We start from the raw sequence: 114,709 nt of genomic DNA, 5'->3' as shown, positions 1-114,709 counted from the left end.
GGAGTACCGCTGGCTCTGGCGGCGGTAGAACTCCGGGTTGTGGAACGACGCCGTGTGCTTGAGCGCGGCGACCAAGGCTGTCGGTAGGCCCTTGGTTGAGATCGCGAGCATCGCCGACAAGCGCGCCTCGACGACCTCGGGGGCTTTGCCCAGAGCGCGCCGCCGGGGCTTGGGCGGCAGGACCGGCGCGGTCGCCGACGGGCCCGCCTTGACCTCGCCGAGCTTGCCGACGAGCGCCTCGACTTGGGTCGGGGAGAGCCGCTCGACCTGGGACAGGCGGGCGAACTGGTCGGGGTACGGCTCCCAGGTCTGCGGGTCGCAGAACACCGTGGTGCCCTTGAGTCGGGAAGCCCCCTGCAGCGGGAGCGCGATCAGGTTGCCGAACCGGGCGTTGCCCTTGGCGTTCGTCGGCAGTAGGTCCTGGGCGGGGAAGAGCCGGTCGTAGCTGGACAGCGTCATCTGTCCGCGGACGTCGATCGCCCGGCGCAGCAGCGCCATCCCCAGCGTGCGGGCGGTGAACGCGGCGACGGGGGCGGTGAAGAAGGTCCATACGTGGGCGCCGGCCCCGGAGCGGGAGACCTCGAGCAGGGCGGGGACACCGGCGTCGTGGCAGGCGGAGGCGTAGGCGGCCGCGTCGCCGCGCCAGTCGCTGCCGTCCTTGCCGTCGAAGTCGACGGCAAGGAGGCGGCAGGTGTCGTCTGCCAGCAGTGGGTACAGCCCCAGGTGGGTCTCCCGGGCGCCGGGCTCGGGGCGGGAGAGGTGGTTGTAGACGGCTCTGTCGGTCAGCGGCCAGAACACCCGCTCGGCATCGTTCTTGTTCTTTGCGAACGGGTTGTCCTCTGCGGGGCTCCAGCCCGTCCGGCCCGTCTTCGCGCTCACCCACCGGGTGGCGTAGACATCCTCGCGGCCGGCGAACAGGGCCCGGAACAGCGCGATCTTTGCCTCCGTGCCGGAGGTCGCGTCCGCGTACGGCAGCCCGTGCCCGCCTTCCGTAATGACCGGTGCGGGAGGCTCGGGGACCGGTGGCAGCGCCCGCGGCGCGTCGGCTGCGGGAACTCCCGGGCGGCTGCGCAGGCGCAGGTTCTCGGCGCGCACCTCGGCGAGCTCCGCGCGTAGTTCGGCGTTCTCCTCGAGCGCCACATCGAGGCGGATGCGCAGTTCGGCCGGGTCGCTGCAGTCGTACCAGTCCTCCACCCCTCCATGATCCGGATTCCCGTCCGTGGAGAGGCCGTTTTCGCCCAGATCCCCACGGGGCGATCGAGCCGATGGCCTACCCGCCCTGCGCCGGCCCGCGGCCGCCCAGGCTTGCGCGGCCGCGAGGTTCGGCGCGGTGCCTTCGGGTAGGTACGCGAAGCCGTCCCAGGACTCCAGAACCCGCGGTTCCTCGGGCCGCACGTGGCTGGCCCCGCCGCCGACGGGCCGGTGCCGACGGTAGACGTCCATCGGTGCGCGCCTGCGCCGGTGATACGGGGCGAGCAGATCGTCGGGGTCGATGCTCGGGACCGCACGGGACGGTTGGTCCGGCGGTCCTGGGCGGGCGTGCCTACCCACGATCGTGCTGCCTCTCCTCTACTCGTACGACCAGGCCCTACCGGTGGCTTCGGGCCTCTTGCGGTACTCCTCGACGGGGACCGGCTTCACGCCGGGCCGCATGCGGTTCAGCAGGACGAGACCGTCAAGGTGATCGATCTCGTGCGCGATGAGCCGCGCCTCGCCGCGTTCGTAGACCGCAGTCGCCGCACTGCCGTCCGGCGTCACCGTCTCCACCGTGATCCGCAACGGCCGGGGAACCGGGACGCGCACGTCGAAGAGTGACAGGCACCCTTCGAACTTCTCGTCCATCTCCGCGGAGGCGGCGGTGATGACGGGGTTGAGCAGCACGATGGGGTCGGCCCCAGGGCGCTGGATGACCGCTGCGGCCCGGCCGATGCCGATCTGTGGGGCGGCCACGCCCAGGCCCTTGCCGGAGAAGTCGTGCGCGCGGCGGATGCGTTCCATAGCGTCGAGGAGTTGGCCGACGACGGTACCCGCGGTCTCCCGCTCGTCAGGGAGTGCAAAGTAGCGAGCCGGCTCACCCAGGATGGGCGCGCCGTATTGAACGACGCCGAGATCGCGCATCTGCTGGCTGGGTCGCACCCGGATCAACTCATTTTTTGCGGAGGGTCATCGGAAATCTGCCTCAAACACGCTACGAAGCGGCTCACGGCAACCGCGTACACAGCGGCGGGATCACATCGCTCTCGAAGGCAGCAGTCACCAGGCCCTCGGGGACCGTCGACTCGGCCGGCTCGGTCCCCTTCCGTCGCATCATCAGCGACATGTTGAAGATCTCTATCTGCGTGCGAAGCAGACCGGTTGGCACCGGGTGGCCGAGACGCTGTGTGACGCCGTCCTGAAGATCGGTGATGGTCGCCGCCTCCGGTAGTACCTCAGCGATCACATTCACGATTAGGTCGTACCTGGTCATGATCAGGTCGACCTTCGGGGGGTGGACCTCCAGCGAGGTGCCGTATTCGTTGCACCGCACCGTCACCGTGAACCCATCCTTCTCCAGGGCATCGCGCAGCCGGCCTCGAGACTCCGGTTCGTCCATGCCGTACACCACGATCAGGCCGGACCAGTTCTCCGATCGAATGGCGAACTCGGGGATCTTCAGCTGGTCTATGAGCCGGCTCACCGCTTCGATGACGCGATTAAGGTCCCCGATGTGCACCGGATCCAGTGACCCGTCCCCGCGGACGATGTGATGCGGGTAGCGAGCCGGCCTGTTGAAGAAGTCGACGAGCCATTTGCCGTCCATGCCAGCCTCCGGTTGGTCAAGATCTGCAAGTCATTGTGCGCGGCGGGGCGGTCGAGCAGTGAGGGACAGGGCGTGTGCGCGGACTGCTGGGTCCGTGGCCAGGGCCGCATCGGCGAGGAGGTGGAGGCGCCAGTACAGGTCCAGGCGCTGATGGGCAGCTGGAGCGGCCCCGGGGGCGAGTACGGCCTGCGGCGAGAGCAGGCATAGGCGTACGGCGAGGCGGGCGCGGTCGGAGATCGGGTCACCGAAGGCGGCGAGTTCCCAGTCCAGCAGGAGCTGCAGACCGTCTGTGGTGCGGACGAGGTGTCCGGGTTGGAGGTCGTGGTGGAGCAGGCGCGGCTCGATGTCGAGGTTCACTCGGTCGAGGTCTCGGCGGAGGGCTGCCGCAGCGGTAGCGAGATCGGGTGTTGTGGCCGTGTAGAGGTTCAGGCGGTCGTGGAGGTAGTCGCGCCAGGTGGGGTGGCGGGTGGCTCCGGCGAGACGCCCGAAGTGGGTTCCGCCGATGGCGTGAACTGCGGCGAGCGGGCCGGCGAGGTCATCCAGGAACTGTTCGGCGGGGCCAGGCTGGGCCTGGACGGCGCTCTGCGCGGTCCAGGCCGGCTGTCCCTCCACATCGGCGTGGAGCAGGCGGGGGCTGGGGGCGTGATGGTGGGTGAGGAGTCGGAGGGCGGCGGCTTCGTTGGCGGCACGGGCGGGGTCGCTGTAGTGCTTGAGGACGTACGGCTCGCGTCCGCCGATGTACCAGACGCGGTTTGCCTGGCCGGTGGTGATTTCGGTGGCGCCGTCGGGGACGCGGCCGTCGATCCTCGACACGGCGTCAGGCGATGTCGCCGAGATAGCGGGTGGGGGGCTCGCCGTGGGTGAGGTCGGCGATCAGGGTGCGCAGGCCGTGGGGCAGCAGGTTGAGGCCGGGCACCTTCTCCAGCTCCACCCATTCCAGTCCGGTCTGCACGTCGTCTTCGGCGTGGCCGCCAAGCTTGTCCGGGTCGCCCTCGGGCCGGCACAGGAAGATCGCTTCGACCCGGTGGTCTTCGGGGGCGCCGCCGTGGTTGGCGCCGATGTACTCGCGCAGCCACAGCAGACGCTCGGGTGTGACGTCCAGGCCGGTCTCCTCGAGGACCTCGCGGCGGACCGTGGTGCCGAGGGTCTCGCCGGGGTGCTGGCCGCCGCCGGGCAGGAAGTAGCAGTCCTGTCCCTCCCAGTGGGCGCGCTGGAGCAGGACGCGGCCGTCGTTCAGAACGACGGCCTTGGCCGCGTTGCGGACGGTCGCGGTAGCGGGTTCAGTCACAGGTAGCTCCCACTCGTGATCAAGGGTTGGGGCGGTTCAGCGTTCAGTCTTACCGAAGCCGAGGCGGCGTCCAGTGGTCTTGGCGCAGATCAGCCGCCAGGGCCCGACCAGCCGGACGAAGGGCTGGAGGGGGCTGGCGGCGACGAGCGCGATCGGCCGCGCTGCAGTAGAGCGGGACGGTGGTCCGGTGGTGGCGGGCGGGGTGACCCGGTGGTGCAGGGCCGGTGCCAGGGCGAGCAGCCGGGCGGTGGTGACGGGCCCGTGCAACAGGACACCGACGACTGCGAGCCCGGCCCACCAGGGGCCGGCCCACCAGGCGCTGGCTACGGCGGCGGCCATCAGCGGGGCGCCGAGGAGCCAGGCGGCTTCGTCCGCCCACTCCCGCAGCATCAGGGCGGTCCTGGCCGGGCGGGAGAGGCCGCTGGGCAGCTGGGCGACGGCTCGGGCGTGGCGGTCAGGTCGGGCGGAGGCGGTGAACGCGATCGCGTGGAGGTTGGTCAGTCCGGTGGTGTCGGTGTAGGGCTCGTCCAGGACCAGGGCGGCGGACGGTGCGAAGTCGGCGCCGAGGAGGGAGAGTCGGTGTCCGCTGCCGAGGTCTTCCATCGGTTCGGGGAAGCCGCCGAGCCGGCGCAGGGCGGGGAGGTGGACGGCCATGCCGCAGCCGACGGCGTAGACCATCGGCCGCAGCCACACCCGGACCGTCTCCGGGAGCCGGGAGCGTGTGAGCCACTGGTGGAGGCGTACGCGGGCAAGTTCGATGCCGAGGGAGCGCCGCAGTTGGTACACCCACTCCTCGGTCAGCAGCAGGCCGGCCAGGCCGCGCGGGAAGGGGCGGCGGGTCAGCAGCGGGAGCCGCTGCTGCTGGATCAGTGCTGGCATCCGGCCGGTAGACGACCGGTGTTCGGCGGCGGCGTCGGTGAAGGCGGTCAGGGTGGCCCGGTCGGGGACTGCATCGGCGTCGTACACCAGGACGAAGGTGTCGTGGACGTGGGCGTCCTCGCGCCAGCCGAGCGGACCGAGTACGTCGGGCAGATGGTCGAGGGCGAAGTTGAGCTGTCCGGGCTTTCGCCCGCCGACGTCGGGCTGGTGCAGGTGCACCAGCGGCAGCCCCTGCAGGTGACTGGCGGTCAGGGCGGTCACGATGTCGGCGGTGCTCGGCTCGGCGTCGAACAGCTTGGTCAGCACCGCCAGGCGTTCGCCGCACGGGGTGGCATTCACGTGCTCGGCAACGGCGCGGCAGCGCGAGGCGGGGAACAGGCCCCGCAGCTCGGCTGCCGTCAGCGTGGGCAGCGCGGCGAGCTCCGGCAGGCGGACGCGGTGCTGAGCGCGGGCGGTGTGCTCGCGTTCGGTGGTGATGACCGCGACGGCCGCGCGGCTGGCGGGGTAGTCGAGGCCGGTGAACGCGGCGATCGACTCGGCGGCGACAGCCTGCTCGCGGAGCATCGGCAGCAACACCACCAGCCAAGGCGCCTGTTCGTCCACGTCGGCGGGGCGGTGCGCGCGGGTGGACAGCAGCCACCGCGCACTCGCCTCGACCGCGAGGGCGGCCCAGACCGCGCGGACCAGCAGCCCGGTCACGAGAACCGGCACCACGACGTCCAACCACACCTGGGCGGCGCTCACGCTTCCCCCAACAGCTGATAGACGGCGCGCACGTCGTCGGCGACCCGCGGCCAAGCGAAGAACTCGGCACGCGCGCGGGCCGCCGCACGCCGTACGGTGTGGTCGGCGGTGCCCAGCTCGGCGAGGAGCTTGTCGGCGGCGTCGGCTGCGGCCGCCGCGTCGCCGGGCGGGACATGGACGGCAGCCGGGCCCTCGTCGGCGTAGTGCCGGATGCCGCCGATGTCCGTGACGACGGCCGGGGTACCGCAGGCGAGGGCTTCCAGCAGGGCGTTGTTGGCGCTCGCCCCGGTCAGGGGCAGCAGCAGGAACGCCGCCCGCCGGTACAGGGCGATCAGCTCCTGTTCGCTGATCCCTTCCAGGATGCGGGCGGCCGGGTGCCAGGGGCGCGAGGCGGCCTGCCGGGTGACGACGGTCAGCTCGATGTCCTGGCCGTGGCGGCGGTGCAGCAGGTCGTGGACGGCGTCGAGGGTGTGGAAGTCGCGCAGCCACCAGCCGACGGTCAGCACCAGCGGCCGGCCGGGCTGCAGGGGTGCGTCGGCGGGGGTGAAGGCGGCGGTGTCGATGCCGTGTGGCACCAGATGCACCCGCTGGGCCGGGAGCAGGTCGCAGAAGAACGCCTGCTGGTAAGGGTCGAGGACGATGATCTGTTCGGCCTGCGGGGCCAGGGACCGCCAGACCTTGATCGGCAGTAGCCGGGCGAGCTGGTCGGGCGGCTGGTGGTAGGTGACGGCGGTCGGGCCGGTGCGGTGGCGGGAGAACCAGAACTGTTCGTCCCCGTATAGGACGTGCGCCGGCTGGCGGGAGGCGAGGACGCGAAGGTCGGTGGCGAAGTGCTCGGGCGGGTAGAACGGCAGCGGGCAGCGGGGGCCGAGTACACGGTGGGCGGCCGTGAAGGCTCGTCTCGCATTCGGGTGGCGGGGCGTGGTGATGCGGCGGACTTCGGGCAGGTGGTCCAGGAGGCGGTCGTAGCCGCCGTGGGCGGTGTGCCAGGGCACGCGGACGACGGAGGCGATCACGCGCGTCCCCTTCCTGTTGCGGGCAGCAGGCCGAGCCGGCGCAGCTGCGGGGTGATGGCGGCGGGCCGGTCGATGCGCACCACCGTCAGGCCGGGCGTGTGGTCGGGGTGGAGGCGGGCGGACCAGCGGCGGCGGTGACGGTGGTGGTGCATCGGGCCCCAGCGCAGGATGGAGTCCGCAGCCAGCAGGTGGCGGTAGCTCTCCCGGTTTCCGGCGAACAGCTCCTCGCGGGTGGCGGCCCGGCGCAGCGAGCGGTTGACTAGGCCGCGTATTTGGTCGTGATCAAGGAGTGGTCTGGGTGAGGTCCTTGATCCAGATCATTGAGGCTCGAAGGTGGAGGCCGGCGAGGTAGCTCTCGGGCGTTTTGTCGAAGCGTGTGGCGATGCCTCGCCAGGCCTTCAGCTTGTTGATCAGGCGCTCGACGGTGTTCCGCTCCTTGTAGAGATCAGTGTCGTGACTGACGGGCCGGCCGCCCCTGCGGCCCTTCCTCTTGCGGTTGGCGGCCTGGTCCCTCTTCTCCGGGATGACTGCCCTGATGCGGCGTTTACGCAGATGGGAACGGTTGCCGCGGGATGAATAGGCCTTGTCCCCGGCGACTGCACCGGGCCTGATGCGGGGGCGACCGACGGGCCCACGGACCCGTACCTTCTCGAGCACGGGGACGAACTGCGGGCTGTCCGCAGCCTGCCCCGCGGTCAGGATGAACGCCAGCGGGCGGCACCCGCGGTCGGCGGCGAGGTGGATCTTGCTGGTCTGCCCGCCCCTGGAGCGTCCGAGCAGAGCGGCTTTCAGGCGGAGTTTGTGTCGGCGTCGGATTCGGCGCCGCTCTGCCTGCCCCGGGTCGTATTCGGCTTCCCGCCCGTCTTGTCCTTCCGGGCCGCCCCCTTTTGCCGGGCCTTCTCCTCCTCGACGGCCGCCTTCTCCAGGGCGGTGATGACGTCCGGGCCGAGGTGCATCCCGGCAGCGTCATGGTGGGCCCGCACGGTGGTGGAGTCCACGCTGACCAGGGACAAGTCCACCCCGCCCCGTTTGGCGGCTTCCGTGATCAGACCCTCCAGCAGGGCTTCGAAGACACCTGCATCACGCCACTGGCGGAAGCGGTTGTGGACGGTCGGCCAGGCGCCGAACTCCTGCGGCATCTCCCGCCACTGCCCGCCCGTCCGGAACCGCCAGATCACACCCTCGAACTGCTGCCGCAGCCGTTCCGGGTACGGCCCGTACTCGCCGATCGGCAGGTACGGGCCGATGAACTCCCATTCCCTATCCGTCAGTTGCATCCGCGTCATACAAGACGATCTACCGGATCAGGCCCAGCCACGAGGACCAATCCCACAAATTGATCACAACCCAATACGCCCCCTAGCCGGGGCAGGCACACGCGCAGCGGCAGATCGAGCCACAGGACCAGCTCGGCGCGGTCCAGGAGTATCTCGGCGACCTCGCCGCCGTAGTTGCCGTCGGCGATCCATGCCGGTCCGGCGAGGCGGTCACGGACGCCCTTGTGGAAGATGGGGGTGTCCAGGGGTGTCCAGTTCGGCCCCCAGAACAGCTCGTCGAGGTCGATGCGGGGCAGGGCGGTGTGGGCGGAGATCGCTGCGGACAGCGTCGACTTTCCGGAGGCCACCGGCCCGACCAGGGCTATGCGGCTGACAGTCACGTAAGCCTCCCCGTCACCGCGTCGGCGAGCTTCTCCACCAGGCCGGGGCTGTGCACGCCGGCCGTGACCTGGAGGACGGGCACCGTGGCGATGAGGCTGTCGATGAGGGCGGCGGCCTGGTCGGCCAGGTCGTCCGCGGGCCGGGTCCGGACGGCGAACCAGGGCTCGAGCCAGTCCTCGTCGTGCGGGGTGCAGCACACGGCGGCAAGGGCGGTGCGGGCCCTCGCGGACTTGAGGATGCGACTGCTCAGGGCCTGGTCGTCGTCGCGGAGGCGGGGGACGACGACGAGCCGCAGCGGCGCTGTCTCCCGCACGCGGGAGGAGAAGGCGCGGGCGAACTCGTGTGGGGTCAGGGCTGCTTTGCGGGCGCTGCCGAAGGCTCCGGACAGGTTGTGCGGGCTCGGCAGGCCCTCGCGCGGGGCCAGTGCGGACAGGGTGCCCCCGCCGATCCGGACGGAGATCGGCACCCCGGCCACCATCCCCGCGTCGGCGGTCACCAGTGCCCGGTCGGAGGCGATCAGGTCGGCCCCGTGGTGGGCGGCCAGCGCGGTCAGCACGGTGGTCTTGCCCGCCCCGGAGGGAGCGGCGATGAGCACGCCGCGGTCGTCGAGAGCGGCGGCCGCGGCGTGGAAGGAGGCCCAGCCACGGCTCTCGGAACACCGCAGGACGACCTCGCGGACGACGCGCATCAGGTACCGCTCGCCGCGCTCGACCCCGGGTTTCAGCAGCACCGTCTGCCTGCCCGCCGCGTCCCTCGAGTAGAGGTGGTCGGGGGGTAAGTGCGTGTCGGGGGCGGGCCGCCACCAGGTGACCTCGTCGAGCAGGCAGCGGAGGTACGGCTCGCCGCGGAACGGCACCACGGTCAGCGACGCGGCGCCCGCGCCGCGGACCATCCGGTCCTGGAAGAGGCCCGCGTCGCGACGGACCCGCACTGTCGTCTCCTCCCCGCACGATGGGGCGAGCTGGAGTTCGGGGACGAAGGCCCGAAGGTACCGCGCTTGGGCGGCGTCGAAGGCGGCGTCGGTGACGACGTGGAAGCGGTGTCCGGCGAACAGCGCCGTGGCCGTCTTCGTGCCGGTCATGACCGGCACTCCACCCGGGCCGCAGACACGGAGAGACCGGAGGGTGCGGAGACCAGGAGTTCCTCGCGCGTTCCGTTCACCAGCCGGCGGGCGATGTCGATGCCCATCTTGACCGCGTGGTCCATGTTGCCGATCTCGTAGCGCCAGGTCCCGAACCTGCCCCGGGGGTAGATGTCGCGCTCTTCCATCCACGGCATCACCTGCGCCAGGACCTCGTCCCGTCCCAGGGCGGGCACCGGGTAGGCGTACGGGATCACCTCGACATGGGCGCTGGCCAGCGGCGCCTGCGAAGGCACCAGGCCGTGACGGCGAAGCGCCTGGTCGCACGAGCGGACCAGAGTATCGCGGTCCAGGCCCTGGCCGGCGGTGAGGGAGGTCTCGGTCATCCAGGCGCTGTAGGCGCCCACCTGGGCGTCGGGGACGTTGGCGGGCGCGTACTTGCTGAAGTTCGTGGCCCGGTAGAAGGGCACGTCGGGCTGCGGGAAGTACAGCCACGACCTCGCGTCGGTGGTCGGTGTCCGATAGCCGAGGCCGACCATGGCCACGGTGGTGTGCCGCAGGCTCCCGGCGGCCCTCCGGAGCGGGGCCGGGCAGGTGGCTGTCATGGCGGCGAGTTGGTCTAGCGGTCCGGTGGCCACAAGGCGGTCGTAGCCGATCCTCTCGCCGCCGGCGAGGGTGACGGCGCGGGTCGCCGGATCGACGGCAACCGCGCGGGCCCGGGTGCGCAGGCGGCCGGCGCCGATGCGGTGCCAGATCTCGCCGGTGCCGCCGGACGTGGGGAAGGCGAAGGTGGCGTTCGGGCCCCACCGGCGCGCGGGTGCCGCGGTGCCGACGAACGCAGCGAGGATCTCCTCGACGTCGACGGGGGCCAACCGCTCGGCCACCCATGCCGAGCCCATGTCCTCAAGCGGCGTCGCCCAGACCTTGGTGTTGTACGGGGCGAAGAAGCGGTCCACCAGGGCCTGGCCGTACACCGTGACCAGCCACGTCGCGAAGTCCGCCGGAGCCGCGGAGTCCCCGCGGGCGTCCGGGCGGGCTGTGAGGAGGTCGCGCAGGCAGGCCGCGGCGTCCTTCGGCGGGAGGTGATGGAGGTGCTGCTGGAAGGGGTAGGGCATCCATCCGTCGCCGTAGCGGATGTAGGAGGAGCGGTCGTGGCGCAGCAGCTCCTCGCCGGTGAAGAGCCCGGCCAGCAACCGGTCGAACTCGCCGAAGTGGGAGAAGACCACGTGGCCGCCTAGGTCCCAGGTGAAGCCGGCCTCGTCCACCACGGAGGAGGCGAGCCCTCCCGGCGCGGAGGCGGCCTCCAGCAGCACGAAGTCGCGATGGCCGAGGCGGGCCAGCTCGTCGGCGCAGGACAGACCGCATGGTCCGGCCCCGAGTATGACGATCCGGCCGCTGTCTGGCGTGTGCGCGGAGCGGGGCATGGTGCCCTCCTTCGATCGGCAGACAACGTGGATACGCCCAGCCCACGGGCTGGGCGGCGTTGCGGCGGCGCGATTCAGCTCAGGCGTGCGGCAGCAGGATCGCTGTCCGCCGTGGGGCGAAGGTTCAGGGTGGCGGGGAGCTTGCCGTGGGCGGCGGTGTCGGGCCGTGCAGCAGGGTGCTCAGCGAGACGGAGCAGGCCGGATCCAGCAGTGCGCGTACGGCGGCCTCCAGCCGGGCCGGATCCGCACCGAGGTGGTCGACGCCGGCACGGGTGAGCTCGTCGGCGAGCTGGCCCTGCAGGAACGCTTCGTAGCGGTGGCGGGCCACCGTGACAGCCAGAGCCTCCACCGATCCGACCTCCTTGCGCCGGGTGGTCTGCTTGGGGCCGCTGCCGTAGGTCATCCACACGACCAGCTGTCGGGCCGTCTCGTCGTACGCGATCCGGAAGGGCATCTGCTCGGACGGGGTCTCACCCACGGAGGTCTCCTTCGGAGTGCGGGAGTCTGCACACGACCTGCTTGCCGACCGGAGTGGGGCGCACGGTCCAGCCGGGTGCCAGGATGTCCACCAGCCCCAGCCCCCGCCCGCCTTCAGACTTGTCGTCGTCGAGCGCGATCGGGCGGCGGCTGGGCAGTCGGTCCCCCATGGGGTCGTGGACCTTCACCGATACGCCGCTTTCCTCGGCGTCGACCTCCACGACCAGGGGGACGTGGTCCCCACAGGCCCGTACCGCGTTCCCGATCAGCTCCGAGGCGACGAGCTGGGCCGCATCGCTGATGCCCCCGCCCAGGCCGGCCGCGCAGAGGGTCTTGTCAGCCAGGGCGCGCAGGGACCGCAGATGGGCGGCCGAGGCGTTCATGTGGACGGCGAACCCGGCCTGACGGACTTGCAGGTAGAACCCGGGCGTCGACGACCCTGTCGATCCTTCCACCAACACGGCTGCCTCCAACCCGCGGCACGAGGCCGCACGGCGCCGAGCAACTAGCGCACCGCAACGGCTAGTTGACCGAGCGCGTCCATCGGCTGTCGAGCATCTACCCTTTCGCGGGCAGGCCGCAACCTTTCTGCCTAATCTCGCCAAGCAGTCCCGTGAACTGGGTCGTGTTGCTGCCCAGGGCGGTGCGACACTGCGCATATGCCGCACCAGCCTGTTGAGCCCACCGTCCGCCGGCGGCGCCTGGGCCAGACACTGAAGAAGCTCCGCAACGACGCCGGCATGACCCTCGAGGACGCCGCCGTCGCCATGGGCTGGAAGGTGCCCAAGCTCTCCAAGATCGAGAACGCCCGGCAGAACATCCGCCCCGCCGAGGTCACCGCCCTGCTCAAGGCGTACGACGTCACGGATCCGGAGGTCTTCACCGCGCTGGAGAACCTCGCCAAGGACGCGGGCAAGAAAGGCTGGTGGCAGACCTACAGCGGTGTCGTCTCCCCGGCGTACGCGGATTACATCTCGCTGGAGGACGACGCGGAGCACATCCGGGAGTGGGCGCCGCTGGCCATCCCCGGACTGCTGCAGAGCGCCGCGTACGCACGCGAGACGATGACCGCGACCAGCGAGACGCGCACGTCGGAGGAGATCGTCGCCCTCGCCGAGGTCCGCCAGGCCCGGCAGGCGGTCCTGACCCGGCCCGGGAACCCGTTGCAGCTGTGGGCGATCATCCACGAAGCCGCCCTGCACACCCGTTTCGAGGTCCGGCCGGTCACCATGCGCGAGCAGCTGCGCAAGCTCCTCGACGTCTCGGAATTGCCGAACGTCACGGTGCAGCTCATGCCGATGGACTCCACCGCCCATCCGGGGATGTTCGGCGGCTTCGGCCTGGTCCGCTTCCCCGGCCCCACCCCAGATGTCGTGCTGTTGGAGAACCTCAGCGGAGCTACCTACGTTGAGGGCGACGGTGCGCAACCCTTCGCCCACGCGGTCGAGCGCATCCGCGCCGCGGCCCTGTCGGTGGAGGACACACTCGCACGGATCACCAAGTTGGAAGAAGGGCACCGCAAGTGAGCGAACAGAAGGCGGAGCTGTACGAGTACGACCTCTCCGCCGCCCACTGGCGCAAGGCGAAGGAAAGCGGTCCTGAGCACAACTGCGTCGAAATCACCGACCTCCCCGGAGGTGGCATCGCCGTCCGCGACTCGAAGAACCCGCACCTGGAGCCGCTGCGGTACACGGCCACCGAGTGGAGCATGTTCCGGAGGGCCATGGTGAGCGGAGAACTCTGATCAGTGCAGACGGCGGTGGTCTTCCCCCGACCGAACCGGGGGAAGACCACCGCCGCAGCATCTCACCCCCCACTGACAACGCCTCTCCGGCCGTGCAACCGTGCGTTCGATGCGCCCTACCCGGCGGCCTGGTGGGCCGAGGCAGGCGGCCGGATGCCGGTGAACCGCTTCTCCCAGCTGTGGGCGAGCATCGGCAACCCGTTCACGCCGAGCCATACCGCGAGCGGTTCCAGGCCCTGGGGCGTCTGCCGGAACGCAGCAGCCGCTCCTCCGGATCCAGCCCGTCCAGGGACAGCGTGCTGCTGCCCTCGGCCGTCAGGACGGTCAGCGTACGGGCCTGAGGACTGAACCGCGTGACGATCTTCAGCCTGGCCACCCGCTCGTAGCGGCCCGCCCGCCGCGCGCGGCGGACTGCTTCCGCCCGGGACCCCTCGATCGGGTCCATGCATCCCGTGACGGACTTCAGAACGCCAACGGGAACCCGGTACTCGCGTCCCTCCCGCTTGCCCTTGGCGCAGGCACGCGCCAGGTACGCCCGGGGAAACCGGCCGGCGGCGTCAACGGAGGGCAGCTCCACATCCAGCACGCTGCCCCACTCCGCCAGCCGCAGCCCCGTCCCGTACAACCCGTCGACGAACGCGCAGTCCCGGTCTTCATGAGCGCCCCGCCACCCTTCGGCCCTCAGCCCGTCGAAGCCGTAGCCGCGGAACCCGATGTCCCGCCACTGCTCGAAGGCACCCCGCAGCAACCACTTCACTCTCCGGCGAGTTGAGCCGGCTGGGCGCGCGGGGTCACGCCGACCCTGTCCAGCAGGGATGTCGACCGGGTCGGCGGTACCCAGGATGTCGCCGGTCGCCACGGGGTTGATGCAGCCGTAGAGGGGTCCTGCCCACGTGTAGAAGGAGTTCAGCGCCGACCGGTCGGTGTCGAACGACGTGGGCTCGATGCGTTCACCGTTGGAGACGTCAGTGATCCGCCAGAACTTGAAGTCCGTGTAGTCCTCGCCCGCTGCCTCGTCCCATGAGACGCCGAGGGTGTCGAGGAAGCCGAGCCACACCGCGAGCGAGTAGGCGTACCGGCGCCAGGTCGTCGGTTGCTTCGAGACGATCTTGCTCTTGCGGAAGTAGAGGTCGACCCGCAGATCGGGCAGCCGATCGTCTGCTGGGATCAGAAACGGGGTCCGATGGCGCGCGCCGTTCTTCTGGGCCCGAGCCAGGACGTCGCCGACCTTGTCCGCCAAGTCGTCACCCGGCGGGGCCAGAGGTCGCTTCAGGTCGTAGAACTCAACAAGCCAGCCACCACTTTCAACGCCCACTCAGGCCCCCACTGCTCCCCGGAATCCGACAACTGCCGAGAGAGTAGAGAAGCGGGTATGGCCGCGCCGGCCTCGCGGCCCGAGGACGCGCCGCGCGGATGCCGGACACAGCGCGAAGGGACGTGGGCCTTCAAGCGCCGCTACCGGAGCCAGCAGGAGACCCCCGCGAAGCTCCGGGAAGACGTGTCGACGAGCTGGTACTGGTGCGAAGAGAGCTGTGGCGCGATCCATGTCGGCCACACGCGCATGGGCGAGCGGGAGAAGTTCCGGATGTTCGAGGACCTGACCGCGGACCTGCCGGATCTGCTGATCAAGCTCAGGGTCAGGCCACGCGCAAGCAGGTCGCCGAGGTGGCAGGCGTGCGGCCCGTCCGGCTGAAGGAGCTGGAGGAATGCCTGAAGCACCCGGAGGGACTCGAGACGCTCGGCAAGGTGCTGCGGGTGTACCGTGTCCGGCTCGGCGTGGCGATGCCGACTCGGTAATGGCGCTGGACAGACGACGACCCCGAGAAGCACAGCTTCTCGGGGTCTTCTCTTTTTTCGACGAGCGGTGATTGCTCGAACAGCGTGCCGGCGCCGGGCTCTCTCTGCATGCTCCTGCGCCATTCAAAGTCTTTACAGGCTCCTTTTGACTCTCATTCATCCATCCTTTTCGAGTAGGCTCACACTCGTTTCCAAGTCAACGACGAGAAGGAGTCGACATGGTCGCGATCGTGGTCGCAGAGAAGCCGAGCGCAGCGAGGAACATGGCCAGCGCCCTCGGCGGGACGAAGGGCAGCTACAAGGGCACGGCCTACGAAGTGGCGAGCCTGAGGGGTCATCTCTACGAGTTCGCCCAGCCGCACGCGATGGTGGACTCCTCACTCGCGGACGCCTATCAGAAGTGGGACCTGGGCAACTTGCCGTGGAACCCGGAAGACCTGACGTGGAAGCGCGAGCCGCAGAAGAACGTCGCAGACGTCATCAAGGCTCTGCGTGCGGCGCTCGGCCGCGGCGACGAAATCGTCATCGCCACGGACCTGGATCCGTCCGGCGAGGGCGACCTGCTCTTCTGGGAGGCGATCGACGAACTCGGCTTCCATGGCATGAAGTTCAGCCGCATGGAGTTCACCGATGAGTCGAAGGCGTCGATCCAGAAGGCGTTCGAACAGCGCCGGCCGGTGAAGTCCATGCAGGACGAGGGCGACTACCGCAAGGCGATGTACCGCTCGCAGTGGGACTTCCTCTCCATGCAGTTCACGCGCATCGCCACAGCGATGGGCCGCCAGTCCGGCCAGGACCTCGTGCTGCGCCAGGGCCGGCTGAAGTCGGCGATGGTCTCTCTTGTCGGCGACCAGCAGAAGGCCTATGCCGAGTACGTCAAGAAGCCGTTCTTTCAGAACCGCTTCCGCGACGAGAACGACGTCATGTACACGAACCCGGACGAGCCGCGATTCGACCAGAAGGGTCAGGTGCCGCAGCAGTACGGCCCCTCCCCTGTGGTCCTGGACAGCAAGGCGGACAAGAAGACCGCGCCGCCGAAGCTGCTTGACCTGGCGTCCCTGTCCTCGATGCTCGTCGGCAAGGGCGTGAAGGCGAACCTCACGCTCTCGACCTACCAGAAGATGTACGAGGACCAGGTCGTCTCGTACCCGCGCACGGAGGACAAGACGATCACGCCCGAGCAGTTCAAGGACCTCGCCCCGCTGGTCGACAAGATCACCGCCGTGGTCGGCGTCGACGCTGCGCTTCTGACGCACCGCCAGCCTCGGTCCACACACGTGAAGCCCCAGGGCGCGCACGGCGCGAATCGTCCGGGACCGAAGGTGCCCTCCTCGCTGGACGGGGTCGAGCACAAGTACGGCAAGGCCGGACGCCTCATCTACGAGATGCTCGCGAAGAACTACCTGGCCATGCTCGCCGAGGACTACCTCTACGAGCAGCAGAAGGGCCACGTGGAGAAGTACCCGGACTTCGTCGGCATCGCCAACGTGCCCAAGAGCCCTGGCTGGCGGGCCGTGTTCGATCCGGACGCCGGCGACGACTCCGCCGAGGGCGACGAGAACGAGAGCAGCAAGGGTCTGGGCCGAACTGCGGCGCCGTTCGTCTTCGAGGGTGCGAACAAGCGCCCTGAACACCCGACTATGAAGTGGCTCATGAAGCAGTTGGAGAAGCGCGACGTGGGCACGGGCGCGACCCGCACTTCGACGTACTCGGAGGTCACCAGCGACAGGGCGAAGTTCCCGCTGCTCTCGGAGAAGGGCCGGAAGCTCAGGCTCGCGCAGGCCGGCGAGATGAGCTGGCGGCTGCTGCCGGGCACGCGCATCGGCGACCTCGGGCTCACCGAGAAGGTCTACGCCGACATGCGCGACATCGCAGCCGGGACCGCGACCGCCGAGGAGCGCCTCGCAGTCGTCGCCGACTGGGTTTGCGAGGACATCGCCACGATGTCGAAGAACGCCGCGTCCATGCGCTCCGAGCTGGGCCTGAGTGAGACCCAGATCGCCGCTCGCGCCGAGGGCGTGTGGCAGGCCGCTCCGGGCGGGCCGAAGAAGGTCACCTTCAAGAAGGTCTGGTCGGGCCACGAGCTCAGCGATGACGAGGTGGCGAAGCTGCTGGCGGGCGAGACGATCACGTTCGAGGCCACGAACACGGCGGACAAGCCGTTCACGGCCACCGGTGCGCTCGGCGTCGGCGACTTCAAGGGCCGCAAGTTCGTCGGGTTCCAGCTGACAGTACCCGACAGGCCGACGAAGTGGTCCGGCCGGACGTTCACGCCGGCGGAGGTCACGGCGCTCCTGGCGGGCCAGGCGCTGGAGATCAACGACTTCGTCAGCGCGAGGACCGGCAAGACCTTCGGCTGCAAGGTCAGCTGGGACGCGAAGGCGAAGAAGATCGTCCCCGACTTCGACTCTGGCGACGAGCCGCCGCGGTCCTGGTGCCAGGTGACTTTTACCGATGTGCAAAGGCGTGACCTGGCGGCCGGCAAGACCATCCAAGGCACGGGGTTCGTCTCGTCGAAGGGTAAGACCTTTGACGCGAAGGTTGCCTGGAAGGAAGAGGGCGGCAAGAAGAAGATCGTGCCGTCGTTCGGCTGATGCCCGGACAGGCACTGACGAGCAGCAGCGGGTCCCGCACAGTCACCGGACCTCGGGGCCCGCTGCTGCCTTTTCACGACAGCGACAACAGGAGGATGTGATGGGGACGATGAACGAAATCGTGCAGCTGGGCGATCGGGTGGCCTGATCGGCTATGTCCATGGCGACGCCAGGTTCTTGCGCGACGCAGTGGTAACGCTGGCGTCGAGAGGCTGCACCTCGTTGGTGCAGCTGGGCAGAAGCAGGCACTGCGGAACGAGCGGGCTGCTGCCCGCGACGCGATGGAGCGGGGGCTGGTGGCGGAGCATCTGCCCGCCGGCCGGCGGTACGCACGACTCCTCGTAACGCTCATGCCCCACGTTCCGGGTAGCGTGGACTTCAAGGGCAGCACCTTGGCCGTCTTCACCGAAGAGCTCGCTCAGGAGCTGCTCTGGGCTGCCGAGCCCGGGCTGCGCTTCAGCGAGCTGTACCCGTCCGGCGAGGGGATGCGCGCCAGCGCCCGCTGCTGTCTCATGCAGACCCAGGCGGTGTTTCGGACTTGACGGAACCGGGGTGATTGATCACGAGCTCCGGCACCATGATCCCCGCCCTCACTGGGACCCGGAGGCCCCTGGCCCGCCACCGAACATCTCGCCGGGAGACGTCGCGGGGCTGACGCTCGGCGCTCTGGGTGTCCTCGCCCGTCATGCCGCGCATCGCGCCGGAACCCGGTGCGTCTGTAATGTACGTGTCCGGCTTGTCTCAGACCCGGCGGCGATGCCCGACGTGACGATCCCCGCTTCTCTTGGAGTCCCGGAGGTAGCTTTCGTCGGTCTCGATGCCGAGCGGGGTGCCGCCCACGCTGTCGCGGATACCAGCGCCGCCATCGAGGATCTCGTGAAGGTCGGCCCGCTGACCGTCCAGACGGTCCACCGTCTTCTGTCGCGCATCCACCATCACTTCGGTGAGGCCGAGTCGCGCTACACCACGGACCGGAGCCCTCGTGAGGGACCAGCGCACGCCCTTCTTCCCCGGTCAACCCTTGTACGAGTGGGCCGACAGCAACGGGGTGGCGATCACCGCCTATCGGGACCGTGCGTAACGCTTCTGTCGGCGGTTCCGCCGACGCGTTCGCAAGGGTGTACGCGAGAGCTGGTTCCCGGGCCGGGCATGGCTTGGCCCCGGCGACATGACCGAGGTCAGCGGTCCACCGGGGCTTTCGCCATTCAGTGCAGGCCCGGCGGGCGGGCGGCGACGAGTTGCCCGTGCCCGCCTGCCTGCTTGATCACCAGCTGATGGTGAGGTGAGTGTCGGGGCGGGTGATGCGGGCGCCGGGTTGGAGCTGCCCGTCGGGGGTGGAGGCGGGGTAGGCGGTGCCGACGGGCTGCGCGGGTCGGTCCTGGGCCCAGTGGCTGAGGAGGTCGTCCGCCTGTTCGGTGACCTTGCTGCTGTCCGGACCGTGGGTGACGATGCCCAGCTCGTCGGTGTCGTCGTCGATCGGACGGACGGCGAGGTAGGCGATCGTTCCGCCCTCGTACACGGTGGCCCCGGACCAGCGCAGGGCGGGATCGGCCAGGCCCAGTTCGCGGGCAGAAGCGGAGACCGCGAGCTTGCCGAAGCTCAAGCCGCTCTTGATCGTGGCGAGCCAGAGGTCGAGGTGAGCGCCGGGCTCATCGTGCCGGACCTCGATGCCGGTCCATTGCGTGTGGGCGGGGTGAGTGAGGGTCTGGGCGAGGGCATCCTCGTCGGGAAGGTCGTTGGTGTCGAGCTTGAGGATGGCCTCGTCGGCGAGGCGGACGTGGCGTTCGCCCATCTCGGAGGCACCACGCATGGGCACGAATCCGCAGACTTCGGCGTTGGTGCTGACCATGCGGTTCTCGACGGTGCGGTCGAAGGCGAGCGAGCGGGTCAGGCCGCTGCCGTGAAGGCGAAGCGGCACGACGATGCGTCCGCCGACGGCGAGTTGCTGCCACCAGGCGGTGGAGATGTCCCAGGCGCCCGCGGTGACGATGATCCTGTCGAACGTCTTGCCGCTGGGGTCGCCGAGCGCGCCGTCGCCGCAGATGACCTCGACCCGGTCGTATCCGGCGGCGGCGAGGCCGCGGCGGGCGCCGTCGGCGAGGTCTTCGTCGAGTTCGATGGTCACGACCGAGCCGGTCGGGCCGGCCAGCTCCGACAGGAGGGCGGCGTTGATGCCGGTGGCCGCGCCGATCTCCAGGACGCGGTGGCCCGGCTGGACGTCGAGCTGTTCGAGCATGGTGGCCACGAGGCTGGGGCTGGAGGCCGAGGAGATGGCGGTGTCGTCCTCGGCTCGTTTGGTCACCACAGGCTTGGGCGCGTATACGGTCGTCAGGTCCACGCCGGGCAGAAAGAGGTGCCGGGGCACGGCCCGGAAGGCGGCCTTGACCTGGGGGGTGTGGAAGCTGCCGAGGCTGTCGATCTTGGCGATGAGGGCCTCGCGGAGCTCGTGCACGTCGGGGGCCGGGGCGTCGGTGGGGTGCATGGTCACTGGCCTGACTGTAGTGGGGTTCACGGGGGCGGCTCGGGTGCTTGTCGGGGCGGAGTCGGGTATCGGTTCGCGGTGGAAGATCACGCGGCTGGCGGCGGTCGCCAGGACGTTCTGGTGCTGTGCGGAGATGCCGAGCCGGTTGAAGGCGAACAGCAGGTGGTCGGTGAGGACGGCTCGCAGTCCGCGGGTGAGACCTCCGTGGTGGGCGAGGTCGGCGAGGGTGTGTCCGGCGTCCTCGAAGGCGGTCGGCCAGTGCGGTTCCAGGGTGAGGGGGCTGTCCTGGTTGTAGCTTTCGGCGGTGATGAGCGTCTGCACCGCGGCGAGCGTTCCCGGGGAGGGTTCGCTCTCGTCCTCGTTGCTGCGGTGCTCGGCGAGCTGGGCCCAGATGTCGCCCTGCTCGTAGAAGTCCTGTCCGGCGGCGGTCATCATGCGGGTCGCCAGCCGTACGCCGAGTTCGCGGCGGTGATCGTCTTTCTCTTTCTCGTGCGCACGGGCGAGGTGGGCGAGGATGTGGCGGCTGTCGACGTGGAAGAGGCCGTGGGCGACTCGCATCGCTTCCGGTCCGCCGAAGCGGCGGGTCTCGGGCTCGTAGATGACACCGTCGGCCCGGCGGATCGCGGCGCGGTCGGTGAGTGTCCTTGTCAGCAGGGCGAGGAAGGCGGCCGTGTCGCGGTCGTCGGCGGGCAGGACGCGCAGCCGCCATGATTCGCGCTTTCGGATGAACCACCAGGCGGTGATGTCCCCGGCCTCTTCGGCCTCGGTCAGCAGCGGGCCCAGGTGGCGGGCGGCCGTCTGTTCGGCGGCCTGCCAGGTGTCGCACCACAGGTTGACCTGCCACCAGCGGGTGTCCGGCTCGCTCATTTCAGAAGTCCAATCGGCTTGTGGTGTCGCTCAGTTGATCAGGAGGCAGGCGGGCCAGCCGCCGGTCACTCCGGTCGCGAGGGTGTGCAGGGTCAGGGCGATGCCGGCACGGCCTTCGACCAGGCCGGGCAGAGGTTCGGGCGGGGTGTCGCGGGCGTGCGCGAGGAGCGTGTCGAGCAGGTGCGGCAGGTGGGCGATGATCGCGGGGGTGAGCGCGTCGGCGGCGGCGTGCCACGCGGTCGCGAGCAGTCCGGCGAGGCCGTGGCAGAGGGCCGGGTCGCTGATGCGGGCGAGCTGGACGGGGTCGGCCAGGCACCGGGCAAGGGCGTCCTCAGCCGCCCGTTGGCGTACCCGGTCGCCGAGGGCGAGGGCGGCCAGCTGCTGGGCGCGGGCCAGGCCGGGAGTGCCGTAGCACCAGGACGGCCTCAGGGGACCGCCCTGGGTCGGCCGACCGGCGTGGAGTTCGTCCACGGTGATCCGCTCGGGCCACCAGGGTCCTGCCGGGTCCTGTTGCCGCCAGTCGTCCAACCACCGGCAGATGCGGTCGATCGCGGTGGCGTGCCCCTCGACGACTACTCCCTGCCGCATCGCCAGGGCTAGGAGTGCGAGGGGTCCCGAACAGCCGTGTGCCATCCCGAAGTTCGCTTCTCCGGCGGCGAAGGCGGGATCGCGCTCGTGGGCGGAGCTGTCGTGGGTCCACCAGCCCGGCGCGCTCGCCCCCGCCTCGTCGGCGGCGTCCACCGGCTCGGTCAGCCGCACCAGGTAGGCGAGGACCTGGCGCACGAGTTCGCCTGCGGGGTCGCGGGTCAGGAGATGGGCACCGAGCCCGGCGAGGCCGCGGGTGAGGTCGAACTCGTACTGCGAGGGGCGCCGACCGGCGTCGATGCGGGCGTGGGCGGTGGCGAGCCGGGTGTGGACGAGCTGGGTGACACCGGCGTCGAGGCTGGCCATGGCGCTCGGATATGCGCCGGGGGCGGCCAGGTGGAGGGCGAAGGCGAGGGCCGGGGCGCCGAACCACAGCCCGGCTCCCGGCCCGGCGGTGAGGTCGTCGCGGGTGGCGCGGGCCAGCCACGCGTGCACCGGCTTCTCGTCTGCCAGACCGTGGTGGGCGCGCAGGCCATGCAGGATGGCGACGCCCGCGGCGCCCTTGGACAGCGACTGGTCGCGCCAGCGGGGGCTGTTCGGGCTGTAGTCGTCGCCGTAGTCCATGAGCGGGGGCGTGGTCAGGGCGGCGGCGAGGTGGTCGGCCATGGCCGCTGCGGCGGCCCGCTGCACCGGGTTCAGCACACTCATTCGCCGTCCCCATCCTCGACCCTGTGGCGGGCGGCCTTGGCCAGGGCGACGGCGCGGGCGAGCTTGTGCGTCATCGCCTCACTCTCGGCGTCGATGCCGAGCGCGCGGATGTGGTGCATGTGCAGCAGCGAGGTGAGGACCGAGCCCGGCGTCAGGCGGGTGGTCTCGGGGGTGAGGCAGGCGGCATACCGGGCGGCGGCCCAAGACCGCGCCGACCAGGCGGCGGCGATCGCGTCGCCGCCTGGGATCTGGTGCAGGGCCTGTCCGTCAGCGATCTGCAGCGTCTGCCGGCGCATCTCGCGGTCCCGCATGGGGGTGCTCGTGGTTAGTCCCGGGTGGTCGGTGAGCCAGCGCATCCCCCCGCTCTTGCTGCCGGTCATCGCGGCGGCCAGATTGACGAGGCTGGCGGCGGTCAGGGCCTGCGGGTGCAGGCGACCGGTGGCGGTCAGCGCGCTGAGCTGGGCTACGACGGCGGTGGAGTCGGCGGCGAACAGGGCTTCGGCCGCGGTCATGGCCGCCCCGCTCCCGTATCGTCCGGTCTCCGGGTGGTACGTGTCGAAGGTGATCTCACCGATGAGGCCGCGCTGACGCAGGCCATCGGCCCAGGACGCCACCCGGCCGACGGCGCGTGCGGTGTCCGGATCGTGCAGCCGGATGCGCAGGTGCGGTTCGGGATGGCGGTAGCGGACGAACCACCACTGCGGCGGCGTCGCCCAGCGGGCCAACAGCATCGGCACATGCTCGGCGAGGAGCGTGTCGAAGACTTCCGGATGCCCGTACAGCTTGGCGTAGACGACCTCCTGCCTTGGCTCGCTCTCGGCCAGTGGCAGCGGTGCCGGGCCGGTCAGGAACGCGGGCGCTTGGGCGAGCGGTGCGGTCGCGGCGAGCGGGACGACGATCTCGTGGGCCCGTCCGCCGAACCATCCGTGATCAGCAGCGGTGGGTGCCTCGGTCACGGGGAGCGGACCGGAGGCCGCATCCAGGTGAGCGCGGAGCAGGTCCCGGTCCATGGCCTCGTCAAGGTTCAGCCGCAGCTGCTGGTCACCGGAACCCACCGCGATGTGGGTTGACAAGCTCCGTCGCTCGCGGACCGCGTCCAGAGCCGTACTCCACTCGCTTGTAGGCGACTTGGAGCCGGGAAAGTCGGCAGGATCGAGGCGCCACTGAACCGGGGCGAGGGTGCTGCGGCCGTACCGGAGGCGCGGCAGGAAGGGCAGACAGGCAGCGGCGCCCCAGTCGAAGGACGTGACCTGGGGGTGGGCGGAGCGGGGGATCTCGAAGAGCAGACGCGCCAGGGGCGGCATCGTGTGCCGGGCCCCGGCATGGGGAAGCGTCGGCTCCACCACCCGCCGCCTCGACAGCGAGACCACGTACAAGCGGTTCTGATCGGCGGTGACCGCGAGGTCCCGCACCGGGATGCGGCCGGCGGCCGGTTCGCCGTGCTCGGCCAGGGCGATCACGTCCGGCAGGACGGGCGGGACGCGCTGGACGTTCTCCTGCCGCACCTGCTGGGGCGGAAACGACAACTGGGCGGCGAGGGCCCCCTGTACGCCGGTCGGCAGCTCGGCGTACAGGCCCGTGACCAGCTTCCGGTCGGGCTCGTCGAGCAGCTCAAGGAACCGGCCGGTGTTGGCGGCGAGCCGGCCAAGCCCGCACACGCCCAGGGTGAAGTCGCCTTCATCGAGCGCGGCCGTCGTGGCGGCGCGGACATCGACCCACAGGTCCACCGGCGACACCGGCCGCATCCGGGCCCCGGCAGCCAGCGCGTCCAGGCGCTTGTTGTCGAGGACGACCTCGATGGCGCCGTCCAGCGCGGCCTGTTGGGCCAGGGCGAGCAGGGCCTCGTCGCGGGGCGACAGCTGGCGGGCTCCCGGGTGGGCCGGGGCGAAGTGGCGCGGGAGGCCGAGCCCGGTGGTGGGGTCGACGAGCTGGTCGACAGGGACCGGCGTGCTGGGCCCGTACCGGTCGAGAAACCGGCCGTGGTACTCACGCCAGGACACGTTGCCTGTGGGCGCCGGGCTTAGCTTGATGAGTGCTTCGGCCGCGGCGACGGCTTGGGCCGCCACCGCCTGCGGCAGCACCACGGTGGCGCCGAGCCGCAGGTCAACGGTGAGGGGCTGGTCGACGGAGCTGGAGTGTGCACGCATCCGAGTGGCGATCTCGCGCCGGCTCTGCCCCTGAGTCCAGGGATCGGTGCGGTCGGCGGCATGTAACTGGTCTTGGATCTCCCGCAATTCACCCAGCAGCGGTTTCACCTCCGGGATGCCCGCCGCATCCTCCTGGTCCAGCCGGTCGAGGAGGTAGGCGAGCGCGTCGGTGGCGGTCGAGGGGGGACGCAGGCTGCTGATCAGCACGCCCCGCGCCATCAGGTCACCCACCAGCGCCGCTAGCGCTTCCGATGGGGCGCCGGGGTGCTCGGCGGCGATCTTGTCGACCAGGTCACCGGCCCGGAGGGGAGACCGGGCTGTCTCCCGGATCGTCTGCAGGACCGGGATGAGCCGCACCGACGCCTCGCCCTGCGGGCGGTCGGTGCTGGCATGGGGAGCCCAGGACACGACAAGTCGCTCACCGCGTACGACGGCCAGGTCGTTCAGCACGACCGGCAGCCGCAACCGCAGCTCCGCGCAGCCTTCGAGGCGGGCGATCACGTCGGCGAGCCACACCGTGTCCGCCCGCGTGCGTACGTACTGACGATCCGTCCACCGCACAGACGCGCGCGATCCGAAGTGCGCCGTGCTCACACCGGCGAAGGCCCCGAACGGAGTGGCACGGCTGCCCATCCGCGCCAGGTAGCGGGACAGCGCCAGCACCATCCGCCGCAGCTGCCCAGTACCAGCCAGCCGTCCGGCGAGCACAGCGTCGACCTGCTCGGCAAGCACCGGACTGGCGATCCAGACGGCCTCGGCCACAGGGCGGTTGGCCCATGTCCGGGCGAGCCACCTCCTCCACCGATCGCCATCGGCGTCGTTGGACATGCCGGGCCACGGCGGCAGCGGCACGTCGCCCGGGTGCGTACTTGCTCGCAGCATCGCCGGCCCGGTCAGTCGGTAGTACGGCATCGGTGTCTTGGCCTTCACTCTCGCGCCTCCCGAGCGGCCGTTCCTCCGTGGTGCGACTCATCTCTGAGCGGGGTGCCTACGGCGAGAACTCCCCGCCGCAGGCACCCCCGGCGATCAGGTCAGCAGTCGCCGTTCTTCTTGGTGTCGCACCCGTCGTCGGTGCTGCTCAGCAGCGCCGCCGCCACGGGACCGGCAGTGACGATCTTGACATCCAGGTCGAGGTCGACCACGTCGGCGGCCGGGACGGCCGCCTTGGTCTCGATCGCAATGGCGTTCATGGCAAATCCTCCTGCTTGTCGGGGTGTTGCTCATGTCGGTGGTGCTGGTGGCCCTGGCCGCCGTACGGGTCGCGGTGGCGCCGCCGCGTCCGTCGGCTTCGGGCCGTCCCCGACATACGTCGCATGCCGGGAGTCTGGAGGTCTGCCCGCGCCCGGACACGGGGGAGCACCCAGGCTGGGCAGAACGGTTCAGGAGGTCAACCGGTCCGCTGTGGCGGCATGGGGCCGCGTCGCAGGATCTGGCTGACGGGGGTGGTGTCGGCGGGATCGGACAGCGCCTTGACCGCGGCCTCCAGGCTCTGCGGGTCGGCGCCCAGATGCTGAACGGCGGCCGACGCGAGTGTCTGGGCGAGGCTGTGCTGGAGGAAGGCTTCGTGCCGGTGGACGGCGACCTCTGCGGCCAGCACCTCCAGTGACCCGATGGCCTTGCGCCGCATGGTCTGCCGGGGCGGGACGCCGAAGGTCTTCCACACCACGACTTCGCGCGCAGCGGCATCGGACTCGACCCGGAACGGCAGTTGCCCGGCGGCTGGTTCAGGCACTTCTCCTCCTGGGGGAGCTTGGTCAGCGAGGGGTCTTTCAGTGGTGTGAAGGCGATGTCCTGGGGGCGGCCCCGCCGCGAGTTCGTGCGGCTGGGCGGGGCCGCCGACGGCGCCGCAGGGAGGGAACGGCGCCCGCCGCGCATCCCGTGTCAGTGCCACGGGGGCGACTCGGCCGGCGGCGGCGCCACGGGGGTACATGCCGCCGCCGGCCGAAGAACAGGGAGAGGCAAGCAGACCGTGACGGTCTTGCCGAGCCCGTCCGCGTCCGGTGGCGCGCTGGTCTTCCCGCCCGCCTGCGCGGCCAGGGCCTCGACCAGTCTCAGGCCCCAGCCGCCGCTGCCGTCCAGGTGCGGGACATCGAGCGGCTGCGGGAGCTGCGGGTGGCGGTCGTGCACGGCGACCATCAGGTGGTCGCCGTCCATGCCCACCGCCACATCCGCTGTCGGCGATGAAACGGCCGCGTGCTGCACCGAGTTGGTGACCAGCTCGCTGACCGCGAGCAGAGCGGTGTCGACCAGATCCGAGCCGCGCGGCAGGCCCCACATGGCCAGCTGGGCGGCGACCTCGTGCCGGGCGGCGGGCACGGATGCCTCGATGGCCTCGACCGTGAAGGACAGCCGTCGGCCGGTCACCGGAGCGGCTATCGGCAGGGCTCGGATTCCGTCCGTCCAGCGCTGGCGCATCTGCTGTGGCACCGTTCGCATCGCCAGCGCTCCTCCCGGTCGGACGGCACCCGCGCACCCCCGCCATGAACGATCAGCGATGGAAGCGCTACGGATCGTGAACCGCCCTTAGGATGGCGGAGCGAAGTTCTCTCACGCAAGTGCGTCAGAGAAGTGGCATATTCATTTTCGGCTGCCACTCTTCGAAGTCCGAACATGGGCGCGAAGGCGCAACTGGCACCTGGTGCGGCACACTTGCGTACAGCAACACGCCGACGACGCGGTGAAGGCGAGGAGGGGTGATGGCTGCGGCCAGCGGACCGACAGTGAGGCGCCGGCAGCTCGGGTCCGAGCTCAGGCGTCTGCGTGAGCACGCGGGCAAGAAGATCGAGGAAGTCGCCGAGCACCTGGAGTGCTCGCAGTCCAAGATCAGTCGCGTGGAAACCGGTCAGGCTCCAATCAAGGCCAGAGATGTGCGCGACCTGCTGCAGTGGTACGGAGTTGAGGACGCCGCCCAGGTGGAGACCGTGATGCAGATCCACAAGGACGCGCAGCAGCAGGGCTGGTGGGCCCACTACGAAGAGGTGCTGCCCTCCGGCATGGCCACCTACGCCGGCCTCGAGTCCGACGCCCGCGTCCTGCGCTCCTACGAACCGATCTTCGTTCACGGCCTGCTACAGACCCAGGACTACGCGGAAGCCGTCATCGGTGCCGCACGGCAGGGCGAACTCGACGAGATCGACCGCCTGGTGAGGTTCCGCAAGGATCGCCAGACCCGGCTGACCAACAAGCCCGACCCCCTCGAACTGTGGGTAGTCGTAGAGGAGAGCGCACTTCGCCGCCCGGTCGGCGGGAAGGAGGTCATGGCGGCCCAGATCGAGCACCTCATCGAAGCCGCGGCCATGCCCAACGTCACCTTGCAGATCATGCCCACGGCCAAGGGCGCCCACATCGCGATGGCCGGGACGTTCTCGCTGCTGGAGTTCGAGCCGCAGACACCCACCGTCGTGTACGTCGACTCCATCGCAGGCAACGTGTACTTGGAGAAGGAGCGCGACGTCCGCAAGTTCATCCAGACCTTCGATCTGGTGCGGGCAGCTGCTCCCGACCCACAAGAGACCCCCGCCATCCTGGAAAAACTCGCAAGGGAGATGCACAAGACATGAGCACGAACGACACGCGACCCGCTCCCGAGGTCGACTTGAGCGCCGCCGTCTGGCGGAAGAGCAGCCGCTCTTCCGGCAACGGCGCATGCGTCGAGGTCGCCTTCGTCGAAGGGATCGTCGCCATGCGCGATTCGAAGGACACCAGCAGGCCCGCACTTCTGTTCTACACGGACGAGTGGGACGCCTTCCTTGGCGGAGCCGCCGACGGCGAGTTCCATATCAGCCCTGATTGTAGGTTCCCCGAAACGGGGGCCACTTCCCGCCCTTAGGGGCCACTCGGAGGCCAACGGTGAATCTGTGCAGGTCACAGGACCGCCCCAGCCTCCCGGGTGTAGGAAAGGGTCTCGAACTCCGGGAAGGCCTCCCGGCTCCGTACAGCGACCGCGGGTAAGACCGCAGGTCACTAGAGGCCAATTGGCCTCGAAGCGGGGGAACCTACACTGATCCGGTCACCAACTACCGGTATCCGGCTGGTCCGAGCGAGCCTTAGACGCCCGGACCAGCCATCAGATCCCAACTATGCCCCGGTACCGGGCCGCACAATCCCGACGGCGTGCGTGCGGTCCGGAACCGTGAGGCACCGCCAGCATCCCCGGCCCGTTGTCAGACCCGGGCGCGAAGATGGTGCTCATGACGGACGATGCCCGGCTCACCGAAGCCCCAGACCGGCAGATCCCCACCTGGGCCCCCACCGTCGGGCCCGGCTGGACCGAACTGCTCGAAAGACTCCACCGCGATCTGTCCGCCCTTGACCCCGGCTACCGGATCGAGGAGTTCAGCACACAGCTCGGCGGCCTGCGGGTCGCCGTCGCCGACCGCTTCGAGGTCGGCGAGTTCGACGGCGAGTTCGCCGACCGGGCCGCCGCCTTGACCGATGCCGCCGAGAGCGCCTCCGAGCACACCTGCGAAGCCTGCGGAGCTTCGGGCCGCATCCGCTTCCGCGGCGACGGCACCGGGATGCGGATGCAGTCCCTGTGCGAGGACTGCCGCAGCCTCGGGGTCTTCCCGTACACCGCCCTGCACAACCACCCCACCCCGCACTGACCAAACCCATCCCGGCCATCTGGGCCGAGTTCACCCCGCGCGTCATGTCGGGTCGGATGAATGGTGGTTTCCCGCGGCTCCTCACCCTGGTGGTCACCCGGAGCCGCGGAAACAACCGGGTTACGGCGGGTCGTGGATTTCCCCGCGCCATGCGGACAGGGACCGCACGTTGCCTCCCTCGCGGGCGTCCAAGCGCTCGTGCAGGGCCTGGTTATCGTGGTGGAGGGCGGCGATCACCGTGGCGGCGGCGTCCAGGCGGCGGTTCAGCTCGATGCACTCGGCCGTCTTCACCTTGAGCTTGCGGGTCAGTTCGGCGATCTCGGCGTCCCGCTGGCTCTCGCCCCGGGTGCGGCGGCCGGTATGTCTCGACGTAGGCGTCCCACTCGGCCATGATCTCGGCGGCCCGGTTCATGGTGGCCCGGCTGATCCCGGCCTCACGGTCGAGGTTTTCCTTGGTCAGCTTGCCGTCGGTGGTCTGCTGCTTGCCCGCGATCAGGCGGGCCATCGCCTCGCGCAGGGCCTTCTCGGGCGCCGGTGACGTGCTCATCCCTCCACCTTCGCGATCACATGGTCGACCTCAAGCAGCTGCTGCAGCGGAGACGCGCGGCGGCAGGGCGGCAGCTTCTTGGTCTCCAGCTGCTTCTCCCTTTCGGCGCTCGGAGCGGTCCGTGCTCGATGGAGTGCCGGTCCCGTCAGGAGATCCTCGACCGGGATGGCTCGGCTGATGCGCCGGCGGTGCTCGACCTGGGCGACGACGTTCCGCGCTTCGAGGCGGTAGCGATGGGCTGAGCGCCTCTGCTTTCACTGCGCGACTGATCTGTCAGCCGCTCAGACGACACTCGATGACTCAGACTCGCCAGTCCGAGTCATCGAGTGTCGCCATTTAAGCCCCTTTCATTCTCGATTTAAATGACCTATCCGAGATAGGATGCTATCTACACACCTCACGTATGAGGGCTTTTTGATAGAACGAGCAATGGCCATTGAGGTCGCAGGGGGAGATGAGAGATTCATGGCGAAACTGTCCTACAAGGTGCCGAGTTCGCTGAGCAGGAGCTTCCTCGACCACGAGATCACGCTGAGCAAGGGAGGCTTGGCGGCCAGGCCCTCCCCGATCAAGCAACTGCTCTTCTTCGGCGGCGGCATCCTCGCCGTGCTGTGGTTCAGCACGTCGACGTTCGTCGCGAGCTCGGGCCCAGTCGCCATCACGTTCTTCGTTCTTTGGGGACTGGCGGCGATCGCCTACTTCGGCGGGCTGGTGAAGACGAAGGAGCTGCGCATCATGCGCGTGCCGGCTTTCCTGGTTTACCTGCCGCCGAAGGCCCGTCACGTCTTTACGCGCCGCAGCTCGAACCCCACGGACTTCTACTCGATCGTCGGCATCGACGGGATCGACGAGGACGGGCTGATCCGCTTCTCCGACGGCGGTGAAGGCCAGGTCTACCTGGTAGTCGGATCGGCGAGCTATCTGCTCTTCGACGAGGACCGGGGCGGGATCCTCGATCGGGTCGACTCCTTCTGGCGCAAGGTCGAGACGGCCTGCGAGCACAGCTTCATCACGACGAAGGAACCGCAGCGGGTCTACCACCAGGTGGCGAACCTGGAACGGCGCAACCAGGCCCTGCAGGTCCGCGATCCCGATCTGATCGAGCTGCAGAACGAGCAATACGACATTCTCACGCAGCACGTGGGCGGGAAGTTCACCTCGATCCACCAGTACCTGCTGCTCAAGGGCAAGAACGCCGACGCACTGCGCAAGGGGCACCAAGTCCTCCAGGCCGAGGTCGGCGGCTCGACTCTGATGATCAAGGAAGCCACGATACTCGACCGCGAGGAGGCCCTGCCGATGCTCCGGGTCTTCTACCAGGGCATCGACGACGAACTGCTCAATCTCAAGGCGTCGCTGAACTGACCAGCGCCAGGCCGACCACCACGACGAGGAACGAACGAAGGACACCATGGCGCTGATGACGAAAGTCCGGGCACAGCTCGGCATTCCGGGAAAGAAGCCTGACGAGACGAATGAGACCGCGGAGCTTGTGGTCGGTGATCCGCGCGCGGACGGTGCTGCTCAGGCTGAGGGCGTGCAGGACACTGCGGCAGCTGACGGCGCAGCAGATGAGGCCGCCGAGGCGAAGAAGAACTGGTGGCAGCGCCGCCGGGAGGTGAAGCACCTCCAGGGCACGTTCGACGCCTACCCTCACCTGCTCGCGCTGAAGCCGAAGGAGAAGTACCTCTTCCGCTCCGACTACTTCGAGGTCGACGGCTCGGTCGCTTGCATCCTGGCGTACTTCCACGACGACGCCGCGCACGACAACTTCGCCGCCTTCTGGGGTATCGACCGGATCCCGGACGGCCTGGACGAGCGGGTCACCGCCGTCGTGCTTGAGCAGGTCAAGCGGATGGATGAGAAGTGGATCGACTCGTACACCAAGCAGTCGGAGAAGCTGGACCGGCTGGATGCGAACGAGCAGGAGGAGACGGGCACGACCTCCTCCAAGCGCAAGGCCGCGAAGATCTCCGGTGACCTCGGGGTCACGATCGGCGAGATCCAGGACGGTGCGAGCTACCTCTCGGTGCACAACCGGCTCTTCCTCAAAGCCCCCGATCTGGCGACCCTGGACGACACGATCGACCGGGTCACGCGTCTGTACATCGACCGATTCGGCACGCTGAAGGCTGCGCCCTACGCAGGCGAGCAGCGTCAGGAGCTCTCGGGCCTGTGGAAGAACAACGAGAAGAAGAAGGGCAAGGGCTTCCACTTCACCTCGACCGAGCTGGCCGGCTCGTACTCGCTGGTGACCAATGGCCTCAACGACAAGGGCGGCGAGTACGTCGGCTACATGGTCGGCGACGTCAACAACAGCGCCGTGCTCATGGACGTCAACGCCTACGACCACCACGCGATCGTCGCCGACGCCACGCTCAGCGAGTACCTCGACCGCCAGCGGGTGGCCAACATGTGGTGCTCGAAGATCTCGCAGGCGGCGCTGCTGAACAACGGCCAGGTCGTCCACCTCATCCTCGACGGAGCGAACCTCGACAAGCTCGGCCCGAAGTTCGAGCGGCTCACCTCGCGCGTGGACCTGAATCAGGGCGACGTGAACATGTTCGAGATGTTCGGCGAGGAGGAGGACGAGCTGACGGTCTTCTCCGCCCAGATGGAGAAGCTCAAGCTGATGTTCGCGCAGCTCTACGAGACCAGCGACGGAGCGATCGGCTCGATCATCCGCAGCGCCCTCGAAGACACCGCGACCGACTTCTACATCGAGCAGGGCATGTGGCGGCATAACGCCAAGAATCAGCGTCATCGCCTGCGCGTGGTGAACATCCCGCACACCCAGGTGCCGCGTCTTCAGATGTTCGTCTCCTACTTGGCAACCGCGCACAAGGCGCTGCTGAACTCCAGCAAGACCGACCCGGACCAGCTGCGCGCCTACAACGTGCTCAGGGGCATCGCCAACGCGATGCTGAGCACCAACGGCGACCTGTTCAACAACCACACGGCCTCGGCCGTGGACGGGGTCCGGGATTCGCGGCGCGTGGTCTACGACTTCTCGCGGCTCATGCGCCGCGGCAAGGGTGTGGCGATGGCGCAGCTGGTGAACATCGTCGGCTTCGCCGTTGGCAAGCTGGGGCTCGACGACACGGTGATCATCCACGGCACCGAGCACATCGACGACCGGGTGAAGAAGTACGTCAAGGACCAGTTCGACCATATGCACGAGCGCGGCGGCCGGGTGGTCTACAGCTACAACGACGTCGACAAGATGCTGGCCGACAGCGACTTCAACAAGTTCGACGCCGCGGACTACACGCTCTTCGGCCCGATGCGCGACGGCACGGTGGCGGAGTACCAGAAGCAGCTGCACCAGCGGATTCCGCCGGATCTCGCCCAGCTCATCACGACCAAGGGCGAGAACCTCACGTACCTGCGCCGGGGCGTCTCCAACGTGGTCTTCCACCTGGACCTGGCACTGGGGATCAACCCCTACCGCGAGGCCCAGCGCAGGCAGGTCCGCCTGGAGGTGGCCAGGGCCGAAGAGGCGGCGCGGATCGACGCGATCATGCACGACAAGCCAGCGCCGGGCGCGAACCTCACCAGCATCCGGAAGCACAGCGAGGGCGGCGACGGCGAGGCTGACGCGGGCCAGAGCGACGGGGGCAAGCACCGCGACGGCGAGAAGAACCTGCAGCAGCCCGAAGACGGCGCAAGGCGGCCAGCGAGGAAGCCCAAGCCGAAGAAGCTGGTCAAGGCATGAGCGAGGTCAGCACTGATACGAAGGCGAGGAGTAGGGGAGAGACCATGATCGGGACGATCACGGCGGTGGCGGGGCTGCGTGCCTGGGTCGGCCACGGCGGTGGCGGAGCCCGCCAGGGCAGGCTCGCGCGCCGGCTCGCCCTCGTGCTCCTGGCCGCGCTGTTCGTGCCGGTCCTCATGATGGCGAGTTCTTCGCCGGCGTCCGCGGACGACAAGAAGGAGCGCGACAACTACAGCCTCTACCAGCTGGCTTCGAATGCGAGCTCGTACTTCAGCGAGGAGAACTCGCCGTCGAACGACGAGGGCATGCATGAGAACTGGAAGCCGGTCACGAGCCGTCCTTCTTCGGGTGGTTCCATGCTTGGCTACGCCGACTCGGAGTTCAGTCTGGGCAATATCGTGGGCTGGTTTTTCGCTGAGGTCTCGGGGTCCTCGCAGACCGTCACGTACGAGACCCTGGCAGCGAAGGACGACAAGGGCCACGCGAAGTACTCGGGCATGCTCGACTACGCGCACTTCGGGGCGGCGAACGCTGACCTCGGCCTGGACACGATGTCCTCGGGCATCGGCGGCCAGATCGTCAGCGTGATCGGAGGCTCTATCATCTGGGTCCTCTACGCCCTGGCGCTGGCGGTCGGCACGCTGTTCTACGTCATCCTCCAGTTCCTGAAGCTCATCAACCCCTTCATGTGGTTCTACCAGGCGGTCAGGGCGGTCAATCCGACCTTCGCCGACGGGATGACGGGAGGTGACACCGGAGGCGGCGCGCTCTCGGGCCTCCAGCACTGGATCAGCGGCTGGTACGGCCTGCTCGTCGACATCTCGTGGCAGGCGCTGGTGCCGATCTTCATCGGCTTCCTGCTCATCGGCCTGGTCATGTTCAAGAAGATGGACCGCGGCTCGGCGATCAAGAAGCTCATCGTGCGCGTCGTCTTCATCGGCGTCGGCCTGCCGCTCATCGGATCGATGTACACCAGCGTGCTTGACAAGTTCGACAACTCGGTTCTCGGCCAGCACGCCGGTCCAACGCGCGTCGTGCTGAGCACCTATGTCGACTTCGAGGCGTGGATGATGAACGACCGCCTCGGGATCCCGGACCAGGCCACTGTCTCCTGGAACGGCGACCAGGCGAGCTCTGACGCGGTGATGTCGGTGCGCACGAGCGCGCTGGCGATCAACAAGCAGTCCCACGGAGCGACGTTCAACGGCATCGGCATCGGCACGAAGGCCAACGACGCCGAGTCGGCCTGGAAGGACGGCACGGTCTCCGTCGGCACCGGTGCGTCGGATGACGTCAAGGCGGTGTTCTCGACCTTCGGGATCATCGGCAAGTACATCGGCAGCAACGAGATCGCAGCCTCCGACTTCGAGTCGGGGATCAAGAGCTCGATCACGCAGCTGGACGAGAGCGCGGATGTCAAGAAGAGCTGGTTCGTCGACAAGGACAGCTACGGCGACGTGGAGCAGTTCGGTGAGGAGGAGGGGCCGAAGCCGGTTGATCACCCGGTGATCTCGACCGACGGCACGGGCCTGACCTCCTCTCGTCCCGGCAAGGACTCGACGGTCTTCACAACGACCGGGACGAAGAGCAACTGCGGCTTCACGGTGGGCAAGACGCCCTCCTCGTGCAACCTGTCTCCCCTAGCGGCGTACAACTACCTCAACACCGGGTTCAGCCCCAGCTCGCTGAACATGTACAGCTCGAACAACGCCACGTCCGGCTTCACCCGCGAGAACCACATGGCCGTCAGCCAGGTGGGCACGGGGCCGGCGAAGTTCATGTACTGGTCCAACGCAGCCACAGTCCTGGGTTCCATCGTCCTGCTCGGCTTCTGGTACGCCATCGGCATGCTGGCCGGCGCGATCAAGAGGACCTTCGGCCTCGTGGCAGCCGTGCCGTTCGCGACGCTGGGCGCGATGGCCGCGATCGCCAAGGTAATCGTCTACTCCATGGCGCTGATCCTGGAGGTCCTCGTCACGCTGTTCATCTACCAGTTCGTCGGGGAGTTCCTGATCTCGGTCCCGGACATCATGGCTGGACCCCTGTCGAGCTTCATGAGCCCGGGTGGCCTGTGGGGCAGCCCTGCGCTCGGGGGGATCATCGTGGTGATCCTGACGCTCGTCTCGTCGCTGCTGATCATGGGCACCACCTTCGCTCTGCTGCGGGTCCGCAAGACGGTGCTGCAGGCGATGGACGAGGTGGTCACCAAGCTCGTGGACAAGTTCCTGGAAACCAACACCGCGCCGAAGCCGGACAAGGGTGGACTGATGCCTGCTCTGGCCGCAGGTGCAGGGGCCGGCGCGGGTATGGCCATGGGCAACAAACTCGCCAAAGGGTTCAACAGCAAGACCAGCGGCCCGGCGTCCCCGAGCACAGGCAAGCCCGCGGGCAAGACGGCGTCGACGAACGCCGGCGGCACGAACGGCGACGCCACGGCTCTGACCGCGGGCAAGCAGGCGCTGGCCCTGGAGGGCAGCGGCGAGGGTGGCCCGAACAGCCCGGAGCTGGACGGTGGTCCTGGTGGCGGTGACGACGCCAAGGCTCTGCCAGGCGGCAGCGGTCCTGCTGGCGCTCTGGTCGCGTCTGCTCTGGAGGGCGAGGGTCCCGGCAACAAGGGCGGTTTTCTGCAGCTGACCAGTGGCGGAGCGGGCAGTTCGCACTCGGACAAGCAGACGGCACAGAATCTGAGCAACCAGGGCGGCCTGTCGAACCTCGGGTACGCCTCAGACGGCAACAAAGTCATCCCCAGCGAGGTTCTGGCCTCGTCCACGGAGCCGCCGAACTCTCGCGGTGGCGCTCAGGGGCAGAGCAGCGCTGACAGCGCTGGTTCTGTTCCGACCAGCGGAGACCGTAAGGCCGTCGCCGGTCAGACGGGCCCGACGCAATTCGGCACGGGTGCCCAGGGTGCGCAGAGCCAGCAGGGCAGCAACCAGCAGGCTGCACCGCAGCGCTTCAGCGGCGGAGCTACTCCTGGTCTTGCGCCTGTCCCTGCTTCCGGGCAGCCGGCCGCGCCGAGCACGCGTCCGACACGCTCCGCTCAGGGCACCCCGACTCCGAGGCAGCTGGGAGCCGGAACGTCGGCTCCTCGTCCCGTGGCCGCTCCGGTTTCGGGTCAGACTCCGGCTACGCCTGGTGCGCAGACTCCGGCTCGGACGCAGGCAGCGCGTCAGCCGGGTTCGATCCAGGAGTCGACGCCGACGCCGCGCCAGACGCCCGCCCCGCGGGCTCAGGCTCCGCGGACGTCGGCTCCTGCACCGGCTCCTTCGCCGCAGCAGGCTCCGGTTCCGCGCCCTCGTCCCCGTCCGCGCCGAGTGGCCGACCCGGCTCCTCAGAGCGTGGAGACTCCGGAGCCGCAGCAGCGGCCGGCCGGCGGTCTTCGCCGGGGCCGGCGCGAGAAGCCGCAGGACTGACCGGGCGAGCGTGGAGGGCTGACGCACCCGGTGAGTACGACCATTGCGATCGTCCTCACCGGGTGCGTCGTCTTTTGCGCGGCAGGAGGAGAAGGGGAAGAGCATGAGGCTCGGATACAGGCTTCGCGGCGAGTTCCCGCGCGGCTGGTGGCGCTCGGCGCGATGGTGGAGCACCGGGACCCGCGACCTGGCATTGAGCACTGCGGCGGCCGTGGCCACCGTGGTGTTCGTCGGCGAGATGATGCGCGCTGTGCGGCATCGCGACGAGCCGCGCACTCTGGCGCGCCTGTCCGGCACGTTCGAGGGGTACGTGGCCAGCCTCTTGGTCAACAACGCAGGCTTGGTCGTTCTGGCCACCGTGGCGATCGAGGCCGGTCCGCCTGTGGTGCTGACGACGTTGCTGGTTGGGTGGTATCTGCTCAACATCGCCATCGGTGCCACGGTGTTCGTCGTGGTGGCCCGGTCGAGGATCCGGCAGCCGGCAGCGTGGGCTGAGCTTGATTTCGTCGAGCACCACGCGCCGAAGTACGGCCGGCCACCGGAGACGATCGAGGAGTACCGGGCGCAGCAGCTTCAGGAGTAAGCGTCAGAGAAAAGACAGAACCCCGTGGACGTGATGTCCACGGGGTTCTGTGCTGTCTGGGTGGTGCGGCAATCAGCTGTGCTGGTTGCAGTCCTTGGCCAGCAATGCCTTCGCCTGGTCGCTGTCGGCGGGGATGAGCTGGACCTGGTCGATCGAGTAGGCGAAGGTGTACCCGAGCGTGATCATGCTGTTCGACATCGAGATCGAGCCGGAACCCGGGTCAGTGCCCGTCTGATCAGAGCCGTTGACGTCGTCCCAGAGCACGCTGGTCCGGCTGTCGTTGATCGTGCCGGTCGAGAGGACCTGGTACTGGCCCTTGTCGGTCTTGCCGTCCTTGACGATCGAGCCGTGCTTGATGTCGTCGAGGGCCTTCGTGGTCAGCCGGCACTGCTGGTCGCCAGCGGTGACGTTGATGTACGTGATCTTGTGGCCGTCGATGGTGGCGACGCCGCCGCGTGCCCCGTCGGTGATGGAGATGTAGGCACCGTCGAAGCTGGAGGCCTGGCTGCTGCTGGGGCTCTGCGAGGAAGCAGCATCGCTGCTCCCGCTGCAGGCGGTGAGCATGAGAGCACCCGCGGCCAGGGCCGCGGCGGACACGGCGATCCTGGTCCGCGTCGCACGTGCGGTCCTGGTGGAGTTCATGATGTTTCCTTCGTTCGTTCTGGAAAGTCGGTTTGGGTCAGCTCTGTGGAGGCTGGGCTGATGACATCGGCGGAATCGTAGGCATCTGATGCGGCGACAGCAGGATGAGGACTGCAGCAGCCAGCATCACGACCGACAGCAGCGCCAGGAGCACCACGCCCGCCCCGACGGAGATGTAGCGGGCGCCGCTAACGGCGCTCATGGTCCCGAAGCCGTCGATCATGCCGATCAGGCCGGCGACGATGCCCACGACTCCGGCGGTGATGCGGGACCAGTTCGCCTTGCGGATGACTGCCACGACAGAAGCGGCGATGGCCACGAGCATGATGAAGAGCAAGAAGCCACCCTCACCTCCGGCCTCGTCGCTGAAGTAGTTGACCGAGAAACCCATGGCTGAAGCGATCGGCATGAACAGCGAGATGATCGCCAGGAATGCCGCGGCGGGAAGGATGAAGGTGGCCAGCCCCCTCAGCTTGGCCAGTCCCGGAGGCGAGGTGCTCTGCTGCATCGAGCACGCGGCGCTCTGCGCGGCCGGGGCAACGCGGTTGCTGAGGAACTCCTTGGCTCCAGAGTTCTCGACGGCCGGCGCGACCTTGGTGTTGAAGAAGTCCCGGGCACCGTTGACGACTTGCCTGGCTCCGTCGGCCATCTGCTGCATTGCCGGATCACGAGGCCGGCGCTCGGGGGCGATCAGTCCGGCATGAACGGCGGCCTGGTACTCGGACATCGTCGGCTCGCGATGATGCGTCTGCTGGAACTCGGCACCCCACTGCTCGACCGTGACAACGGGCGGAAGCTGTGGTCGCGGCGGCACGGCCTGTGTTGGTGTCGCATGGCCCTGTGCCGGCTGCTCGGGTAACTGAGGCTGATCCTCAGTCATGATCGCCCCCGCTTCCTCTCGTTCAGTCCTGCGTGTCCAGTTGGTGCCCTCTTTGCAGGGACCAGCGTCTCGGCTCCACAGTTCCACACTGCATCCCCGAGACCCGGATCCCGACCACGCCCGGGATCCGAAGCTGGCCCCCTTGAGGACCACCTGACCGATTTCCGAGCTTTCTTCTCGTACATCAGCACTTGCGAAGCCATTCGCAAGTGCACTATCAGTATCGCAGATTGATGTACCAGATGTACCACCTTAACGACAGAAAACCAGTCAAAGTCGCCCATCAATAGGCGACTTTGACTGGCCAGGACTCAGCTGTCAGGCGTCTTCTCGGAGGTTGTCGAGTCGATGCTCAGTCAGCGCCAGTGCGACTTCGGACTGGTTGAGCGCGTGCTCGCCGTCCTGGATGCGCCACTGAAGACGCTGCACCGGCGGGGCGTCTGCTTCCTGGAGCGCTAGGTCACCGAGCTCGCGCAGCTCCGCGTACGCACCCTGCAGTTGCTCCTCGTGGTGCGCCGACCGAACCCTGAGGCGGGCGACCCGCTCTTCCCACCAGCCCACACGCGACTCGCGGTCGAGCGTGGTCTTTCCTTCGAGCCAGGCGCGGAGCTCGACCTGGTCGACGTCGCCGGGGAGCCCGGTGGCAAGGGGTCCCTCGGGTTCCGGCATGTCGATGGGGATGTGCGACAGCAGCATCGCGGGGGTCGTGTCGAGCGCATAGGAGATCGCGACGAGGTCATCGACGGTCACAGGACGAGCGCATCGCTCCATCTCCGCGAGGGCGTCGGCCGAGATCGGGTGATCGAGCATCCGGAGCACATAGGCCAGCTCGTCGACGGTCAGCTCGCGCAGCTGGCGGTAGTGGGTGATGGCGTCGGACACAGCAAGGGACGTGGGAAGGGGCGACGGCATGCATCGATCATAGGCGCGCTCGGTGCGGCCCCCAGGTGGGTTGTCACATAGCTTTCGGCCATCGCCACATAGACGCACGACAGATTCCGGGAGTCGTAGCCTCCGCGCCCCCTCGGATTGAGGGTGGGTGCCACAAGAGGCGCAGCTTGGCGAAGAAGCTCAGGTCGGTCTTGTCGCCGCAGCCAGTTCTGCGCATGTCCCGCGCAGCGGCGCCCATTGAGTCGCAGTCGACTATCTATTGAATGGCATTCCGACTCGTGTTTCAATGGGGTGGCAATAGGCGCTCGGTTCACTCTATACAAGGCGGGCAACATGTTCAGGCGCGACTCTTCCGCTAACTGCGGCGCGGTCGTGACCGAGCACGCCTCCTTGCCGAGTCGAGTGCGAGTCTCCACCGCCGCGTCTCGCGCAGTCTCGCTTCGTCCGATTCCGATGGAGGCCATTCAGGTCGGAGCCGCTGCCGCTGCATCCATCGCATTACGGCGCGACGCCATGACGACCGAAACTCAGGCCCCGGCCGCACGCCGGAGGAAGGCCGCGTAAAACCGCCGGCGCGAAGCCGGCCCATGCGTCCACGTCTGCCCAGGCCGCTTCCTTCTGAGCTTGGGAGGCCGGCTAGGAGGACTGCGCATCCGTGCTGCGGTCCGACCCACCAAAGACTTCCGGCTGGCTCCGCCAGCTGTAATCCACCACAGGAAAGGAACTGTCATGCTCAAGTCAGCCCGTATGGGTCGCGCAGCGGCCACCGGCGCCATCGCCTTCACGCTGCTCGGAGGAGCAGCCTCCATCCAGGCCCCCGCAGCGAACGCCGCCTCACGCCCGTCCGCCTCCGCCGCGTGCGACAAGACCTCGTTCTGGGCCTGGATTGACGCCTCCGCAGCGAACTTCCGGACCGGCCCGTCTACCCACTCCACCAGCCTCGGGCTGCTCCACGATGGCGACCGCGTGCAGGTCACCTGTGCCACCACCTCCAACTGGTACTACGGCAAGGCTCTCAGCGGGGCACATCGCGGTCAGTGGGGATGGGTGCACCACTCCGTGGTTCTCAACCACCACTAGCCGCCTCGCGGCCAGGCCACCAGCTCGACAACCCTCCGTCGGGCGGCGCCGGTCGCGCTTTCAGCCCTATCGATCTGCTGTCGCGCACGGCACACCGGAGTCAATGCGAGTGACTCCACCTAACCGGCCGCCAGTGGACGGACGTGGCAGCTGTACGGCACTCCCCCTATCCGCTGACTCGCCAGATCTGGCCGAGGCCCCCCGCTCCCCCGGCGGCCTCGGCCCTCCGGGGGGTGCCGCCACCGCATGGGCGTCGGTGGCGGCACCCCCAATTCCACCTCACGGTTCAACGAGAGACGGGCGCCCGGTTCGCGGCAGCGCTGAAGGCCGGCACCAACTTCTGCTCGTGGAAATCAGGGATCTCATGACTCAACGCGCAGCTCCCCCCGCACAGTTCCATCCGCTGCCCTGGCGCGACACCCTCACGGTGCGCATGCTCGAAGGCCCAGAAGCACTAGGTTTCCTTGCCGTCCAGTGGCCTGCCCTCTACGCCCAAGACCCGGACGCCACGCCCTATCAGAGCTCCACGTGGCTGCGAGGCTGGGCAGCGCAGCGCCGCGACAGCATCCCCATTGTCCTCGTTGCCGGGCACGCGCCCGACCGGCCGGTGGCCGCGCTGGCCCTCGCGCGGACCTCGAACTCACAAGGGCAGATCAAGATTTCGCCTCTGGGCTCGCCGGTATCTGAGTACGTACGCGTCGTGCGGCAGGGCGCCTCAACTCCTCACGTGGTGTGCGCGCTGATGCAGCGCCTGGCGCAGTGGGCCGAGGACGGGGCGGCCGTGGTGATGCCGGACGTCCCCTTGGGCACCTGCCTGGGCCGCATGCTGTCCGAAGAGCCGGGCTGGCGGCACAGCACCGTGCTGTGCGCACAGGTCCCTCTCCCCGTGGAGTACGAGGCGATGAGCCGCGCCACGCGACGCGAGCACATCCGACGCGAGCGCACGTGGACCGCCCTGGAGGCCGACGGGCGCGTGGAGTACAGCCGCAGCCGCACCACGGACGACCTGGCCCTGGGGTACGCCGACGCCCTGCACCTACATCGTCGACGCTGGGCTCGCCACCCGGTCCGGGTCGACACCGAGCTGGACGGTCTGCTGGAGGTGCTGCGTCGGTGCGGGCCCGACCAGGCGTTCGTCGCCACCCTGAAGCTGGACGGCGTGGCGGTCGCGGCAGCGGTGTGCCTGTACCGGGGCCGCACGTGCTACTCGCTCCTGCCGGCCATGGACCCCGCCATCGCCGAGCTGGCCCCAGGCCACGCGCTGCACAGACGACTGGCGGCTGATCTGGCAGCGGCCCACTTCGACTTCCTCGACCTGGGCCGGACGCGCAGTGACCCTGGCCAGGTCTCGTACAAGAGCCAGTACGGGTGCTCCTGGAGCGCCACGGTGACCGCCGCCAGCCCCGGTGTTGAACGGCAGTGAATAGTTCATTAGCGCAGGAAAGAGTTCAGTAGCGCAGTGAACTGTTCAGTGTTGTCCCGTCTCACGTGTCCCCGCCTCTTTCTTAGGGCGTCTTGTTGAATTCGCTGCTGGTCTCACCGGGCGGTGTCACGACCTACGGTCGCGCGGAGCCGAGTTGTCGATGACAACAACCATCATTGGCAACGGGTCGACTTCTTGAAGATAGATACGCTCGGCCACCAGATACCTGTTGTCGTGGATCGGCTCTGCTCGCCTACCTCCGCCGCGTCCATGGCCGGTGATCCGCACCGGCCGCGAAGCCCCGAGGGGTAAGGCAAGTTAGGCATGTGCCAGCACCTCACGCCCGCCGCACGGTGCGGCCTGGCCCGGCTGTTCTGGTCGCACGTCCGGCCCTACGGTGAGGTGTACCCCGACATGGACACCCGCCTCTACTTCACCGCGGCGACCGTTCCCGTCCCTCGGGTCGCGGACGGCGACGGCGTACGTTCCGCTGTGGAGAATGCATGAACCTGCGCAGGTACAGCACGGCGATCGAGCCGCGCCAGCGTCTCGCGATACCGACCCATGGCTGCCCTGGGCGTGCTCGAAACGAGTGCTTGTTTGGGCAACCGGGCAGCCGACGCGGCTGCCCGGCGCTGCCTACCGATGTCACAAGAGACGTTGGAGGAAGAAGACCGCCATCCCGGTGCCCAGGCCACCAAAGAAGCCAGCGACAGCGTGACGGGCGGCAAAGTGGGCGAACCGGTTGATTTGGTCCGCGATCAATGATGTGGGTGGCTTGATCAAGGCATCCCTTTCTGCTTTCCGGCGGCAAATGAGCACGCAGGGCAGCTCGTTCGACGAACGGCCGCTGCGATGCGTATCCAGTAGGCCAGTCCGCCGGCATGCCAACTCCGGTTCTGGTTGCGCAGTTCTAAAGTGGGTCCATGACGGATGCTGGCCCCAGCAAGGAGGAGACCCGGATCCTTCAGGAACTGGGCGAGGCCATGACACTCCACCAGCTCCGGCGCTACCGCGGAGACGGGGCGATTCCCGGGAACAGGCGCCGAGGACTTGGTCAAGGCCCTGGTTCCACATCGTGGGCGCATCCGGACGCGGTGCCGATCGCGAGGGCACTGGGTGACGCAATGCGCCCCGGAAGAAGCCGTGCTGAGTGCGTATTGGAACTCTTCGCCACCCGGCCAGAGGTGCCCCTGCCGGAGGTCGGGGTGAAGAGGGCTCTGCACTGGCACATTGTGCGAGAACGTGGTGGTGGAACCTGCAAGCGGATCGCGAAGACCGTCGCTTCCGCTGGATCCCCGGAGGCAGCCCTCGACGCAGCCTCCTCAGCCGCGCAACGTGATCCCGAGATCCGTCGCAAGGTCCGCATGGCCAGGCCAGGTACGAATCTCAAGAAGTACGCTGCCGCACTGGTGACCTGCGCGGTCGCTGATGTGCTCGGTGTCGAAGCCGTGGGGGAGGATGCCTGGACAGAGGGCTCGGCATACCGCTTCAGCGTCGAGCTCGGCGAGCAGACGGTCATCAAGGGGTTTGGGACCGTCGTGCAGATGAACGACCGGCTCCGGCGTGACAGCGTCAGCGGCCAGACGCACGGGTTGTCGGCTCCGCGCTCCACGGCTGCGGAACGGCAGGCCGCCGAGCACGAGCAAGTGGACCGCTGCGGTATCGATACGCTTCGCCGCCTGCGTGACGCACTCCTTTTGGTGAGCGCGGTTACTGACTTCGGCTCGTCAGGGTGGCGTTGGGCTGTCGAGGGCGAGGCCGGTGCCGGCTATGAAGCCGTCGAGGATGTGAGGGCGGTACTGGAGGCGTTTGAGTCGGTTGCGGACGAGGGTTTCGAGCCGGTCGAGGGCCATGACGGCGAGGTTGGCGAGGCTGCGTTTGACGTGTGCCCACACCCATTCGACGGGGTTGAGGTCCGGCGAGTAGGCGGGGAGCAGGAACACCGTCAGCCATGCTCGCTCGGCGACGAGGTCGCGCATCCTGTGGGAGACATGGGTGTTCAACCGGTCCCACACCAGTACGATCGGCGCTCTGACCAGCTGATGAACTCCGTCGACGAGCGCGATGAAGTCCCGCTCGCCCATGCTGCGGCGCGTGCCACCGCCGGCGGGGTGGGTCCGCAGGCGGTGGCACAGTCGGGTCCGGGAGCCGGGCCGCATCGCGATCAGCCCGGCCACGGAGAGCCGTCCGGAGCGGCGTCCGCTGACCGTCACGACCGGGGTGTGGCCGCGGCGGCCCCAAGTCCGTCCGCGGGGCGGCCGTCGGGTGAAGCCGGCTTCGTCCTCGAAGCAGATGTAACCCCCGCAGGCCGCCCGTGCCCTTTTACCTCCCGCCAGGTCGCCTCCTTCCAGGTCGTCACGGCCTGCTCGTCGCGCTCGGCGACCCGTCGTGCGGGGACCTGCGGGGAAAAGCCGAGGCGGTGCATCAGCCTCGTGGCCCCGGACACGCTGTAGGAGACGTGGAACTTCCTGCCGATCAGTGTGGCCACCCTCGCCGCGGTCCACACCTGGTCTTCCACCCAGCCGTGCGCGGCAGGTCCCTCATCGAGGCACGCGGCCAGCTTTTCCAGGCAGCGTGGCGACAACCGACACCGTGATCCACTCGGTCCACGTGAGGCCAGAGCCTTGGCCCCGCCGTCCCGCCACAGCCGGTGCCATTCATAAGCCGACTTCCGACTCACCCGCAGCCGCCGGGCGACATCCGGCGGCTTGATCTTCTGCTCGAACAGCTCGACCGCCCGCATCCGAACCGACTCCCGGCGCCGACGCCCCCCAGGACTCAGCCCACCCCCATCTGCATACCTCATACACCACGGGATACAGACGACAGTCCAGCCCCATCAGAGACTTCACGAAAAATCACCCTGACGAGCTGAAGTCAGTAAAGAGATCGCGCGGTACGCGGAGCAGACGATCCCCGAAGACCCGGTCCTCTCCGCCCTTGGGGAAGTGCTGGCCTCGCAGCACGTGATCATCAGGAGCATTCACGACTCCCCCCTCATAGGGGAAGCCGGCCTGCCCTCTGCCCGGTGGCGGCATATGGCCGACGAAATCGTGTGGGCGAGCGAACTGCGGGCGGGCTACCGCCTCGATCGCACCCTGGATCTCGTCGAGCCGTGGCTGGAGGACGTGCGGCAGCTTGCGGCCCGGACGGCCGCAGTGGCCTCGCCTCCCGCGTCTTTCGACGTGAATGCCCTGGCCCAGGAGGTTGCGCTGGCACAAGTGCGACTGCAGCCATCCTGCCCCCATGAGGCGCAAGCCCACAGCCGGTTCGGAGATCTCGACTGCGCCTTCGAACTGCTGTCGCTTCTGCAATACACGGATCGCCCAGATCCCCACGAGCCGTTCGCAGGTGTCGTGCCCGATCTATCTGGGCATCTCGCCGCTCAGATAGGCCACCCGCTGGGCATCACGCAGGTTATGCGGGGACTGAGCACGATCGTTGGCATGCTGTCCGGAATGGGGAAGGACTTCTTGGAGGATCCCGACTTCCTCCGCCGGGCCCGCAAACTCATCCTGATCTACGGCATCCCCGCAGACCTATTCGGCGACGTTGTCGGAGGACTCATCTCCGCCGACCGTGGTGGCGGCGCGCACGGCGTGCCGCCACTGCCGATCTCCCAGGCTGGCCTGTACGTATGGGCCCGGGCGGCCCAGTACATGGCCGATGAAGCCGAGATCGAGGCCGGGCTGCTGACCACCCGCCCCTCCAGTCCGCCTGCTGTCCGCCGGAAGTCGGCATGACCACGTGGACCCCAGACCGCATCCCCCTCTGGGTTGCCCCCGTCGAGGGCGAGGCCCTGGACAGCTGGCTGGAGGCCTACGCTCGCCGATTGGCCGTCACCGGTGGGGAATTCACTCGATTCATCGGCTTGTCCTGCACAGATCTGAAGCTAATGGTTCGGCGGCTTACCCCCGTCGAACGGGATGTCCTCTCCCGCCACACTGGCCTGGCCTCCACGGCCTTGGACACGATGACGCTCGATCGCTTCGATGGGCCCATCGTGGCCATCCAGCCCGACGACCGCGCTCTGAACCGTCCCCCGGCCTGGCGGTATTACGGCTCGCGCAGTCGGTTCTGCCCCGCCTGCCTGGCAGACGACGGCGGGCGGTGGCAGCTGTCGTGGCGGCTGCCGTGGTCGTTCGCCTGTATCCGCCACGAACTCGGGCGTTTCCCCTTGAGCGTGGACACCCTGATCATTGGATCGTGATGATCCATAGGACAGGAGTTCCCGTTGGGGACGTCGAAGTACTCGCCTGAGTTCCGGGCCGATGCCGTCGCGCTGTATCACTCGAGCCCGGGTGGGACGTACGCGTCGGTGGCCAAGGACCTGGGCGTCAACCACGAGACGCTCCGCACGTGGGTGCGGGATGCCGAGCAGGCCGCCCGGCCCGGGGCGGTGGAGGCCACCGCGATGGAGAAGGAGAACCGGCAGCTGAGGGCGCGGGTGAAGGAACTCGAGCTCGAGCGGGAGATCCTGCGGAGGGCCGCGAAGTATTTTGCGGCGGAGACCAGTTGGTGAGCAGCCGCTTCCAGTTCGTCGAGGATCACCGTGGCGCCTTCGGCGTCAAGCGGCTGTGCCGGGTACTCGCGGTCTCGCGTTCCGGCTTCTACCGGTGGCTGGCCGGCGCATCCGCGCGGGCCAGCCGGGCGAGGGCGGATGCCGAGCTCGCCGAGCGCATCAACCGGATCCATCAGGAATCGGACGGCACCTATGGGGTTCCGCGCGTCACCGCCGAGCTGAAGGAGGCCGGGAAGCCGGTCAATCACAAGCGGGTCGAGCGCGTCATGCGCAAGTTCCACATCGTCGGGCTGCACCTGCGCAAGAAGGTCCGCACCACCATTCCCGAGCCGTCGGCGACACCGGTGCCGGACCTGCTCCAGCGGGACTTTGCTGCCCCGGTGCCGAACACCAAGTACGTGGGCGACATCACCTATCTCCCGATCGGCAACGGCCAATTCCTTTATCTGGCAACGGTGTTGGACCTGTGCTCGAAACGCCTGACGGGCTGGTCGATCGCCGACCACATGCGGACCTCGCTGGTCACCGACGCGCTCAGGGCCGCAGCGAGGGCCCGCGGCGGGGACGGCCTGCGCGGGGCGATATTTCACAGCGACAACGGGGCGCAATATGTGTCGAAGGAGTTCGCCCAGGTCTGCTCGGAGCTGGGCGTGACCAGATCGCGAGGCACGGTCGGCACAAGTGCGGACAACGCCGCCGCGGAGAGTCTGAACGCGACCATGAAGCGCGAAACGCTCCAGGGCCGCAAGCGGTGGAACGGGGCCAGTGAGGCCCGCCTCGCGGTCTTCCGCTGGGCGACCCGCTACAACACCCGCCGACGGCACTCCCGCCTCGGCCAGATCAGCCCGATCACCTACGAACAGCGATCAACTACGCTGGCCACCGCCGCATGACAACCGGTGTCCACGATCACGGGGAAGGCCCCCTCCTCTCCCGACATCGCCCACGAACTGGGCGTCGGCAAGAACGAAATCATGCGGCTGATACGCAAGTGGGGCATCCCCCAGCACCCCGTCGGCCAGTTCACGAACCCCTTCGCCTCGCTCGATGTCGAACTCTCGGCCGCGATGCACTCCGTCAGCCGAACGAAGAACTGCACCCAGCGCCTCCAGCACCTCATCACAGCCTCCAAGCACAACACGCTTCGAGATGCCGCCACTGAATTGGGAGTGGGCTGGGGCACCCTGAACTACCAACTGAAACGGATCGAAGAGGTTGCAGGCTTCACCATCCTCGACTTCGGACGCTCCCGACCACTCACCGTCACAGAAGACGGACGCACCTTCCTGGCCGAAGCTATGCAGCTACTCGACCTTCTCAAAGGCAACAGAGAGTGACCGCTCTCGGCCAGCACACGCGGCAGAATGCTCAGGATCGACCGACTGGACCTTTGCTCATCAACCCCGGATTCCGATGTTTCCACAGGAACCAGTGCCCACGAAATCGCGGAACCTACAATCCGACCTGATCCCCTGCCCGCAATCCTGAGCCAACTCCGGCCGGCCGGCAACGGCCGGGCGCGGCCGCGGCCGGCCTGGTCGGCCCATCCGGCACCCCGACGACCAACGCGACCGACACCCCCGGGAGGAACCGTGTTCCCCGATCTCACCGAATCTAATGGCGGTGTGCTCTGCCGCTCCGCCGTCCCGCGCCCGGGCGCGACGTGTGCCGGATGAGCCCGACGAAGCCGCTGCCCGCGGCCCTGAAGCGTTGGGCGGAACAACGGATCGGCCCCGTCGTGTCCGTCCGCGACGCCTCGCACAGCTGGGACCGCTCCCGGGTGTGGGACCTGGAGGGCGGGAGCAGGGTTCACCGCTACCTGAAGGTCTCGCCCTCGGTGAAGTTCTTCACCCGCGAGAGCCGGGCATACCGTCACATCGTCCCCGCCCTCAGACACACCCGGGCGCCCCACCTCATCGACAGCCGCGCCCAGGACCTGGCCCTGCTGCTCACCGCGGTCCCCGGCGCCCCGGCGAAAGAACTCGGCTTGGACGCCGTCGAGTGGCGGACCGTGCACCAGCAGGCCGGAGCACTCTGCGCCCGGCTCCACGAGGCGGGACTCGACCGCGGCGACCGGGCGGAGGCCGAAGCCTCTTTGTCCGCCGCCGCTGACGGAGCGGAGAAGTACCTGGCTCGCGCCGGGGACCGGCTCAACCAGGACGAGCAGCAGCTGATCCGCGACCACGCTGCCCGTCTTCGCCGCGCTGGCCCGGTGCCCGCCGGCTACATCCACGGCGACAACCAGCCGAGGAACTGGCTGTGGTCCAAGCACGGGCTCGCCCTCGTCGACTTCGAACGGTCCCGGCCGGCCGCCCGCGTCCAGGACTTCGTCATCCTCGCCACCACCCAGTGGGCCGACCATTCGGACCGCGAGAAGGCGTTCCTCCGGTCCTACGGGCGGGAGCTGTCCGACGCCGAGCGGCACGCGCTGCGCTGCCTGACCGCGCTGGACGCGGTCAACTGCCTGGCCTGGGGCCCGGACAACGGCGATGCCGAGGTCACCGCCCGGGGCCGGCGGACCCTGGACCGGCTCATGAAGGAGGACCGGCCGTGAGCGCCGTACACCGGAGCATCGGGAACGTCATGGTCCTGCTCCAGCGTCCCGGCGACGGCCGGGTCCTGACCGTCCGGCACCAGGCGACGTCGTGGCCCTCCCCCGGGATGCTCACGGTCGTCGGAGGGCGCCTTGAGGACAGCGAGTTCCTCGACGAGGGAGCCGTGCGCGAGCTCGCCGAGGAAGTCGGCATCCACATCAGCCCGGACCGCCTGCGGTTCTGCCAGCTGCTCCACTTCCACGCGGCGGACGGTGAGCGGGTGATCGGCGCCGCCTTCACGGTGCGGGAGTGGGAGGGCACCCCGTACAACCGCGAGCCGGGCACGCACACCGAGCTGGAGTGGGTCGACCCCGCCGCCCCGCCGCCCGACTGCCACCCCTTCACCCACGCGGTCCTCACCCACTTCTCCACCGGCCAGCTCTACGCCAACGTGATCGCCCCGGAACTGCTGGGCGGTGAGGCCGGGTGACGACCTCCACCCAGACGGCCAAGGCCGCGAAGGTCGCCTCCTCGGATCTGCGCCGTCTTGTCGGCAGCGAGTGCGCGAGCCTGTCCGGGTCGGCGGTCAGCACCGTCGCCATCCCCACCCTGGCCGTGCTGGAGCTCCACGCCTCCACCACCCAGATCGCGGTGCTCGCCTTCCTCGGCCAGCTTCCGAACGCCGTCGTGGCGCTCCCGGCCGGCGCGTTCTCGGACCGGCACGCCAAGCGCCCCCAGATGATCGTCACAGACCTCACTGCGGCCGGAGCCCTCGCGACCATCCCAGCCGCCGCCTTCGCCGGGGTGCTCGGCATCGGCCAGCTGTACGCGGTCGCCGTCGTCCTCGGTGTCGCCAAGATCGTGCACGACGCGGCGGCCATCAGCTACCTGCCTGTCCTCGTCGAACCTCACCTGCTGCAACGCGCGAACTCGAGGCTTGGCGCGGCCTCGTCGGTGGCCGACAGCGCGGGCAGCAACGCGGGCGCCGCGATGGTCGGGGCCGTCGGCGCTGCCCGCTCGGTTCTCGCCGACGTCCTGTCCTACCTCGTCTCCGCCCTTCTCGTTTGGCGCATCCGCACCCCCGAGCCGGTCGCCGTGCCGCCCGAGGGCCGCCGCAGCCTCGCGCGGGACATCGGCGAGGGCCTGCGCTACGTGGTTGGGCAGCCCACGATCCGCACGGTGATCGCCGCGCTGTCCGCTCTCAGCTTCGGCCTGGCGATCATGAACACGTACCGGGCGTACTACCTGCTTGTTCCCGCTTAGCGACAGTGTTGCTTACTGCCTGATGTGCCACCTGACCTGCTCGTTTGTTTGTTGCACTCAGCCGGGTTGCATTGATACTCATCGGCCATGCACCAATCGACGTACTCATCAGCGGGCTGGGAGTCCTGGGGTCTTGCGTTCAGTCCGGCGATCCCGGAGGGGATGCCGTTGCTGTTCGACGACGACCTCCTCTTCGAAGACAGCAACGGCGTCCGTCCCACAACCGTGATCAACTGCTGGGCCTGCGAGCTGCCGACGAACGGATGCCCATCGCCGAATTCGTGGCCCTACTACGTGCGGACGGTCCGTGAGTGGCTAGAGTTCACATCCGAGCACGGGGTCGCCCTGTTCGACACGCGGCGTCGCCTGAAGGCGGCGTTGGGCGCGTACTCCGTCTATCGAGCCCAGGGCCCCCTCAAGCACCGCTTCGAGGCATCTACGTGGAACCAGAACATGGGGATTCTGGCGGGTTTCTACAAGTGGGCGAAGGACGAGGAGTACGCAGACTCCGAGCCGTTCACGTACCGGCAGGCGGTCTGGGCCTTCAATGGGCAAGTCCGCCGCGGACGGGTCAACCAGTCACGAAGGCGCCAGGCCAAGCCCCATGTGACGATCAAATATCTCGACGACGACTTCACGGACATCCTCCTGAAAGCGTTGGCGGGCCTGGGCCCGGACGGGGAGCGGGATCTGCGATACCGAGGGCGAGAGTTGGCCCGAAACTCGGCGGTCGGCCGAATGATCGTCTCCAGCGGGCTACGCAGCCAGGAATACACGTACTTGCTGGTCTGCGAGGTGCCGCCGCTTCCCTCTCGACGGACTGCGGTACCGGTGTCGTTCCCGATCCCTTCCGGGATCACCAAGGGAAGCAAGTACCGCGAGTCGTGGATCGATTACGACGCGCTGGCTGAACTGCACTCCTACATCGCTCTCGACCGGGCAGCGGCGACGTTCGGATCGCCGTGGCGGCCGCCGGCCCGGTGGGGGGAGCCCCTGTTCGTAACGGAGGCCGACCAGCGGGGAGGGCGTGTCAACGGGGTCCGTGTGCAGTGGAGTTCGCTCGTACCTGACGAGCGGCGGCGCCTGGTCGCCCCGGACGGTGGTTCGATGCTGCTGTCGGTGTGGGGCCAGGGACGCCCGTTCACCGGATGGTCCTCGGTCTTCGCCAGGACCGCGGATCGCATCCGCGAGCGTTACGAGCCGCGCTTCCCGCACGTCAATCCGCATCGGCTGCGTCACACCATGGCCATGGCGACCATGGCTCGGCTCATGCGCGGCTGGTATGAGCAGGCCGCGCGGCAGGTCCGCGACACCGATGACGATGCCGCCCTGGCGCACTACTTGCGGACCCAGGAACCGCTGCTGATCCTGCGCGATCTGCTCGGACATGCCACTTCACTGACCACGGAAGCGTACCTCACCGCTTGGACGTGCTCCGCCTGTTCACCTCCCTGTACCGGCGGGTCGGCAAGGAGTACGGCCTGCTGGACGAGGAGGCCGAGCTGGAGCTCGAGACCGAGTTCGACGACCAACTGGCGGGGGTCTGATGCCGGCCACCGTCACGCTTGACCCGCTGGGCGTGCACTGCATCTTCAGCGACGGGTCGGAGTACCGCCGCCCCCTGCGCGTGCGACGTCCAGTGGTACTCCCGGGGCTGGCACGCACCCTGCTGGAAGGCGCCACGGACCTTGTCCATCCGCACGGACAGGTCGACAGCGCCGGAGGAGTCGACCTCTACCTCACGGCCGTCCGCGGTTTCACCGACTGGCTGGTCGAGTTCGGGTTCTCCGGCGGAGTATCCGACCTGACGCGCGCGCTCCTCGCCCGGTACTGGCGGCAAGGGGTGCGATCCTCCCAGGAGAGCGCGCTGCGGGCGATGTTGCGTTGCGCGGATGACCAGGATCAGATCCTGGCGCCGGACGTGCGCGCGTTCGTCGATGGCCGGCTGTTCAACACGGGCGAGCGGTACGGCTCGCACCAGCCGTACAGCGAGGCCGAATGGGCCCGGCTCATCCGTACCTGCCGGGACGAGGCCGATGGCGCCTTCCGGGAGTTCCGCACGGCCCGTGAGCAGGCTTCGTCAGAGGATGGGCCAGGAGCTTCGCTCCGAGAGCGCACTGCCCATCACTGGCTGGTGCTTCACAACGGGCCCGATCCGCTCGTCACCGAGATGACAGACCGCGGCTCGTTCCCCTTCCGGCAGAGGTATGGGGTTGGTCTTCGCGCGGTGCTGGATCCGCTGATCCCGACCCTGGACGTGATGATCGCCTATCAGCTGCTGTTCGGCGCCTACACGGGGATCGTGCCGGACGGGATCGCGGACCTGGGACTCGACGACATCGAGTGGGCGGGTGACGAGAAGATCCTCCTCAGCTATGTCAAGGGCCGCACCGCGGCGGAGAGTCTTGCTCTGTCACGTAAGGCCACTCGCCTGCTGGAACAGTGGCTCGATCACTCCGCGGTGGCCCGCCGCTTCGCGCCCGAGGAGTTGCGCGACGAGCTCTGGGTGCGTTTCACGCCGGGCGGTACGCGGTCGGGAGAGCGGTGGCTGGCCAAGCCGGCCACGCGCCTGTCCATATGCGCCTGGGTTGAGCGGCGCCAAGCAGTCGACGAGGACGGGCGCCCCACGCAGATGACTGGTGACGACGGTCTCCCCCTGGCCCTTCACCGGCACCGCATCCGCACTACCCACGACGCGCTGAAAGACCGGTCACATTGGCGCGGCAGCCGCCGGTCCACGCTGGATCCGAACCGGTCCCCCGGCGTTGAGGGGGACCACTACCTGACGAACACGACGCCGGCTCAGCGCGAGGCGGCGGAGGACATCATCGCCCAGGCGCAGGAGGACCTCGTTCGCCGGGCGCTGCCGCCCTTGGTGCTGGCCACCGCTGAAATGGCCGACCTGGTGGAGAACTATCCCGAGCACATGAAGCGGCTCGGCCTGGATGACAACGCCTTGGCGCAGCTTCTTTCCGGGGAACGCGACGTATTCACCGCGGCGTGTGGAGATCAGCTGTCGGGGCTCCACGGGCCGAAGGGCAAGCCCTGTCCGGCACGTCCGTGGGTGTGTCTGCTGTGCCCGCTGGCCTTGTTCTCCCCTCGCCATCTGCCGAACCTGCTGCGGCTACGGGCGTTCTTCTCCCGCCAGTGGCAGCAGATGACTACCGCCGAGTTCATCCCCGTCTTCGGCCCGTACGCCCACCGTCTCGACGAGATCCTGACTCCCGGCCGGTACTTCTCCGAGCACACGCTGCGTGCCGCTGCTGCCGAGGTCACCGATTCCGATGTCGAGCTTCCCCTGCGGCCTGAGGAGCACACTGTATGACCACCCTGCACCGGCCCACCGGCCTCGCGGCTGCCTTTTCTCGTTCCGTCTTTCGAGGTGAGGACGTGTGCGCTGCGGCCGGTCTGCCGGTCCACGGTGCGGGCCCGCATCCGCACTTCGACGACGCAATCTGGGACTTCACCGGTGTCATCGGGCTGCCGCGGTACCTTGCGCGGCACGCGCGGATCTTGTCCTTCACCGAGATCCTCAATCCCCAGTGGAGGGAACTCGCGAAGGAGTTCATCTTCGCCCGGCTCGCACCGGACCACCGCGCGGTGCGGGAGCTTGCTCACGCCTACCGAACACCTGTACAGATAGCCACGGTGCACGGGCGGCTGACCGTGCTGACCGGCTGGCTGAACTGGCTCACCGAACAGGGCGTGGACGATCTCGGGGAGGTATCCCAGCAGCACTGTGCTGCCTACCTGGAACTTCGCAAGAAGGTACGGGACAAGCACGGCGTGGTGATCCGCGACAGCAGCCCCGGCTACCGCATGGACGTAGTGGCGGTCATCCAGGAGCTGGGCTACTACAAGGAATTGTTCTCAGCCGACGGCTACGTGTCGGGTTTCCGTCCGTGGGGGCGACGCACGGCGTACTCCGTCGCCGGGATGGTCCGTCGGACGGGCAACACGACACCGCCGCTGAGCAACGACGTCTTCCAACCGCTCGTCGCGGCGGCCCTGTACGTGGTGGAGGTGCTGGCGCCGCACGTCATGGAGCTGCAGCAGCAGTTGCAGGAGATGGTGCCGAACCGGCCGGGCCGCAACAACCGTGAGCGTCCGGACTGGAGGGTCGAGGTCGCGCAGGCCATCGACCGTCACATACAGGAGGCTGATCCGTTCGATGTCGCCCTCGATCACGTCGTAGTCGAGCGGCTGGCGGACGGATGGGATCCGGACGATCCGCTGCTACGGGTGAACCTGATTTCCCTCGCCCACGAGACCGGACGGCGCGCCTTCCACTACACGTGGCTGCCCACGCTGCGCGGGCGCCTGGAGAAGGCCGTCAGAGAAGTCGGTCTGTCCAAACGCTGGGGCCGGACGGCCGCCCTGGTCGAACGCGCGGACGGACGGGGCAGTGTCCCCTGGACCCTGCCGATGAACACCACCGAGGCCCGACTGCAGCTCTCCCGGGCCCGCACAGCCTGCCTCATCGCGCTCGCCGCACTGACTGGAATGCGGAAGAGTGAACTGGCTGAGCTGACCCGCGATTGCCGCCTGCCTCCCGAACAGCTCGGCGAAGGGCGCGTCCGCTACCGCCTGAAGGGCAAGGTCATCAAGGGCCGGAAGCTGGGTGGTGAACACGATCAGTGGGTGGCCATCAAGCAGGCGTACGACACTGCCGACGTAGCCGCCTCGCTCGCTGACCCGGTGAAGAACGCCGGTCACCTGTTCAAGTCGCTCTCCTTCTTCACCCCGTACGAATGGTTCCTGACCTGGGTCAATGGCCCAGAGGGACGTCGCCTTGGGCTGGCGCCGATCCCCGAGGTGCCGGTCAGTCTGCGGATGCTACGGAGAACCCTCGCGGTGGAAATGGCGCACCGGCCCGGTGGTCTGCTGGCCGCCAAGATCCATCTCAAGCACATTTCCGTGGTCACCACCGAGGGCTATGCGGACCGCCCTGGTGGGGCCCAGTCGGTGCTGATGGCCGAGTTTGGCCAAGAGGAGCGAGAGCACAAGATGCGCGTCGCCCTGGACGCATTCCACGACTACCAGAACGGTATCCGGCCTGCGGGGCCTGGCGCCAGCGACCTCCTGGACTTCTTCGCGTTCGTCGACGAACAGCTGGATTCCCCAGGGGCGCCGAACATCAAGCGCAGCGACCAGGAGGTGACGAACCTGCTCGCCAAGCGGGCCAAAGCCCTGCACCTGGGGCCGGCGAACTACTGCTGGTTCCTCGATCCGTCCAAGGCGCTGTGCCTCAAGCTCGCAGGTACCCACGCCCGCGGGGCGACAGAGCCCTTGATCGGCATGTGCGATTCGGCGCGGTGCCCCCAGGCCACCCATCATGCCGGGCACCGCCCGGTGTGGGCGGCCAGCGCCGAAAGTAAGAAGGTCTTCATCGCAACCATCGGACGCGCACAGCGGACGGAGAAGGCCCGGCTGGGTACGGAACTCGCCCGCGATGAACGGGTACTGGCCGAGATCGACGCCCTCTCCGGAACGGGGGTATGATGTGGCCCGCATCAGCGACGAGACCCGGCGGAACAACGAGACGGCCATTCGGCACGTCATGGAACGGCTCCTTGCCGGTGACGTTCCCCCGGGCGGCAAATGCGACATCAAGACCCTCGCGACCCAGGCCGGGGTCGCCCGCACCGGCTTCTATCCCAAGAAGAACCGCGATGGCTCACCGCGGCCCGGCCCCTACCAACACCTGGCGGAGGAGTTCGAGCGCCGGTTGACCGAGCTTCGGGAAACGGGCGTGATTCCGGACCCGCGGGCGGCACAGATCGAGCGCCTCAAGGAACAGGTCTCCGGGCTGAAGGAACGCCTCGCCGCGCGTGACGCGCAGGTCGATCGGCTCACTGACTTCAGGGAGCGGGCTCTGTCGCAGATCGCCGCCCAGAGGATGGAGATCGAGCGGCTTCGCGACGTCTTGGCCGCGCCGTCGAATGTCCGTGCTCTGCCAAACAGTTCGAAGGCGAGTGCACCGTACGGATCGTGCAGCTGAGCGCAATCGCAGGTAGGGGCGACCGCCCGGTTGAAGATTGCCGGACGGCCGCCCCGTTGCCTTGCTCTGGGGATCTACTTGTCTGCCCGAGGACGCGCACCTGGCGCCGGTCGCCTTGAGGGTGTTACCAGCCGATGGGCAGGCGGGTCTCGGGCCGGGTGACGCGGACACCGGCGGCGAGACGGTCATCGGGTGTGGTGGCGGGGTAGGCGGTGACGACCGGCTGTTCGGGCCGTTCCTGGCTCCAGCGCTGCAGGAGGTCATTGACCTGGCCGAGGATTGTACTGCTGTCCGGACCGTGCGCGATGAGGCCGAGCTCGTTTGCGTCCTCACCGGCCGGGCGGGCGGTCAGGTAGACGAGGGTGCCGGCGTCGTACAGGCCCGCCCCAGCCCACCGGATGGCGGGATCAGCCAGGTTGAGGGCGCGAGCGGAGGAGCCGATGGACAGCCGGCCGAAGCTGAGGCAGCTGTTGCACTACCCGGCCGGGCCCCTACCAGCACCTTGCCGAGGAGTTCGAGCGGCGCCTTGTGGCCCTCCAGCAGGCCGGCAAGATCGTCGACCCACGGGCCACGCAGATCGAACGGCTCAAGGCCCAGGTCGCCGAGCTCAAGGATCGGGTCGCCAAGCGGGACGAAGCCATGGCCGAGCTCACCGCCTTCAAGACCGTCGCTATCTCTCAACTCGCTGCCCAGAACGACGAGATAACGCGGCTTCGGGAACAAGCGGCCGCCCTCGGTAACGTCCGCCGCCTGCCCGCCGCCCGCGGTGGTACGGCGCCGTACGGGTCGTGCAGTTGAGGCGGATCCGGCCCGAGTGTCCAGGCCACGATCAGTCCCGGGAGTGGCCGAACAGGATGCGGTAGCCCATCAGCAGCACCAGGGCGCCGCCGATGGCCGCGCACCAGGTGGTGAGGTCGAAGAAGTGGGTCTCCACGGTCTTGTCGAAGAAGATCTCGGAAAGCCAGCCGCCGAGGAAGGCGCCCGCGATCCCGATAGCCATGGTGCCTATGAGGCCGCCGGGGTCGCGTCCGGGGAGGAGGAGTTTGGCGATCGCTCCGGCCAGAAGTCCGAGAGTGATCCAGCTGATAATGCCCATGGTCGAGGCGTTCCCTGCAGCGGCGTGGAAGAGAAGTTGTCGAGGCCCGAAGGCGCCGGGGTAGGCTGGTCAGTGCCGTGGGGCGCCAGTGCTGTTCTGACCGCTGGACTGGGGGCTGATCACGTCGCCGGGTGCCACTTCGATGACCCGTTTGGCGGCCCCGCCGGCAGGTGGTGCCTGCGCGCCGCTCTCACTCTTCATCGCGCGGGCCTCGCTCTTGAGGATGCGGGCCGACTTGCCCATGGAGCGGGCAAGTTCGGGAAGCTTCTTCGCTCCCAGGATCAGGATGACGATGATGCAGATGATCGCTATCTCACTGATACCGAACATGGAGTTCTTCCCTCCAGAAGATAGGGCGGCGCCTGGCGGCAGCGGCGGGCGGCCAGTCCGGGCCTGCGCTGCCGGTCCGGATCAGAGGTGGGAGCCGATGGCGGGCAGGAGGTCCTTGAAGGTCCGGCCGTCAGCCGGCTCCCCGATCGCGGACATGTTCCAGCCCGCTCCGGAGCGGTGGACCTTGGCCATGACCTGCGCGGTGTACTTGCCGCCGCCGGAGAGGGTGTAGCGGGCCAGCTCCTGCCCGTTGCTCTCGTCGATGAGGCGGCAGAAGGCGTTCTCCACCTCGGCGAAGGTCTGTCCGGTGAAGGAGTTGACGGTGAAGACGATCTGGTCGACGTGCACCGGTACCCGCCCCAAGTCCACGAGGATGGACTCGTCGTCCCCGCCCTGGCCGGCGCCTCCGACGACATTGTCGCCGGCGTGCCGCACCGATCCGTCCTTGCTGACCAGCTGCTGGAAGAAGACCACATCCACCGGCTCCTGGCCGGCGAAGAGGACCGCCGAGGCATCCAGGTCGATCTCCTTCGCGGTCATGCGTGCGAGGAAGCCCTTGCGCGGGGCGGCCTGCCATCCCAGCCCCATCCTGACCACGCTCAGGGCGCCGCCGCCTGACTTCTCCAGGCTGATCTGCTGGCCCTTGCTGAGATTGATTCCCACCGATGTCCTCCTGGTGCTTTGGGGCCGAAACGTCGTGGCCCGGTGCCGCGTTGGCGCGACCATCAGAATCTACAGCACTGTAGAATCAGATGGCAGAGGGCGCGTCGTGAAGGGCCCGGCCGCTCGAGCGTCCAAGCACGTGTGGGTCGGCGGCCGGTTGGCGCGGCATGGGCGGCCGGTCACTCCTGGGAGCGGCCGGGGCCGCCGAGGTCCGATCTCGCGCGACAGCGGACCGCTGGCGCCGGGCTCGGCGCGGACGCGGTCGGTCGGGCGGGCGGGGGCGAGTGCGTATTGATGGGGCCGGGACCACAGAGGGGGTGATCCATCAGGGCGTGGCGCCATGGTTCAGCTCTGACCCAGGCCGTCTTGTGACGTTGGGGGTGCGGGTCGGCGGCGTGCGCTGCACAGGAGCAGGCTGGCGGGCACCGCGAGACAGCGATGGCCATGACGCTCCAGCCTGCGCCGGTCAGGGCCTGAGCGAGGGGCCGCGCGGTTCTGGCCTCGTGAAAGGTGTAGCCGAGCATGAGGAATATCGTGGCCGCGATCGCAGAGAGGGCCGGGGTGAGCTCAGCCATGCCCGTAAGCAATCCCCCTCCGGCCCCTCCGCTCGGCAATCACTCGGCGTCTGCCTGTGCTTGCACCCGAGCCAGGGCCATGCGTTCGGCCTTGGCTTCAGCGGGGGTGACTCCGGCGGCCGCGTCGCACGCGCCGGTGTTGTCGAGGGCCACGCAAATGTCAGGCGCGTGCAGTGCCCGGTGGGGCGCGAGTCCGCGATAGGCACGGTCGACCTCGTCCAGGGGGGCCGGGGTCTTCATGAAGATCCCCTGAATGAGTGAATGGGCAATCGGCTGTCACGCCCGGCGGGCAGGCCCTGGCAGGGCCCGCCCACTGGCGCTCTGATAAGTCAGACGCCGACGCCGAAGTCGGAGGCAATCCCGGAGAGGCCGGAGGCGTAGCCCTGGCCGACCGCGCGGAACTTCCACTCGGCGCCGTTGCGGTAGAGCTCGCCGAAGACCATCGCGGTCTCGGTGGCGGCGTCCTCGGAGAGGTCGTAGCGGGCGATCTCGGCGCCGCCGGCCTGGTTGACGACGCGGATGTAGGCGCCGCGGACCTGGCCGAAGCTGTGGCCGCGGCTTTCGGCGTCGTGGATCGAGACCGGGAAGACGATTTTCGTGATGTCGGCGGGCACGGTGGCGAGGTCGACCTTGACGACCTCATCGTCACCCTCACCCTCACCCGTGAGGTTGTCGCCGGTGTGCTCGACGGACCCGTCCGGGCTCTTGAGGTTGTTGTAGAAGACGAAGTGCTGGTCGGAGGCGACCTTCCCGGAGTCGCCCACGAGGATGGCGCTGGCGTCGAGGTCGTAGTCGACTCCCGTTGTCGTGCGCACATCCCAGCCCAGGCCGACCAGGACGGCCGTCAGGCCCGGGGCCTCCTTGCTCAGCGAGACATTGCCGCCCTTGGACAGGCTCACACCCATGTCGCATCCCTTCACATTGCCCGCGGGCCGGGCGCTTTCCCGGGCCGTCGGCCGATCAGCATCAAAATCTACAACATTGTAGAAATGGAGGCCATGCGCCCTGACGTCCCCGGCCGGGTTCACGCCGTTCGGCGAAGGCCGCTTGCACTGCACGGGAAGGGCCGCTGCCGGGCCCGGTGGGGGCGGCATGCCGGATGCGAGAGCCCCCCGGTCCGCACCCTGCCGCTCCCGGCGCCAGCCCTTCACGCGGCCGGGTGTGCGCGGGCCGCTTCCGCCGACGAGGGGTGAAAATCTACAATGCCGTAGAAGATGGTGGGGGGAGATGGAGACGCGAGTGGATGACGACCGAGATGTCCTGGCATCGGCTGCGCGTGTCCGCCGGGGCAAGGGTGAGCTGAAGGCGAGCGTCCTGGCTGCTCTCGGGCAGGCCCCGGGCCCGGTCTCCGCAGGCTGGGTGCGCCAGCACGTCGACCCGGCTCTCGCCCACACCACTGTGGCGACCACGCTGACCCGACTGGAGGCGGCGAGCGCCGTGGTCCGTTGCCGTCTGGGCGGCACCGTGGTGTGGAGTGCCGTGACCGACGGGGCAGGACTGGCGGCCTGGCGGATGCGCCGGGTTCTTGAGGGTGAGAGCGACCGGCGGGCCGTGCTGCGATGTTTCGTCGCACGGCTGTCCCCGGACGAGGAGCGGTGGTTGCGCACTCGCTTCACCAGGGAGGAGGGGGCACGCCCCGGAGGCCGGCCAGCGCCGCACCATGGGTGAGGTGAGCAGAAGGAAGACAGAGGCCGATCTGCAGATCATGCAGTCTGTACGATGAACCGCCCCGGCGCGACGGTCGGGGCGATACGGCGGGAGGTTGACGGCATGACGGACCAGAACACGGGCGGCGCCGGGCATCCCCCCCGGCGCGGCCAGGGCGCGCTGGAAGCCGAGGTACTCGCGGCGCTGTGCCAGGCGCCGGGTCCTGTCACCGCGGGCTGGGTGCAGGAGCGGCTCGGCGGCAGCCTCGCCTACACGACGGTGATGACCATCCTGACCCGGCTCCACATCAAGGGGGCGGTCGCCCGGGAGCGGGCGGGGCGATCCTTCGAGTGGACGCCGGTCGCCGACGAGTCCGGGCTGGCCGCGCTGCGGATGCGCAGGGTTCTGGACGGCGAGGCGGACCGGGAGGCGGTTCTGGCGAGTTTCGTCACCGCCCTGTCGCCCCGGGACGAGCGGCTGCTGCGGGATCTGCTGGCGCAAGCCCCCCGAGAAGGGGAAGACTGACGGGTTATGGGGGTCTTCGTCTTCCTGCCACTGGTACTGCCCTTAACGGCATGGCCGATCGCGCGCCTGGCCGAGCACCATCTTCACCCGCGGACCGCGACCTGGCTGCTGACGGGTGTCGCGGCCGTGCTCGCGGTGTGCAGCACCCTGTGCCTTGCCCTGCTGATGGTCGTGGGCACGGCGCAGCTGCCGGGTAATCCGCTGCCGGACGGCTGGTCGGACCCCGAGGTGCGCGAAGCGGTGCCGTACGACGAAGTGGCGGGCAAGGCCGCCATCCCCGCCCTGTTGGCGGTGATCGCCGCGTGCACCTCCGCCGCGTGGCGTCATCACCGGGTGCGCCGACGCAGCGGCCGCGCCCTTTCCGGGCTGCCCGCCACCGCGGTGGCCGTTCTGCCCGACGATGTGCCCTACGCGTACGCGCTGCCGGGCGGGCGCCGCGACCGTGTCGTGGTGAGCACCGGCATGCTCGCCGCCCTGACCTCGCGTGAGCGCCGGGCCCTGTTCGCGCACGAGCGCGCCCACCTGGCCGGCCGCCACCACCGATTCCTCCTCGCAGTCCAGCTCGCCGCCCGCGCCAACCCCTTCCTTCGACCCTTGCGTTCCGCCGTCACTTACACCGCCGAACGCTGGGCGGACGAAGACGCCGCCGCTACCGTCGGCAGCCGGCGCATGGTGGCCGTGGCCATCGGGAGAGCAGCGTTGATCAGCCGCGGCACGCCTCTGTCCACCCTGGCCGGAATCGCTGCCGCCGGTCCGGTGCCGCGCCGCGTCGCCGCCCTGCTGGGTCCAGCGCCCGCGGGCCGCAACTGGCCTCCGGCCTTCACCGCGGTCGGCCTTGCCGTGTGGGGCGCGGCGGCGGGCACCACCGCCTCCGCCCTGTCCTCGGCGAACTCGGCCGTCACCCTGTACTTCATCCTGCACGCGGCCACCCCCCTGTAGCGGGACGGCGGCCCGGCCGCGGGGATCGACGGCGGTGCATCTGAGCGCGCACGGCCGTGGCCCGGTGATGGTGGTGCGGGACCAGCCGGACCCGGCCGGGCCGGTAGTAGTAGCTGTGGACGGCTCTCCGAAGGGGCGGACCGCCGTCGCGTTCGCCTTCGCCAAGGCTGCGCTGCGGGGCGCCGAGCTGCTGGCGTTGCACGCGTGGTCCACCTGGGCCGACCACGGCGAGCACAGCCTGGGCCAGCCGGTGAATCTCGTGGATCTGATCGGTGATGTGGACCAGGTCCGGGCAGCGGAGGAGCGGGTCCTGGCCGAGGCCCTCCGGGACCATCGAGGGCGGTACCCGGATGTGAGGGTTCGTTTCTCTCTCGTACGCGGGCGTACCCGGCCGGTGCTGATCGAGGCAAGCAGGAGGGCCCAGCTGATGGTGGTCGGTGCACGCGGGCACGGCGGATTCACCGGCCTGCTGCTGGGTTCGGTCAGCCAGGCCGTCCTCCATCACGCCCGGTGCCCCGTCACCGTGGTGCGCTCCGGCCTGTGACACACGCGTCTGGCGCGCACCAACCGGGCTCTGTGGCTGGGCGCCGCCTCGGCTACCCAAGGCGAGAGACCACGCTGAACCACATCAGGGCGCCTCACGCCCTGCGGGCGGTGCGGCACCGGCCCTTGGTACCGCACCTCCATCGATCTCAGGTCAGGCTCGCTGCGGACCCAGAAGTCGGGTAATCAGGTCATCCAGGCTGACCAGGCCCGTCAGGTTCCCGTCGGCGTCGCGTACGACGGCGAGGGATGCGCGATGACGCCGCAGGGCCTCGACCGCCTGGGCGATGGTGGTGTCGGGGTTGAGGTCGGGCACCGGTCGGGCCAGCTCGGCGGCGGTGACCGGGCGGCTCTGGGCTCGGGCGGCGAGAGCGTCGCGGGCGTGTACAGATCCGAGGACCTGGTCGCCGTCCCGTACCAGGAGCCGGGTGCGGTCCGCCGCGGTTGCCGCGGTCAGAATGGCGTCGGCATCTGCGTCGGCGGGCACCTGGGTGATCAGCTGGGCGGGGATCTGCAAGGCACTGATGGGGGCTTGGGGTTCGGTGAGGGAGCGGGTGATCAGGGTGGAGTCGCCTGCGCTGATCAGTCCGAGTCGCTGGGATTCGGCGACCAGGTGGGTGAGTTGTTCGCGGTTGTGGACGGAGGTGAGTTCCTCGCGGGGGGTGACCCGGCAGAGCCGGACCAGTGCGTTGCTGACCTGGTTGAGGGCCCAGATGAGGGGCCGTACCAGGCGGATCAGGGCGCGGAAGGGCGGTGCGAGGAGCATCGCGGAGCTTTCGGGGTGGGCGATGGCCCACGATTTGGGGGCCATCTCGCCCAGCACCATGTGGAGGAAGACCACGACGGCCATCGCGAGGGCGAACGCGATGCCGTAGCTGAGCCCGGTGGGCAGGCCCGCCTTCTGGAGCAGGGGGTCGATCTGCTGGGAGAGGGCGGGTTTGGAGACGATGCCCAGGCCCAGGGTGCACATGGTGATGCCCAGCTGGGCGCCGGCCAGCATCAGGGACAGCTCACGCATGCCGTCGAGCGCCGCGCGGGCACCGCGCCGACCTTGGGCGGCGGCCTTTTCCATGCGGTGGTGCTTGGCTGCGACCAGGGCGAACTCGGCGGCGACGAAGAAGCCGCTGCCGATCAGCAGCAGGACGGTGACGAAGAGGGCCATCAGCGGGTTCATGCGGGCCGCTCCTTGCTGCGGTCGGCAGGGGAAGCCCCCCGGGTGTTGTCGTCGGTGTCCTTGGGGTCGTACAGGCGGCTCAGCCAGATACGTTCGGGCACGTGCCGGTCCACCGCGGTGACCTCGACCGCGGCCTGGCCGCCGTCGGTGAGGGCGATGGTGAGCTGGTCGCCGATGACGGGCAGGCGGCCGAGCCGGTCGATGACCAGTCCGGCGACGGTCTCGAAATCGTCGTCCTCGGGCAGGGCGATGCCGGTGGCCTGGGCCGCTTCGTCGATGCGGCGGCCCGCGTCGATGAGCCAGCCCGCGCCGTCGCGGACGGCGAGTGGCACGATGCGGTCGCTCTCGTCGGAGATCTCACCGACGAGTTCTTCGGCGATGTCCTCGAAGGTGACGATCCCGGCCAGCCCGCCGTGCTCGTCCAGGACCACGGCGAACTCCTCCCCCGCGGCTTCCATGTGCGCGACGGCACCGGGCAGGGGAAGGCTGTCGGGCAGGAACAGGGCCGGGCGGGCCAGGGCCCGGGCCGTCCGCTGCGCGAGCTGGCCGGCGGGCAGCGGCATGAGTTCGCGGACCCCGACGATGCCCACGACGTCATCGGTCCGCTGTCCGAGGACGGGGTAGTGGGAGTGGCCGCGGCGGGCGATCAGCAACGCCACCTCTTCTCCCGAGGCGGCTTCCGGGACGGTGTCGACGTCCACCCGGGGCACCATGACCTCGCCCAGGCGGCGCTCGGAGAACTCCAGCGCGCTCTCCAGCAGGTCGGCGTTGGCCCGGGGCAGCTGCCCGTGGTCGTGGGACTCGCCGATCAGATGGCCGAGCTCCTCCAGCGTCGCCCCGTGGTGCAGTTCCTCCACCGGCTCGATGCCGATCCGGCGCAGAATCCTGTTCGCCGCCGCATCGAACACACGGATCAGGGGGCCCGCGACTTTCAGGTAGGCCACGGTGGAGGCACTCAGGGACTTGGCCAGACGCTCAGGAATAGCCAGAGCCAGATTTTTGGGGGCCAGCTCGCCCAACACCATCTGGATCACGGTGGCCAGGGCGAACGCCAGGAACAGTGCGATCCCGCTCACCGCCGCGTCGGGGATGCCGACGCCGCTCAGCAGCGGACGCAGGAGCTCGGCCAGCGCGGGTTCGGCGAGGAACCCGACGACCAGACCGGTGACGGTGATACCCAGCTGCGCGCCGGAGAGCATGAAAGACAGCCGCTCCAGCACCTTCACCGCGCGGGCAGCCCGTTTGTCACCGGCAGCAGCCTCACGGGTCAGGGCCAGGCGGTCGGCGGCGACGTAGGCGAACTCCTGGGCCACGAAGTAGCCGGTGCCGGCGGTCAGGACGAGGACGGCCAGCAGACCGAGTACGGCACTCACCGGGCACCACCGCGCAGAGTGCCGCGATCAGTCGCGTTCTGGCGGGATGGCCGGATATGGTGCCCAGAGGGGTCCCTCGAAGAGGCGGACAACGATCTTCTCCTTCGCGCGAGCCAGCAATACGGCAGGGAATACGCCGGCGGGGCGCTACCGACGCAGCGACCCGGTGGGGGAACTCTATGCTTCTACATCTCTGTAGATGACGTGAGGGTGGGCCCTCGCCTCCAGGCCGCCGCTGCGACGCGGAGGCGCCGAAGCAGGCACGTGTGGGTCCGTGCACACATCGACGCGCCGCTGTCCAGGGCTGCGGCCGCAACGACGGAAGGCCCCGACGTCGAGGTCGGGGCCTTTCGTCGTTGCGGCCGGGGACTACGGAATCGTCAGCACCTGGCCGACGTCCACCAGGTCCGGGTTGTCGATGCCGCTGGCAGCGGCGATGTCGTGGTAGCGGTTGCCGTCGCCGTAGAAGCGTTCGGCGATGTCCCACAGGGTGTCGCCGGGTTCGACGGTGTAGGTGCGCGGCTCCGGGACGAACGGGGATACCTCTTCGGCGGCCGGGGCCTCAGCCGGTTCTTCGACGGCGATCGGATTGTCGGTGTTGGTGTCCGACGCCCACAGCGGGCTGCCGTCCACGGCGTACAGCACCACGTTGCGGTCGGCCTGTACGACCAGCCGGTCGGCGGCCTCTCCGTTGGTGTCGGTGGCCCACACCGGGCCGTCGTCGGTGTACAGCACGAAGTTGCCGTCCTGCTGGAGCACCGCTCGCTGAACTCCCTGCTCGTGGGTGTCGGTCGCCCACACGACGCCGCCCGGCTCGGAGAGCACCAGGTTGCCGTCGCTCTGCAGCGTCAGGATGTAGGCGCCGCCCTGCAGGGATTGACCGAGACCAATTTCATCACCCGGGTACAGGGTGTCACTCATGGACGTGCCCTACTTTCTTGATCGTGGTTCGAACTGGTCACTCGTAAGATCAGCGGGACCCAGGGGCTCTGGGTATGGCTGTCATGGCTGCGCCGTGAGATGGCTGGAAAGGCTTGGCCGCCCGGAGCCCCGCGACGACTCGACCGCCAATTGGGAGATGCGACTCGATCGCTGTGTAGGGCAACGTCGGCGAGGTCGTCTGCTGGGCTGCAAGAGCGCGACGAGCTGGCGGAGGTGACCGTGCCCCGAATATGGGCCGGAGTGGACATCGGCAAGGAACATCACCACTGCGTGGTGATCAATGCGGACGGCGAACGGCTGCTGTCCCGCCGGATCCTGAACGACGAGACGGCCCTGCTGGAACTGATTGGGGACGTCCTGGCGCTCGATACCGATGTGCTGTGGGCGGTCGACCTCAACCACGGCGGAGCTGCCCTGCTGATCGGGTTGCTGCTCAGCCACGACCAGCCGATGGTCTACATCACCGGCTTGACCGTGCACCGCGCTTCGGCCTCCTACAGGGGCGAAGGCAAGACGGACGCCAAGGACGCCTTCGTCATCGCCGACCAAGCCCGAATGCGCCGCGACCTGGGCCAGCTGCGGCCCGGCGACGAGATCGCCGTGGACCTGCGCACCCTGACCGGCCGCCGCACCGACCTGATGTGCGACCGCACTCGCCAGATAAACCGGCTGCGGGCCCAACTGCTTGAGATCTTTCCGGCGTTGGAGCGCGAGCTGGAGCTGACGAACAAGGGTCCCGTCGTTCTGCTGACGGGCTACCAGACCCCGGCGGCGATCCGCCGCAGCGGCGTGAAGCGCATCGATACGTGGCTGCGCAACCGCAAGGTCCGCAGTGCCGCGGCCCTCGCCCGGACGGCGGTGGAGGCCGCTGAAGCACAGCACACCGCGCTGCCCGGCGAGAAGCTGGCCGCCGCCATGGTGGTCCGCCTCGCGAAGGGGGTGATGGCCCTTGATGAGGAGATCGCTGAAGTCGATGCCCTGATCGAGACCCGGCTTCGCGAGCATCCGCACGCCGAGGTGATCCTCAGCCTGCCCGGCATGGGCAAGCAGATGGGGGCCGTGTTCATCGCCGCCACCGGAGGCGACATGGACGCCTTCGGCAGCGCCGACCGGCTTGCCGGCTACGCCGGCCTGGCGCCGGCCCCGCGCGACTCCGGCCGCGTCAGCGGGAACCTCCGCAGACCCCGGCGTTTCCACCGTGGGCTGCTCAACGCCATGTATCTCTCGGCGCTGTCGAGCCTGAAGAACTGTCCGGCCTCGAAGACGTACTACGCGCGCAAACGCGCCGAAGGGAAAGGGCACAAGCAGGCGCTGCTGGCACTCGCGCGCCGCCGCATCAATGTCCTGTGGGCCATGATTCGTGACGGCGCGTGCTACCAAGCCACACCCGCTGTCACGGCAGCGGCTTGACATCAGCATTGGGAAGCCTTTCAGGGAAGCGGATGCGCTTCGTCGCGCATCGAAAACATGGAGGGGCTCAGCGGCGGGTCTTGAAGCGTTCCAGGGCTGTCACGCCGGCTGCGGCGAGGGCGATCTGGATGAGCCACTCGATCCAGTCGATGCCCTTGGTGTCCGCGACCCCGAGGGCCGCGGCGATGCCGGTGCCGACGAAGGCCGCGACGATGCCGACCGCGATCGTCCACAGCAGGCCGATGCGCTGGCGCCCCGGCAGGACGAGCCGTCCCAGCGTGCCGACGACGATGCCGATCACGATCGCACTGATCACACCGGAGATCTCCATACCTGCCCCACTCTCTCCATTTGGTCATGTCCGGATGCCCGCCGGGCGGCGAGCCACACGGGCCGCGCTCAGCGGCACCCTGGGTGGGCCGGTGATCGGCTCAGAGGTCGAACTCGTGCGGGGGAAGGTCCAGGGTGTAGCAGGCTTCGCGGACGACGGCCTGCTCGGTCTTGTCGAAGTCGCCGTCGGCGCCGCCGATGACGATGCCGATCTGGATGACGGCGCGGGCCTCGGCGGGCTTCTTCTTCGCCTTGGCGATCTCCTGGAGGACGCTGACCTTGCCGAAGTCGAAGTCGGCGGTCAGCTTGTTGAGGTTCTCGTCGAAGCGCCGCTGCAGGTCTGCGGCGTCGAAGTTGCGCAGCACGTCGTTCGTGGCGATCAGCTGTGCGACTCGCTGGCGTTCGGAGGGGTCGATGGTGCCGTCGGCGGCTGCGACGAGCGCGCACATCGCCATGGACGCGTCGCGGAATGCTCCGGACTTGAGGTCGTTCTTCTTCGCGTCCAGCTGCGTCTGCATCTGCTGGGCGGATTCCTTGATGCGGTCCCACAGGGCCATGTCAACTCCACTGGGTCGTAGGGGTGTCCGGGCCGGGGACGGACGGGCCGGCCCGGACACCTTCATTTCTACACCAACGTAGAAGTTGGTGGGTGGTGCAGGCGGGCGTCTTACGCCTCCTCGCCCCCGCCGTCTTCCTCGTCGTCACCTTCGAAGAAGTCGCCGATCTCGTCGACGGCTTCGGCGGCGACCATGCCGCCGACCACGCCGACGGCCAGGCCCGCGGCACCGGCGGCGACGACGGTGCCCATGCCGGGCCCGGAACGGTGGCCGCCGTGATGACCGCCGTGCCCGTGGTGGCCGTGCTCGTCCTTGTGGGCGTGGGAGCCGTGGATGTCGCCGTGCCCGTACGGGTGATGGGAGACGCGGGCCGAGTGGGCGTCGATGAGCTGACTGATCCAGGAACCGACGACCGCGTTCCAGTCCCGGTGGGCCGCGCCCTCGTGGCTGACGTGATGCCGGCCGAGCACGTCGTGACTGCCCGAGAACAGTCCGCCGCGCTTGTCTGCCTCCAGGACGATCTCCATCCCGCCGGGATTGGCGAGGAAGGTCACCTCGATCTCGTTGACCTGGTGGGCGTACTGCGGGGCGGGGGTGAGCTCGATCTCCTGGTAGAACGGCAGCTGCTGGCCGGTGCCGCCGATGCGCCCGTATTCAAGGTCGGCGGACTTGAAGCCGAAGCCGAGCTGCCCGAACGCTTCCAGGATCGCCTCCTGCACCGGCAACGGACCCACTGCCAACGGGTCGAGGTCGCCCTTGTCCCTGGCTCCGGCCACCGCGAGCTCGGTACGGATCCCGAGGACGATGCCCAGCGGCTGCCCGTGCAACTGAGTGACGGGGGTCTCCCAGAGCAGCGTGATGGCGAACGGCACAGTGCGGTGCTCGCCCTCGGCGAGGCGGAAACCGCCGCCGACACTGAAACGTTCGAAGGCGGCCGCGCCCTCGTGCTCGCCGCCGTCGTGTTCGGCTTCGACGCGGGCGATGAGTTCGAGCGTGATGTGCTCGATGTCGAAGTCGGCCCGCCCGCCGGTCAGGCGGACTTCGCCGGTCAGGCTGCCGCCAGGCAGGACGGCTCCCGGTGCAAGGACCGTATCCACTGCGGGTCCGCCGACCCCCACTGAGCCGAGCAGGCGCTTGAACACCATCGTGGCGTTCTCCTTCGTCTTACGTGCGTATGGATTTCATGTAGGCGCGGCGCCGCGGGTGCAGGTCCCCTCCGCGGCACCGCGCGCCGGCCGGGGTGTTACTTCGCCGCGTCCAGGGCGGCCAGGGCCTGCGCCCAGCCGACGTACTTCAGGTCGGCAAGATCGGCGACGGTCTTGACGCCGAACGCTTCCTTGAGCAGGTCGCCCTGCCGGTCCGAGACACCCTTGAGCGCGGACACGGGCGCGGCCAGCACCTCGGGCAGGCTCTTGTCCGCCCACGCCTTGTCCAGCACCTTGTCCAGATCGATCGAAGCCATGCCAATCCCCTCCTGTCACCGCGTGTTCGAGAACACGCGTATGGGCGCCAGGGCAGCACGGAGTACCCCGCACCACACTGGCATTATCTACAAGCATGTAGAAGCATAGGAGAACGAGGCAACTGTGGAGCACAAGGGCGAGAGATCGGGCGGGAAAGTCCGAAAAGACCCCTACCCCTGTCCTGTGCGTCTCCTCTGGCCAGGGGCTTTACTGATCCTTTACAGTTGTCGTGCGGATAATTGTCCGCCCAGATCCATCGGGCCGGGATGCGGTCCGATCGAGTGAAGAAGGAGCAGCAGACCCGCAATGGGTGAACCTCCCAGTACGAGCCGTGCCACGCCTTGCCCGATGAATCAGCCGGGAGCGGGGGTGGCACGGTGACCGAAGTGCTGCTGCTGCTTCTCGCGCTCGCTCTGACGCTGGCGTGCGCGGTGTTCGTAGCCGCCGAGTTCTCGTTGACCACGGTCGAGCGCAGTGAGCTCGAACGCGCCGCCAAGGCCGGTGAACGGGGCGCCGAGAGCGCCCTGGCGGCCGCCAAGCGGCTCACCTTCCAGCTCTCGGGTGCCCAGCTGGGCATCACCGTGACCTCGCTGGTGATCGGCATGCTCGCCGAGCCGTCCGTCTCCGCCCTGCTGCGCGGCCCCCTGGAGGCCGCCGGCCTGCCCGCGGGTGCCGTCTCCACCACTGCGACCCTGCTGGGCGTGGCCCTGTCCACGGTCGTCCTGATGGTGGTCGGCGAGCTGGTGCCGAAGAACTGGGCGATCTCTCGTCCACTGGCCGTCGCGAAGGTCGTCGCCGGGCCTCAGCGCGCCTTCACTGCCGCCTTCGGACCGCTGATCCGGCACCTGAACAGCACCGCGAACCGTCTGGTGCGCCGCTTCGGCCTGGAGCCAGCCGAGGAGCTGGCCTCCGCCCGCACGCCCGAGGAGCTGGTCGCGCTCGTTCAGCACTCGGCCCGCGAGGGCGCGATCGAGGCGGACTCGGCGGAGCTGTTCGTCAAAACCCTGCACCTGGCCGAGCTGACCGCCGAGAACGTGATGACCCCGCGGATCGATGTCCAGGCCCTGGAGGCACACGCCAGCGTCGCGGACGCCGCGAACCTCACGCTGGCCACCGGCCTGTCCCGCTTCCCCGTCTACCGCGACGCCCTGGACCAGGTCATCGGCACCGTCCACATCCGCGACGTCCTCGCCCTGGAGGAGGACAAGCGGCAGCTCACCCCGGTCACTGACCTGATGACCGAGCCCCTGCTGGTGCCGCACTCCCTGCCCGTGGACACCCTCCTGGGACGGCTGCGCAAAGCCCGCACCATGGCCGTGATCATCGACGAGTACGGCGGCACCGCCGGCGTCGCCACCGTCGAGGACATCATCGAAGAGGTCGTCGGCGAGGTCCGCGACGAGCACGACCCCATGGAAGTCCCCGACCTCATCCAGGCACCCGACCACGACGGCCGCCAGGTATGGGAGGCGGACGGCAGCGTCCGCGTTGACGAGCTCGAAGAGATCGGCCTCACCGCACCGGAAGGCCCGTACGAGACCCTCGCCGGCCTGATCGCCACCCGCCTGGCACGCATCCCCGCCCAGGGCGACACCCTCACCGTCGACGGCTGGGAACTGTCCGTACTCGACATCGAGCACCACCGCGCCGACCGCGTCGCGATCACCGCACCGGCCACCGCACCCACCCGGGCCAAGGAGAAGAGCCGATGACCGCCCTCCAGCTGCTGATCGGCGCCTTCACCCTGATCACCAACGCCTTCTTCGTCGGCGCCGAGTTCGCCATGATCTCCGTACGGCGCAGCCAGATCGAACCGGCAGCCCGCAAGGGCAACCTCCGGGCCAAAACGGTCCTGTGGGGACTTGAACACCTCTCCGCGATGATGGCCACCGCCCAACTCGGCATCGCCGTCTCCTCCCTCGTCCTCGGCGCGGTCGCCGAACCCGCCATCGCCCACCTGCTGGAACCCCCGTTCCACTCGGTCGGCGTCCCCGAAGCGCTGATCCACCCGATCGCGTTCGTCATCGCGCTCACCCTCGCCACCTACCTGCACATGCTGATCGGCGAGATGGTCCCGAAGAACATCGCGCTCGCCGCCCCGGCCCCCACGGCCCTGCTCCTCGGGCCGCCGCTGGTCGCCCTCACCCGAGCTCTGCGCCCGTTCGTCTTCGGCATCAACGCCTTCGCCAACACCCTGCTACGGCTGCTGAAGGTCGAACCCAAGGACGAAGTCGGATCCGTCTTCACCGACGACGAACTCACCCGCCTGATCAAGGACTCCAGCGCCGCCGGCCTCCTCACACCCGAGGACGGCGAACGCCTGCAAGACGCACTCGAGCTCGGCACCCGCCCCGCCGGCGAAGTCATGGTCCCCCTCGACCGCATGGTCACCGTCACCCACGACATCACCCCCCAGGGCCTCGAGCGGGCGGCAGCGGCGCACGGCTTCTCCCGCCTGCCCGTCACCGGACCAGGTGAGGAGATCCTCGGCTACCTGCACATCAAGGACGCCCTCGGCCTCACCGACCGCACCGCGCCCTTCTCCCGCAGCGCCCTCCACCCGATCACAAAGGTCGCCCTGGACACCCCGCTCGACGACACCATGACCGCCATGCGCGCGGCCGGAACCCACCTCGCCGCCGTCACCGGCAGCAAGGGCACCGTGCTCGGTTTCGTCACCATGGAAGACGTCCTGGAAGAACTCGTCGGCGCCTGACCCGCAGGATCCGTCGCCGGCACCGCCCGCTCCGGGTGATGGCCACCGGCATGTCAGCCACTCCGATCACCGGCCTGGGAAGCGTGCAAACAGGCACAGGACGCAGCGACGTCCGGCCGCCTCATCGCTGTCCTCTCGACTTCGTCGGCCGTCTGCTTCGCAGACGGCCGACGCGAAGCGGGGGAATCAGGTGCGGGGTGTGGTGGTGCGGATCTCGACTGAGACTCTGCCGAGTTCGCGGACGACGTCATTGAGGGGGCTGTACGAGTCCGGCATCGTTCACCACCTGCGCACGCCACCATGCTGTCGCGAACGGCCGAAGACGGTTCGACGAGGAGTTGACCGTGGTCATCGTGCTCGCCCTCGGCTTGCTACTTGCTGCTTGCTGCTTGCTCCGACAGCCTGCGGGCGCGGACTGTCGGATGGCATGAGACAGCCCGTACACGGCAGCTCGCAACCCGGTCCGTGAGCGCTGACCGTCTCCGGCCCCCGCCGACCGCCCGGCCTGTCGGCCCACGCCCCGCAAGCCCCTTACCGACTGCCCATCGGAGACACCCCGCAAAGAACCGCAGCCCAGGGGCGGCACCGGCGCATTGCCGCACCCAGTGCGCTCCGCTGCTTCTCGCCATTCCTCATCGGCGCACCACCGAACGCCGCCGGGGCCGTTTCCGCAGGTGAGAGACACCCAATGGCTAGGCCTCTCCGACCCGGCGCGCAGCGGTGGCGGCAGAGCCAGCCCTGATCCCCCTGTCCGCCGAGGTCAACGGATCAGACCCCCGGCGTGATGGCCAGCCGTGCGGCATGGGGCCGGTGGCTTGATGACGCCCTGGCCCGGCTCGGCGTCGTGATGATCCATCAGTTTCTGTCAGAGCCCGCTGCTACACAAATTCCCGAGGGATGGGCCGCGCCCGCGGTCCGCCGACGGGAGGGGACCCCATGTCGAAGGTGCCGGACGGCTTCCACCGGGTACGCGCGCACAACCGCCGCAATCCGAAGCCCGGGAGCGCGAAGCGGATGAGCGGCTGGATGATCGCCGGCCTGCTGGCCGGTGCCTGGCTGTGGGGGCAGGTATTCGGCTTCGGCGAGAGCACCGCCACGACGCCTCCGCCCGCGGATCCGCAGCCGGCCGTCTCCGCCCCGGCCGTCCGCTGATGGGGCGTAAACGGCCGCGTCTGCGGCGCGGCTGAGGTCCTCTCGGCCGCCATTGTGGCGGTGGCCGTCCTTGTCCTGGTCGTCAGGATGGCTGCCGCGGCCGCCAACGCTCTGAAGGATGCCTGGCCTGTCGTACTGGCTCTCGCACTGCTGGCCGCGGCTATCGCCGCGTGGCGGACCGCCCAGGCCGCGGGTGGGCGGCGTCGTGACGCCGAGCGACTGGCCGTTCTGCGGATCACCCTGGCCGAGTTCGACGGCATGGACGACCGGCAGTTCGAGTACGCCCTGAGGGATCTGCTGGTTCGTGACGGCTGGCCGGCCCGCCGTGTAGGCGGCGGTGGCGATCAGGTCGCCGACGTCATCGGTGACCATCCCCAGCGCGGCCGGATCGTCGTACAAGCCAAGCACACGCGCGTCGGCGGGAAGGTTGGATCGTCGGTGATGTACGCGGTGAAAGGGACGGCCGGGCCGGCCCATGGAGCCAATCACGCGGTCGTCATCACCAACGGCACCATCACGCGCGACGCAATGGCCTGGGGCGACCGGCACGGTGTCCACTGGGTCGACCGGGAGAAGCTTCGGCGCTGGGCAGAGGGCGGCACCGCGCTGCACGAACTCCTCGGGCTGTCTGGGCGCTCAGGCGGCCGGGGCCTGTTCAAGCGCGCGGCATGACGGTGCTCATCGAGTCCGTTCCGCTACGAACCCGCCTCAGCGAAAGTTCGACAAGCAGCCAAGACCATGCAGTGTGCGCTTCATCACAGGCTCGAACGAGGATGGAGACACGATGTGGTGCCGGAACGCGACACCACCCCAGTCGTCGGCCACTCCCCAAAGGGACACGACCAGCGAGGGACACGATCTCTGCGGGAACAAACCTGCGCCGCATGCAGGCCGCGAGCACCACGGTGACCGCCGGAGCCCGACCCCTGGCCGCGGCGGCAGCCGGCGCCCTGGTCCTCTTCCTCGGCGTCCGCGGCACCCTCACCGTCGGAGCGGTCCTCCAGATCGTCCCCGTGATCCTTCTGCTCGTCTCCCCTGTCCGCGCCCTGCGGGACATGCCCGTCCCGCCCGCGCGCACCGCCGTGCCGCCCGCCCGTGAAGGAGCCGCATGACGACGACCTCGACCGCCGCGTACTGGGACCCGCTCTGGGTAAGCGGTCGCCGCTACCGGCAGCTCGACGGCCCCGAGAAGCGGCTGATGGACGAATACCTCGGCCCCGGCCGCGGCCGCCCCGCCCTTGACCTCGGCTGCGGCGACGGCACCCTGGCCCGCCACCTTCACCACGAGCTCGGATACCGCACCACCGGCATCGACATCTCCCCCAGCGCCGTCGCACTCGCCGCCGCCCACGACGAAGGCCCCGCCCCCGGTCCGGCGTGGCGGTGCGCCGACATCACAACCAGCGACCTCACGGCACTGCCGGAGCCCGCGTATGCGGTCATCACCTGCCGTCTGGTCTACCGGTGGATGGACGACAAGGCGGCCTTCCTCAACCGCGTCCGCCACCTCCTTGTCCCGGGCGGGACGTTCTGGGTGGTCACCGAGATCGCCGGACGCCGCGAGAACACCGACCCCCTCCACGGTCTCGGGATCAGCCCCGCCGAGACCGAATTCCTCACCTCCGGCTGGTCCGCTGTCCAGGCCGCCGACCTTGACGTGCTCCGCTGCTACGCCCTGCACCCCTGACCCCCACTCACCCCTTGCCGATGGAGGACTCGGTGACCACCGAGAAGGACACCCTCGAAATCTGGAACACCTACGGCACCCACCAGATCACCAGAGGACTTCAGCTGCCCGAACTGGACCGGTGGGACTGGGGAATCCCGGAGACCGGCCCCGGCATCAACGCCCTCGGCGAGATGGCTGGACTACGTGTCCTCGACCTCGGCAGCGGCCTTGGCCGGCACGCCGCGAACCTGGCAGCCCTGGGCGCCAAGGTCACCGCCGTCGACGCCGCACCCGCCCAGCACCAGCGCGCCCTCACCCGCTACCCGGACCACCCCGGCCTGCACCTGTGTGCGCCGACGCCGTCGCCCACCTGCGCGCTGCCGACCCGTACGACCTGATCTACTCCGTCTGCTCCGTGCCGTACCTCGACCCCAACCGGCTGCTGCCCGCCCTGGCCAACGGCCTCAAACCGGGCGGACGCCTGGTCTTCTCCGCGCTGCACACCAACTCGGACGGCGCCGGGCCCTCGAACGAGGTGACCGCGCGCCCCGAGATCCTGCGACTGCCCGGCACAACCCAGGACCACCCCGTGAGTATGTGGGTCCTCAGGGTGCAGCTGTGGGAGGACCTCCTGGTCCAGCACGGCCTCACCCTGGAATCGGTCACGGCGATCGACTCCCCGACGGCGGACAACGCGGTCTCCTACCGGCTGTACACCGCTCGCCGTCCGGAACGCGTGCCGAGCCGTCCCCGCACCAACACCCCTCCCCCGCCGAACACCGCCCTCGGGGTCGGTGTGATCGTGTACGGCCCGGACGGCATCCTGCTCGGCCGACACCGGCGCCGTACCTGGGAGCTCGCCGGCGGGACCGTCGAACCGGGCGAGACCTTCGCCGAGGCCGCCATCCGCGGAAGCCGGCCTCGTCGCCGAGCCCGACGACGTACAGGTGCTGGGCACGCTCCTGGACCAGGTGGGCGACGTCGTACGGCTGACGGTGCCCGTCCTGATCACCCGCTGGTCCGGCATTCCCCAGCAACGAGAGGAGGCCATCGGATCCTGGCGGTTCTGGCCTCTTACCGCGCTGCCCCAGCCGCTGTTCGTGCCCAGCGCCCAGTGCCTGACCGCCTGGAACCCCGCCCTCCCGCTCGATCACACCCGCGCCCTCTTCCAGCCGTACGCCTCCCCCGGCCGGTAGACCGGCACCGACCACCTCCCGCGACCGCGTTCGACAGAAAGGGTCTTACCCGTGCCTCCGTCCTCTTCTGCGTCCCGGCGTTCCCTGCTGGGCGTCTTCGCTCACTTGTGCACGCTCGGTCACTGACCGGGTGGATGTACGGTCCGCGGGTGTTGAGACAAGACGCCTGGTCAGTGCACTACACCTCGCGGGACCTACCGCAGCCTGAGCCGCAGCCCTGGCACCTGCAGCTTTCCTCGGACGAGTGGGAGCTTTGGCTCGACGACCTGGGCATTCCTGATGGGACGCCGTACCTGTTGTCGCCGTGCTTCGTCTACGACACGGACCTGAACTCGTACTTCCATCGGGTGAACCTGATGGCGGGTCCGCTGAACAGCCAGCTCAACCGGGCGTCGCCTCTCTGTCGGAACTTGAACTTCCTGCACAAGAGCCGTGGCGGGAAGGACTGGCGGGACGCGACCGAGGAGGATCACGCGGCTTACCACCACTGGCGTCGCCGTGATCCAGGTGGGCCCCGCGTTGATGGCGACACGTGGAGCCAGGAGATCTCTCACATCCAGCAGTTCTACGTTTTCGCGAAGTCCAAATCCTGGGTCCCGTCAGTCCCGATCCCACAGCGGCCCCGGCGTGATTCGAAGGGCGAGGAGAAGAACGGCCGAGACCGACGGAACCCGGTGCCGGACGACGATGTGGACACGGTGCCGGCGTCGTACTCCCACGATCAAGGCGGCAAGGAAGCCTTCGAGTGGCTGCCTGCACCGGCATACCGCCGGTGGCGGAACGTCGGCGTCCTCGGCTATGACCTCGAGGGCCTGCCCCGGGACAACTTCCGCGGCCGGTGGGCATCGCGCAATGGTGCCTTCAGCGACTCGTTGGTCCGCACGGGGATGAGGCTGGAGGAGCAGGCCAGTCGCATCATTTTGGAAGTCCCGACGGGGCCCGGTCCGGCGGGCTACAGCAGGTTCTGGCTGCCTGGGGCGATCGCCAAGCGGAACTCGGGACGCTGGGTTTACGAGCCTGCGTCGGTTCGGCGGGATCTGACCGCCTACGAGGCTGCGGACCGACGGTGGGTCGTCGAGGAGGCCCGTGACGCGGGCCGCTACGGAAAGATCCGGCGTCCGATCGTGATCGATGATCCGCGAACCCCACACATGGCTCGGTACACGAGCGGCATCAACCGCAGCGAGAAGGTGAACGTCAGGCTCCTCAACCCGCGCGAGCGGCGCCGGCTCCTGGTGGATACCGAGGACGGCCTCGAGCCCGCGATGTTCTGGCTCGGCGAGAGCGGGCTGCCGTTGTCCTTGTCGACGTGGAAGGACATGTTCACCGACGCCAACCGCCGATGCGAGGAGACCGGCCTGGCTCTGCGAGCTCATGCACACCTCCTGCGTCACACGTTCGCGGTCATCACCCTCGAACAGCTCTGACGGCGGCCGTGACAAGCTCCCCATAGGCGGCCATTTAAGGCCCCACTGATGGCCACGGGGTTCCCCGCGTACGGCCAGTTTTCTCCCCGCTCGCCCCGACAGGTCCTGCTCGGCGACGCTTGAGCGGGTGAAGAACAGCAGGGTCGGGTGGCCCGGAGGGATCTCACCTCCGGGCTCCCTCAGAACGGAGCGTGACAATCTCTCGTCACTCCGCTCTTGTCGTCCTGGTCACCACACGTCCGGCATCCATGCCCAGTGGGCGAAGAGCCTGGGGTACTGGCGGATCACGCGTTTCCAGCACCTGTGGGCCTTCTTGAATGCCCGGAGCCGCTTGTACTTCCTGCGGACCCAGCGCAACAGGTAGGCATTAATGCGCTGGAGGAGGGGATACAGCGCGGAGCGACAGAACGCGCCGAAGTACTGCATCCACCCGCGTACAACGGGGTTGATCCGCTGGGCGAGTTCGGTGAAGGTGAACTGGGTCTTCCGGTGCAGCCGCCACGAGCGGACTTCCCGGCTGATCTTCTTCTTGGCGTCCTTGCTGATCGCGGGCAGGAAGCTGGTGAAGTTCTCACCGTCCCTGTTCCGCGCCCCGCGGGCTCGGAACGTGAATCCGAGGAAGGTGAACGACGTGTTCTCGTACGAGCCACGTCGCCTCCCATCCTTGAGGTACACGATCCTGGTCTTGTCGGGATGCAGCCGCAGCCCGACTTCTTCCATCCTGTCCGTGAGCCCTGCCAACACCCTCCGCGCCTGGCGGATGTTGATGCAGTGCACGACCGCGTCGTCGGCATAGCGTTCGAACGTGACGTCCGGGTGGTTCCGGGCGAGCCACATGTCAAACGCGTAGTGCATGAACAGGTTCGCCAGCACGGGCGAAACCGCCGATCCCTGAGAGGTTCCTTGGCTCCGCTTCTGCAAGGTGCCGTCGGGCAGTTGAAGCGGCGCTTCGAGCCACCGCTTAACATACAACTTCACCCAAACGGCGTCGGTGTGAGCCTCCACAGCCTTGACAACGAGGTCCCACCGGACGCTGTCGAAGAACTTCTGAATATCGAGATCGATAACCCAGTTGTCCTTCCAGCAGCGCCGTCGGCAGGTTTCCACCGCGTCAAGGGCCGACCGATAAGGTCGATATCCGTAGGAATCCTTGTGGAACACAGGCTCCACGCGGACTGCCAGGTGTCTGGCTACTACGGTTTGCGCCACACGATCCGCCACGGTGGGAATGCCGAGCATTCTCGTGCCTCCACCATGCTGCTTCGGGATCTCCACCGCACGCACCGGAGGAGGAAAGTACGTCCCTGACGACATCCTGTTCCAGATTCTATAAAGGTTGCCCTTCAGATCCTCCTCGAAGTCGTCGATGGACTGCCCATCCACCCCTGGTGCTCCCTGATTCCTTTTCACCTCCCGATATGCCTCCAGTACTTCCCACTTGGAGATACTGAACGGCTTGTCCGGTGCTTTCAGCTTGTCCATCGGCTCCTCCCGGAGAACGTCCGGTTGACCTGACACACACAGCCACGGATGACCCGGTCCCTTCGCTCCACCCCCATTACAGAGGCTTCGGCACTACTACGGACCGGTCCGCCAACGCGTCCCGCGACGGTACTCAGCTCCTTGCGGTTCAGCCGCTTGGAGGGCTCCCTCTCGCACTCCCCTTGGGCGAGTGCTGTGTCGGGACGTGCCTTCCCACGTTCCATGCGAGAGCGGCAGATCAGGCTCACGCCACCTCCATGCCGGACACCGCCTGACCAGTAGACAGGTTTCCCGTCAGGCTTATCCCGGACACAATCTCAGGGCCCGGTTTCGATGCCACTTGATTCTCCATAACGACACTTCAGCAGTGGTTCACTTGCGTTCGTCTTCCTGATCCCTACCTGACGCCTCTCGGGCGCCTTTTCCACATCGCTCACCACGGTCGCGTCACCGCTTCCGCAGCATGTGGGGGTTTGAAGCCTCCTCCTGCAAGGCGGCTCGCCGAGTAGCCGAGGGGAATTTCACCCCTCGGCTCTCACAGATCCGTGCGTAACAATCTCTCGTTACACGGCTCTTGCCATCCTGATCACCAGACCTTCCGCGCCGAGACGGACCATTTCCAGTGCGCGAACATGCGGGGGTAGCGATCCGCTGCCCCCCAAAATGCCCGAATGGCCTTCTTGAACGCTGCCAATCGCTCGTACTTTTTGCGGATCCATCGCACCAAGTAGGCATTGATGCGTGCCAGGAGGGGATACATCGCAGTCCGGTAGAACCGGCCGTAGTAGTTCATCCAGCCCGCCACGATCGGATTGATCCGTCTGGCGAGCTCCACGAAGGAGAGATCCGATCTGCGGTGAAGCCCCCAACTGCGCACTTCGCCGCTGATCTTCTTCTGGGCGTCCTTGCTGATCGCCGGCAGGAACGACGCGAAGTAGCCGCCGTGCCTGTTCTGCGCCTTACGCGCGCGAAACGTGAATCCCAGGAAGGTGAACGACGTGTGTTCATACGAGCCACGTCGGTTTCCATCTCTGCAATACACGATTTTGGTCTTGTCGGGGTGCAGTCGCAGCCCGACCTCCTCCATCCTGTTCCCGAGTGCGGCCAGCACTTGCTGGGCCTGCCACTCGGAGACGCAGTGCACGACTGCGTCATCCGCGTACCGTTCGAACTGGACGGTCGGGAACTCCCGCGCCAGCCAAGTATCGAACGCGTAGTGCATGAACAGGTTCGCGAGCACGGGCGATACCGCCGAACCCTGGGGAGTCCCCCGGGTCCGCTTCTGCAAGGTGCCGTCGGGTAGTTGCAGCGGCGCCTGGAGCCACCGCTTGACATATAAAATCACCCAAACGGCATCGGTGTTGGCTTCCACTGCCTTGACGATGAGGTCCCACCGGACACTGTCGAAGAACTTCTGGACATCGAGATCGATGACCCAGTCCTTCTTCCAACAGCGTTCCCGGCAGCGTTCCACCGCATCCAGCGCAGACCGTCCGGGCCGATACCCGTATGAGTCCGCATGGAACACAGGCTCCACCCGGACTCCGAGATGTCGTGCCACCACGGTCTGGGCCACCCGGTCGGAAATAGTGGGCACGCCTAGAATTCTCGTGCCCCCGCCGTGTGCCTTGGGAATCTCCACCGCGCGCACCGGAGGCGGGAAATACGTCCCGGACGACATCCTGTTCCAGATCTTGTAGAGGTTATTCTTCAGATCCTTCTCAAAGTCATCGATGGACTGCCCGTCCACTCCCGGTGCACCCTTGTTCGCCTTGACTCCCTCGTATGCCTCCCAGACCTCCCGCTTCGAAATCTCGAACGACTTGCCTGACGATTTCAACTTGTCCATTGAGTCCTCCCGGAGAGCGTCCGGTTGATCAAATGCACACAGTCACGAATGGCCCGGCCCCTTCGCTCCACCCCCATTACAGGGGCTTCGTCACTACTACGAACCGGTCCGCCAGCGCGCCCCGCGCCGGTACTCAATCCCTTGTGGTTTCAGTCACTTGGGACGCTCCCTCTTGTCCGCCCCGTCTGAGGCAGACTGTGTCGGGGCACGCCTTCTCCTGTTCCATGTGAAAGCAGCAGATCAGATTCACGTCGTCTGCATGCCGGACACCACCTGGCCAATAGACGGGCACCCGCCAGGCTAATCCCGAAGATCCTTCGGTACTTCGGTTTTGATGTCGGTTTGATTTGTAACGACACTTCAGCAACGATTCGCTTGCGCTCGTCTTCCTGATCCCCACCTGACGCCTCTTACGACGCCTTTTCCTCATCGCTCACCACGACGGTCTTCAACCCAACGCAGCATGAGGCGGTTTGAAGCCTCCCCCCGCAGGGCGACTTCGAAGGGCCACGCCTTTATCTTTCACATAGCACCGTTTCAGCAGCTCTGCCTACACAGAGCTGCCTCTGACGTTCAGGACACAACGAAGGGCCAATTCCTTCATCTCTCACATAGCATCGCTTTGAGAGAGCTTGCCTACATTGCGCGCTCCTTCCGCGTTCGTGGCACACGAGATCATGGAAATCCTTGAGGCTTACGACCTCACGGGCAGTTACCGCGCCGCGGCGGAGCTGGCCGGGTGCGACCACCACACGGTGGCCCGGTATGTGAAGATGCGGGCCGCTGGTCAGAACCCTGATCAGCACCGTCACCGGACCCGCGCGATCGACGACTATCTGCCGAAGATCGAGGAACTGGTGGTCCGCTCGCAGGGCAAGGTCCGCGCGGACGTGGTCCACAAGCGAATCACCGCGATGGGCTTCGCGGGCGGAGAACGCACCACTCGGCGCACGGTCGCCGAGGCGAAAGCCCAGTTCAGGGCGGGTCGGCGGCGGATCTATCGGCCGTGGGTGACCGAGCCGGGGCTCTGGCTTCAGTACGACTTCGGCGACGGGCCGGTGATCAAGGGCCGCAAGACCACACTGTTCTGCGCATGGCTGGCCTGGTCCCGTTTCCGCGTGGTGATCCCGATCTGGGACAAGACTCTGCCGACGATCACCGCGGCTCTGGATGCCACCTTCCGCAGACTCGGCGGGGTGCCGGCCTACGTGCTCACGGACAACGAGAAGACGGTGACCACCGACCATGTCGCCGGGATCGCGGTCCGCAACCCGGAGATCGTCGAGGTCGCCCGCCATTACGGCACGACCATACGTACGTGTTTGCCGGCGGACCCGGAGACCAAGGGCGGCTCGGAGTCGACCGTGAAGATCGCGAAGGCCGATCTCGTCCCGAAGGACGTGAATCTCCGCGAGCAATACAAGACCTTCGGCGAGCTCGAAGCGGCCTGCCGGGCCTTCTGCGATGAGGTCAACTCCCGTACTCACAGGGCGACTCGGACCAAGCCCGCCGACCGGCTCGCGGAGGAACGCCAGCGTCTTCACCCGCTGCCGCGGCGCCCATTCACCGCCACCTTCGGCACAACCCGCCGGGTCACCTGGGAGTCGACGATCTCAGTCGAAGCGGTCCGCTACTCGGTCCCGCACGAGCTGATCGACAGCCGGGTCTGGGCCCGCTTCCACGGCGACGAACTGGTCGTCACCGCCGTCGACGAACACGGCTCGGCCCGCGAGGTCGCCCGCCACCCGCGCGGCCAGGCGGGCTCGCCGGTCCTGGATGACGCCCACTACCCGCCGCGTGAGGACAAGGAAGGTGACCGGACCCCGAAGGCCACCTCCGTCGAGGAGGTCGCGTTCCTCGCCCTCGGTCCCGGCGCCGCGAGCTGGCTTGTCGAGGCCGGAGCATCCGGAGTGCGCCGGATCAGGGCGAAGATGACCGAGGCCGTCGCCTTCTCAAAGCTCTATTCAGTGGCGGAAGTTGACCGCGCGCTGGGCACCGCCGCGGTCACCGCTCGCTTCGCGGACAAGGACCTGCTGTCCATCCTCGACTACCAGGCCGTCCACGAACGGGCCGAGCCCGTCCGCCGCAGCGAGGAACACTCGCTGCAGCCCGGCACCTCGTCCTGGTCCGCCTTCGGCCTGCCCGCCACCGCTTCGGATGTTTCCGAGTACGACGAAAGTGATCTCTCCTGATGGCCGCCCCTCTTCGCACCGTTCCCGGCTCGGGCGGCGACCCGCTCGCCGAGTCCATCGAGCTGACCCGCAGACTCAAACTCCCTCACATCCGCAGGTCGTTGACCGACATCATCCCCACCGCCAAGGCCCAACGCTGGGACCCAGCCGAGGTCGTCCGCGTCCTTCTTTCCGAGGAAGCCGCCGGACGCGACCGCGCCAACCTGCACACCCGCCGCAAGCGGGCCGGGTTCCCCACCGGCAAGACCTTCGGCGACTGGCACGAGACAGAATCGTCCATACCCCGGGCCACCCAGGACGCCCTGAAATCCCTGGAATGGGTCGGCCGCCGCGAGAATTTTTGCATTTGCGGCCCAAGCGGCACGGGAAAGAGCCACTTCACCGAGGCCCTCGGACAGACCGCGGTCGAAGCCGGCCTGACCGTCGCCTGGTTCACGATCGAGGAACTCGGCGCACTGGTCCGCCGCCACCGCGCGGACGACTCCATCGCCCGGGCCCTGGCGAGAATCATCCGCTCGGACCTGATCATCGTCGACGACATCGGGCTGCTGCCTGTCTCCCCGGACGCCGCCGAAGGCTTCTACCGCCTGGTCGATGCCGCATACGAGCGACGTTCGATCGCCGTTTCGAGCAACCTCCACCCCTCAGGATTCGACGAGATCATGCCGAAGACCCTGGCCACCGCGACCGTCGACCGGCTACTTCACCATGCCCACGTCACAGTCACTCAGGGTGATTCGTTTCGACTCACCGAGGCCACCACAGGAAAGGGAGTGAAGCCCTTCAGCTGACCCACACCCCCCGAGGCGGGGTGATATCTGGCCGCCGTTGGGGAACTTCTGCTGGCCGTCAGTGGGGAGAACTACTGGCCGCCTCTGGGGAGAACTACATGGCCGTTGACACAAGCTCCAGCGCGGCCACATCGCCGATCTCGCCGACATGAATCAGGCTCAACGACTTCACTACCAGCGGATCTTCGGAGATCCCATGGACTGGATCCGGCGCAGGCTCGGCCATGCTTCGCAGCTTTCGACCTTGATCTATCTGCATGCCCTGCAGGAGCTGGAGATGGAGACGCGTATGGCCCTGGTCCCTGACACCTGGGAGGACCCCCGGGACACGCCGCTGGGGAGTTTCGGGAACGAGACGCCGCCGCAGGATCTGCCCAGGGAGGTATCGGCGTGACAAGCCGGGGCCGTGGCAGCACTGGTCCAGGACGCCCGTCGGCCCTTCCACCCAGTGGCTACGAAGCGCCGCCGCTGGTCCGGGAAGGACACACGGGCGGCTTGATCGTCGACTTCCATGGTGATGACGACCGCCAGGCCAGTTACGACTTCGGGCCGTTGGCGATGCCCGGCTGGCATCCGATTCTGGCTGAGGCCCTGGCTTTGAGGGTCGGGCACAGCGGTGGAATCCGAACTCTGTCGGGATGTCGGACCAGCTGGGCCTCGGCCAAAGCCTGGATCCAGTTCCTGGTCTCGCTGGAGCAGCCGCCGAAAACCGTCGATGAACTGACCCGCGAACATGTGGATGCCTTCTACACTCGACCAGGTTCTGCCGAGAGTACACGGCACATCCAAATGCGCGAGATGAGCAAGCAGTTCGAAAACGAGCGGATTTCCCGCCGCCTTCCTGCTGACGCATGGGACGCCTTCAACCGCCGGCTGACCAGGCTCAAGCAGTCGGGAGTCGGAGGCTACTCGCGAGGCGAGTTAGATCGGCTGACGGCCGCGGCCCGAGCGGACGTGGCCCGGATCTCTCGGCGTATTCGTGCCGGCGAACAGCTTCTGCGTCAGGCACGGGACGACCCCGGAAAACTGGATGCCCAGCAGCGGGAATTAGGGGAGACCCTTATCCGCATCGCGGAGACCGGCGAGGTCCCTCTGCTGGAGGGCGACAGAAACTGGCTCCGTCGGAGAGCCGATCTCGCGGGACACCTGTTCATGACTTGGGCGGATCTGGCGCCTTTGATGGCTCTCCTCGCGGTGGTCACTGAACGCAACGGGGAAAGCCTCAAGGAACTTCCGGTCAGGCACCGGCTGCTGGAGGACCGGGCGGTCGAGCTCGTCCTGGTGAAACGACGCCATGGAGTCCAGCAGTGGTTCGAGACGGTGACCTGGGAAATCGGTCCCAAGTCGCGTGAACTGCACACCCCCGGCGGCCTCTACCTTCTCCTGCTCGAGCTGACGGGCCGCAGCCGGGAATTCTGCGGCTCCACCGCGGCCTTCTGCTTTTGGCGCAACAACTGGGCCGTCGCAGAGCGCAACCGGTCGGAGCACTTCGCTCCGTTCGAGATGGACCTCGGACGCGGTTCTAAGATCGAGATGTCCGCATGGGCGGCCTCGAGGACCAAACCAGTAGTCGCTGATCCGCGGCCTTCTGCGAAAGCGAAGGCCACACAAGACGGCTCGGGGAAAGAGCCTCCGGTCCCGCTGGTCGTGACCTTTAACAAGATCAAAACCAGCATGGACGCCCGCCGGACTCGCCAGCTTGGTGGCCACCTGCCCTCGTCGGCGAAGAGCAACACCGCCCAGGTCCTGTTCGCCAACTACCTCAAGCCCGACGAAGCCACCCGCGAGTGGGGAGAGGAAGTGATCACCGAGGCTCTCGGGGATGCGGAGCAAGCTGCCCTGGACGCCCATGCCGCGGTGGCGGGACGTCGCGGTGGCGGCCCCAAGGTGATCACTGACGACGCTTCCGCCCAGCAGCTCGAGGAAGCAGGACTCGCCCCGCAGACGGCCCGCGATCTCTCCGACGGGAACCTGGACACCGCCTGGACGGCTTGCGAGGACCACGACCACAACCCGGAGACCGGAGCACCCTGCGGCGATTCGTTCCTTGCCTGCTTCCACTGCGGAAACTGCCTGGTCACCCGCGATCATCTCCCCCGACTCCTGGCCCTGCTGGAAGCCCTGGGGGGCCTGCGCCAACGCATGAGCGAGGACGACTGGTGGAAACGCTACGGCCCTGCATGGGTCGCCGTCCGGCGAGACATCCTCGCCAAGTTCTCCCCGGCCGAAGTCAGCAAAGCACAAGAGCAGTCCTTGCCCGACGCCCTCCTCGACCTGGTCGAACCACCCTGGGAACAGCCATGAGCATCGCGACCTTCGCCTCCAACCCCACAGCAGTCACGCTGAAAGATCCGTACGTCCTCCACGGTGTTGGGTGCCATTCAAAATCGTGACGGGTTTGCCATTCCCGATGGTGATGTTCGGGGATGAGAAGAGCCCGCCGGTGGGGTTCCGGCGGGCTGTTTGATCTTCATCGTGTCACTGGGATGTTGACGGTGCCTATGGTGGGCGCGGTCGTCATTCGGCGGTGACTTCGGCGACGGCGGCGCGGGCGCTGGTCTCGTCGACGATGGGCTTGCCCTCGGCGTAGGCGGACAGCAGGGCCTGGACGGCGAGGTTGTTGACGGCGCGGGGAAAGCCGCGGGCGGTGTCGTGGATCAGCGTGATCGCGTCGTCGGTGAACAGGGTGTCGCTGCGGCCGGCGAGCGCGAGGTGGTGGACCAGGTAGGAGGAGGTCTCCTCGCCGGTCATGGACGGCATGTTGTAGCGGACCTGGATCCTCTGGTCCAGGGCGGCCAGGACACCGAGTTTGATCTTGTGCCGCAGGGTCGGCTGGCCGATCAGCAGGCAGGCCAGCGGGCTGTTGGAATCCATCTCGTCGTTGGTCAGCATCCGGATCGCCTCCAGCTGCTCGTGGTCCAGGAGATGTGCCTCCTCGATGATCAGGATGGGGACGCGGCCGCGCTCGTTGTTCTCGGTGGCCAGCAGGGCGGTGGCCTGCGGGATCAGCGTCGACTTGTGCGGACGCGGGACGCCGCCCAGCGAGGCGACGATCGCGTGGTGGATCCCGGCGACGCCGACCGCGGGGTTCGCCAGGTAGATCACCTTGTGGCGGGGGTGGTCCAGCTGGGACAGCGACGCTCTGACCGCGACGGTCTTGCCCGCGCCGACCTCGCCGGTGATCACCCCCAGTGCGCGTTCGCCGATGCACCAGGTGATGCGGGCGACGGCCTGCGCGTGGGAGGAGTGCCGGTGCAGCATCGAGGGGGCCAGGTCCTTGTCGAAGGGCATGCGCGTGAAGCCCCAGTGCGCGGTCAGTTTGTCTATCAACGTCCGTCCGTCCTCTCCAAGTGGGCGATGCAGCGGTCCAGTTCGGCTGCGGCGTGTTCGGCCCGCCGGTGGAAGCGGACCGCGAGCCGCAAGGCCGGGCCGGTGACCCGGTGGTGGTCGAGCCTGCGGCCGGCCAGCCGCAGCGTCCGCTCCAGCAGCAGGCGGGCCGACGTCTCCTGGTCGTCGAGCTCGTCGAGCCGGTCCTGGACCGGGTTGCCGCTGGTCACGAGCCTTCCTCGGTCAGGTCGACGGCTTCGGTCGGTTGGGCCTGGCCGGGCAGGAAGACCTCGTAGTTGATCCGCTGCCCGAGTTCCCTGGTGCGCTCGGTGTCGATCAGGCAGAGGTAGTCGATCCCGGTCGGCGCCGGCGGGGCCGCGACGGGGGTCTCGGGCTTGGCCTTGGGGTGCGCGTGCCGGGTGATCTGGTGCGGGATGGCCTTGCCGAACGAGCGTCCGCCGAAGCGGACGTCGATGTCGGTCAGGTCGAAGGGGTCGAAGACGAGCTCGACCTGCCGGCCGACCAGCGAGGCGTCGACGTTGTAGGTGTTGGACTGGAGTGAGACCGTGGCGGTCTTGGCGACCTTCCGCAGCTCTGACCAGCGGAAAGCCTCCCTCAACGCGTCCGGGGTGGGGACCGGGAACGGGGCGCTGGCCATCCACCGCTCCAGCGGCTGCTGCCCCGTCTCGGAGTGCGCCCGCCGGTGATAGACCTGCTCGACCCAGGCTGTGAAGAGGCGATTGAGCATGGCCAGGTCGGTGACCTTCTCCGTGTCGACCTCGACCAGGAACTGTTCCCGGACAGTGCGGAAAAAGCGTTCGATCTTGCCCCTGCCCTGCGGGCGCCCCGGCGTCGAGTGGATCAGCTTGATCCCGAGCCTCGCGCAGGCTCTGAGCAGGGCGGAGTCCACGAACGCGGAGCCGTTGTCGACGTAGACGCCCTCGGGGACGCCGCGGGCGGCCAGTGCCGGCCGAAGCGCCGCCGCCAGTCGGACGCTGTCCTCGGCGCCGCCCCAGCGGTGCCCGACCACCGCCCGACTGTGGTCGTCGACGAACGCGAAGAGATAAGCCTTGTGACCTGCGATCTTCGGCCCGTGGAGGGCATCCCCGACCCAGAGCTCATTCGGCCGGTTCGCCTCGAACCGGCCGAACGCCTCCGGCGCCTGCCCGTCGGGGCGGGTCAGCAGTTCCAGGCGCTGAAGGTGCCGGTGGACGGTGCGGTAGGACGGGCCCCAGCCCAGGTGCTGCTGCAGGATCCGCACCACCTGCGCGGTCGACCGGCTCGGATTCTCCCGCTTCAAGGCCGCTGCCAGGTCCAGCACCTCCTCCGGCGTGCGCGGGGTGACCTGCCGGGTCGGCGGCAGCAGCGCGTCGAAACCGCCCTCACGCCAGAGCTTGAGCCAGCGATCCACCGTCCCGCGCGTGATCTTGACCGGCTTCCCGAACGGATCGGTGTGCACCCGGGCAGCGATCGCGCGGACCATCGCCCCGCGCTGGCGCGGGCTCAGGGCAGCGTCAGCCGCCTCGCGGATCAACTGGTAACGGAACAAGGCGACTTGGTGGGCCCGTTCGGCCCGCCGTCGCTCCTCCTCATCGACCAACGCCATCCGGCGCCCTCCTGAAACGGCTGTGGACATGCCAGCCGCCAGGATGAGCCGAGCCCGACGATCTTCGTCAGGGTCAGCTCGTGTTGATCGTTTCGGAGGTCAGGCCGGAGGCCAGCCCGGCGCCAGCAGGCGGCCGTGGCAGGCCGCCGACACCAGCAACCAGGTAGGCACCTTCAACTTCCCGAGCCTCGCCCTCGCGGCGAACGCGAACCCCGTCACCGCACTGACCGCGTCAGCGACCGCCGTCCCGGCCGGGGCCGGCAGGACCGCGGCCGGGTCGTCCGCCAGCGCGACCAGCCACGCGGTGAACACCGCCGTCGCCCGGACCGCCCGCCGCGACCAGCACCGCAGCCAGCCCCGCACTGTCGTCACCGGCCTGCCCAGCCGCCCGGCGATCCGCCGGCAGCCCCAGCCGGCTGCCGCGAGCTCCAGCCCGGCCCCGACGACCTCAGCCGTGTCCGCGCGTCTGACCAGGGACAACGCTGGAAGCAGGATGTGCGTCGCCTCGCAGGAGCGGCACCTCGCCCGACGCGGACGCACCACCACGACCCCGCCCGGACCCCGCAGGCTCCGCGACCGGCCCCAGCCCCACCGGGCCAGCACCCCGCCGCAGCCCGGACACGACAACTCGCCCTCGACCAGGCGCCGTTCGACAACCGAAGTTGCCACCTCTACCGTGACCAAAGCGCCCTCCGTTGGCGCTCGCACGGCCCTCCCGGACGCCGCCAAACGAGCGGGAGGGCCGTGATCATGTTCAGGACATGATCACGGTGCCGCCCAGCACCCAGAAGATCAATTACCTTCTTGTGAACTCTTCCTCATCAACATCACCAATGGCACAACACTGCCCGTTCGTCAGCATGTTGAGTGACTATCTACACACGGCCGCCCGCTGCGGCCAGGAGCCCGGCTGGAGGACACCTCCCGCTACAGCCACGACGTCTGGCACCTGGCGCCCGCGCGACTCAAGATCCACGAGTACTCGATGATCTTGAACTCTCTGTCTCTGCCCCAACGATTTCGGCCGGCGGTCAAGCAGCTGTTCTACGCCTTGCTCTCGCTGAAGCCGCCGGATGGTGAACCATCCCCAACCATCGCCACCATCCGAGGCATGTTCACCGAGATGCGACGGTTCTTGATGTGGCTCGACAAACGGTGGCCACCGGAGCGGAACGAACTGTCCGTCCTGTCCTCGAGCGATCTCGAGGACTACGGCAAGCACCTCCTGGCCCGCTTCCCGAACAATCGCTCTCAGCGCGAGTCCTCCCGAGGCGGAGTACGGCTGCTCTGGCGTTGGCGTCTGCAGATGGGTGAACACGCCCTGCGGTTCGAACCGCTCCACCTCGACGGATGGAGGGAGTCGTCCAGCACAGGGCGGGGCGAGAACAAGACCGACCGACTGCCCGAGGAAGTCCTGGGGCCCTTGTTGGTCTGGGCACTGCGGTTCATTGACGACTTCGCCCCCGACATCCTCGAAGCCGACCGGGAATGGCGAGCAAGCCGTGAGAAACGCGTTGGCCGTTACCTGGAGCGAAGCGCTGTCGGACCAAGCCTGCAGGCGATCCTCGATGAATACGTCGCCGCCGGCCGCCCGTTGCCCGGCTGGCGCGGACAGCCCAGCCTGACCCACTTCAGCCGCCTTCTCGGTTGCCGTCACGACGCCGTCCGGCCCCATCACGCTGCCCTCGCGGCCGCCGCCGCTGTCGTCGGCGTGACCGAGGGCGCATTCCTCGACGGAAGCGTCCAAGGCCGTCTGGACGGGGAGCCGTGGGTTGACTCGATCGCCACCAACCACGAGTCAGCGAACAGCCTGGCCCGGCTCAGCCGCATTCTCCACGCTTCTTGCTACGTGGTGATCGCCTTCCTCAGTGGCATGAGAGAAAGCGAGGTCAAACACATCAAACGCGACTGCATCGAGATCAAATACGACGAAGACGGCCGTCCCTACCGCTGGAAACTCAGCAGCCTCGCGTTCAAAGGGGAAGACGAGGTGGAGGGCGTCCCAGCGACTTGGACGGTCTGCGCAACTGTCGTCCGCGCAGTCGAGATGCTCGAGAAGCTCCAGCCGAAGACCTGCGACTACCTCTTCACGGGACTCCTTCACGGCAACGGCGCCAAGAAGTCATCGAACGAGGTGGAGGGAAATAGAGCGACCAACGCACACCTCAACGACCTCGTGGCGTTCGTGAACCAGCTCTGCGCAGACCGCGGCCGCAGCGACATCATCGCGGACAGTGCGGGCCGGCCCTTCAAGCTCAAGACCAGCTACTTCCGTCGGACGCTGGCCTGGCATATCGCGCGCCGTCCAGGCGGGCTGATCGCGCTCGCGATCCAGTACGGCCACATGAGGACCGTGCTGGACGCTCGAACGTCCAGCGGCTACGGCTCCCGCAGCCGCGGTGGCATCCATGGCGTCCTCGACGTCGAGACCGCCCTCGCCGCTGCCAACACTGCAGCCCGTCTCCGCGATCAGGCCGCGGCAGGGGAGAAGATCTCAGGCCCAGCCGCCCGCCGAGCCCTCACCGCCGCTGCCCACACGCCAAAGTTCGAAGGACGGATCGTCCCCGCGAAGTTCGCGAAGAAAGCAGCCTCATTCCTTGCCCGGGACGGCATCGTCCTTTTCGACAACCCCGGCGCAATGCTGATCTGCGCGTTCAAACGAGACAACGCACTCTGCGAACCCGACCCAGACGCGACAGCCCCAAGGCAATACGACTGCCGACCCGGCTGCGGCAACACCGTCCGCACCGACACCCACGCCCGCCTTCTACGCGAACGAGCCGACGAACTCGACCAGCTCGCCGCCTCGGCGCCCGGCCCGGTCAGCCGACGACTCAAGGCGAGCGCCAACCGGTTCCGCACCATGGCTGACACCCACGACACCATCGCCCAATCGGCGAAGGCCCTGACATGAGCCAGCAACCACAGCACGACGACGAGCGAACCCGCATCCGCGAGGCCATGGACCGACTCCTGGCCGGACAGGCCACCGCCTCCAACGGCAGCCTCACCGTCGTCGCTCTCGCCGCCGAGGCCGACGTGCACCGCATGGCCCTCATGAAGCGGCATATCGATCTGAAGAACGAGTTCTACGAACGCGTCCGAAAAGAAACCTCGCAGATCCCCGAATCCGAGAAACGGCTCCGGGAAACCGTCACTCAACTCAGAAAGACGGTCAAGAACCAGAATGCGGAGATCGAAGAACTCCGCCAACAGGTCACCCGTCTCACCCTCGCCAGCGCTGTTCTCACCCAAAGGGCGGACATCCCATTGCCGCCCGCCCCGGCCGCTGACAACGTCATCCCATTCCGTCCACCAACCACCTGAGCTCCTCAACTACGAGGCCGCCGCAGCCATCACGCTGCGGCGGCCTCGCCTCGTCTCGGGGCCCTTCGCGCACCCTAAAAAGCTGAACACAAGAACTTGACAGGGAAGACGACGACCTTCGGCCGTACGGCGCGGATGTGTTCGACGATCAGCCCCGCCACCTCCTCCAGCGGGGCGTCGCAGAGCCGGGGTCGGCCGGGTGCGGAGTCGGGGATGCGGGCGTCGGCGAATCCCAGCATTCGGGGCCGGCCCGCCCCCAGGATGTCCAGGGCGTCGGCGAGTTCACCTGCCCGGTGGCTGTCGGGAGCCCAGGTCGCGGTGACCACGGCGGTCGCGGCGCCCGCGGCGGCGTGCTGTGCGAGGACACCGCCGGCCAGGAGGGACTCGTCGTCCGGATGAGCGTCCTCCTGAACCGGGCGGTCCCGATCCTGCCGTGGGGATCGGGCGCGATGACCTCACCCGGCAGCCCCAGGGCCTCGGCTTCGTTGTTGACCCAGGTCACGAAGTCCTCGAGCCGGACGGCGATCGCGTAGTTCCCCAGTGATCCGGTGCGGTGGCGGGCGTGGGTGGGGTCGTGGATGGCCGCGGCGAACAACAGCTCGCCGTCGGGGACGAAACACTCCAGTACGCGGATGGCGTTGACGACGGGCGTGATGGCGACCCACGGGACGGCCCGTTCAGCGCCGCCGGGCAGGTAGTGGCCAGTGTCGGGATCGGTGGCGGTCTTGTAGTGGTGACCGCGGATCAGCAGGTGCGGCTCTTCCGCGTCCTCGGCGTCTTCCTCGTCCAGGCCGGGGGCGACGTCCTCGGGGCGGACACGGAGAACGTGGCGGTCCGACTGGCCGTCAGGTCCCGGCTCCGGGTCGGGACAGCAGCCCGCGCGCAGGCCGAGAACCTCCTGAGGACGGGCGCCTGTCAAGTACGAGCAGACTATGAACGCGGCCGTGACCAGGTGCTTGAGCAGGGTCTCGGCCTCGGTGTAGTCGATCACCTCGCGCCAGGGGCGCCCGTTGATCCGGCCGGTGACCGGCACATCCAGCGGACACAGGCACGGGTTGGCCGTCACGAGCGCCGCCAGGTTCAGCTTGGTGCTGGCGTGAGCGACCTGCCGCAGAGAAGCGCCGGTCATGGCCGCGACGTAAGCGCGGGGCAGGGCGGGCTTGCCGTTCTGGACGGTCGCGGGCAGCGGGGCGCCGCCGGCGACCCGCTGGGTCAGGTAGGCATTGAGAGCAAGCCGACCGGCGGGGGTCGACTGCTGGCTATGGGCAGCCTGGTGCAGGCGGCGGGCTTCGGCGTGGGCGGTGAGGATGTCGTCGGCCAGGTCCTCGACGAAGCGGATCGCCCAGATCAGCAGCGGGCCCATCGTCTCCTCGGCCAGCACCTCTCGCGCGTTCTCCCCGCTGGTCGAGGTCGCGGCGGGCAGATAGTCGTCCACGCCGCCTTCATCCCACGGGGGGCGTGCAATCCCGGCGGGCCGGGCGGTGAGCTGGTCGAACGCCCACAATCGCGTGACCGCCAGCAGCTGCTTGCGCACGTCAGCGCGGCCGCTGCCAGCGTTGCGCAGGTGCAGCCCGTACTCGTGCAGCACCTCCCGGTCGCAAGCGGCCAGCGTGCCGATGCCCCGCTCCTCCAGCCAGTGCGCCATCAGCATCCACGCCCGCACGCTTCTCTGCGCCGAATCGGGGGCGATACGGGTCCGCATCCTGGCCGCGCGCTCGCGCACGAAGCTGTTGCGCAGTTGCCCGCTCAGGAACGTCCACGCGATCAGCCGCAGCGGCTCGCGGAAGCACTCCACGCAGGACTCCCAGTCGATCTTGAACAGATATGTGCTGGGGTTGTCGATGAGCGGGGCCAGCGACCACACCATGTCGCCGAAACGGCTGTTGAGGTGCGCGTGGCGGGCGATGACCAGATGGTCGGGGATGACCGGGGTGGTCGGTTCGGGCAGCGGCAACAGATAGGGGTCGGCCTCGGTTGCGAAGATGGTGGTCACGGGTTGAGGTCTCCACTCAGCAGGTCGTCAACGATCTCCCGGTCGGCGGCGGTGATCCGACCCCGAGCTCTGGCCCAGGCCCCGGCCCCGACCTTGCCTCTCAGATCCTCCAGGCGGGCGTGGGCATCGTTCCAGTCCCGGACCCAGACAGAGACGGGCAGGACTGAGCGGGCGTTGGCGAGGGCCTGGTGCAACTGGACCAGACGCGGGTGGTGATCAGCGTGAATTCGCGCGCTCTCGCAGCCTAAGCATGTGAGATAGGACGCTCCGCAGCCCCCGTCCGGTAGCGGCGCTGGACCTTGGTCGGTGTCGGAGCAGTCGGTGGTGGCGGTCTCATGATGTCCGGGGTCGCGCTGATCGCTGAGCTGGGCTGCCAGGCTGACTGTCTTTCGGGCGTGTTCCAGCGCGGCTGCCGCACCGGCGGCGACGATGGGGGCCGCCTGCCGCTGGACGCGCTGGTCAGGCAGTACGTATCGACGTTCGTGGGTGTCGCGGGTGTGCTGGGACGGTTCCCCGCGGTCCACCACGACCGTCCGCCGTCCGCGCTGGAACGGCGAGCCCGTGCCCGTTCGCTTCCTCCACCCGGCCGCGTCCGCGTCGTTGAGGCCCAAGCGGATGGGGCCCACGGCGGTGCGTCGCGCGGGGTTCTCGATTGCCCGCTGCGGGCAGTGGGCGCGCCAAGCCACCAGACGGTCGGTGCCAGGGGCGAGATCGTGGGCCAGAGCGCGGGCGAAACGGGTGGCTTGCAGAGCCTGGGTGATCAGACGGCCTGGGGAGTCGGCACCGGCATCGGTGGCATTCTCGGTCTCGGATCGGCCGCCCTTGTGCTTGCGGACCGGGATCCGGTACGTGGGCCGGCCGTTGGAGCCGGAGTCGGGGGCGGCCTTCGGTGTCGGCATCACGTTGATCACCGAGAGGTTCCAGCCGAACTCGGCCATCAGCAGTACTCCCAGGGCCGTCGCCTCCATCCGGTCCAGGAACAGCCGCTTCCACGTCATCTCGGCGGAGCGTCCGCCCACCGCGCGCCGGTAGTGGATCTTCACTTCCCCGCTCTTGTAGCTGGGGAGTTCGCCGGTGCGGGCTATCAAGTCCAGGGCCTCACCCAGGGCCCAGGCCGGAGTGCCGGGCACGAAGGCGCCGCTCTGCCAGGATTCCAAATGGTCGGTATTCTCCTCGATCCGCAGCAGCGCGGCCCGGAACACGCGCCGGGCCTCCAACCGGATCCGGTCGAACTCCGCAGGCGCGTAGGACTCCACCTTGCTCGGCAGGTCCGGGACGCGGCGGGTGAGCTCTTCGAACACCGGCCCCGTCCGCAGGCGGGGATCATCGCGTAGCAGGCTGACGACGCTTCGGAATACCTCGCGGCCGCCGGAGGTGTGCTTCTGCTGTTCCCACCAGGCTTTCACCGCGGCGGCGGTGAGTTCGTTCAGATCCCCTGGTGGCCGGGCGCGCTGCGAGGTGAACGTCGCGAACGCATGCAGGTATCGGAAGCCCCCTCTGGAGGTTTCGTGGGAGCCCCAGCCGTGGGTGCGGGCGGCGAACAGGGCGGCCAGGGATCGCTGCATCGGTTTGGCCGCCGGCAGCGTGGAGAAGTCGTAGTCCCGCACATGGCCGTCGCGGTCACGGTGGCGCACCACCAGGCCGGTCAGCGGGTCCAGGACCTGCGGGGCGCTGTAGTCGGCCGGCGGCAGGACCGCCTTCCTGCCCCTGCCGCGGCCTTCGCTCTTGCCGTTCCTCTCCTCGGTGTCCGTCGTGGTCACGACGCGGCCCCCGCCTGGCGGGGCGTCAGCCGGGTGTCGATGTCCTGGATGCCGTCCGCCTCCCGGGCCACCCTCGTGAACAGCCCGTCCAGATCCGGCAGCGGCGCCGCCATGGGCTCATCGGCCTCCGCCAGCAGGGCCTCCAGCTGCAGGTGCCGCACCGGCGCGAGATACGTCTCGACCGTGATCTGCCGCGTTGCGTGCCCCAGCAGCCCCTGCACCAGGTGCCACGGGTCGCCGTAGAGCAGGGCGAAGTCCCGGCGTTCCTTCGGGCTCAGCCCAAAGCGCCGGTCCAGCAGTGAGTTCAGCACCACCAGCATGAACAGCGCCATGCTATGACGCGCTCCGTGCACGGTGGCGTAGGGCGAGTAGACCCTGTGCGGGTCTCGCCGCTGATCAGCCGGCGGCTCCAACACTGCCCGGCAGCGCTGGTTCGCGGTGCGGAACACCGCCTCCCAGGAGTGCGGCTGGAACGGCAGCCCGGCCTCGTTCAGCCACAGCCACAATGGCTCCGGACCGTCGGCGCCCTCGGTGAACAGCGTCGCCCGCTCCTGCCAGGTCAGAGAGTCCAGCGGCCGCTCGAACAGGACGCCGTCCCGGTCCCTCCACCGGACCTTGCGCCTGAGCCCCGGGGTGACCTCGGTGACCAGCCGCATGTCCGCCAGCTGGTCGTAGCGGCCCCGCGCCTGGGCCTTGCGCACCGCCCAGGCCCGCGAGGACTCCACGTACGACTCGATGTCCCGCACCGCCTCCGTCGAGCAGTAGAACGTCCGCGAGGCCTTTGACCGGGTCACCGCCCCCGACACCCGCCCCCGGCAGTACCGGCTCTTGCCCAGCCGCGTGCCCGGGACCTCGAACGTCAGCAGCGAACCGCCCTCCTGGCGCCGCAACCCCGAGGACACCTCCAGCCGCACGAACGCCGTGTTGCGGTCCTCCAGCCGCCCCAGCCAGCCCGGCTCCACCTCCCCGTCCCGGGTGTGGCCGCGCAGACCGATGTCCGTCCACAGCCGCCACGTGCGCGGCGTCAGCCAGTGCATGTCCGAGGCCGCCGGCTTCTTCAGCCCGTCCGGGACCTCCCGCGTGCCACCCCGGCTGTCGGTGACCTGGCGCATCGTCACCGGCCTCGCCGACACATACCCCTGGTCCCTGGCCCACTTGTACAGGGCCGTGAACGCCGCCAGCTCCCGGTTCCACTTCGCGGTACCCACCCGGGCCGGATTCGCCGGCGCGTCCAGCCGCCAGGTCCCGTAATCTTTCAGGTCCTTCTCGCGCGCATCTGTCCAGTGCCGGCCCCGCGCGGACAGGAACGTCAGCAGCAGGGCAATGTCGGTTGAGTAATTCCGCTGGGTCTCCCACTCATATCCCCGGAAGACGGAGGACTGACCGAATCGGCACAGCAGCGGATCTATCCGGAAATCCGGCCCCACGAATACCGCATCCCCCTCCTGCATCTCCCATTCCGCCAACTCGACTCCTGGTGAACCCGACCGCGTCAGCCAGTCCCGACCTACTCGGAACACCCGCCACTCCGACACCCGACGCCTCTCCTGTAGCGCTTCAACACGCTGACCCTATAGGGAATTGGGGCAGGCCAGGCAGAGCAGAAAGTCCGCTCCGCAGTCGCCCCCGGGAGCCGGCCAGGGGCTGGACTCCTCGTCCTCGCAGTCTGCGGTCGCTGTCTCCTGGTGCTCTCGGTCCGGACTGTCTGTGATCTGCCCGCCGAAAACAGCAGCCTGGGCCTGTTCCAGGGCCTCGAGCGCGCCAGCTTCGAACACCTCGCGCGAAGCGCGCTGTACGCGCTGGTCGGGCAGGACGTAGACGCTCTCGTGGGTGCCCTGGCTGTGCTGCAGGGGACGGCCCTCCTCCGTCACCGTTGTCCGTCGGGCCCGCTGAAAGGGCGACCCGGCCAGCCCATGACCGCGGGCCCACCACTGGACCGTCGACTCGGAGACACCGAAGGACAGGGGACCCACCGGGGCGGGTCGGTCCAGGTCCAGGTGCTCCTGCTTGAGCAGGTAGGAGCGAGCGGTCATCAGCAGATCAGTCCCGGGTGTCAGACGACTGGCCAGAGCGCGTCCGTGAGCAGTGGCTTCCAGAGCGTGGGTGATCAGGCGCCCAGGGGAGCTGGCCCCTGAATCGGTGATGTTCTCGGTGGAGAACCACCGTCCCCCTCCCGATCTGCGCTTTTCGACCTGGACCTGATAGGTCACCGACACCATCTCGCCCGCCGATGGTGCCGTCGTCGGCGCCGGCATGCGGTCATAGACGGACAGGTTCCAGCCGAACCGGTCGGTCAGCAGCACGGCCAGCGCGGTGAGCTCCCCGCGGGTCAGGAACAGCCGACCCCATGCCTTCTCTCCCCCTTGCCGCCCAGCAGCCCGTGGTTCGTCACGCTGCTGTGTCCGCCCGGGTGGAGAGTGCGAGGGACATCACCGGTGCGTGCGAGCTGGTCGAGGATCTTCCCGATCCTCCACTCGCGGCTGCCTTCCGTGAAGCCGCCCGCCCGCCATACGTTCAGCAGGCGCGTGTTGTCACTGATCCGAAGCCAGGCCGACCGGAACTGGCGTTGAGCGGCCTGCACCACCCGTTCCCGCTCACTCTCCTCATAGGACTGCTTGTTCGGCGTCGGCCCGGGGATCCTGCGGGCCAGTTCCTCCGCCACCGGCCCACCAGCCAGTCGGGGGTCCGCCTGCAACAGATTCCGGACCTCTCTCAGCGTCCCCTTCCCGGAGTTGGTACTGATGCGCCCATCACGCCAGCTCTGCATGATGGCGACGGTCAGAGCGTCCAGATCGTCCGGTGGACTGTCCAACCCCGAGAGGAAATCGGCGAAATATCCCAGCTTTATCCAGCTGCTTCGGGCAGTGCTGTGGCTGGTCCAACCGCGAGACCGGTCTGCGAACACCTTGGCCAGTGAGCGCTGTATCGGCACGGCCACTGACAACTCGACGAAGTCGAACTCCTTTTTGTAGCCGGCCTTGTTGGTGACCGTCACCACCAGACCGTCCGGGGCCAGCGGGGCTTCGGCCCGGTGACCTGCCGGGGGCAGGACGGCTTCACGTCCCCGCCCTGTCACGAGGCCACCTCGCCGAGGAGGACGTCGATGTCCTGGATCCCGGACGTCTCTCGGGCGAGTCGCGCGAAGACGCCGTCCACATCCTCGACATGCTCGTTCTGACCATCGGCGCTGTCGGCCATGGCAAGGATCGACTCCAGCTGCAGGTGAGCGACCGGCGCGAGATAGTGCCGCTTCGTCGTCTCCACGTCCGCGTGCCCAAGGATCGTCTTCACCAGCCACCACGGGTCACCGAACAACAACGCGAAATCCCGCCTCTCCGTCTTCGACAGCCCGTAGCGGGTCTCCACCAGCTGGTTCAGCACGATCAGCAGATAGAGCGCCGCTGAATGCCGGGCCGAGTGCGGGGTTACGTACGGGCTCTTGCCTCGGACGTCCGCCAGCCGGAAGTCTCGGTTGATCTTCCGTTCCTTCTCGGTGAGCAGGACCCTCTCGCAACGCAGGTTCGCCGTCCTGAACACCCCGTTCCACCGATCGGGCGGCATCGGCAGGCCCTGCTCAGTCAGCCACAGATAGGCCGGCTCCGGCCCCTCCGGTCCCTCCAGGAACAACGACTGCCTCTCTCGCCAGCCGAGCCGGCTCAGTTCCCGCTCACCGATGGCCCCATTCCGGTCGGCCCATTCGACCTTCGGCTTCAACCCGCCGGTCACCCGCGTGATCAGCAGCATCACCGGCAGCCGCTCATAGCGACCCTCGGCCTGGGCTCGCTGGATGGCCCAGGCTCGCTCAGACTGCACGTACGCCTCAACCTGGCCGACTGCATCCACCGAGGCGTAGAACACCCGGCTGTTTTTCGACCGCGTCACCGCCCCCGCGATCCGGCCGTGGCAGTAACGGCCGTGCTGTAGCCGCTGGGTAGGCAGCTCGAACGTCAGCAGCGACCCACCTTCCTGCCTTCGGAGAGCCGAAGAGAGCAGCAGTTGGACGAATCCCGTGTTCCGTAGCTCCGTCCGCGAGTCCCACCCCGGCGCCGGGAGGCCGCCGCGCGCGTGGCCGCGCAGGCCGATGTCCGACCACAGGCCCCACGTTCGCGGCGTCAGCCACGACACCCGCGAGCTGACCGAGTCCGCCGCCCGGTCCTCCCGCCGCGACACGTCCACCGGCAGCGGACGCACCTTCCCCCACCGGAACAGCTTGGTGAACGCCGCCGCCTCCCGGTCCCACTTCGTCCCGCTGATCCGCTCTGGGTTCTCCTGTGCCTCACACCGCCAGTCCCGGAAATCATCCAGATCCTGCTGCGTCGCCTCCCACCACTCGACATCCCGCGAGGACAGGAAAACAAGCAACAGACGGATATCCGTCGAGTAGTTCCGTTTCGACTCACGCTGCATACTCCGGAATTCGTTCGAACGGACGAAATCCAGAAGCCCCGCATCGACCATTCCGTCGGGCCTCACGAACACCGGGTCACCCGGCTTGAGCCCGATCCGGGCCACCGCCTCCGGCAGCTCCCGTACCCCCAGAACCCCCTCAGCAGGGAGTGTCCCCCACCGGCCTGCATCCGGTACCCGCACTACTTGCCACGTACTCAACTACGGTCCTTCCTGACGCTTGAACTCACTCAAGCATCAGGGAAGTCGTCACCCACGACGCCTACGGCCAACTGACCGGCCACCCGGACCACCGCCGCACCCACCAGGCGACCTTGTTGGCGTTCCACGCCGCGGGCCTGGAACACCTCTACCCGCAGGCCGGGGCTCCGTGGCAGCCCGATGCGTTGTACGCCGCGACGCACCCGGATTCGGGGGTGGGCGAACTGAGTGTGCTGTTGACGCGGGTCGGCAAGGCGGCGCTCAGCGTGCCGGACGAGCACGTCACCGAGACGGTCGACGTGAGCGACTGCATGGACCGGAAGTTGGCCGCGATCTTGGCGCACCGCAGCGAAGCGGCGCGGGAGCGGCCCCTTCCCGGAATCCTGTCCCGGCTTCCCGCAGCAGAACGGGAGTCGATCATCGCGACGGAGTACTTCACCCTCCTTGGCAGGAGGCCGGCGCCGGACGGGGCGGTCCTCCGGCTATCGCGGTGAGCTGCTGCCGAGGGGCTTGGTCATGGCCCGGTTGACTCGGTGGTCGCGTCCGGCGACGTAGGAGGGGCAGGGCCGGTAACCGGTGCGGTGGTAGAGGGCCAGGGCGGCGGTGTTGCGCCGTCCGGTCTCCAGCATGACCCGCGTTGCGCCGCGGCTGGCAGCGTGCCGTTCGAGGTGTTCGAGGAGGTACCGGCCGATTCCGTGGCCGCGGGCGTCACCGGAGACGTACATCCGTTTGATCTCTGCAGTGTGCTCGTCGAGGAGGCGTACGCCTCCGCACCCGACCGCCTCTTCGCCGAGGTGGGCGATGAGGAACAGGCCGTGGGGCGGGTCGAAGTCCGCCTCGGGGGTGGTGTCCGGGTCGTCGGCGAAGCCGTACAGGCCGAGCTGTTCGGCGCGTAGGGCCTGGGTCAGGCGGCGGGCGTCCGGGTGGTCGTAGGGTGCGGCGGTCATGGAGGGCGTCGGGCATATCGCGGCTGGGGCGTCGGGGGCGGTGGGCACGGAGGTCATGAAGCCGATAGTGCCCTGTCGACGGCGGTGAGCGCACGGGCGCCGTCCCGTGCGCGCATGCGGGCGCCGGCGGAGCGGCGGATCCGGCGCAGGAGGTTGCGGCAGCGGATGGACTGCACGTCGGGTACCCGGTCGGCGAGTTGCAGGAGGGTGGCTGCGGTGGCTTCGGGGTCGCGGGCGAGGAGGTGGGCGTGCGCGAGGTGGATGCCGTGGAGGAGGGCGGAGCGGGGGAATCCGCTGGTGGGGCCGTGGTCGGTGAGGGGGGACAGGAGCGTGGTCGCTTCGGCGAGCAGGCGTCTGGTGTGGGCGGAGTTGGTGGCGGCGAGTTCGACGAGGGCGTGGCCGGCCTCGGCGGAGACCTGTTCGGGGGTGAAGTAGTACAGGGAGGGAGGGTCGTCGTCGCGGCGGTGTTCCAGGAGGGTCCGGCAGCGGTCGGTGGCGTCCCGGAAGGCGCTGATGTCGCCGGCGGCGGCGTGGGCGGTGGCCATGCGGCCCCAGGCGCGGGCGCGGACGACGGGGCTGCTGCGGGCGGTGTGGTCGACGGCGGCTTCGGCGTAGCGCAGGGCGGCGGCGGGCTTGCTGGTCGCGGCGTGCTGGTAGGCCAGCATGCCTAAGACGTTGGCGACCGTGGTGGTGTCGCCGGCGGCGCGGGCGAGGCGGATCGCGAGGAGCTGGTAGCGCTGGGCGGCCGCGTGGAGGTCGGCGTCGAAGGCCATCCACCCACTGAGCTGGGCCATGCCGCTGGCGGTGGCGAGGAGGCGGGTGCCGACGTCGGTGGTGTAGCTGCTGCTGCGGACCAGGTCGAGGACGCCGGCGAGTTCGATGCGCACGTACCGCTGGGACAGGGCTCCGCCTCCGGCGGTGTCGTCCAGCCGCCGCAGGCGGCCGAGGTGGCCTTCGAGGACGTCGACGAACGCGGGCAGGACCTGCTCCTGGGTGCCCGGTGCGGCGGTGCGCAGCGGGCTTTGCCGGGTGGCGTCCCAGACGGCGCTCAGGAGCTGGCTGTCGCCTGCCGGGTGGAGGATGGCCTGCTCTTGCGGGTCGGTGGCGGTCCACGCGGTGGCGGTGGCCAGGACGTCGGCGACCGAGCGGCGGCCGACGAGGTCGTCGGTGGCGGTCTTCTCGGCCGTCGCGCCGCCCGCGTCGGGCTCTCCCCAGAGGTCCGCGGCCTTGAAGGGTTCGCCGGTGGCCTCGGTGAGGACGGTGGCCGCGAGCCGGCGCACAGTCGCGGAGCGGGGCCTGGTGCCGTTGAGCCAGGCCCGGCCGGCTGTCAGGTGCAAGGTGGGCTGGCCGGCGGCTTCCAGGCGGGGGTTGAGGGCCCGGACGAGATCACGGGGTGTCCACCGGGCTGCCCGGAGGGCGGCGGCCAGGACCTGGTTCGAGGGGGGCGCGGGCGCCGACCCGGCGTCCGCCGACGTCGCGTCGCGGAGGGGCATCACGCCCGGACGCTACGTCAGATCTCCTGTGTGGGGCGCGAATTCTCGGCTTTTCTCGCTCTCGCCGCGAAATTCTCAACGTTCTCTCCGGTCCCCTCTGCCGCGGCCGTGCTGGGCGCTGTGTGCTGGTGAGCGCGCCCCCGGCCTGCTGCTGGGCACGACCTGCCCGCTACATGGCGCAGGACGAGGGGTGGGCTCCACCTTCCCGGCCGGGTGCGGTCAGGCACCGCACATCCGACAGCCTCTCCCCGCGCTGATTCAGCAGCCGCGCCTGGCCGGGAAGCACGCGCTATCCCATCGCCGCTCACTAGGAGGACGAGATGTTCCTTCCCCATCCCGTGATCGAACAGCTCGACGACGCCCAGGTAGCAACCTGGGAGAAGCACTTCGCCGGCGCCGGACACGAGCGGCCCCGGGCGATCGAAGAGGGTATCTGGCGCAGGACGCAGGACCCGGCGAACGCCGTGCAGTCCGGCTGGTCCGAGGACGAGAACGGCCGCCGCCGCATCGTGCACTACCGCTACCGGTACGACCTCGACTACACGTACCCCGTGCCGCGCCTCGTCCTCGCGGAGCTGTACCTGTACACGTCGGTTCTCGCCCCGAAAGCCGAGATCGACGAGTACCGCGACAACGTGCGCTCCTGGCTCACCGAGGGCGGCTGGCGGCAGATCGACGACACCCTGTGGTCGAAGGGCGACCTGCGCGTCAACGTCATCTCGTACGACAGCCACCCGCAGGACGAGCGGGCCTCGCGGGCAACGCCGGCCGGGTTCTGCTCGCTCGACGTCGTGTTCGTCTCCGAGGACTTCGAGGTGACGCGCACTGTGCGACAGATGCCGTGGAACGTCCTGGCAGGCGGCATCCGCATCAAGGACGAACGCGGCAACCCGACCTACGCCGACGACCTGAGCGAGCTGTCGGAGTACCTGCCGTTCCAGGTTGAGATCGGCTGCGGCACCAGCGTCGAGGCCGGGGTGCCGCCGCTGCACTTCCTGCACCAGGCGTACCGGGTCACCGAGCGGACCGACAACGTCATGAAGCAGACGCACCCGTTCGTCCTGAGCCCGCCGAAGGACACCCTCGTACGGGAGATGCTGCTCGACGCCACGGCGAAGGCGGACGAGCTGGTCACGATGTTCCGCAAGAGCTTCCTCGCCGAGCCGACGGCCGCGCACCATGCGCTCAAGGCCCTGCACGACGCCGGGCACTTCGTCGGCCCCGTGCTCCAGCACAACTTCGACCTGCTCGCCGCGCGGGCCGGGCTCCAGGAGCACTTCGTGCGCCGCTACGACCAGAAGATCCCGCCCGCGCCGTTCCACCCCGAGGCGAAGGCACTCCTGATCATCGGCCTGCACGCCGACCGGCGGTCGGTCGCGAAGCGGGCTCGCGAGCGCGGCATGAAGGTCTTCTTCGTCGACACCGAGGGCCTGGAGGAGTTTGGCGAGTACATGCCCTACCCGCTGGAGGGCCCGCAGGACGGCGACGTGATCGTGAAGGCCGAGGCCATCCCGACGCTCGTCGAGCTGTGCCGCCAGCTCGGCATGAACACGCCCGTCCCCGCCCAGGCCGCTGTCTGACCGGCACGGTTCCCCGGGGCCGCGCACGGCACTCGTGCGCGGCCCCGCTCCCCGTGAGCACACCCGAGAAGGGACTCCCCAGAGTGGACTCGTACGCGCAGAGCCGTGGGCGGCTGCTGACGTCATCCCGGCCCATGCCGGACTTCGAGGTCGTGGGGTCGAATGGACCCTGGCTTCACTGTGTCGGCGGCACCCGGATCTTCGACGGATCGAGTGGACTGCTCTGCACCAACGTGGGTCAGAGCAGCCCCAAGGTCCATGTCCGGATCGACAAGCAGTTCTTCCGCTACTCCTTCGGCGGCGCCGCTGTCGTCCAGCCCCACATCCAGATGGAGCTGATGGATCGTCTGTGCCGCGCAGTGGGCCGCCCGGACGACTCCGTGGCGCTGACCACGTGCGGGACGCTCGGCGTCGAGGTGGCCGTGGGCCTGGCGCGGAACATCACCCGGGTGCGTGACGGCAAGCTGCGCGGGGACATCCTGACGTCGACGTTGAGCTACCACGGGATGTCGGCGATGACCCTCGCGCTCGCAGGTAACCACGCCCGCAGGCCGCGCCCGGAGGACGCGCTCGGCCTCGGTCCGGGCTTCCCGGCGCCCTACCCGCCGACGCATGCCCACGAGGGCCGCGGCTGTGACGCCTCGTGCGCCGACGAGATCGCGAGGGAGATCGATCGCCGCGGTGCCGAGAACGTCGCCGCTGTGCTGATCGAGCCCATCAACGGAACCACGGGCGGAGCCTTCGTGCCGCCCGACGGCTACCTCCAGCGGGTCTCGGAGGTCTGCCAGGAGCGGGACGTCCTCGTGATCCACGACGAGGTGCTGACCGGGATGTGGCGCACGGGGACACCGCTCGCCAGCCACCACTGGGACGGTTGCGAGCCCGACATCGTGATCCTGTCCAAGGGGCTGGGCGCCGGATACACGAGCGTCGGCGCGGTGCTGGTGTCCCCTGAGATGGCCCGGTGGATCCGGCACGAGGACGCCGACCCGCTGCCCGCGATGGGCACCATGGCCACCCATCCCCTCATGGCGGCCGCGTGCCTGGGCGTCCTCGACGAGCTGGAGGAGATGGACTTCACCGCCTTCGCAGCGCGCGGCGAACGCCTCGCGGAGGCCATGACGTCGCTGAACGGCGTCGGACCAGTGCAGGACGTGCGCGGCCGGGGCTTCCTCTACGGGGTGGAGGTCACCCCGGGACAGCTCTGGCCCGTGATGAAGGCCGCGGAGGAACGCGGGGTGTTCTTCTACCCGTTCACCGGAGCCGGAGAGCCCAAGAGCGAAGGGCTCGTCGTCGCGCCCCCGCTGACGTCGACGGACGACGACATCGAGTTCCTGATCACCGCCCTGTCCGGCGCGCTGCAGGTCGTGGGCTGAACCCTCGGCCGCCACCGAGGCCGGTGTCCCGATCGCCCCGTACCACCGACTCGAACACTCCAACGAACCTACGAGCGACCCGACTTGGGTCCTACTCGCCAACCGATAGCGTCAGGGGGCACACCGAAGTTGGTGTGCCCCCGACTAGACAAGGACGACCTGCAATGCGTGTTTCTGTGATCGGCTGCGGTCACCTCGGCATCCCGCACGCTGCGGCGATGGCTGAACTCGGCCACGAGGTCATCGGCGTGGACGTCGACCAGGCCAAGGTCGATCGACTCAACGCCGGCGAATGCCCCATTTACGAGATCGGCCTGCCGGAACTGCTCGCCCGCCACACCCAGAGCGGACGTCTGCGCTTCACCACCGACATCCGCGAGGCCGCCGACTTCGCCGAGCTGCACTTCATCGGCGTCGGCACCCCCATCGACGCCGACGGCCGCTCCTACGACACCGCACAGGTCTTCGGCGCGATCCGGCAGCTCGCCCCCCACCTCGACAAGGCGTGCACGATCGTCGGGAAGTCCACCGTCACCGTCGGCACCACCATCCAGGTCACCGCCCTTGCTCAGCGCCTGGCCCCCGTTGGAGACCAGGTCGACGTCGTATGGAACCCGGAGTTCCTGCGCGAAGGCCACGCCGTCGAGGACACCCTCCGCCCGGACCGGCTCATCGCCGGTGTCTCGACCGCGGAGGGCGAGAAGGCGATCCGCGCGGTGTACGCCGGCATCCTGGACGCGGGCATTCCGCTGTTCGTCTGCGACCCGCAGACCGCCGAGTTGGCCAAAGGCGCCGCGAACACCTTCCTCGGCTTGAAGATCAGCTACATCAACGCCGTCGCCGACATGTGCGAGGCCGCGGGCGGCGACGTCTCCCAGATCGTGGACATCCTCGGCATCGACCCCCGAATTGGCAGCGGCGGCATGCGGCCCGGCATCGGGTACGGCGGCGGCTGCCTCCCCAAGGACGTCCGCGCCTTCACCGCCTCCGCCCGGCAGCTCGGCGCCGAACAGGCCGCGGCCCTCCTCCGCGCCGCCGAGGAGATCAACGAGAGCCGCACCACCGTGGCCCTGGGCCTCATCACCCGCGCCCTGGGCGACCGCCCTATCAAGAGCTCCCGGATCACCGTGTGGGGCGCCGCGTTCAAGCCCGGCACCAACGACGTACGTGAATCCCCAGCCCTCGCCCTGTCCCAGGCCCTTCAGCAGGCCGGCGCCACCGTCACCATTCACGATCCGCAGGCCGTGCCCACGGCGATGGTCCGCAACCCAGAGCTGGACTACACCGACGACCTGGCCGGCTCCCTCGACGGCGCCGACATCGTCGTCCTGGCCACCGAGTGGCCGGAGTACCAGCAGGCCAACCCCCACGCCCTGGTGGACCGCCCGGCCAACCCCCTGCTCGTCGACTGCCGTACCACCCTCGACCCCGAGCCCTGGCGCGCGACGGGTTGGACCGTCCACCAGCTCGGACGCCCCGGGAAGTAGAAGGGGCCCGGGCGGTGGTGCCCGCAAGTCGCCATCAACCCCTGAAAGGCCAGACGTCCCGCGCTATGACCAACGATATTCTTCTCCGTCGAGCCAACGACGCCGACGCGCGTGCCGCGGCCGATGTGTGGCTGCGCTCCTTCGCCACCGCACTGCCGACCGTGCGCTGTGCGCACGACGAAGTCGAAGTACGGGACTGGATTCTCGCGCGTGCTCGTGCCGCAGTACGAGACCTGGGTGGCGGTCACGGAGAACGGCGTGGTGGGGGTCATGGTGCTCAACGGCGGGGAGCTGAAACAGCTCTACTTCGATCCAGTGTGGCGCGGGCGAAGCATCGGCGATCGGTTCATGTCCCTGGCCAAGCAACGGCATCCAGACGGGCTGACACTGTGGACGTTCCAGGTCAACGAATCGGCGCGGCGGTTCTACGAACGGCACGACTTCATCGCCGTCGAGTGGACTGACGGCACGCGCAACGATGAGAATGAACCGGACGTCCGCTACGTCTGGCAGCTCCAGACGTAGTCGCCGAGGCCAGACCCGGCATGCTGACGACGAAGGCGGTCTCCCGAACTCCGCGGGGGGACCGCCTTCGTCGTGGGCACCGGTCTACGGTGGCGTGCATGACAGTTCTGATCGTCGGCGGCAGCGGCTTTCTGGGGGCCGAGCTGGTCCGGCAGGCGAGAACGGCGGGGCACACGACGGTCGCCACGTACGCGACCAAGCCGGGCGACGCCTCCCCAGCCGCGTGGTACCCACTTGACCTGCGGGACGCGGGAAGCCTGGACGCCGTCATGGCTGAGGTGAGCCCGCACCTCGTCCTCAACGTATCGAGCGGCCGGGCCGACTGGGCGATCACGGCACAAGGCCCCATCCAGCTCGCGATGGTTGCGGCGAGGTACGAAACCCGCATGGTTCACGTGTCCAGCGACGCGGTTTTCTCCGGCGCCCAAGTCCACTACGACGAGTCCTGCCTCCCTGACCCCGTCACCCCGTACGGTGCAGCCAAGGCTGCGGCAGAGACCGGGGTCCTCGCCGTGCATCCGAAGGCCGTTGTCGCCCGCACGTCGCTGATCATCGGTCACGGGCGTTCCGTACACGAGCACATCGTGCACAAACTCGCCTCCGGCGCCTGCGACGACGCCCTGTTCACCGACGACATCCGCTGCCCAGTGCACGTCGCCGACCTGGCCGCCGCCCTCCTGGAACTGGCATCGAGCGATGCGTCCGGCATCCACCATCTCGCAGGGCCCGACGCCCTGAGCCGTCACGAGCTCGGCATCCTCATCGCAAGGCGTGACGGTCTCGACGCCTCCCGTCTGCCCACGGGTCTGCGGGCTGACGGCACCCTTCCCGGAGCCCTCGACGTACGCCTCAACGGCCAGGCGACCCAGCGGATCCTGCGGACCACGCTGCGCGGTGCCCGACAGTTCTGCATCGAACCCTCGTGACCACCTTGCTCGTCGGCACATGAGTAACTCGTCCTCACACCACATGACGGTGGGTCCGGTGCGCGATACGCCGGGTCCACCGGCGTCAGCGCATCGGGGCGCAGTGCGCGACAGCAGACCGGCGGAAGGTGTAACGGACTGGGGCCACTCCAGGGTTCGTACCCCGGGGAAAACCCCGGCCCCCTCTCCGTCAGGAACACCGGATGGCTCTTGGTGAAGTCGTCCCGGGGCGCGGTTCCGGTCTTTCGACCGGCCCGTTTCCCCGGAGCCGCTTCCCGAACCGGGCATTCGACTTGGCACCGCACCCGGCTCTCCACAAACCCCGAGGGCCACGTGGTGGTTGTCCTCATCCCGTGGCGTGCCAGGGAGTGGGAATCGCCATGCCCCGGTAGCAGTAGCGAGTGGTGCCTACCGTGATCGGGTCGAACAACTCCCGGGTTTCCCCGGTCCACCATGATCTACGGCCGCAGTACTGCCGGTAGATCTTCCTCAGGCTCGTCTTGGGGTGCTTGTGCTGCACCCATCGCCACACCGTGTGCCACAGGTAGTGGCGCAGGTAGGAGAAGGTCGCGTAAGACACCCCGGGCCGGAAGTAGGCGCACCAGCCCCGCACCGCCGGGTTGAGCCGGAGCAACAGGGCATCGAGCGGCTAGTTCGTGCCGACCTCCCGGCACAGCGTCTTGACCTTGGGCATGATGGCCCGCAGGGCCTTCTTGGCCGAGTAGGTGTAGACGTAGTACCGGTCGGTACCCGGTTTCCGGTGGCCACGTGTCCACCGACGCCGTGTTCTCCGGTACCGCAGTCCACTACGACGAGTGCGCCCTCCGGGACCCCATCACCCCGTATGGCGCAGCCAAAGCCTCGGCGGAGACTGGGATTCCTGCCGTGCACCCGAGGGCCGTCATCGCCCACCCGTCGCTGATCATCGGCCACGGACGTTCCGAACACGAACAGCTCGTGCATCAACTCGCTTCCGGCACTGTTGATGGCACTCTGTTCACCGACGACATCCGCTGCCCGGTCCACGTCGACAACCTGGCCGCCGCCCTCCTGGAACTGGCGGCGAGCGACGCAACTGGCATCCATCACCTCGGCGGGGCCGACGCCCTGAGCCGGCACGAACTCGGCACCCTCATCGCCAAGCGCGATGGTCTCGACGCCTCTCGTCTCCCCGCTGGCTTGCGGGCCGACTGCGAGGCGCTGATCGACAACCGGCACCTCATCGGCGGTGACCAGAGCGTGCGCGCGAAGAGGAAGATGCCCACCCCGCCGCCGAACGCGACGATCATCCCCGGCGGACGGATCCAGCGCCGCGGCATCGGCGCGTACGTCTCTGGAGTCTCCCGACCGCCGCGCTGATCGGGCAGCCCACGACGCAATGCGCATCGTCTTCCTACGGTCCGCCGCGTGAAGACACCGCCGCCCTCATCGGGGCAGAGAAGGAGGCACTGGCCCGGAAGCGGCCCGGGAATGCGAGGCCGAATACACCGACGAGGTCCGAGACTTGGGCAGCGCGCTCAGGGCAGAACGTCTGGCGGTCCAGACCCGTTTCGACGGTCTCGCGGTGCTCTTCGCCGATGCAGTGCTCGACGCCGGAGCTGTACGAGAGCAGTCGGCGCGACTGCGGAGCAGGCTGAACTAGATCAATGAGCTGCTTGCTCCACTGCCCCCTCGTCGAGCACTGGCCTCGACGTCGTGGAATCAGAAGATGTTGCAGCCGCCTGGTGTGGGCTCGACACCTCCAGGGGCGACTCATCGTTGAGGCCGCCGGCCTTCACGTCAAGATTCTGCCGTCACGTTCAGGAGCCAAAGGATTCGACGAGCCACTCATAGAGGTCGACTGAGTAAGAGAGTAGTGACACGCACTGGACATCAATAGACTTGATTGACTAGTTGAGACACGAGTCGATAAGCTTTCCAGGTAAGCCTTGATAGGCGAACCGGGGAGACGTCACTCGTGAGAACTTGACATGTGCCGGGAACCGACTCGACTCGACACCATCGCTGCGGCACAGCGTAAGCAGTGCAGCGCCACAGCCATCCGCCGGTCAGCGGCCCCGACCTGACAACCACACACGCTCTTAGAAGACTCGTTGACCGCGGCCCCGAAATGATCTGGAGAATCCAATTGAGCAAAGAAATCGCCGAGTTGCCGGAGTCGCAGTACAGCACCGCACACATCCGAGCCACGTGGGGCGGAACGGGAAGCGTCACCGACGCATCGAAGGCGTTGGGCTTCTCGCGGGCGAAGGGCTACGCGCTGGTTAGTCGGGACGAGTTCCCGTGCCGGGTACTCAGGGTTGGCCGGTCGACTCGCGTCGTCACCGCGTCCTTGCTACGCGTGCTTGATAGTGGAGAGCCGGAGTACAACGCTGCCCGCGCCGAACGCCACACGACGTCGTAGCCGTTGCTCGACGAAGCCTCGCCGGAGCGTACTGACGGGGCTTCGTTGTCTCGCTCTCTCACTGACCCTATGACGGGAGCAAGCCGTGTGTGCCTGACCGGGGGGGGAAGGCCTCCAGAGCAGGAGGAATCGCGGCTTATCGTAGGCGCTTCAGGAGGCCTTCTGAAATAGGCCAGTTAGGTAAGGGGGGTGCATGCCGCAAATCAAGAAGGTCACGTTACAGAGCGGCAAGGTCCGTTACCGCGCCCAGCCGCTCACAACTCCACAGGCACCGCTCCCCCGCTTCAAGGTGGGCCAAGTACCCGGAGGACACGCCGACCTGCCGGACTACTTCTCGGAGGCCGAGACTTGCCCTCCTACGCGCGCGGTGCAGCATCGGCCCGAGCCCTTCGGGCGGTATTCGTCTCTCGCGAATCACGGACATCTCAGACTCCACAGGTGCCGATTCGAGGGTCCCTATCCGACTGTCCCCTTCGAATCCATACCGGCAGCAGTGAACTTGGGCACCCCGGGCGCGGACGCCCACCAGGAAAGGTGAGGGATGGCGGAAATCAAGAAGATCGTGCTCAAGAGTGGGCGGAGCCGCTACCGCGCGGTGGTCGACGTTGGTCGCAACGAGAACGGTGGGCGCAAGCAGCAAACGATCACCAGGGACACGAAGACCGAGGTGAAGGAGGAGATCGCCCGCATCCTCCACCAGCGGGCGGCCGGGACTTTCGTGGTGCCCAACAAGCTCACCGTGGCCGAAGTGCTGGACATGTGGGTCGCGAAGAAGGCCCGCGACCTTGAGCCGAGCACGATCCGGGGGTACAGGAACGCCCTGGTCCACGTTCACGAGTACCTCGGCCGCCTTCGCGTTCAGCAGCTGACCGAGGACGAGGTCGAGTCAATGGTCGCCTGGCTGCTCGTTGCGGCTCGCAGGCGCGGCGGGAAGGCCGGTAGCGGCCTCCGTCCCAGCACAGCCAGCGGAGTCCTCGCCCGCCTGAAGGAGTCCCTCGGCTGGGCTGTCGTTCGTAAGCTCGTTCACGCCAACGTCGCGGAGTACGTGCAGATCCCGCGGAAGGCGTGGAAGGAAGACCGGCGGACCAACAGGCGGCCGAAGCCGTGGAACGTGGTCGAGGTCAAGGAGTTTCTTATGGGCATACGCGGCGACCGCCTGTTTGCCGTCCTGCTGCTCTCGCTGATGGGGTTACGGCCGGCCGAGGTCGCGGGCTTGCGCTGGACGGACATCGATCTCGACGCCGGGGCGCTGTCCATCGACAACACGAGAACGATGATCGGCAATGCCGAGGTGCTAGAGAAGGACACCAAGACGGAGGCCGGCGAGCGTGTCCTGCCTCTGCCCGAGCCTGTACGGCAGGCGCTGATCGCCTACAAGGCGTTGCAGGAGATCGAGCAGATGTCGCTGGGCAGCTACTACGCCCCGTCCGGCTACATGTTCGTCGACCACCTCGGCCAGCCGCTGACGACCCGCCACCTGCGCGAGCACGCGTACTCGCTGATGCTGAGGTTGAAGATGCGCCAGGTGCGGCTGTACGACGCGCGGCACAGCTGCTTGACGTTCCTGGCGGTCAACGGGGTTTCTGACGTCATCCTCGCGGCGTGGGCCGGCCACGTGAGCGCGAACTTCACGAAGCGCGTGTACGTCCATCCCGGCCCCGAAGACCTACGGGCCGCTTCCGATCACCTCGCGGTCCTGCTCGGGGTCAGCGAAGAAGCCGCGTGACCTCTAGCCGAACGATCGGTCGTGAGAATTTGTGAGAGATCAGCTCTGAGCGAAGCCTGAAAACTCCTTCTGACCTGGTACTTGTCGAGGATCACTAGAACGTGCTCCTAGCCTATGTAATGTCCACCTGGTCCGCCGTGGTCCGTGGCGACAGCGAATGTCCAGGTCAGAGGTTCTCGCGTGCTCCCGTGCGCTCTCGTTTGTGAGAGATGTGTGAGACGAAGGGTTTTTGGTCACGCTGGCACCCTGGCGGGTCTCCGGTGCGGCGGAACGCCCCGCTCCACCGGCCCCGCTCGGAGCTCCGGCCAGGCGGGGTGCCTGCCCGTCGACGCACCGGAGGCTGGGTGGATCTCTGCCCAGCCTCCACATCGGCAAGCTGTGGTAGGCATCATGCGCGGCGACGTGATCCCGGCGGTTTGGCTCGCCCCTCGTCTCGGGATCCGCGACGTGCGGACTGTCGGGATCACCCGCACCACCAGCGACAGTATCGATGCCGCCTGACCACGCTGGCGGGCATCCGGAACGCCGCGTCGCTCGGAGACGTGACGGGCCTGGATGTACTGCTCGTCGACGACACCGCCGGAAGCGGCGCGCCCCTCGTCCACACGGCGGACGTGATCCGCGCCCGCCGGCTCCGGGCAAGCTCGGCCAGCTGTTGCTCGATGTTGTAGCTGAGGGCGGTCAGCCGATCGCGGAGCTCACCAGCGCTCAGCTCGGGTTCGCCGGTCCGTTACATGGTCGCGCCGCCTGCTCGGCTGCCCCGCGCCGCCTGTCACTCCATCCAGTCCAGCAGACGCTTCGTTGACCTGGTGTGTTGACCAGTGACCAGCATGGGTCGGCAGGCCGGTGGCCCTGCTCGTCGAGCTGGGCGAGTTCATGTTCATCGTGGACGGACGGTGATAAAGCTGCAGCATTGAAGGAATGATAGGAGTCAGGTATCATTCACTTATGCTGTATCAGACGCCTCACCTCACCACCGACGACCGCCGGGTCCTGGAGGAGATCAATTCCCTGCAGGAGCAGCTGCACCACGCGGCGCAGCAGGTGCCGACGAAGTGGACGCAGGATCTGCGCAAGGCGCTTACGGCCAGCGCGATCGCGGCGTCCAACACCATCGAGGGTTACCAGGTCGATGCGAAGGATGTCGCGGACCTGATGGACGGCGAACGCGATGCGGTGGATGCCAGCGAGGAG

At 68.3% G+C, this 114,709-nt stretch carries 109 protein-coding genes and 8 pseudogenes (2 of these 117 only partly in view); 60 read left to right on the top strand and 57 right to left on the bottom strand.

Annotated elements, in window-relative coordinates; translation table 11 throughout:
- The 15 genes and pseudogenes from OIU81_RS39440 to OIU81_RS39375 form a co-directional block, all read right to left on the bottom strand.
- Positions 1-1,194: the beginning of a TOTE conflict system archaeo-eukaryotic primase domain-containing protein gene (locus OIU81_RS39440; protein WP_329154842.1), read on the bottom strand. 1,461 nt of this gene lie to the left of the window's left edge; only the first 1,194 of its 2,655 coding nucleotides appear in the window; the start codon lies at positions 1,192-1,194; its stop codon lies beyond the left edge, outside the window.
- A gap of 75 nt (positions 1,195-1,269) precedes the next feature.
- Positions 1,270-1,443, bottom strand: a pseudogene (locus OIU81_RS42635) (DUF6087 family protein); the annotation flags it as partial.
- 126 nt (positions 1,444-1,569) lie between these two features.
- A complete protein-coding gene (locus OIU81_RS39435; protein ID WP_329142975.1) occupies positions 1,570-2,136 on the bottom strand; it encodes a peptide deformylase in 567 nt (188 codons plus the stop codon).
- 64 nt (positions 2,137-2,200) lie between these two features.
- Complete coding sequence (locus OIU81_RS39430) at positions 2,201-2,800, bottom strand: hypothetical protein (protein ID WP_329142976.1); 600 nt, start codon at positions 2,798-2,800, stop codon at positions 2,201-2,203.
- A 30-nt stretch (positions 2,801-2,830) separates the two neighbouring features.
- On the bottom strand, positions 2,831-3,613 hold the full coding sequence (locus tag OIU81_RS39425) for a phosphotransferase family protein (protein ID WP_329142977.1): 783 nt from the start codon (positions 3,611-3,613) through the stop codon (positions 2,831-2,833).
- Positions 3,614-3,617: 4 nt separating this feature from the next.
- Entirely contained in the window at positions 3,618-4,088 is a 471-nt protein-coding gene (locus OIU81_RS39420; RefSeq protein WP_329142979.1) for an NUDIX domain-containing protein, read from the bottom strand.
- Positions 4,089-4,124: 36 nt separating this feature from the next.
- Positions 4,125-5,711 carry a hypothetical protein gene (locus OIU81_RS39415; RefSeq protein ID WP_329142981.1) on the bottom strand — a complete coding sequence of 529 codons (1,587 nt, stop codon included), beginning with the start codon at positions 5,709-5,711 and terminating at the stop codon, positions 4,125-4,127.
- Positions 5,708-6,727 carry a glycosyltransferase family 4 protein gene (locus OIU81_RS39410; protein ID WP_329142983.1) on the bottom strand — a complete coding sequence of 340 codons (1,020 nt, stop codon included), beginning with the start codon at positions 6,725-6,727 and terminating at the stop codon, positions 5,708-5,710. Before OIU81_RS39410 ends, OIU81_RS39415 begins: the two co-directional genes overlap by 4 nt.
- On the bottom strand, positions 6,724-6,879 hold the full coding sequence (locus tag OIU81_RS39405; protein WP_329142985.1) for a hypothetical protein: 156 nt from the start codon (positions 6,877-6,879) through the stop codon (positions 6,724-6,726). Before OIU81_RS39405 ends, OIU81_RS39410 begins: the two co-directional genes overlap by 4 nt.
- A 130-nt stretch (positions 6,880-7,009) precedes the next feature.
- Positions 7,010-8,013 (bottom strand): annotated as a pseudogene (locus tag OIU81_RS39400) (IS5 family transposase).
- Entirely contained in the window at positions 8,010-8,384 is a 375-nt protein-coding gene (locus tag OIU81_RS39395) for a hypothetical protein (protein WP_329142987.1), read from the bottom strand. The pseudogene OIU81_RS39400 and the gene OIU81_RS39395 overlap by 4 nt, the downstream one beginning before the upstream one ends.
- The gene (locus OIU81_RS39390) at positions 8,381-9,466 is read right to left on the bottom strand and encodes a hypothetical protein (RefSeq protein ID WP_329142989.1); all 1,086 of its coding nucleotides are present in this window, start codon (positions 9,464-9,466) and stop codon (positions 8,381-8,383) included. The genes OIU81_RS39395 and OIU81_RS39390 overlap by 4 nt, the downstream gene beginning before the upstream one ends.
- Positions 9,463-10,890 carry a protoporphyrinogen/coproporphyrinogen oxidase gene (locus tag OIU81_RS39385; protein WP_329142991.1) on the bottom strand — a complete coding sequence of 476 codons (1,428 nt, stop codon included), beginning with the start codon at positions 10,888-10,890 and terminating at the stop codon, positions 9,463-9,465. Before OIU81_RS39385 ends, OIU81_RS39390 begins: the two co-directional genes overlap by 4 nt.
- 124 nt (positions 10,891-11,014) lie before the next feature.
- Entirely contained in the window at positions 11,015-11,368 is a 354-nt protein-coding gene (locus OIU81_RS39380; protein WP_329142993.1) for a hypothetical protein, read from the bottom strand.
- Positions 11,361-11,822, bottom strand: a complete 462-nt coding sequence (locus OIU81_RS39375) for an ATP-binding protein (protein ID WP_329142995.1) — start codon at positions 11,820-11,822, stop codon at positions 11,361-11,363. Before OIU81_RS39375 ends, OIU81_RS39380 begins: the two co-directional genes overlap by 8 nt.
- Positions 11,823-12,026: 204 nt before the next feature.
- On the opposite strand from OIU81_RS39375, the gene OIU81_RS39370 reads away from it, so the two are divergent.
- Positions 12,027-12,893 (top strand): helix-turn-helix domain-containing protein, encoded by an 867-nt coding sequence (locus OIU81_RS39370; protein ID WP_329142997.1) that lies wholly within the window; start codon positions 12,027-12,029, stop codon positions 12,891-12,893.
- Positions 12,890-13,111: a DUF397 domain-containing protein gene (locus OIU81_RS39365; protein ID WP_329142999.1), complete on the top strand. Its 222-nt coding sequence runs from the start codon at positions 12,890-12,892 to the stop codon at positions 13,109-13,111. Before OIU81_RS39370 ends, OIU81_RS39365 begins: the two co-directional genes overlap by 4 nt.
- 202 nt (positions 13,112-13,313) lie before the next feature.
- Here the strand turns inward: OIU81_RS39365 and OIU81_RS39360 are convergent, their stop codons facing one another.
- Positions 13,314-14,351 carry a hypothetical protein gene (locus OIU81_RS39360; protein ID WP_329143001.1) on the bottom strand — a complete coding sequence of 346 codons (1,038 nt, stop codon included), beginning with the start codon at positions 14,349-14,351 and terminating at the stop codon, positions 13,314-13,316.
- Between the two features lie 132 nt (positions 14,352-14,483).
- Between OIU81_RS39360 and OIU81_RS39355 the strand changes: the two genes are divergently transcribed.
- From OIU81_RS39355 to OIU81_RS39345, 3 genes are all read left to right on the top strand, one after another.
- Complete coding sequence (locus OIU81_RS39355; protein WP_329143003.1) at positions 14,484-14,804, top strand: hypothetical protein; 321 nt, start codon at positions 14,484-14,486, stop codon at positions 14,802-14,804.
- 322 nt (positions 14,805-15,126) lie between these two features.
- A complete protein-coding gene (locus OIU81_RS39350; RefSeq protein ID WP_329143005.1) occupies positions 15,127-17,502 on the top strand; it encodes a DNA topoisomerase in 2,376 nt (791 codons plus the stop codon).
- Positions 17,503-17,852: 350 nt separating this feature from the next.
- A complete protein-coding gene (locus OIU81_RS39345; protein WP_329143007.1) occupies positions 17,853-18,044 on the top strand; it encodes a hypothetical protein in 192 nt (63 codons plus the stop codon).
- A 199-nt stretch (positions 18,045-18,243) separates the two neighbouring features.
- Here OIU81_RS39345 and OIU81_RS39340 read toward each other — a convergent pair whose 3' ends face one another.
- From OIU81_RS39340 to OIU81_RS39310, 7 genes are all read right to left on the bottom strand, one after another.
- Positions 18,244-18,501 (bottom strand): hypothetical protein, encoded by a 258-nt coding sequence (locus OIU81_RS39340; RefSeq protein WP_329143009.1) that lies wholly within the window; start codon positions 18,499-18,501, stop codon positions 18,244-18,246.
- A gap of 265 nt (positions 18,502-18,766) precedes the next feature.
- The gene (gene fxlM / locus OIU81_RS39335) at positions 18,767-20,851 is read right to left on the bottom strand and encodes a methyltransferase, FxLD system (protein ID WP_329143011.1); all 2,085 of its coding nucleotides are present in this window, start codon (positions 20,849-20,851) and stop codon (positions 18,767-18,769) included.
- 30 nt (positions 20,852-20,881) lie between these two features.
- A complete protein-coding gene (locus OIU81_RS39330) occupies positions 20,882-22,144 on the bottom strand; it encodes a lanthionine synthetase C family protein (protein WP_329143013.1) in 1,263 nt (420 codons plus the stop codon).
- Positions 22,141-25,221: a lantibiotic dehydratase gene (locus tag OIU81_RS39325; protein WP_329143015.1), complete on the bottom strand. Its 3,081-nt coding sequence runs from the start codon at positions 25,219-25,221 to the stop codon at positions 22,141-22,143. Before OIU81_RS39325 ends, OIU81_RS39330 begins: the two co-directional genes overlap by 4 nt.
- A gap of 101 nt (positions 25,222-25,322) precedes the next feature.
- Positions 25,323-25,481 (bottom strand): FxLD family lanthipeptide, encoded by a 159-nt coding sequence (locus OIU81_RS39320; protein WP_329143017.1) that lies wholly within the window; start codon positions 25,479-25,481, stop codon positions 25,323-25,325.
- Positions 25,482-25,678: 197 nt separating this feature from the next.
- Positions 25,679-26,023, bottom strand: coding sequence for a hypothetical protein (locus tag OIU81_RS39315; RefSeq protein ID WP_329143019.1), 345 nt, complete (start codon positions 26,021-26,023; stop codon positions 25,679-25,681).
- 149 nt (positions 26,024-26,172) lie between these two features.
- Entirely contained in the window at positions 26,173-26,727 is a 555-nt protein-coding gene (locus OIU81_RS39310; RefSeq protein ID WP_329143021.1) for an ATP-binding protein, read from the bottom strand.
- A gap of 260 nt (positions 26,728-26,987) precedes the next feature.
- Between OIU81_RS39310 and OIU81_RS39305 the strand changes: the two genes are divergently transcribed.
- From OIU81_RS39305 to OIU81_RS39295, 3 genes are all read left to right on the top strand, one after another.
- Positions 26,988-27,851 carry a helix-turn-helix domain-containing protein gene (locus OIU81_RS39305; protein WP_329143023.1) on the top strand — a complete coding sequence of 288 codons (864 nt, stop codon included), beginning with the start codon at positions 26,988-26,990 and terminating at the stop codon, positions 27,849-27,851.
- Positions 27,848-28,120, top strand: coding sequence for a DUF397 domain-containing protein (locus OIU81_RS39300; protein WP_329143025.1), 273 nt, complete (start codon positions 27,848-27,850; stop codon positions 28,118-28,120). The genes OIU81_RS39305 and OIU81_RS39300 overlap by 4 nt, the downstream gene beginning before the upstream one ends.
- Positions 28,121-28,481: 361 nt before the next feature.
- On the top strand, positions 28,482-28,895 hold the full coding sequence (locus OIU81_RS39295) for a hypothetical protein (protein ID WP_329143027.1): 414 nt from the start codon (positions 28,482-28,484) through the stop codon (positions 28,893-28,895).
- 120 nt (positions 28,896-29,015) lie between these two features.
- Here the strand turns inward: OIU81_RS39295 and OIU81_RS39290 are convergent, their stop codons facing one another.
- A complete protein-coding gene (locus OIU81_RS39290) occupies positions 29,016-29,186 on the bottom strand; it encodes a hypothetical protein (protein WP_329143030.1) in 171 nt (56 codons plus the stop codon).
- Positions 29,187-29,462: 276 nt separating this feature from the next.
- On the opposite strand from OIU81_RS39290, the gene OIU81_RS39285 reads away from it, so the two are divergent.
- The 5 genes from OIU81_RS39285 (at position 29,463) to OIU81_RS39265 (ending at position 37,150) form a co-directional block, all read left to right on the top strand.
- Entirely contained in the window at positions 29,463-29,684 is a 222-nt protein-coding gene (locus OIU81_RS39285) for a hypothetical protein (RefSeq protein ID WP_329143032.1), read from the top strand.
- Between the two features lie 223 nt (positions 29,685-29,907).
- On the top strand, positions 29,908-30,807 hold the full coding sequence (locus tag OIU81_RS39280) for a hypothetical protein (protein ID WP_329143034.1): 900 nt from the start codon (positions 29,908-29,910) through the stop codon (positions 30,805-30,807).
- 55 nt (positions 30,808-30,862) lie between these two features.
- Entirely contained in the window at positions 30,863-33,157 is a 2,295-nt protein-coding gene (locus tag OIU81_RS39275; RefSeq protein WP_329143036.1) for a hypothetical protein, read from the top strand.
- A 143-nt stretch (positions 33,158-33,300) separates the two neighbouring features.
- Positions 33,301-36,567, top strand: a complete 3,267-nt coding sequence (locus OIU81_RS39270) for a hypothetical protein (protein WP_329331921.1) — start codon at positions 33,301-33,303, stop codon at positions 36,565-36,567.
- 103 nt (positions 36,568-36,670) lie between these two features.
- Complete coding sequence (locus OIU81_RS39265) at positions 36,671-37,150, top strand: hypothetical protein (protein ID WP_329143040.1); 480 nt, start codon at positions 36,671-36,673, stop codon at positions 37,148-37,150.
- A gap of 72 nt (positions 37,151-37,222) precedes the next feature.
- Here the strand turns inward: OIU81_RS39265 and OIU81_RS39260 are convergent, their stop codons facing one another.
- From OIU81_RS39260 to OIU81_RS39250, 3 genes are all read right to left on the bottom strand, one after another.
- A complete protein-coding gene (locus tag OIU81_RS39260; RefSeq protein ID WP_329143042.1) occupies positions 37,223-37,792 on the bottom strand; it encodes a hypothetical protein in 570 nt (189 codons plus the stop codon).
- Positions 37,793-37,829: 37 nt separating this feature from the next.
- The gene (locus OIU81_RS39255; protein WP_329143044.1) at positions 37,830-38,672 is read right to left on the bottom strand and encodes a hypothetical protein; all 843 of its coding nucleotides are present in this window, start codon (positions 38,670-38,672) and stop codon (positions 37,830-37,832) included.
- Positions 38,673-38,990: 318 nt separating this feature from the next.
- Positions 38,991-39,584: a DNA-binding protein gene (locus OIU81_RS39250; RefSeq protein ID WP_329143046.1), complete on the bottom strand. Its 594-nt coding sequence runs from the start codon at positions 39,582-39,584 to the stop codon at positions 38,991-38,993.
- A gap of 708 nt (positions 39,585-40,292) precedes the next feature.
- On the opposite strand from OIU81_RS39250, the gene OIU81_RS39245 reads away from it, so the two are divergent.
- From OIU81_RS39245 to OIU81_RS39225, 4 genes are all read left to right on the top strand, one after another.
- Positions 40,293-40,643 carry an SH3 domain-containing protein gene (locus OIU81_RS39245; RefSeq protein ID WP_329143048.1) on the top strand — a complete coding sequence of 117 codons (351 nt, stop codon included), beginning with the start codon at positions 40,293-40,295 and terminating at the stop codon, positions 40,641-40,643.
- Between the two features lie 364 nt (positions 40,644-41,007).
- Positions 41,008-42,066 (top strand): GNAT family N-acetyltransferase, encoded by a 1,059-nt coding sequence (locus tag OIU81_RS39240; RefSeq protein WP_329143050.1) that lies wholly within the window; start codon positions 41,008-41,010, stop codon positions 42,064-42,066.
- 324 nt (positions 42,067-42,390) lie between these two features.
- The gene (locus tag OIU81_RS39230) at positions 42,391-42,573 is read left to right on the top strand and encodes a hypothetical protein (protein ID WP_329143052.1); all 183 of its coding nucleotides are present in this window, start codon (positions 42,391-42,393) and stop codon (positions 42,571-42,573) included.
- A 57-nt stretch (positions 42,574-42,630) separates the two neighbouring features.
- Positions 42,631-42,834 (top strand): hypothetical protein, encoded by a 204-nt coding sequence (locus OIU81_RS39225; protein ID WP_329143054.1) that lies wholly within the window; start codon positions 42,631-42,633, stop codon positions 42,832-42,834.
- A gap of 557 nt (positions 42,835-43,391) precedes the next feature.
- On the opposite strand, the gene OIU81_RS39220 is transcribed toward OIU81_RS39225, so the two are convergent.
- Entirely contained in the window at positions 43,392-43,658 is a 267-nt protein-coding gene (locus OIU81_RS39220) for a hypothetical protein (RefSeq protein ID WP_329143056.1), read from the bottom strand.
- Between the two features lie 138 nt (positions 43,659-43,796).
- Positions 43,797-44,875, bottom strand: a protein-coding gene (locus OIU81_RS42630; RefSeq protein ID WP_443073910.1) for an IS630 family transposase whose coding sequence is annotated in 2 segments (ribosomal slippage) — positions 43,797-44,374 and positions 44,374-44,875 — 1,080 coding nt in all. Because the reading frame shifts where the segments join, the coding sequence is not laid out codon by codon here.
- Between the two features lie 232 nt (positions 44,876-45,107).
- Here OIU81_RS42630 and OIU81_RS39205 point away from each other — a divergent pair.
- From OIU81_RS39205 to OIU81_RS39150, 12 genes and pseudogenes are all read left to right on the top strand, one after another.
- Positions 45,108-45,812 (top strand): hypothetical protein, encoded by a 705-nt coding sequence (locus tag OIU81_RS39205; protein ID WP_329143058.1) that lies wholly within the window; start codon positions 45,108-45,110, stop codon positions 45,810-45,812.
- Positions 45,809-46,279 carry a TniQ family protein gene (locus OIU81_RS39200; RefSeq protein WP_329143059.1) on the top strand — a complete coding sequence of 157 codons (471 nt, stop codon included), beginning with the start codon at positions 45,809-45,811 and terminating at the stop codon, positions 46,277-46,279. Before OIU81_RS39205 ends, OIU81_RS39200 begins: the two co-directional genes overlap by 4 nt.
- Before the next feature lie 24 nt (positions 46,280-46,303).
- Positions 46,304-47,484 (top strand): IS3 family transposase gene (locus OIU81_RS39195; RefSeq protein WP_329142686.1). Its coding sequence is split into 2 segments (ribosomal slippage): positions 46,304-46,571 and positions 46,571-47,484, totalling 1,182 coding nucleotides; the frame shifts between segments, so codons are not numbered across the junction.
- 6 nt (positions 47,485-47,490) lie between these two features.
- A complete protein-coding gene (locus tag OIU81_RS39190; RefSeq protein WP_329143061.1) occupies positions 47,491-47,928 on the top strand; it encodes a hypothetical protein in 438 nt (145 codons plus the stop codon).
- Between the two features lie 335 nt (positions 47,929-48,263).
- Positions 48,264-49,145, top strand: a complete 882-nt coding sequence (locus OIU81_RS39185; RefSeq protein WP_329143063.1) for a phosphotransferase enzyme family protein — start codon at positions 48,264-48,266, stop codon at positions 49,143-49,145.
- Positions 49,142-49,615 carry an NUDIX domain-containing protein gene (locus tag OIU81_RS39180; RefSeq protein ID WP_329143065.1) on the top strand — a complete coding sequence of 158 codons (474 nt, stop codon included), beginning with the start codon at positions 49,142-49,144 and terminating at the stop codon, positions 49,613-49,615. The genes OIU81_RS39185 and OIU81_RS39180 overlap by 4 nt, the downstream gene beginning before the upstream one ends.
- Positions 49,612-50,388 (top strand): MFS transporter, encoded by a 777-nt coding sequence (locus OIU81_RS39175; protein ID WP_329143067.1) that lies wholly within the window; start codon positions 49,612-49,614, stop codon positions 50,386-50,388. The genes OIU81_RS39180 and OIU81_RS39175 overlap by 4 nt, the downstream gene beginning before the upstream one ends.
- Before the next feature lie 162 nt (positions 50,389-50,550).
- Positions 50,551-51,935 (top strand): annotated as a pseudogene (locus tag OIU81_RS39170) (site-specific integrase).
- Positions 51,935-53,713: a hypothetical protein gene (locus OIU81_RS39165; RefSeq protein WP_329143070.1), complete on the top strand. Its 1,779-nt coding sequence runs from the start codon at positions 51,935-51,937 to the stop codon at positions 53,711-53,713. The pseudogene OIU81_RS39170 and the gene OIU81_RS39165 overlap by 1 nt, the downstream one beginning before the upstream one ends.
- Positions 53,710-55,890 carry a site-specific integrase gene (locus OIU81_RS39160; protein ID WP_329143072.1) on the top strand — a complete coding sequence of 727 codons (2,181 nt, stop codon included), beginning with the start codon at positions 53,710-53,712 and terminating at the stop codon, positions 55,888-55,890. The genes OIU81_RS39165 and OIU81_RS39160 overlap by 4 nt, the downstream gene beginning before the upstream one ends.
- A 1-nt stretch (position 55,891) precedes the next feature.
- Positions 55,892-56,389 carry a hypothetical protein gene (locus OIU81_RS39155; RefSeq protein ID WP_329143074.1) on the top strand — a complete coding sequence of 166 codons (498 nt, stop codon included), beginning with the start codon at positions 55,892-55,894 and terminating at the stop codon, positions 56,387-56,389.
- A 528-nt stretch (positions 56,390-56,917) separates the two neighbouring features.
- Positions 56,918-57,187 (top strand): hypothetical protein, encoded by a 270-nt coding sequence (locus OIU81_RS39150; protein ID WP_329143076.1) that lies wholly within the window; start codon positions 56,918-56,920, stop codon positions 57,185-57,187.
- 31 nt (positions 57,188-57,218) lie between these two features.
- Here OIU81_RS39150 and OIU81_RS39145 read toward each other — a convergent pair whose 3' ends face one another.
- The 5 genes from OIU81_RS39145 to OIU81_RS39125 form a co-directional block, all read right to left on the bottom strand.
- Positions 57,219-57,485, bottom strand: a complete 267-nt coding sequence (locus tag OIU81_RS39145; RefSeq protein ID WP_329143078.1) for a GlsB/YeaQ/YmgE family stress response membrane protein — start codon at positions 57,483-57,485, stop codon at positions 57,219-57,221.
- Between the two features lie 69 nt (positions 57,486-57,554).
- A complete protein-coding gene (locus tag OIU81_RS39140) occupies positions 57,555-57,815 on the bottom strand; it encodes a twin-arginine translocase TatA/TatE family subunit (protein WP_329143080.1) in 261 nt (86 codons plus the stop codon).
- 81 nt (positions 57,816-57,896) lie between these two features.
- On the bottom strand, positions 57,897-58,478 hold the full coding sequence (locus OIU81_RS39135) for a TerD family protein (protein ID WP_329143082.1): 582 nt from the start codon (positions 58,476-58,478) through the stop codon (positions 57,897-57,899).
- A gap of 614 nt (positions 58,479-59,092) precedes the next feature.
- Positions 59,093-59,293: a hypothetical protein gene (locus OIU81_RS39130; RefSeq protein ID WP_329143084.1), complete on the bottom strand. Its 201-nt coding sequence runs from the start codon at positions 59,291-59,293 to the stop codon at positions 59,093-59,095.
- Positions 59,294-59,382: 89 nt separating this feature from the next.
- The gene (locus OIU81_RS39125; RefSeq protein ID WP_267843166.1) at positions 59,383-59,958 is read right to left on the bottom strand and encodes a TerD family protein; all 576 of its coding nucleotides are present in this window, start codon (positions 59,956-59,958) and stop codon (positions 59,383-59,385) included.
- 334 nt (positions 59,959-60,292) lie between these two features.
- On the opposite strand from OIU81_RS39125, the gene OIU81_RS39120 reads away from it, so the two are divergent.
- The 4 genes and pseudogenes from OIU81_RS39120 to OIU81_RS39105 all read left to right on the top strand — a co-directional run.
- On the top strand, positions 60,293-60,721 hold the full coding sequence (locus OIU81_RS39120) for a BlaI/MecI/CopY family transcriptional regulator (protein ID WP_329143089.1): 429 nt from the start codon (positions 60,293-60,295) through the stop codon (positions 60,719-60,721).
- Positions 60,722-60,823: 102 nt separating this feature from the next.
- Complete coding sequence (locus OIU81_RS39115) at positions 60,824-61,225, top strand: BlaI/MecI/CopY family transcriptional regulator (RefSeq protein WP_329143091.1); 402 nt, start codon at positions 60,824-60,826, stop codon at positions 61,223-61,225.
- Positions 61,226-61,231: 6 nt separating this feature from the next.
- On the top strand, positions 61,232-62,164 hold the full coding sequence (locus OIU81_RS39110; protein ID WP_329143093.1) for a M56 family metallopeptidase: 933 nt from the start codon (positions 61,232-61,234) through the stop codon (positions 62,162-62,164).
- Between the two features lie 22 nt (positions 62,165-62,186).
- Positions 62,187-62,708, top strand: a pseudogene (locus tag OIU81_RS39105) (universal stress protein); the annotation flags it as partial.
- Positions 62,709-62,861: 153 nt separating this feature from the next.
- On the opposite strand, the gene OIU81_RS39100 reads toward OIU81_RS39105, so the two are convergent.
- The 3 genes from OIU81_RS39100 to OIU81_RS39090 form a co-directional block, all read right to left on the bottom strand.
- The gene (locus OIU81_RS39100) at positions 62,862-63,881 is read right to left on the bottom strand and encodes a hemolysin family protein (RefSeq protein ID WP_329143097.1); all 1,020 of its coding nucleotides are present in this window, start codon (positions 63,879-63,881) and stop codon (positions 62,862-62,864) included.
- On the bottom strand, positions 63,878-65,254 hold the full coding sequence (locus OIU81_RS39095; protein WP_329143099.1) for a hemolysin family protein: 1,377 nt from the start codon (positions 65,252-65,254) through the stop codon (positions 63,878-63,880). Before OIU81_RS39095 ends, OIU81_RS39100 begins: the two co-directional genes overlap by 4 nt.
- Positions 65,255-65,623: 369 nt before the next feature.
- On the bottom strand, positions 65,624-66,175 hold the full coding sequence (locus OIU81_RS39090) for a LysM peptidoglycan-binding domain-containing protein (RefSeq protein WP_329143101.1): 552 nt from the start codon (positions 66,173-66,175) through the stop codon (positions 65,624-65,626).
- 240 nt (positions 66,176-66,415) lie between these two features.
- Between OIU81_RS39090 and OIU81_RS39085 the strand changes: the two genes are divergently transcribed.
- Complete coding sequence (locus OIU81_RS39085; RefSeq protein ID WP_443074118.1) at positions 66,416-67,606, top strand: IS110 family transposase; 1,191 nt, start codon at positions 66,416-66,418, stop codon at positions 67,604-67,606.
- A 67-nt stretch (positions 67,607-67,673) separates the two neighbouring features.
- On the opposite strand, the gene OIU81_RS39080 is transcribed toward OIU81_RS39085, so the two are convergent.
- The 4 genes from OIU81_RS39080 to OIU81_RS39065 form a co-directional block, all read right to left on the bottom strand.
- Positions 67,674-67,937, bottom strand: a complete 264-nt coding sequence (locus OIU81_RS39080; RefSeq protein WP_329143105.1) for a GlsB/YeaQ/YmgE family stress response membrane protein — start codon at positions 67,935-67,937, stop codon at positions 67,674-67,676.
- Positions 67,938-68,037: 100 nt separating this feature from the next.
- Complete coding sequence (locus tag OIU81_RS39075; protein ID WP_329143107.1) at positions 68,038-68,493, bottom strand: tellurite resistance TerB family protein; 456 nt, start codon at positions 68,491-68,493, stop codon at positions 68,038-68,040.
- Between the two features lie 110 nt (positions 68,494-68,603).
- Positions 68,604-69,638, bottom strand: a complete 1,035-nt coding sequence (locus OIU81_RS39070) for a sporulation protein (RefSeq protein WP_329143108.1) — start codon at positions 69,636-69,638, stop codon at positions 68,604-68,606.
- Positions 69,639-69,736: 98 nt separating this feature from the next.
- Positions 69,737-69,955 (bottom strand): hypothetical protein, encoded by a 219-nt coding sequence (locus OIU81_RS39065; protein WP_267843147.1) that lies wholly within the window; start codon positions 69,953-69,955, stop codon positions 69,737-69,739.
- Between the two features lie 378 nt (positions 69,956-70,333).
- On the opposite strand from OIU81_RS39065, the gene OIU81_RS39060 reads away from it, so the two are divergent.
- The 10 genes and pseudogenes from OIU81_RS39060 (at position 70,334) to OIU81_RS39015 (ending at position 78,116) form a co-directional block, all read left to right on the top strand.
- The gene (locus OIU81_RS39060; RefSeq protein ID WP_329143112.1) at positions 70,334-71,668 is read left to right on the top strand and encodes a hemolysin family protein; all 1,335 of its coding nucleotides are present in this window, start codon (positions 70,334-70,336) and stop codon (positions 71,666-71,668) included.
- Positions 71,665-72,672 (top strand): hemolysin family protein, encoded by a 1,008-nt coding sequence (locus tag OIU81_RS39055; protein WP_329143114.1) that lies wholly within the window; start codon positions 71,665-71,667, stop codon positions 72,670-72,672. Before OIU81_RS39060 ends, OIU81_RS39055 begins: the two co-directional genes overlap by 4 nt.
- Before the next feature lie 936 nt (positions 72,673-73,608).
- Positions 73,609-73,824 (top strand): hypothetical protein, encoded by a 216-nt coding sequence (locus OIU81_RS39050; RefSeq protein WP_329143116.1) that lies wholly within the window; start codon positions 73,609-73,611, stop codon positions 73,822-73,824.
- A gap of 51 nt (positions 73,825-73,875) precedes the next feature.
- Positions 73,876-74,496 (top strand): restriction endonuclease, encoded by a 621-nt coding sequence (locus tag OIU81_RS39045; RefSeq protein WP_329332057.1) that lies wholly within the window; start codon positions 73,876-73,878, stop codon positions 74,494-74,496.
- Positions 74,497-74,708: 212 nt separating this feature from the next.
- Positions 74,709-74,936: a hypothetical protein gene (locus OIU81_RS39040; protein WP_329143120.1), complete on the top strand. Its 228-nt coding sequence runs from the start codon at positions 74,709-74,711 to the stop codon at positions 74,934-74,936.
- A complete protein-coding gene (locus OIU81_RS39035) occupies positions 74,933-75,511 on the top strand; it encodes a class I SAM-dependent methyltransferase (protein ID WP_329143122.1) in 579 nt (192 codons plus the stop codon). Before OIU81_RS39040 ends, OIU81_RS39035 begins: the two co-directional genes overlap by 4 nt.
- 32 nt (positions 75,512-75,543) lie before the next feature.
- A complete protein-coding gene (locus OIU81_RS39030; RefSeq protein ID WP_329143124.1) occupies positions 75,544-75,891 on the top strand; it encodes a class I SAM-dependent methyltransferase in 348 nt (115 codons plus the stop codon).
- A gap of 197 nt (positions 75,892-76,088) precedes the next feature.
- Positions 76,089-76,343 (top strand): annotated as a pseudogene (locus tag OIU81_RS39025) (methyltransferase); the annotation flags it as partial.
- Between the two features lie 97 nt (positions 76,344-76,440).
- Positions 76,441-76,689 carry a hypothetical protein gene (locus tag OIU81_RS39020; protein WP_329155612.1) on the top strand — a complete coding sequence of 83 codons (249 nt, stop codon included), beginning with the start codon at positions 76,441-76,443 and terminating at the stop codon, positions 76,687-76,689.
- A 173-nt stretch (positions 76,690-76,862) separates the two neighbouring features.
- Positions 76,863-78,116 (top strand): integrase, encoded by a 1,254-nt coding sequence (locus OIU81_RS39015; RefSeq protein ID WP_329155614.1) that lies wholly within the window; start codon positions 76,863-76,865, stop codon positions 78,114-78,116.
- Positions 78,117-78,344: 228 nt separating this feature from the next.
- Here the strand turns inward: OIU81_RS39015 and ltrA (OIU81_RS39010) are convergent, their stop codons facing one another.
- Both ltrA (OIU81_RS39010) and ltrA (OIU81_RS39005) read right to left on the bottom strand, forming a co-directional pair.
- Positions 78,345-79,598 carry a group II intron reverse transcriptase/maturase gene (gene ltrA, locus OIU81_RS39010; RefSeq protein WP_329143125.1) on the bottom strand — a complete coding sequence of 418 codons (1,254 nt, stop codon included), beginning with the start codon at positions 79,596-79,598 and terminating at the stop codon, positions 78,345-78,347.
- Between the two features lie 586 nt (positions 79,599-80,184).
- Positions 80,185-81,447, bottom strand: a complete 1,263-nt coding sequence (ltrA, locus tag OIU81_RS39005) for a group II intron reverse transcriptase/maturase (RefSeq protein ID WP_329143128.1) — start codon at positions 81,445-81,447, stop codon at positions 80,185-80,187.
- Between the two features lie 677 nt (positions 81,448-82,124).
- Between ltrA (OIU81_RS39005) and istA the strand changes: the two genes are divergently transcribed.
- Both istA and istB read left to right on the top strand, forming a co-directional pair.
- Positions 82,125-83,639, top strand: coding sequence for an IS21 family transposase (istA, locus tag OIU81_RS39000; protein ID WP_329154844.1), 1,515 nt, complete (start codon positions 82,125-82,127; stop codon positions 83,637-83,639).
- Positions 83,639-84,430 (top strand): IS21-like element helper ATPase IstB, encoded by a 792-nt coding sequence (gene istB, locus OIU81_RS38995; protein WP_329143130.1) that lies wholly within the window; start codon positions 83,639-83,641, stop codon positions 84,428-84,430. Before istA ends, istB begins: the two co-directional genes overlap by 1 nt.
- Positions 84,431-84,524: 94 nt before the next feature.
- On the opposite strand, the gene OIU81_RS38990 is transcribed toward istB, so the two are convergent.
- The gene (locus OIU81_RS38990) at positions 84,525-84,656 is read right to left on the bottom strand and encodes a hypothetical protein (RefSeq protein WP_329143133.1); all 132 of its coding nucleotides are present in this window, start codon (positions 84,654-84,656) and stop codon (positions 84,525-84,527) included.
- Positions 84,657-84,674: 18 nt separating this feature from the next.
- Between OIU81_RS38990 and OIU81_RS38985 the strand changes: the two genes are divergently transcribed.
- Both OIU81_RS38985 and OIU81_RS38980 read left to right on the top strand, forming a co-directional pair.
- Entirely contained in the window at positions 84,675-84,824 is a 150-nt protein-coding gene (locus OIU81_RS38985) for a hypothetical protein (protein ID WP_329143135.1), read from the top strand.
- A gap of 101 nt (positions 84,825-84,925) precedes the next feature.
- Positions 84,926-86,734, top strand: a complete 1,809-nt coding sequence (locus OIU81_RS38980; protein ID WP_329143137.1) for a hypothetical protein — start codon at positions 84,926-84,928, stop codon at positions 86,732-86,734.
- 213 nt (positions 86,735-86,947) lie between these two features.
- On the opposite strand, the gene OIU81_RS38975 is transcribed toward OIU81_RS38980, so the two are convergent.
- From OIU81_RS38975 to OIU81_RS38960, 4 genes are all read right to left on the bottom strand, one after another.
- Positions 86,948-87,721: an ExeA family protein gene (locus OIU81_RS38975; protein ID WP_443074900.1), complete on the bottom strand. Its 774-nt coding sequence runs from the start codon at positions 87,719-87,721 to the stop codon at positions 86,948-86,950.
- Between the two features lie 35 nt (positions 87,722-87,756).
- On the bottom strand, positions 87,757-87,987 hold the full coding sequence (locus tag OIU81_RS38970; protein ID WP_329142553.1) for a hypothetical protein: 231 nt from the start codon (positions 87,985-87,987) through the stop codon (positions 87,757-87,759).
- On the bottom strand, positions 87,984-89,363 hold the full coding sequence (locus OIU81_RS38965) for a DDE-type integrase/transposase/recombinase (protein WP_329142554.1): 1,380 nt from the start codon (positions 89,361-89,363) through the stop codon (positions 87,984-87,986). Before OIU81_RS38965 ends, OIU81_RS38970 begins: the two co-directional genes overlap by 4 nt.
- 99 nt (positions 89,364-89,462) lie before the next feature.
- Positions 89,463-89,843, bottom strand: a complete 381-nt coding sequence (locus OIU81_RS38960) for a helix-turn-helix domain-containing protein (protein WP_329142555.1) — start codon at positions 89,841-89,843, stop codon at positions 89,463-89,465.
- Between the two features lie 631 nt (positions 89,844-90,474).
- Between OIU81_RS38960 and OIU81_RS38955 the strand changes: the two genes are divergently transcribed.
- Together OIU81_RS38955 and OIU81_RS38950 are read left to right on the top strand one after the other, a co-directional pair.
- Positions 90,475-92,277 carry an integrase gene (locus OIU81_RS38955; protein ID WP_329143138.1) on the top strand — a complete coding sequence of 601 codons (1,803 nt, stop codon included), beginning with the start codon at positions 90,475-90,477 and terminating at the stop codon, positions 92,275-92,277.
- Positions 92,274-92,690: a hypothetical protein gene (locus tag OIU81_RS38950; protein WP_329143140.1), complete on the top strand. Its 417-nt coding sequence runs from the start codon at positions 92,274-92,276 to the stop codon at positions 92,688-92,690. The genes OIU81_RS38955 and OIU81_RS38950 overlap by 4 nt, the downstream gene beginning before the upstream one ends.
- 107 nt (positions 92,691-92,797) lie before the next feature.
- Here the strand turns inward: OIU81_RS38950 and OIU81_RS38945 are convergent.
- The 6 genes and pseudogenes from OIU81_RS38945 to OIU81_RS38920 all read right to left on the bottom strand — a co-directional run.
- A pseudogene (locus OIU81_RS38945) lies at positions 92,798-93,067 on the bottom strand (PIG-L deacetylase family protein); the annotation flags it as partial.
- A gap of 1,612 nt (positions 93,068-94,679) precedes the next feature.
- Positions 94,680-96,443, bottom strand: coding sequence for a hypothetical protein (locus OIU81_RS38940; RefSeq protein WP_329143142.1), 1,764 nt, complete (start codon positions 96,441-96,443; stop codon positions 94,680-94,682).
- Positions 96,440-97,909, bottom strand: a complete 1,470-nt coding sequence (locus OIU81_RS38935; RefSeq protein ID WP_329143144.1) for a site-specific integrase — start codon at positions 97,907-97,909, stop codon at positions 96,440-96,442. Before OIU81_RS38935 ends, OIU81_RS38940 begins: the two co-directional genes overlap by 4 nt.
- 105 nt (positions 97,910-98,014) lie before the next feature.
- Positions 98,015-98,746, bottom strand: a complete 732-nt coding sequence (locus tag OIU81_RS38930) for a hypothetical protein (protein WP_329143146.1) — start codon at positions 98,744-98,746, stop codon at positions 98,015-98,017.
- Positions 98,747-98,772: 26 nt separating this feature from the next.
- Complete coding sequence (locus OIU81_RS38925) at positions 98,773-99,438, bottom strand: hypothetical protein (protein ID WP_329143148.1); 666 nt, start codon at positions 99,436-99,438, stop codon at positions 98,773-98,775.
- 77 nt (positions 99,439-99,515) lie between these two features.
- Positions 99,516-101,051: an integrase gene (locus OIU81_RS38920; RefSeq protein ID WP_329143150.1), complete on the bottom strand. Its 1,536-nt coding sequence runs from the start codon at positions 101,049-101,051 to the stop codon at positions 99,516-99,518.
- Positions 101,052-101,167: 116 nt separating this feature from the next.
- Here OIU81_RS38920 and OIU81_RS38915 point away from each other — a divergent pair, with 116 nt between their 5' ends.
- Positions 101,168-101,545 (top strand): hypothetical protein, encoded by a 378-nt coding sequence (locus OIU81_RS38915; protein ID WP_329143152.1) that lies wholly within the window; start codon positions 101,168-101,170, stop codon positions 101,543-101,545.
- Here OIU81_RS38915 and OIU81_RS38910 read toward each other — a convergent pair.
- A complete protein-coding gene (locus tag OIU81_RS38910) occupies positions 101,534-102,055 on the bottom strand; it encodes a GNAT family N-acetyltransferase (RefSeq protein WP_329143153.1) in 522 nt (173 codons plus the stop codon). The two genes, OIU81_RS38915 and OIU81_RS38910, sit on opposite strands and share 12 nt — an antisense overlap.
- Positions 102,052-103,491 carry a hypothetical protein gene (locus tag OIU81_RS38905; protein ID WP_329154846.1) on the bottom strand — a complete coding sequence of 480 codons (1,440 nt, stop codon included), beginning with the start codon at positions 103,489-103,491 and terminating at the stop codon, positions 102,052-102,054. Before OIU81_RS38905 ends, OIU81_RS38910 begins: the two co-directional genes overlap by 4 nt.
- A gap of 320 nt (positions 103,492-103,811) precedes the next feature.
- Between OIU81_RS38905 and OIU81_RS38900 the strand changes: the two genes are divergently transcribed.
- The 5 genes and pseudogenes from OIU81_RS38900 to OIU81_RS38880 all read left to right on the top strand — a co-directional run bounded on the left by OIU81_RS38900 (position 103,812) and on the right by OIU81_RS38880 (position 109,385).
- Positions 103,812-105,071 (top strand): hypothetical protein, encoded by a 1,260-nt coding sequence (locus tag OIU81_RS38900; protein ID WP_329143155.1) that lies wholly within the window; start codon positions 103,812-103,814, stop codon positions 105,069-105,071.
- 53 nt (positions 105,072-105,124) lie between these two features.
- Positions 105,125-106,447, top strand: coding sequence for a class-III pyridoxal-phosphate-dependent aminotransferase (locus OIU81_RS38895; protein WP_329143157.1), 1,323 nt, complete (start codon positions 105,125-105,127; stop codon positions 106,445-106,447).
- Between the two features lie 164 nt (positions 106,448-106,611).
- Positions 106,612-107,934: a UDP-glucose dehydrogenase family protein gene (locus OIU81_RS38890; RefSeq protein WP_329143159.1), complete on the top strand. Its 1,323-nt coding sequence runs from the start codon at positions 106,612-106,614 to the stop codon at positions 107,932-107,934.
- A gap of 65 nt (positions 107,935-107,999) precedes the next feature.
- Positions 108,000-108,459: pseudogene (locus OIU81_RS38885) on the top strand (GNAT family N-acetyltransferase).
- Positions 108,460-108,557: 98 nt separating this feature from the next.
- On the top strand, positions 108,558-109,385 hold the full coding sequence (locus tag OIU81_RS38880; protein WP_329143161.1) for an SDR family oxidoreductase: 828 nt from the start codon (positions 108,558-108,560) through the stop codon (positions 109,383-109,385).
- A gap of 346 nt (positions 109,386-109,731) precedes the next feature.
- Here OIU81_RS38880 and OIU81_RS38875 read toward each other — a convergent pair whose 3' ends face one another.
- On the bottom strand, positions 109,732-110,019 hold the full coding sequence (locus OIU81_RS38875) for a group II intron maturase-specific domain-containing protein (protein WP_329143163.1): 288 nt from the start codon (positions 110,017-110,019) through the stop codon (positions 109,732-109,734).
- A gap of 128 nt (positions 110,020-110,147) precedes the next feature.
- Between OIU81_RS38875 and OIU81_RS38870 the strand changes: the two are divergent.
- The 4 genes and pseudogenes from OIU81_RS38870 to OIU81_RS38855 all read left to right on the top strand — a co-directional run.
- A pseudogene (locus OIU81_RS38870) lies at positions 110,148-110,576 on the top strand (sugar nucleotide-binding protein); the annotation flags it as partial.
- Positions 110,577-111,513: 937 nt separating this feature from the next.
- Entirely contained in the window at positions 111,514-111,789 is a 276-nt protein-coding gene (locus tag OIU81_RS38865) for a hypothetical protein (protein ID WP_329143165.1), read from the top strand.
- A 541-nt stretch (positions 111,790-112,330) separates the two neighbouring features.
- Positions 112,331-113,515 carry a tyrosine-type recombinase/integrase gene (locus OIU81_RS38860; RefSeq protein WP_329143168.1) on the top strand — a complete coding sequence of 395 codons (1,185 nt, stop codon included), beginning with the start codon at positions 112,331-112,333 and terminating at the stop codon, positions 113,513-113,515.
- A gap of 948 nt (positions 113,516-114,463) precedes the next feature.
- Positions 114,464-114,709, top strand: partial view of a Fic family protein gene (locus tag OIU81_RS38855; protein ID WP_329142441.1) — the beginning only. The gene runs 894 nt beyond the window's last position; only the first 246 of its 1,140 coding nucleotides appear in the window; its start codon is at positions 114,464-114,466; its stop codon lies beyond the right edge, outside the window.

It is taken from the genome of Streptomyces sp. NBC_01454 (genome assembly GCF_036227565.1).
Classification (GTDB): Bacteria; Actinomycetota; Actinomycetes; order Streptomycetales; family Streptomycetaceae; genus Streptomyces.
Note: the sequence above shows the minus strand (reverse complement) of the source record. Positions and strands in the feature narration are given on the sequence as shown.

Coding starts and splice junctions, on each gene's coding strand:
- OIU81_RS39110 (WP_329143093.1), top strand. CDS start 61,232: ATGGGGGTCTTCGTCTTCCTGCCACTGGTACTGCCCTTAACGGCATGG.
- OIU81_RS38880 (WP_329143161.1), top strand. CDS start 108,558: ATGACAGTTCTGATCGTCGGCGGCAGCGGCTTTCTGGGGGCCGAGCTG.
- OIU81_RS38975 (WP_443074900.1), bottom strand. CDS start 87,721: ATGCCCTTCGACAAGGACCTGGCCCCCTCGATGCTGCACCGGCACTCC.
- ltrA (WP_329143128.1), bottom strand. CDS start 81,447: ATGGACAAGTTGAAATCGTCAGGCAAGTCGTTCGAGATTTCGAAGCGG.
- OIU81_RS39255 (WP_329143044.1), bottom strand. CDS start 38,672: ATGACTGAGGATCAGCCTCAGTTACCCGAGCAGCCGGCACAGGGCCAT.
- istB (WP_329143130.1), top strand. CDS start 83,639: ATGGCCGCCCCTCTTCGCACCGTTCCCGGCTCGGGCGGCGACCCGCTC.
- OIU81_RS39040 (WP_329143120.1), top strand. CDS start 74,709: ATGCAGGCCGCGAGCACCACGGTGACCGCCGGAGCCCGACCCCTGGCC.
- OIU81_RS39280 (WP_329143034.1), top strand. CDS start 29,908: ATGGCGAAACTGTCCTACAAGGTGCCGAGTTCGCTGAGCAGGAGCTTC.
- OIU81_RS39390 (WP_329142989.1), bottom strand. CDS start 9,466: ATGACCGGCACGAAGACGGCCACGGCGCTGTTCGCCGGACACCGCTTC.
- OIU81_RS39140 (WP_329143080.1), bottom strand. CDS start 57,815: ATGTTCGGTATCAGTGAGATAGCGATCATCTGCATCATCGTCATCCTG.
- OIU81_RS39300 (WP_329143025.1), top strand. CDS start 27,848: ATGAGCACGAACGACACGCGACCCGCTCCCGAGGTCGACTTGAGCGCC.
- OIU81_RS39250 (WP_329143046.1), bottom strand. CDS start 39,584: ATGCCGTCGCCCCTTCCCACGTCCCTTGCTGTGTCCGACGCCATCACC.
- OIU81_RS39185 (WP_329143063.1), top strand. CDS start 48,264: ATGAGCCCGACGAAGCCGCTGCCCGCGGCCCTGAAGCGTTGGGCGGAA.
- OIU81_RS39205 (WP_329143058.1), top strand. CDS start 45,108: ATGGCCGACGAAATCGTGTGGGCGAGCGAACTGCGGGCGGGCTACCGC.
- OIU81_RS39115 (WP_329143091.1), top strand. CDS start 60,824: ATGACGGACCAGAACACGGGCGGCGCCGGGCATCCCCCCCGGCGCGGC.
- OIU81_RS38990 (WP_329143133.1), bottom strand. CDS start 84,656: ATGGCCGAGCCTGCGCCGGATCCAGTCCATGGGATCTCCGAAGATCCG.
- OIU81_RS38860 (WP_329143168.1), top strand. CDS start 112,331: ATGGCGGAAATCAAGAAGATCGTGCTCAAGAGTGGGCGGAGCCGCTAC.
- OIU81_RS38950 (WP_329143140.1), top strand. CDS start 92,274: ATGAGCCAGCAACCACAGCACGACGACGAGCGAACCCGCATCCGCGAG.
- OIU81_RS38965 (WP_329142554.1), bottom strand. CDS start 89,363: ATGGCGTTGGTCGATGAGGAGGAGCGACGGCGGGCCGAACGGGCCCAC.
- OIU81_RS39430 (WP_329142976.1), bottom strand. CDS start 2,800: ATGGACGGCAAATGGCTCGTCGACTTCTTCAACAGGCCGGCTCGCTAC.
- OIU81_RS39275 (WP_329143036.1), top strand. CDS start 30,863: ATGACGAAAGTCCGGGCACAGCTCGGCATTCCGGGAAAGAAGCCTGAC.
- OIU81_RS39075 (WP_329143107.1), bottom strand. CDS start 68,493: ATGGCCCTGTGGGACCGCATCAAGGAATCCGCCCAGCAGATGCAGACG.
- OIU81_RS39350 (WP_329143005.1), top strand. CDS start 15,127: ATGGTCGCGATCGTGGTCGCAGAGAAGCCGAGCGCAGCGAGGAACATG.
- OIU81_RS39240 (WP_329143050.1), top strand. CDS start 41,008: ATGACTCAACGCGCAGCTCCCCCCGCACAGTTCCATCCGCTGCCCTGG.
- OIU81_RS39225 (WP_329143054.1), top strand. CDS start 42,631: ATGGCTGCCCTGGGCGTGCTCGAAACGAGTGCTTGTTTGGGCAACCGG.
- OIU81_RS39370 (WP_329142997.1), top strand. CDS start 12,027: ATGCCGCACCAGCCTGTTGAGCCCACCGTCCGCCGGCGGCGCCTGGGC.
- OIU81_RS39100 (WP_329143097.1), bottom strand. CDS start 63,881: ATGAACCCGCTGATGGCCCTCTTCGTCACCGTCCTGCTGCTGATCGGC.
- OIU81_RS39245 (WP_329143048.1), top strand. CDS start 40,293: ATGCTCAAGTCAGCCCGTATGGGTCGCGCAGCGGCCACCGGCGCCATC.
- OIU81_RS39145 (WP_329143078.1), bottom strand. CDS start 57,485: ATGGGCATTATCAGCTGGATCACTCTCGGACTTCTGGCCGGAGCGATC.
- OIU81_RS39405 (WP_329142985.1), bottom strand. CDS start 6,879: ATGCACCACCACCGTCACCGCCGCCGCTGGTCCGCCCGCCTCCACCCC.
- OIU81_RS39035 (WP_329143122.1), top strand. CDS start 74,933: ATGACGACGACCTCGACCGCCGCGTACTGGGACCCGCTCTGGGTAAGC.
- OIU81_RS39265 (WP_329143040.1), top strand. CDS start 36,671: ATGAGGCTCGGATACAGGCTTCGCGGCGAGTTCCCGCGCGGCTGGTGG.
- OIU81_RS39080 (WP_329143105.1), bottom strand. CDS start 67,937: ATGGAGATCTCCGGTGTGATCAGTGCGATCGTGATCGGCATCGTCGTC.
- OIU81_RS39330 (WP_329143013.1), bottom strand. CDS start 22,144: ATGAGTGTGCTGAACCCGGTGCAGCGGGCCGCCGCAGCGGCCATGGCC.
- OIU81_RS39055 (WP_329143114.1), top strand. CDS start 71,665: ATGACCGCCCTCCAGCTGCTGATCGGCGCCTTCACCCTGATCACCAAC.
- OIU81_RS39160 (WP_329143072.1), top strand. CDS start 53,710: ATGACCACCCTGCACCGGCCCACCGGCCTCGCGGCTGCCTTTTCTCGT.
- OIU81_RS39200 (WP_329143059.1), top strand. CDS start 45,809: ATGACCACGTGGACCCCAGACCGCATCCCCCTCTGGGTTGCCCCCGTC.
- OIU81_RS39165 (WP_329143070.1), top strand. CDS start 51,935: ATGCCGGCCACCGTCACGCTTGACCCGCTGGGCGTGCACTGCATCTTC.
- OIU81_RS38910 (WP_329143153.1), bottom strand. CDS start 102,055: ATGACCTCCGTGCCCACCGCCCCCGACGCCCCAGCCGCGATATGCCCG.
- OIU81_RS39320 (WP_329143017.1), bottom strand. CDS start 25,481: ATGAACGCCATTGCGATCGAGACCAAGGCGGCCGTCCCGGCCGCCGAC.
- OIU81_RS39230 (WP_329143052.1), top strand. CDS start 42,391: ATGTGCCAGCACCTCACGCCCGCCGCACGGTGCGGCCTGGCCCGGCTG.
- OIU81_RS38890 (WP_329143159.1), top strand. CDS start 106,612: ATGCGTGTTTCTGTGATCGGCTGCGGTCACCTCGGCATCCCGCACGCT.
- OIU81_RS39310 (WP_329143021.1), bottom strand. CDS start 26,727: ATGCGAACGGTGCCACAGCAGATGCGCCAGCGCTGGACGGACGGAATC.
- OIU81_RS38900 (WP_329143155.1), top strand. CDS start 103,812: ATGTTCCTTCCCCATCCCGTGATCGAACAGCTCGACGACGCCCAGGTA.
- fxlM (WP_329143011.1), bottom strand. CDS start 20,851: ATGAGCGAGCCGGACACCCGCTGGTGGCAGGTCAACCTGTGGTGCGAC.
- OIU81_RS39125 (WP_267843166.1), bottom strand. CDS start 59,958: ATGGGTGTGAGCCTGTCCAAGGGCGGCAATGTCTCGCTGAGCAAGGAG.
- OIU81_RS38905 (WP_329154846.1), bottom strand. CDS start 103,491: ATGCCCCTCCGCGACGCGACGTCGGCGGACGCCGGGTCGGCGCCCGCG.
- OIU81_RS39355 (WP_329143003.1), top strand. CDS start 14,484: ATGGCCGCGCCGGCCTCGCGGCCCGAGGACGCGCCGCGCGGATGCCGG.
- OIU81_RS39065 (WP_267843147.1), bottom strand. CDS start 69,955: ATGGCTTCGATCGATCTGGACAAGGTGCTGGACAAGGCGTGGGCGGAC.
- OIU81_RS39050 (WP_329143116.1), top strand. CDS start 73,609: ATGTCGAAGGTGCCGGACGGCTTCCACCGGGTACGCGCGCACAACCGC.
- ltrA (WP_329143125.1), bottom strand. CDS start 79,598: ATGGACAAGCTGAAAGCACCGGACAAGCCGTTCAGTATCTCCAAGTGG.
- OIU81_RS39295 (WP_329143027.1), top strand. CDS start 28,482: ATGACGGACGATGCCCGGCTCACCGAAGCCCCAGACCGGCAGATCCCC.
- OIU81_RS39070 (WP_329143108.1), bottom strand. CDS start 69,638: ATGGTGTTCAAGCGCCTGCTCGGCTCAGTGGGGGTCGGCGGACCCGCA.
- OIU81_RS39130 (WP_329143084.1), bottom strand. CDS start 59,293: ATGAAGACCCCGGCCCCCCTGGACGAGGTCGACCGTGCCTATCGCGGA.
- OIU81_RS38955 (WP_329143138.1), top strand. CDS start 90,475: ATGTTCACCGAGATGCGACGGTTCTTGATGTGGCTCGACAAACGGTGG.
- istA (WP_329154844.1), top strand. CDS start 82,125: ATGGAAATCCTTGAGGCTTACGACCTCACGGGCAGTTACCGCGCCGCG.
- OIU81_RS39285 (WP_329143032.1), top strand. CDS start 29,463: ATGGTCGACCTCAAGCAGCTGCTGCAGCGGAGACGCGCGGCGGCAGGG.
- OIU81_RS39260 (WP_329143042.1), bottom strand. CDS start 37,792: ATGAACTCCACCAGGACCGCACGTGCGACGCGGACCAGGATCGCCGTG.
- OIU81_RS39090 (WP_329143101.1), bottom strand. CDS start 66,175: ATGAGTGACACCCTGTACCCGGGTGATGAAATTGGTCTCGGTCAATCC.
- OIU81_RS39305 (WP_329143023.1), top strand. CDS start 26,988: ATGGCTGCGGCCAGCGGACCGACAGTGAGGCGCCGGCAGCTCGGGTCC.
- OIU81_RS39345 (WP_329143007.1), top strand. CDS start 17,853: ATGCCCCACGTTCCGGGTAGCGTGGACTTCAAGGGCAGCACCTTGGCC.
- OIU81_RS39385 (WP_329142991.1), bottom strand. CDS start 10,890: ATGCCCCGCTCCGCGCACACGCCAGACAGCGGCCGGATCGTCATACTC.